Annotated in this window: 96 protein-coding genes, 2 tRNA genes, 3 rRNA genes and 1 pseudogene (1 of these 102 running past the window's edge); 64 read left to right on the plus strand and 38 right to left on the minus strand. The window is 60.6% G+C overall.

Features of this window, described 5'->3' with window-relative positions:
- The 5 genes from dnaA (at position 1) to FXN63_RS00025 (ending at position 8,902) form a co-directional block, all read left to right on the plus strand.
- Positions 1–1,518 (plus strand): chromosomal replication initiator protein DnaA, encoded by a 1,518-nt coding sequence (gene dnaA, locus FXN63_RS00005; RefSeq protein WP_148811656.1) that lies wholly within the window; start codon positions 1–3, stop codon positions 1,516–1,518.
- Between the two features lie 76 nt (positions 1,519–1,594).
- Positions 1,595–2,701 (plus strand): DNA polymerase III subunit beta, encoded by a 1,107-nt coding sequence (gene dnaN / locus FXN63_RS00010; RefSeq protein WP_148811658.1) that lies wholly within the window; start codon positions 1,595–1,597, stop codon positions 2,699–2,701.
- Positions 2,702–2,846: 145 nt separating this feature from the next.
- Positions 2,847–5,396 (plus strand): DNA topoisomerase (ATP-hydrolyzing) subunit B, encoded by a 2,550-nt coding sequence (gene gyrB, locus FXN63_RS00015; protein WP_148811660.1) that lies wholly within the window; start codon positions 2,847–2,849, stop codon positions 5,394–5,396.
- Positions 5,397–5,630: 234 nt separating this feature from the next.
- The gene (locus tag FXN63_RS00020; RefSeq protein ID WP_148811662.1) at positions 5,631–7,985 is read left to right on the plus strand and encodes an ATP-binding protein; all 2,355 of its coding nucleotides are present in this window, start codon (positions 5,631–5,633) and stop codon (positions 7,983–7,985) included.
- Positions 7,982–8,902 carry an amidohydrolase family protein gene (locus FXN63_RS00025; protein ID WP_148811664.1) on the plus strand — a complete coding sequence of 307 codons (921 nt, stop codon included), beginning with the start codon at positions 7,982–7,984 and terminating at the stop codon, positions 8,900–8,902. The genes FXN63_RS00020 and FXN63_RS00025 overlap by 4 nt, the downstream gene beginning before the upstream one ends.
- Here the strand turns inward: FXN63_RS00025 and FXN63_RS00030 are convergent.
- The 3 genes and pseudogenes from FXN63_RS00030 to FXN63_RS00040 form a co-directional block, all read right to left on the minus strand.
- Complete coding sequence (locus FXN63_RS00030; RefSeq protein ID WP_148811666.1) at positions 8,829–10,142, minus strand: DNA cytosine methyltransferase; 1,314 nt, start codon at positions 10,140–10,142, stop codon at positions 8,829–8,831. The genes FXN63_RS00025 and FXN63_RS00030 overlap by 74 nt on opposite strands.
- 231 nt (positions 10,143–10,373) lie before the next feature.
- Complete coding sequence (locus tag FXN63_RS00035; RefSeq protein ID WP_148811668.1) at positions 10,374–11,708, minus strand: YecA family protein; 1,335 nt, start codon at positions 11,706–11,708, stop codon at positions 10,374–10,376.
- A 99-nt stretch (positions 11,709–11,807) separates the two neighbouring features.
- Positions 11,808–12,589: pseudogene (locus FXN63_RS00040) on the minus strand (IS5 family transposase); the annotation flags it as partial.
- 13 nt (positions 12,590–12,602) lie between these two features.
- On the opposite strand from FXN63_RS00040, the gene FXN63_RS00045 reads away from it, so the two are divergent.
- Complete coding sequence (locus FXN63_RS00045) at positions 12,603–12,965, plus strand: bleomycin resistance protein (RefSeq protein WP_148811670.1); 363 nt, start codon at positions 12,603–12,605, stop codon at positions 12,963–12,965.
- A 35-nt stretch (positions 12,966–13,000) separates the two neighbouring features.
- A complete protein-coding gene (locus FXN63_RS00050) occupies positions 13,001–13,747 on the plus strand; it encodes an SMI1/KNR4 family protein (RefSeq protein WP_222863976.1) in 747 nt (248 codons plus the stop codon).
- A gap of 36 nt (positions 13,748–13,783) precedes the next feature.
- Here FXN63_RS00050 and FXN63_RS00055 read toward each other — a convergent pair whose 3' ends face one another.
- From FXN63_RS00055 to FXN63_RS00075, 5 genes are all read right to left on the minus strand, one after another.
- Positions 13,784–14,293, minus strand: coding sequence for a hypothetical protein (locus FXN63_RS00055; protein WP_222863977.1), 510 nt, complete (start codon positions 14,291–14,293; stop codon positions 13,784–13,786).
- Positions 14,294–14,321: 28 nt separating this feature from the next.
- Positions 14,322–14,627 (minus strand): hypothetical protein, encoded by a 306-nt coding sequence (locus FXN63_RS00060; protein ID WP_148811672.1) that lies wholly within the window; start codon positions 14,625–14,627, stop codon positions 14,322–14,324.
- A 131-nt stretch (positions 14,628–14,758) separates the two neighbouring features.
- The gene (locus FXN63_RS00065) at positions 14,759–15,265 is read right to left on the minus strand and encodes a hypothetical protein (protein WP_246164981.1); all 507 of its coding nucleotides are present in this window, start codon (positions 15,263–15,265) and stop codon (positions 14,759–14,761) included.
- A gap of 159 nt (positions 15,266–15,424) precedes the next feature.
- The gene (locus FXN63_RS00070) at positions 15,425–16,399 is read right to left on the minus strand and encodes a Bug family tripartite tricarboxylate transporter substrate binding protein (RefSeq protein WP_148811674.1); all 975 of its coding nucleotides are present in this window, start codon (positions 16,397–16,399) and stop codon (positions 15,425–15,427) included.
- Between the two features lie 137 nt (positions 16,400–16,536).
- Positions 16,537–16,950, minus strand: a complete 414-nt coding sequence (locus tag FXN63_RS00075; RefSeq protein WP_148811676.1) for a hypothetical protein — start codon at positions 16,948–16,950, stop codon at positions 16,537–16,539.
- 85 nt (positions 16,951–17,035) lie between these two features.
- Between FXN63_RS00075 and FXN63_RS00080 the strand changes: the two genes are divergently transcribed.
- The 4 genes from FXN63_RS00080 (at position 17,036) to FXN63_RS00095 (ending at position 20,376) form a co-directional block, all read left to right on the plus strand.
- Positions 17,036–17,482: a hypothetical protein gene (locus FXN63_RS00080; protein ID WP_148811678.1), complete on the plus strand. Its 447-nt coding sequence runs from the start codon at positions 17,036–17,038 to the stop codon at positions 17,480–17,482.
- A 12-nt stretch (positions 17,483–17,494) separates the two neighbouring features.
- Positions 17,495–17,863 carry a hypothetical protein gene (locus FXN63_RS00085; RefSeq protein ID WP_148811680.1) on the plus strand — a complete coding sequence of 123 codons (369 nt, stop codon included), beginning with the start codon at positions 17,495–17,497 and terminating at the stop codon, positions 17,861–17,863.
- A 32-nt stretch (positions 17,864–17,895) separates the two neighbouring features.
- The gene (locus tag FXN63_RS00090) at positions 17,896–18,924 is read left to right on the plus strand and encodes a tetratricopeptide repeat protein (protein WP_148811682.1); all 1,029 of its coding nucleotides are present in this window, start codon (positions 17,896–17,898) and stop codon (positions 18,922–18,924) included.
- A 99-nt stretch (positions 18,925–19,023) separates the two neighbouring features.
- Positions 19,024–20,376 (plus strand): hemolysin family protein, encoded by a 1,353-nt coding sequence (locus FXN63_RS00095; RefSeq protein WP_148811685.1) that lies wholly within the window; start codon positions 19,024–19,026, stop codon positions 20,374–20,376.
- Positions 20,377–20,408: 32 nt separating this feature from the next.
- Here the strand turns inward: FXN63_RS00095 and FXN63_RS00100 are convergent, their stop codons facing one another.
- On the minus strand, positions 20,409–20,750 hold the full coding sequence (locus FXN63_RS00100; protein ID WP_148811687.1) for a DUF5713 family protein: 342 nt from the start codon (positions 20,748–20,750) through the stop codon (positions 20,409–20,411).
- 203 nt (positions 20,751–20,953) lie between these two features.
- On the opposite strand from FXN63_RS00100, the gene FXN63_RS00105 reads away from it, so the two are divergent.
- The 3 genes from FXN63_RS00105 (at position 20,954) to FXN63_RS00115 (ending at position 23,708) form a co-directional block, all read left to right on the plus strand.
- On the plus strand, positions 20,954–21,163 hold the full coding sequence (locus tag FXN63_RS00105) for a hypothetical protein (protein ID WP_148811689.1): 210 nt from the start codon (positions 20,954–20,956) through the stop codon (positions 21,161–21,163).
- The gene (locus FXN63_RS00110; RefSeq protein WP_148811691.1) at positions 21,160–22,608 is read left to right on the plus strand and encodes an amidase; all 1,449 of its coding nucleotides are present in this window, start codon (positions 21,160–21,162) and stop codon (positions 22,606–22,608) included. Before FXN63_RS00105 ends, FXN63_RS00110 begins: the two co-directional genes overlap by 4 nt.
- 71 nt (positions 22,609–22,679) lie before the next feature.
- A complete protein-coding gene (locus tag FXN63_RS00115; RefSeq protein WP_148811693.1) occupies positions 22,680–23,708 on the plus strand; it encodes an alpha/beta fold hydrolase in 1,029 nt (342 codons plus the stop codon).
- An 87-nt stretch (positions 23,709–23,795) separates the two neighbouring features.
- Here FXN63_RS00115 and FXN63_RS00120 read toward each other — a convergent pair whose 3' ends face one another.
- Together FXN63_RS00120 and FXN63_RS00125 are read right to left on the minus strand one after the other, a co-directional pair.
- Positions 23,796–24,314, minus strand: coding sequence for a hypothetical protein (locus FXN63_RS00120; protein WP_148811695.1), 519 nt, complete (start codon positions 24,312–24,314; stop codon positions 23,796–23,798).
- 126 nt (positions 24,315–24,440) lie between these two features.
- Entirely contained in the window at positions 24,441–25,970 is a 1,530-nt protein-coding gene (locus FXN63_RS00125; protein WP_148811697.1) for a helicase HerA-like domain-containing protein, read from the minus strand.
- A gap of 216 nt (positions 25,971–26,186) precedes the next feature.
- Here FXN63_RS00125 and FXN63_RS00130 point away from each other — a divergent pair, with 216 nt between their 5' ends.
- Positions 26,187–26,495, plus strand: a complete 309-nt coding sequence (locus FXN63_RS00130; RefSeq protein ID WP_246164982.1) for an XRE family transcriptional regulator — start codon at positions 26,187–26,189, stop codon at positions 26,493–26,495.
- Positions 26,496–26,617: 122 nt separating this feature from the next.
- On the opposite strand, the gene FXN63_RS00135 is transcribed toward FXN63_RS00130, so the two are convergent.
- Complete coding sequence (locus FXN63_RS00135; RefSeq protein ID WP_148811702.1) at positions 26,618–27,226, minus strand: TetR/AcrR family transcriptional regulator; 609 nt, start codon at positions 27,224–27,226, stop codon at positions 26,618–26,620.
- A 100-nt stretch (positions 27,227–27,326) separates the two neighbouring features.
- Here FXN63_RS00135 and FXN63_RS00140 point away from each other — a divergent pair, with 100 nt between their 5' ends.
- The 8 genes from FXN63_RS00140 to FXN63_RS00175 are packed head-to-tail and all read left to right on the plus strand — an operon-like array spanning position 27,327 to position 34,208.
- The gene (locus tag FXN63_RS00140; protein ID WP_246164983.1) at positions 27,327–28,628 is read left to right on the plus strand and encodes an NAD(P)/FAD-dependent oxidoreductase; all 1,302 of its coding nucleotides are present in this window, start codon (positions 27,327–27,329) and stop codon (positions 28,626–28,628) included.
- Entirely contained in the window at positions 28,625–29,410 is a 786-nt protein-coding gene (locus FXN63_RS00145) for a DUF1365 domain-containing protein (RefSeq protein WP_148811707.1), read from the plus strand. Before FXN63_RS00140 ends, FXN63_RS00145 begins: the two co-directional genes overlap by 4 nt.
- On the plus strand, positions 29,407–30,636 hold the full coding sequence (locus FXN63_RS00150; RefSeq protein WP_187395045.1) for an SAM-dependent methyltransferase: 1,230 nt from the start codon (positions 29,407–29,409) through the stop codon (positions 30,634–30,636). Before FXN63_RS00145 ends, FXN63_RS00150 begins: the two co-directional genes overlap by 4 nt.
- Positions 30,633–31,196 (plus strand): chalcone isomerase family protein, encoded by a 564-nt coding sequence (locus FXN63_RS00155; protein ID WP_148811708.1) that lies wholly within the window; start codon positions 30,633–30,635, stop codon positions 31,194–31,196. Before FXN63_RS00150 ends, FXN63_RS00155 begins: the two co-directional genes overlap by 4 nt.
- Positions 31,193–32,467 carry an MFS transporter gene (locus tag FXN63_RS00160; RefSeq protein ID WP_246164984.1) on the plus strand — a complete coding sequence of 425 codons (1,275 nt, stop codon included), beginning with the start codon at positions 31,193–31,195 and terminating at the stop codon, positions 32,465–32,467. The genes FXN63_RS00155 and FXN63_RS00160 overlap by 4 nt, the downstream gene beginning before the upstream one ends.
- Positions 32,464–33,000, plus strand: coding sequence for a DUF3833 domain-containing protein (locus tag FXN63_RS00165; RefSeq protein ID WP_148811710.1), 537 nt, complete (start codon positions 32,464–32,466; stop codon positions 32,998–33,000). Before FXN63_RS00160 ends, FXN63_RS00165 begins: the two co-directional genes overlap by 4 nt.
- A 9-nt stretch (positions 33,001–33,009) precedes the next feature.
- The gene (locus FXN63_RS00170; RefSeq protein WP_148811712.1) at positions 33,010–33,789 is read left to right on the plus strand and encodes an SDR family NAD(P)-dependent oxidoreductase; all 780 of its coding nucleotides are present in this window, start codon (positions 33,010–33,012) and stop codon (positions 33,787–33,789) included.
- Complete coding sequence (locus FXN63_RS00175) at positions 33,789–34,208, plus strand: nuclear transport factor 2 family protein (RefSeq protein WP_148811714.1); 420 nt, start codon at positions 33,789–33,791, stop codon at positions 34,206–34,208. Before FXN63_RS00170 ends, FXN63_RS00175 begins: the two co-directional genes overlap by 1 nt.
- A gap of 47 nt (positions 34,209–34,255) precedes the next feature.
- Here FXN63_RS00175 and FXN63_RS00180 read toward each other — a convergent pair whose 3' ends face one another.
- Positions 34,256–35,329, minus strand: a complete 1,074-nt coding sequence (locus FXN63_RS00180) for an ABC transporter substrate-binding protein (protein WP_148811716.1) — start codon at positions 35,327–35,329, stop codon at positions 34,256–34,258.
- Between the two features lie 74 nt (positions 35,330–35,403).
- The gene (locus FXN63_RS00185) at positions 35,404–36,348 is read right to left on the minus strand and encodes a LysR family transcriptional regulator (protein WP_148811718.1); all 945 of its coding nucleotides are present in this window, start codon (positions 36,346–36,348) and stop codon (positions 35,404–35,406) included.
- A gap of 136 nt (positions 36,349–36,484) precedes the next feature.
- Between FXN63_RS00185 and lysA the strand changes: the two genes are divergently transcribed.
- From lysA to FXN63_RS00200, 3 genes are all read left to right on the plus strand, one after another.
- Positions 36,485–37,720: a diaminopimelate decarboxylase gene (lysA, locus tag FXN63_RS00190; RefSeq protein WP_148811720.1), complete on the plus strand. Its 1,236-nt coding sequence runs from the start codon at positions 36,485–36,487 to the stop codon at positions 37,718–37,720.
- 130 nt (positions 37,721–37,850) lie between these two features.
- On the plus strand, positions 37,851–38,222 hold the full coding sequence (locus tag FXN63_RS00195) for a FecR/PupR family sigma factor regulator (RefSeq protein WP_148811722.1): 372 nt from the start codon (positions 37,851–37,853) through the stop codon (positions 38,220–38,222).
- A gap of 94 nt (positions 38,223–38,316) precedes the next feature.
- Complete coding sequence (locus FXN63_RS00200) at positions 38,317–39,606, plus strand: NAD(P)/FAD-dependent oxidoreductase (RefSeq protein WP_148811724.1); 1,290 nt, start codon at positions 38,317–38,319, stop codon at positions 39,604–39,606.
- Between the two features lie 120 nt (positions 39,607–39,726).
- Here the strand turns inward: FXN63_RS00200 and FXN63_RS00205 are convergent, their stop codons facing one another.
- The gene (locus FXN63_RS00205) at positions 39,727–41,040 is read right to left on the minus strand and encodes an MFS transporter (protein WP_148811726.1); all 1,314 of its coding nucleotides are present in this window, start codon (positions 41,038–41,040) and stop codon (positions 39,727–39,729) included.
- A 184-nt stretch (positions 41,041–41,224) separates the two neighbouring features.
- Complete coding sequence (locus FXN63_RS00210; RefSeq protein ID WP_148811728.1) at positions 41,225–42,541, minus strand: D-amino acid dehydrogenase; 1,317 nt, start codon at positions 42,539–42,541, stop codon at positions 41,225–41,227.
- Between the two features lie 141 nt (positions 42,542–42,682).
- Between FXN63_RS00210 and FXN63_RS00215 the strand changes: the two genes are divergently transcribed.
- The gene (locus FXN63_RS00215; protein WP_148811730.1) at positions 42,683–43,153 is read left to right on the plus strand and encodes a winged helix-turn-helix transcriptional regulator; all 471 of its coding nucleotides are present in this window, start codon (positions 42,683–42,685) and stop codon (positions 43,151–43,153) included.
- Between the two features lie 25 nt (positions 43,154–43,178).
- Here the strand turns inward: FXN63_RS00215 and FXN63_RS00220 are convergent, their stop codons facing one another.
- Entirely contained in the window at positions 43,179–43,898 is a 720-nt protein-coding gene (locus FXN63_RS00220; protein WP_148811732.1) for an MgtC/SapB family protein, read from the minus strand.
- A 72-nt stretch (positions 43,899–43,970) separates the two neighbouring features.
- Positions 43,971–46,700, minus strand: a complete 2,730-nt coding sequence (gene mgtA, locus FXN63_RS00225) for a magnesium-translocating P-type ATPase (RefSeq protein WP_148811734.1) — start codon at positions 46,698–46,700, stop codon at positions 43,971–43,973.
- A gap of 176 nt (positions 46,701–46,876) precedes the next feature.
- Between mgtA and FXN63_RS00230 the strand changes: the two genes are divergently transcribed.
- The gene (locus tag FXN63_RS00230) at positions 46,877–47,563 is read left to right on the plus strand and encodes a response regulator transcription factor (protein WP_148811736.1); all 687 of its coding nucleotides are present in this window, start codon (positions 46,877–46,879) and stop codon (positions 47,561–47,563) included.
- Positions 47,550–48,950: a HAMP domain-containing sensor histidine kinase gene (locus tag FXN63_RS00235; protein ID WP_148811738.1), complete on the plus strand. Its 1,401-nt coding sequence runs from the start codon at positions 47,550–47,552 to the stop codon at positions 48,948–48,950. The genes FXN63_RS00230 and FXN63_RS00235 overlap by 14 nt, the downstream gene beginning before the upstream one ends.
- 27 nt (positions 48,951–48,977) lie before the next feature.
- On the opposite strand, the gene FXN63_RS00240 is transcribed toward FXN63_RS00235, so the two are convergent.
- Entirely contained in the window at positions 48,978–49,274 is a 297-nt protein-coding gene (locus FXN63_RS00240; protein ID WP_148811740.1) for an acylphosphatase, read from the minus strand.
- Between the two features lie 155 nt (positions 49,275–49,429).
- On the opposite strand from FXN63_RS00240, the gene FXN63_RS00245 reads away from it, so the two are divergent.
- Both FXN63_RS00245 and FXN63_RS00250 read left to right on the plus strand, forming a co-directional pair.
- Positions 49,430–49,759, plus strand: coding sequence for a type II toxin-antitoxin system RelE/ParE family toxin (locus FXN63_RS00245; protein WP_148811742.1), 330 nt, complete (start codon positions 49,430–49,432; stop codon positions 49,757–49,759).
- Positions 49,756–50,043, plus strand: coding sequence for a helix-turn-helix domain-containing protein (locus FXN63_RS00250; protein WP_148811744.1), 288 nt, complete (start codon positions 49,756–49,758; stop codon positions 50,041–50,043). The genes FXN63_RS00245 and FXN63_RS00250 overlap by 4 nt, the downstream gene beginning before the upstream one ends.
- 102 nt (positions 50,044–50,145) lie before the next feature.
- Here the strand turns inward: FXN63_RS00250 and FXN63_RS00255 are convergent, their stop codons facing one another.
- The 8 genes from FXN63_RS00255 to FXN63_RS00290 all read right to left on the minus strand — a co-directional run bounded on the left by FXN63_RS00255 (position 50,146) and on the right by FXN63_RS00290 (position 59,717).
- Positions 50,146–50,964, minus strand: a complete 819-nt coding sequence (locus FXN63_RS00255) for a M55 family metallopeptidase (RefSeq protein ID WP_148811746.1) — start codon at positions 50,962–50,964, stop codon at positions 50,146–50,148.
- Complete coding sequence (locus FXN63_RS00260; protein ID WP_246164985.1) at positions 50,961–52,127, minus strand: DmpA family aminopeptidase; 1,167 nt, start codon at positions 52,125–52,127, stop codon at positions 50,961–50,963. The genes FXN63_RS00255 and FXN63_RS00260 overlap by 4 nt, the downstream gene beginning before the upstream one ends.
- Before the next feature lie 71 nt (positions 52,128–52,198).
- The gene (gsiD, locus tag FXN63_RS00265) at positions 52,199–53,113 is read right to left on the minus strand and encodes a glutathione ABC transporter permease GsiD (RefSeq protein ID WP_148811748.1); all 915 of its coding nucleotides are present in this window, start codon (positions 53,111–53,113) and stop codon (positions 52,199–52,201) included.
- Positions 53,114–53,120: 7 nt separating this feature from the next.
- Positions 53,121–54,041, minus strand: a complete 921-nt coding sequence (gene gsiC / locus FXN63_RS00270; protein ID WP_148811750.1) for a glutathione ABC transporter permease GsiC — start codon at positions 54,039–54,041, stop codon at positions 53,121–53,123.
- A 68-nt stretch (positions 54,042–54,109) separates the two neighbouring features.
- Entirely contained in the window at positions 54,110–55,672 is a 1,563-nt protein-coding gene (gene gsiB / locus FXN63_RS00275) for a glutathione ABC transporter substrate-binding protein GsiB (protein ID WP_187395046.1), read from the minus strand.
- 107 nt (positions 55,673–55,779) lie between these two features.
- Complete coding sequence (locus FXN63_RS00280) at positions 55,780–57,669, minus strand: dipeptide ABC transporter ATP-binding protein (RefSeq protein ID WP_425468639.1); 1,890 nt, start codon at positions 57,667–57,669, stop codon at positions 55,780–55,782.
- 14 nt (positions 57,670–57,683) lie between these two features.
- Positions 57,684–58,658: an isoaspartyl peptidase/L-asparaginase family protein gene (locus tag FXN63_RS00285; protein WP_148811752.1), complete on the minus strand. Its 975-nt coding sequence runs from the start codon at positions 58,656–58,658 to the stop codon at positions 57,684–57,686.
- Between the two features lie 90 nt (positions 58,659–58,748).
- On the minus strand, positions 58,749–59,717 hold the full coding sequence (locus FXN63_RS00290) for a MurR/RpiR family transcriptional regulator (protein WP_148811755.1): 969 nt from the start codon (positions 59,715–59,717) through the stop codon (positions 58,749–58,751).
- A gap of 279 nt (positions 59,718–59,996) precedes the next feature.
- Here FXN63_RS00290 and FXN63_RS00295 point away from each other — a divergent pair, with 279 nt between their 5' ends.
- The 7 genes from FXN63_RS00295 (at position 59,997) to FXN63_RS00325 (ending at position 70,182) form a co-directional block, all read left to right on the plus strand.
- Positions 59,997–61,487, plus strand: a complete 1,491-nt coding sequence (locus FXN63_RS00295; protein ID WP_246164912.1) for an IS1182 family transposase — start codon at positions 59,997–59,999, stop codon at positions 61,485–61,487.
- A 1,080-nt stretch (positions 61,488–62,567) separates the two neighbouring features.
- Positions 62,568–64,098: ribosomal RNA gene (locus FXN63_RS00300) — 16S ribosomal RNA — on the plus strand.
- Positions 64,099–64,168: 70 nt separating this feature from the next.
- Positions 64,169–64,245: transfer RNA gene (locus tag FXN63_RS00305), tRNA-Ile, on the plus strand.
- A 54-nt stretch (positions 64,246–64,299) separates the two neighbouring features.
- Positions 64,300–64,375: transfer RNA gene (locus FXN63_RS00310), tRNA-Ala, on the plus strand.
- A 391-nt stretch (positions 64,376–64,766) separates the two neighbouring features.
- A 23S ribosomal RNA gene (locus FXN63_RS00315) occupies positions 64,767–67,650 on the plus strand.
- A 196-nt stretch (positions 67,651–67,846) separates the two neighbouring features.
- Positions 67,847–67,959: ribosomal RNA gene (rrf, locus tag FXN63_RS00320) — 5S ribosomal RNA — on the plus strand.
- Together the 16S, 23S and 5S rRNA genes with 2 tRNA genes alongside form the textbook arrangement of a ribosomal RNA operon.
- A 582-nt stretch (positions 67,960–68,541) precedes the next feature.
- Positions 68,542–70,182, plus strand: coding sequence for a methyl-accepting chemotaxis protein (locus FXN63_RS00325; RefSeq protein ID WP_148811757.1), 1,641 nt, complete (start codon positions 68,542–68,544; stop codon positions 70,180–70,182).
- Positions 70,183–70,457: 275 nt separating this feature from the next.
- Here FXN63_RS00325 and FXN63_RS00330 read toward each other — a convergent pair whose 3' ends face one another.
- A complete protein-coding gene (locus FXN63_RS00330) occupies positions 70,458–71,363 on the minus strand; it encodes a LysR substrate-binding domain-containing protein (RefSeq protein WP_148811758.1) in 906 nt (301 codons plus the stop codon).
- A gap of 181 nt (positions 71,364–71,544) precedes the next feature.
- Here FXN63_RS00330 and FXN63_RS00335 point away from each other — a divergent pair, with 181 nt between their 5' ends.
- The 11 genes from FXN63_RS00335 (at position 71,545) to FXN63_RS00385 (ending at position 87,079) form a co-directional block, all read left to right on the plus strand.
- Complete coding sequence (locus FXN63_RS00335) at positions 71,545–72,651, plus strand: tartrate dehydrogenase (protein WP_148811760.1); 1,107 nt, start codon at positions 71,545–71,547, stop codon at positions 72,649–72,651.
- A 219-nt stretch (positions 72,652–72,870) separates the two neighbouring features.
- Positions 72,871–74,322, plus strand: coding sequence for an aldehyde dehydrogenase family protein (locus tag FXN63_RS00340; protein ID WP_148811762.1), 1,452 nt, complete (start codon positions 72,871–72,873; stop codon positions 74,320–74,322).
- Positions 74,323–74,577: 255 nt separating this feature from the next.
- Positions 74,578–75,696 carry a phosphotransferase gene (locus tag FXN63_RS00345; RefSeq protein ID WP_222863978.1) on the plus strand — a complete coding sequence of 373 codons (1,119 nt, stop codon included), beginning with the start codon at positions 74,578–74,580 and terminating at the stop codon, positions 75,694–75,696.
- Between the two features lie 133 nt (positions 75,697–75,829).
- Entirely contained in the window at positions 75,830–77,185 is a 1,356-nt protein-coding gene (locus FXN63_RS00350) for an aspartate aminotransferase family protein (RefSeq protein WP_148811763.1), read from the plus strand.
- Positions 77,186–77,725: 540 nt separating this feature from the next.
- Positions 77,726–79,300: an ABC transporter substrate-binding protein gene (locus tag FXN63_RS00355; protein ID WP_425468712.1), complete on the plus strand. Its 1,575-nt coding sequence runs from the start codon at positions 77,726–77,728 to the stop codon at positions 79,298–79,300.
- Between the two features lie 218 nt (positions 79,301–79,518).
- Entirely contained in the window at positions 79,519–80,460 is a 942-nt protein-coding gene (locus FXN63_RS00360; RefSeq protein ID WP_148811768.1) for an ABC transporter permease, read from the plus strand.
- Between the two features lie 24 nt (positions 80,461–80,484).
- Positions 80,485–81,369, plus strand: coding sequence for an ABC transporter permease (locus FXN63_RS00365; protein WP_148811770.1), 885 nt, complete (start codon positions 80,485–80,487; stop codon positions 81,367–81,369).
- A 103-nt stretch (positions 81,370–81,472) separates the two neighbouring features.
- Positions 81,473–83,179: an ABC transporter ATP-binding protein gene (locus tag FXN63_RS00370; RefSeq protein WP_148811772.1), complete on the plus strand. Its 1,707-nt coding sequence runs from the start codon at positions 81,473–81,475 to the stop codon at positions 83,177–83,179.
- A gap of 88 nt (positions 83,180–83,267) precedes the next feature.
- Entirely contained in the window at positions 83,268–84,797 is a 1,530-nt protein-coding gene (locus FXN63_RS00375) for a M81 family metallopeptidase (protein ID WP_148811774.1), read from the plus strand.
- Between the two features lie 41 nt (positions 84,798–84,838).
- Entirely contained in the window at positions 84,839–86,254 is a 1,416-nt protein-coding gene (locus FXN63_RS00380) for an amidase family protein (protein ID WP_148811776.1), read from the plus strand.
- A gap of 84 nt (positions 86,255–86,338) precedes the next feature.
- Positions 86,339–87,079, plus strand: coding sequence for a GntR family transcriptional regulator (locus tag FXN63_RS00385; protein WP_148811778.1), 741 nt, complete (start codon positions 86,339–86,341; stop codon positions 87,077–87,079).
- A 51-nt stretch (positions 87,080–87,130) separates the two neighbouring features.
- On the opposite strand, the gene FXN63_RS00390 is transcribed toward FXN63_RS00385, so the two are convergent.
- A complete protein-coding gene (locus FXN63_RS00390) occupies positions 87,131–87,919 on the minus strand; it encodes a tellurite resistance TerB family protein (RefSeq protein WP_148811780.1) in 789 nt (262 codons plus the stop codon).
- A 154-nt stretch (positions 87,920–88,073) separates the two neighbouring features.
- Positions 88,074–88,853: a helix-turn-helix transcriptional regulator gene (locus FXN63_RS00395; RefSeq protein ID WP_148811782.1), complete on the minus strand. Its 780-nt coding sequence runs from the start codon at positions 88,851–88,853 to the stop codon at positions 88,074–88,076.
- Between the two features lie 199 nt (positions 88,854–89,052).
- Between FXN63_RS00395 and FXN63_RS00400 the strand changes: the two genes are divergently transcribed.
- The gene (locus tag FXN63_RS00400; RefSeq protein ID WP_148811784.1) at positions 89,053–89,817 is read left to right on the plus strand and encodes a class I SAM-dependent methyltransferase; all 765 of its coding nucleotides are present in this window, start codon (positions 89,053–89,055) and stop codon (positions 89,815–89,817) included.
- An 18-nt stretch (positions 89,818–89,835) separates the two neighbouring features.
- Here the strand turns inward: FXN63_RS00400 and FXN63_RS00405 are convergent, their stop codons facing one another.
- Positions 89,836–91,527, minus strand: coding sequence for a methyl-accepting chemotaxis protein (locus FXN63_RS00405; protein WP_187395047.1), 1,692 nt, complete (start codon positions 91,525–91,527; stop codon positions 89,836–89,838).
- A gap of 350 nt (positions 91,528–91,877) precedes the next feature.
- Between FXN63_RS00405 and ggt the strand changes: the two genes are divergently transcribed.
- Both ggt and FXN63_RS00415 read left to right on the plus strand, forming a co-directional pair.
- Positions 91,878–93,671: a gamma-glutamyltransferase gene (gene ggt, locus FXN63_RS00410; protein WP_425468713.1), complete on the plus strand. Its 1,794-nt coding sequence runs from the start codon at positions 91,878–91,880 to the stop codon at positions 93,669–93,671.
- A 175-nt stretch (positions 93,672–93,846) separates the two neighbouring features.
- Positions 93,847–94,416, plus strand: coding sequence for an NADPH-dependent FMN reductase (locus FXN63_RS00415; RefSeq protein WP_148811788.1), 570 nt, complete (start codon positions 93,847–93,849; stop codon positions 94,414–94,416).
- A 97-nt stretch (positions 94,417–94,513) separates the two neighbouring features.
- On the opposite strand, the gene FXN63_RS00420 is transcribed toward FXN63_RS00415, so the two are convergent.
- The 3 genes from FXN63_RS00420 to FXN63_RS00430 all read right to left on the minus strand — a co-directional run bounded on the left by FXN63_RS00420 (position 94,514) and on the right by FXN63_RS00430 (position 96,850).
- Complete coding sequence (locus FXN63_RS00420) at positions 94,514–94,987, minus strand: DoxX family protein (protein WP_148811790.1); 474 nt, start codon at positions 94,985–94,987, stop codon at positions 94,514–94,516.
- A 178-nt stretch (positions 94,988–95,165) separates the two neighbouring features.
- Positions 95,166–96,089 (minus strand): cation diffusion facilitator family transporter, encoded by a 924-nt coding sequence (locus FXN63_RS00425; protein ID WP_148811791.1) that lies wholly within the window; start codon positions 96,087–96,089, stop codon positions 95,166–95,168.
- Between the two features lie 89 nt (positions 96,090–96,178).
- Positions 96,179–96,850, minus strand: a complete 672-nt coding sequence (locus FXN63_RS00430; protein WP_148811793.1) for a LysE family transporter — start codon at positions 96,848–96,850, stop codon at positions 96,179–96,181.
- A gap of 106 nt (positions 96,851–96,956) precedes the next feature.
- Between FXN63_RS00430 and FXN63_RS00435 the strand changes: the two genes are divergently transcribed.
- Positions 96,957–97,535 (plus strand): GNAT family N-acetyltransferase, encoded by a 579-nt coding sequence (locus FXN63_RS00435; protein WP_148811795.1) that lies wholly within the window; start codon positions 96,957–96,959, stop codon positions 97,533–97,535.
- A 45-nt stretch (positions 97,536–97,580) separates the two neighbouring features.
- Here FXN63_RS00435 and FXN63_RS00440 read toward each other — a convergent pair whose 3' ends face one another.
- Positions 97,581–98,147, minus strand: a complete 567-nt coding sequence (locus FXN63_RS00440; protein WP_148811797.1) for a helix-turn-helix domain-containing protein — start codon at positions 98,145–98,147, stop codon at positions 97,581–97,583.
- 219 nt (positions 98,148–98,366) lie between these two features.
- Between FXN63_RS00440 and FXN63_RS00445 the strand changes: the two genes are divergently transcribed.
- From FXN63_RS00445 to FXN63_RS00480, 8 genes are all read left to right on the plus strand, one after another.
- The gene (locus tag FXN63_RS00445) at positions 98,367–99,728 is read left to right on the plus strand and encodes an LLM class flavin-dependent oxidoreductase (RefSeq protein WP_148818770.1); all 1,362 of its coding nucleotides are present in this window, start codon (positions 98,367–98,369) and stop codon (positions 99,726–99,728) included.
- A 37-nt stretch (positions 99,729–99,765) separates the two neighbouring features.
- A complete protein-coding gene (locus tag FXN63_RS00450; protein WP_148811799.1) occupies positions 99,766–100,263 on the plus strand; it encodes a flavin reductase in 498 nt (165 codons plus the stop codon).
- A gap of 10 nt (positions 100,264–100,273) precedes the next feature.
- On the plus strand, positions 100,274–101,491 hold the full coding sequence (locus FXN63_RS00455) for an MFS transporter (RefSeq protein WP_246164987.1): 1,218 nt from the start codon (positions 100,274–100,276) through the stop codon (positions 101,489–101,491).
- Positions 101,492–101,700: 209 nt separating this feature from the next.
- A complete protein-coding gene (locus tag FXN63_RS00460; RefSeq protein ID WP_148811801.1) occupies positions 101,701–102,720 on the plus strand; it encodes a methionine ABC transporter ATP-binding protein in 1,020 nt (339 codons plus the stop codon).
- A gap of 74 nt (positions 102,721–102,794) precedes the next feature.
- Positions 102,795–103,391: a methionine ABC transporter permease gene (locus FXN63_RS00465; RefSeq protein WP_148818774.1), complete on the plus strand. Its 597-nt coding sequence runs from the start codon at positions 102,795–102,797 to the stop codon at positions 103,389–103,391.
- 104 nt (positions 103,392–103,495) lie between these two features.
- Complete coding sequence (locus FXN63_RS00470; protein ID WP_148811803.1) at positions 103,496–104,269, plus strand: MetQ/NlpA family ABC transporter substrate-binding protein; 774 nt, start codon at positions 103,496–103,498, stop codon at positions 104,267–104,269.
- 329 nt (positions 104,270–104,598) lie between these two features.
- Complete coding sequence (locus FXN63_RS00475; RefSeq protein ID WP_187395048.1) at positions 104,599–106,869, plus strand: EAL domain-containing protein; 2,271 nt, start codon at positions 104,599–104,601, stop codon at positions 106,867–106,869.
- Between the two features lie 62 nt (positions 106,870–106,931).
- Positions 106,932–108,818: a sensor histidine kinase gene (locus tag FXN63_RS00480; RefSeq protein ID WP_187395049.1), complete on the plus strand. Its 1,887-nt coding sequence runs from the start codon at positions 106,932–106,934 to the stop codon at positions 108,816–108,818.
- Positions 108,819–108,847: 29 nt separating this feature from the next.
- Here FXN63_RS00480 and FXN63_RS00485 read toward each other — a convergent pair whose 3' ends face one another.
- Positions 108,848–110,281 carry an MmgE/PrpD family protein gene (locus FXN63_RS00485; RefSeq protein ID WP_148811809.1) on the minus strand — a complete coding sequence of 478 codons (1,434 nt, stop codon included), beginning with the start codon at positions 110,279–110,281 and terminating at the stop codon, positions 108,848–108,850.
- 137 nt (positions 110,282–110,418) lie between these two features.
- Here FXN63_RS00485 and FXN63_RS00490 point away from each other — a divergent pair, with 137 nt between their 5' ends.
- Entirely contained in the window at positions 110,419–111,348 is a 930-nt protein-coding gene (locus tag FXN63_RS00490; RefSeq protein ID WP_187395050.1) for a LysR substrate-binding domain-containing protein, read from the plus strand.
- Positions 111,349–111,416: 68 nt separating this feature from the next.
- Here the strand turns inward: FXN63_RS00490 and FXN63_RS00495 are convergent, their stop codons facing one another.
- Both FXN63_RS00495 and FXN63_RS00500 read right to left on the minus strand, forming a co-directional pair.
- On the minus strand, positions 111,417–113,069 hold the full coding sequence (locus tag FXN63_RS00495) for an amidase (protein ID WP_148811811.1): 1,653 nt from the start codon (positions 113,067–113,069) through the stop codon (positions 111,417–111,419).
- A gap of 84 nt (positions 113,070–113,153) precedes the next feature.
- Positions 113,154–114,179 (minus strand): ABC transporter substrate-binding protein, encoded by a 1,026-nt coding sequence (locus tag FXN63_RS00500; RefSeq protein ID WP_148811813.1) that lies wholly within the window; start codon positions 114,177–114,179, stop codon positions 113,154–113,156.
- 227 nt (positions 114,180–114,406) lie between these two features.
- Here FXN63_RS00500 and FXN63_RS00505 point away from each other — a divergent pair, with 227 nt between their 5' ends.
- Together FXN63_RS00505 and FXN63_RS00510 are read left to right on the plus strand one after the other, a co-directional pair.
- Entirely contained in the window at positions 114,407–115,168 is a 762-nt protein-coding gene (locus tag FXN63_RS00505) for an SDR family oxidoreductase (protein WP_148811815.1), read from the plus strand.
- Positions 115,169–115,258: 90 nt separating this feature from the next.
- Positions 115,259–115,343, plus strand: partial view of a GIY-YIG nuclease family protein gene (locus FXN63_RS00510; protein WP_148811818.1) — the 5' end (the start) only. 494 nt of this gene lie beyond the right edge of the window; 85 of the gene's 579 nt are visible here — the first part of the coding sequence; it begins with the start codon at positions 115,259–115,261; its stop codon lies off the right edge, out of view.

Consider the following 115,343-nt stretch of genomic DNA (forward strand, 5'->3'; position numbering starts at 1 on the left):
ATGGAAGACTTTTGGCAAGCCTGCGCGCAGACGCTCGAAAGTGAGTTGACGCCGCAACAGTACAGCGCCTGGATTCGTCCGCTGGTTCCGCTCGCCTTTGACGAAGCCGAATCCGTGTTGCGCGTCGCGGCGCCGAACCGCTTCAAGCTCGACTGGGTCCGCAACAATTTCTCTGGACGTATCGAGTCGATCGCCGCCGATTTCTACGAGCGGCCGGTCCAGGTACGTTTCGAACTGGCTGCCGTCCGGCAAAGCCCCGGTGGTGTGGGTGCCCCGCCGCCGCGCGCGCCGTCCGCGTCTGCTGGTCAGGCCGCACCGCAGCACTCGCCTGCCCGTGCAACCGGTCCGTTCGACGGCAACTATGCAGGCAGCGGCCAAAGCCGCAATACCCCGGCCTTCAATCCGGGCATGCAGGAAGTGCTGGCACCGCCGCGCCAGGCCGCTGGCCAGCCGCCTGCCCGCGTGTCCGATCTGAACGAGGCCACCGGCATCTACGAGCGCTCGCGCCTGAATGCCGAACTGACCTTCGACAACTTCGTGACCGGTAAAGCCAATCAGCTGGCGCGTGCTGCCGCGCTGCAGGTCGCTGAAAACCCCGGCATCTCGTACAACCCGTTCTTCCTGTACGGCGGTGTGGGCTTGGGCAAGACCCACTTGATCCACGCCATCGGCAACGCCATGGTCGCCAGGAAGGAAGGCGCGCGGGTGCGCTACATCCACGCCGAACAATTCGTGTCCGACGTGGTGAAGGCCTACCAGCGCAAGGCATTCGACGAGTTCAAGCGCTACTACCACTCGCTCGATCTGCTGCTGATCGATGATATTCAGTTCTTCTCGGGCAAGAACCGCACGCAGGAAGAGTTCTTCTACGCGTTCGAGGCGCTGGTGGCGCTGCGCAAGCAGATCATCATCACCAGCGATACCTACCCGAAGGAATTGTCGGGCATCGAAGATCGGCTGCTGTCGCGCTTCGACTCCGGCCTGACGGTGGCCATCGAGCCGCCCGAACTGGAAATGCGCGTGGCCATTCTGATCAAGAAGGCCGAGAGCGAGGGCGTACCCCTGCCCGAAGAAGTCGCGTTCTTCATCGCCAAACATTTGCGCAGCAACGTGCGTGAACTGGAAGGCGCGCTGCGCAAGGTGCTGGCCTATGCCAAGTTCCACGGCAAGGACATCGCCGTGGACGTGTGCAAGGACGCGCTGAAAGATTTGCTGTCGGTGTCGAACGGCCAGATCACGGTCGAGAACATCCAGAAGACCGTGGCCGATTTCTACAAGATCAAGGTCGCGGACATGTACTCGAAACGCCGCCCGGCCAATATTGCATTGCCGCGCCAGATTGCGATGTACCTGGCGAAGGAACTGACGCAGAAAAGCCTGCCGGAAATCGGCGAGCTGTTCGGCGGTCGGGACCACACCACCGTGCTGCATGCGGTGCGAAAGATTTCGGAAGCGCGTACCAAGCAGGCAGAGTTGAATCACTCTCTGCACGTGCTGGAACAGACGCTCAAGGGCTGACGGCTGGCCCTTGTCGCCGATGTTGCGACGGAAGTTTCCGGTTTTCCATTAACACCAACCCAGAGAAGGATTGGATATGCAATTGGTCAAAGCCTCGCGGGACGCGCTGCTGAAACCGCTCGCCACCGTCTCGGGCATCGTAGAGCGCCGCCACACGCTGCCCATCCTGGCGAACATCCTGGTCCGCAAGACAGGCAACCGCGTGTCGTTCGTATCGACCGATATCGAGGTTCAGATCACCACCCATGCCGACTTCGGCGTGGGTGATGCGTCTGAATCGACGACGGTAGCCGCCCGCAAGCTGCTCGACATCCTGAAGGCCCTGCCTGACACCGGTGACGTGACCTTGTCGCTGGCCAACAAGAAGTTGTCCGTGCAGTCCGGCAAGAGCCGTTTTGCGCTGCAGACGCTGGCGGCGGAAGAATTCCCCACGGTGGCCCAGCCAACCGAGTGGAACGCGTCGCTGAGCATGTCGCAGAAGTCGCTCAAGCACCTGTTCAACCTGGTGCACTTCGCGATGGCGCAGCAAGACATTCGCTATTACCTGAACGGCATGCTGCTGGTGCTGGACGGCAACCAGGTGCGCGGTATCGCCACCGACGGTCACCGTCTGGCGTACGCCTCGGTCACGGTCGATTCCGACAATCCGCGCCAGGAAGTCATCATCCCGCGCAAGACGGTGCTGGAAATCGTGCGTCTGCTGGACGACAGCGACGCCCCGGTGCAGATCGACGTCGGCGCGAACCAGATCCGCTTCACCTTCGGTGATGTGGAACTGATCTCGAAGCTGGTCGAGGGCAAGTTCCCCGACTACCAGCGCGTGATCCCGAACGGCTACACCAAGCACTTCTCGATTGGTCGCGACACCTTGCAGCGCAGCCTGCAACGCGCCGCCATCCTGACGACCGACAAGTTCAAGGGTGTGCGCATGCAGCTGGGCGACCACCTGCTGCGCATCTCGGCCAGCAACGCCGAGCAGGAAGAAGCGCAGGAAGAACTCGACATCGACTTCGGTTTCGATGCGCTGGATATCGGCTTCAACGTCAGCTACCTGTTGGACGTGCTGGGCAACCTGAAGACCGACTCGGTGCAATGGTCGGTGGGCGACGCGAATTCGTCGGCGCTGATCACCGTGCCCGACAACGCCGACTTCAAGTACGTCGTCATGCCGATGCGTATCTGATCGGCGGCCACCCGGATGTCGCGGGTGGCACAAGGACGGTGCGCGTTGCACGCAACGTGACACCGTCCGTTTTGCTTTTTATCGTTTCAGCTCGTGCCGCGCGGCGTTTCCTGCGCGCGTCGCGACACAGAAGGCTTGCAGACTCATGACTGATCAGAACAACTCGGCCGACACCGGCAGCAGCGACAGCAGCTACCTGACCCAGAACACCGCGATCAACAACAACACCCCGGGCGCATCCGACGCCTACGGGTCGGACTCGATCAAGATGTTGAAGGGCCTGGAAGCGGTGCGCAAGCGCCCGGGCATGTACATCGGCGATACCTCCGACGGCTCGGGTCTGCACCACATGGTCTTCGAGGTGGTCGACAACGCCATTGACGAAGCGCTGGCTGGCCACTGCGACGAAATCGTCGTGACCATCCACCTGGACAACTCGATCTCGGTCACCGACAACGGCCGTGGCATTCCCACCGACGTGCACAAGGACGACGAATTCAACCGCAGCGCGGCTGAGATCGTCATGACCGAACTGCACGCGGGCGGCAAGTTCGACCAGAACTCCTACAAGGTGTCTGGCGGCCTGCACGGCGTGGGCGTGTCCTGCGTGAACGCGTTGTCCGTGTGGCTGCGCCTGACCATCGATCGCAACGGCGAAACCCACTTCATGGAGTTCCGCCAAGGTGCGCGTGTGGAGCCGCTGAAGGTCATCGGCACGACCGAGAAGCGCGGCACCAAGGTGCACTTCCTGGCCGACCCGGAAATCTTCACGCACGTTGAATTCCACTACGAAATCCTGTCCAAGCGCCTGCGAGAACTGTCCTTCCTGAACGACGGCGTGAAGATCAAGTTGGTCGACGAGCGCCAAGGCAAGGAAGAAGACTTTGCGTTCGCCGGTGGCGTGCGCGGCTTCGTGGAATACATCAACCGCGCCAAGACCGTGCTGCACCCGAACGTGTTCCACGTGTCGGCAGAATCGTCGGCCGGTGGCGTGCCCGTGGGCGTGGACGTGTCCATGCAATGGAACGACACCTACGGTGAAAACGTCCTGGCCTTCACCAACAATATTCCGCAGCGCGATGGCGGCACGCACATCACCGGCCTGCGCGCCGCGATGACGCGCGTCATCAACAAATACATCACGGAAAGCGAAGTCGCCAAGAAAGCCAAGGTGGAAACCACCGGCGACGACATGCGCGAAGGCCTGACCTGCGTGCTGTCCGTGAAAGTGCCCGACCCGAAATTCAGCAGCCAGACCAAAGACAAGCTGGTGTCGTCTGAAGTGCGCCCCGCCGTGGAAGACGCCGTGGCCAAGGCACTGGATTCCTGGTTGCAGGAACACCCGCTGGACGCCAAGGCCCTGTGCGGCAAGATCGTTGAAGCTGCACGTGCCCGCGAAGCCGCCCGCAAGGCGCGCGAAATGACCCGCCGCAAGGGCGTGCTGGAAGGCGCAGGCCTGCCCGGCAAGCTGGCCGACTGCCAGGAAAAGAACCCCGCGCTGTCTGAAATCTACATCGTCGAGGGTGACTCCGCAGGCGGTTCCGCCAAGCAAGGTCGCGACCGTAAATTCCAGGCCATCTTGCCGCTGCGCGGCAAGGTGCTGAATGTGGAAAAAGCGCGCTTCGACAAGCTGATCAGCAGCGAACAGATCACCACCCTGATCACCGCACTGGGCACCAGCATCGGGCCGGAAGACTTCAACATCGACAAGCTGCGCTACCACCGCATCATCATCATGACCGATGCTGACGTCGACGGCGCGCACATCCGCACCCTGCTGCTGACGCTGTTCTACCGTCAGATGTCGGAACTGGTCGAACGCGGCCACATCTACATCGCCCAGCCGCCGCTCTACAAGGTCAAGGTTGGCCGCGAAGAGCGCTACCTGAAGGACGATGCCGAAGAAGCGCAATTCATGCTGCAACTGGCGCTGAAAGACGCCCAGTTGATTCCGCGTGAAGGCGGCGACCCGATCATGGGCGACACGCTGGCCGAGCTGGCCCGCAAGTACAACCTGGCCGACGCCGTGATCGCCCGCCTGGCACGCCACAACGACGAGCGCACGCTGTCGGCCATCGTGACTGGTGTCGAGATCGACATCAGCTCTGCTGAGGCTGCTGCGAAGTCCGCCGCCGCCCTGCAAGTGGCCCTGGAAGATCCGTCCATGCCCGGCGTGGTGAAGGTGTTTGCCGAGTCCGATGAAGTCGAAGAGCCGGCCGAAGGCGAAGAAGCCGCGCCTGTGCGTCACCGCGTGGTCATCCACCGCATGCACCACGGCAACGTGCGCGTCACGGTGCTGAACAATGACTTCGTCGGTGGTTCCGACTACCGCGTGCTGCATGAAGCGGCGCACACCTTCACGACCTTGATTGGTGAGGGTGCGAAGGTGATGCGTGGTGAAGGTGAGAAGCGCAAGGAACTGGCCGTGACGGAATTCCGCACTGCGCTGCAGTGGCTGTTGTCGGAAGCTGAACGTGGCGTGTCGAAGCAGCGTTATAAGGGTCTGGGCGAGATGAATCCTGGGCAGCTGTGGGAAACCACGATGGACCCGACGGTGCGCCGTTTGTTGAAGGTGCAGATCGAGGATGCGATCTCGGCCGATGGCATCTTCACGACGCTGATGGGTGACCACGTTGAACCGCGTCGCGCGTTCATTGAGACGCATGCGTTGATGGCGGGGAATATTGACGTTTGAGTATTTCTGAGCTTTCGGAAAAATAAAATATATGCCAATTAGAGAAGTCTAATTGGCATATTTATTGAGCATGAAGTTATAAAATTATTTATTTTGATCGTTATGCGCGGATGCGTTGGTAGAATTATATTGCCAATGTGAAATTTAAAAAGCGGAAACGTTTCACGTTGAACTACCATTAATCCTATAAATAACAGAACGACGGAGGCTGACATCTCAAGCGCCCACGCTTCATTGGTTCCTACTACTCTCCATTTCGATGTCAGCAGCGGCTTAAAAAGCGTTCTCGGTAGTGAACTCATAACCAACGACGAGGTTGCAATCTTTGAGTTGGTCAAGAATTCGTTCGATGCAGGAGCGAGTCGAGTAGACATACACTTTGATGAAATATCAATTGTTGTTGCCGACAACGGTATCGGTATGTCGCAGGAGGATATAGAAAAAAAGTGGCTGTTTGTCGCCTATTCTTCCAAGCGTCAACGTGCAACAGATTTTCGCGATGAAATCGCTGATAGGCGCAGATACGCAGGTAGTAAAGGAATTGGTCGATTTTCCTCTGATCGACTAGGCGAAATTGTTATTTTGCAATCTCGCCAAAAGTCCGCTGTGAATGGCCCGGTGCATGCACTTCGAGTTGATTGGAGCCGTTTTGACAAGAACCACTTTGATCGATTCGAAACTATTCCGGTAGAGTATGTGGAGAAGGTGTCGGGTTTCGGCATCCCCGAAAATCTTCCACTTATTTCGCATGGAACAGCGATTACTATAGAAAAATTGCGTCGAAAATGGAATAGAGATGATATTCTCGGGCTAAAATCTGCACTTTCTAAACTGATTAACCCCTTCGGTGCCGAATCCGATGGATTTAAGATAGTTGTGCATGCTCCCGCAGAAGAAAACGTTGATAAGTTAGAAGCGGCTCAGTTTAATAGTAAGCGTCAGGAAGTATCTCCAAATTCGTTAGTAAATGGCCAGGTTGGGAATTTCATTTTTTCTACATTACAGGAGAAGACGACTTTCATCGAGGCTCACATTGCTGAAGATGGACGAATTGAAAGTTCTTTAACTGATCGTGGTACATTGATCTACAGGGTCCGAGAACCAAATCCCTATCCCTTGTTAATTAAAGCTGGGTTTTCAGCAAAAGTTTTCTTCCTTAATCAGTCTGCCAAATTGACTTTTGCCAAGCGGATGGGGGTCCCATCCGTTCAATTCGGTTCTATATTTCTGTTTAGAAATGGATTTCGAGTCGTTCCAGTGGGTGAGGAGGGCGACGACTGGTTTGGACTCGACCGTAGAAAGCAACAAGGTTTCTCGAGATTTCTTGGGACTCGCGACTTAATTGGTCGAGTGGATGTTTCCGGGACCGACGAGAACTTTCAAGAAGCTTCGAGCCGGGATTCTGGGCTTATAGCAACCCGAGCTGCACTCCAGTTACGCACGTGTGTAAGAGAGCATTGCGTTAAACGATTGGAGCGGTACGTGGTCCCTGTGACATTTGTCGATAAGGAAGACAAGAATACAAGTGACGTTTCACGTCTGCTTACCGATCCCGGCCGGGCCCGGGTTACTGCTGCAGTAGCCAAGCTTGTAGACCATCGAGAAGTAGAGCTTCTTGACTATAGTCGTAGACTCGTTGGTATTCTTGATGAAAGGTCTTCGCAATTTGAAGCTTCCTTGGGCAGCCTCCGCGCAATCGCAGAAAAGACTCGCGATAAACTCTTGTTTGACAACATCGAGGAAGCTGAGAACCGTTTTGCAGAGCTGCGTAGGGCGGAAGAATTAGCGCGTGTTCAGGCGGATGAAGAGCGGCGGGCGAAGGAAAAGGCAGAGCAGCGGGCACAAGCTGCCGAAGTTCAGGCAACTCGCACTAGCGTACAGTTGGAAGAAGAGAAAAAGAGAAACCTCTTCTTAACTTCGATAGCATCCTTGGACACGCAGACGATTCTCAATCTTCACCACCAAGTGACAATGTATGCGGTGGATATTAATCAGCAGATCGAGAATTTCTTAGTCCGTATATCAGGGCAAGATTCTGTTCAGCGGTCTGATCTCCTAAGCGCGCTTGAGAGAATATCTTTGCTCAACAAGAAAGTTATGGGGGTATCAAAGTTTGCGACAAAGGCAAATTTCCGACTTGAATCGGAACACATTAAGGCTGATTTAGGTGAGTATATTGAGCAGTATATTAATGGTGTAGCAAAGGATTTTTTATTTGGTCCGTTAAGAGTTAATGTAAAAACAGATGGCAAAGGTATAGAGAGGAAATTCAAACCTATCGATATTTCGGTGGTTGTGGATAACCTGATTGCCAATGCGAAGAAGGCTAGAGCAAACAGTATAACCTTTGAAATTTTGCATCCGACGCGGGATTCGGTGCATATATCCGTTACGGATAATGGGAGAGGTTTTGATAGTCTAATTGACGACTTGGAGAGAGTTTTTGAGAAAGGTTTTACTACAACTGATGGTTCCGGTTTAGGGCTTTACCATGTGCGCATGGTTCTGGGAGAAATGAACGGAACTATACAAGCGACTAAAGGGCTGGACGGAAAGGGTACAAAGTTCCTAATAAGGATTTCCCGATGAGACTGGACTTCAACTTGCTATGGGTCGAAAATCAACAAGACTTAGTGCAATCTCAGCGAGAGAAGCTAGAGCGAGATGTACGTGCGCAAGGCTTCCGGCTTCAAGTCAAGTTTATGGAGACAGTTGAAGCGGCAATTGAGTGCTTGGCGGATGACGTCTATAGCGACCATGTCGACCTGATTTTAATGGATTACGACTTGGGCCCTGGGAAAAAAGGGGATGAAGGGTTGATAGAAGTTCGGGCGCTAATCCCCTACCGAGATGTCGTTTTCTACTCATCGCAGGCCGGAGACCTTAATGCCATGGTGCTCAAACATGGTGTGCAAGGAGTTTTTTGTTCCACGCGAAATGAGCTCCCAGACACAGCTTTCGGTGTTTTTGAATCATTGGTAAAAAAGGTCGTCGATATTGATCACTCACGCGGCATAGTAATGGGTACTACGAGTGATATAGATCATTACGTAATGGACGCGCTAGCGGATGCATTTGACGGATGTGCGGAAGAGAAACAACAGGAAACTCTCGATCAGATAAAAAAAGATGTAGAAAAAATCCGTGGAAAATTTGAAGCGGCAGTAACCGCGATATTAGCGGCGAAACATCCGTCGGAGCTTTTTGAACAGCATGCCATATATACGAGTATTGATCGTCTACAGCTATTAAGGAAAGTGCTTAGATCAAAAGCGCAGACCGGAGATTGGGACAAAAAATTGTTAGCTTATATAGAAGGCGCAATCCCAAAGAGAAATATGCTCGCTCATGTCCGCGTTGAGGTAAACGGATTTATCAGAAAGCTGGTAAACCGAAAAGGTGAAGAACACACCAGCGCGCACATGAAGAGACTTAGACTAGATCTACTGCAACATCACGAAGAGTTCGAGAAGCTTTCTCAACTTCTAAAGACCCGCCGGGAGTAATGGCCGTTCTTAAGTAGGCTATAAGAGCATTTCCAATTGCCTCGGCAACAAGGGGAGGCACAGCATTCGCAACCTGTGTAAATCGAGGTACTTCTCGCCGTCTACGCTCACCGCCAGTAGTATATTTTCCTTTAAATACAAAATTATCTGGAAAACTTTGAAGACGTGCATTTTCTCTCACTGTTAATGTTCGAGGTTCTCCATAATGGATAAGATCGTCTGGCATGCTTGTGATGGTAGGTGACGGACTTTCTGGATCTAAAACTCTTATAGCGCATTTCTTAAGCCCAAAGCTTGCGCGTAGTTCGGGAGAGATTGAAGTATTTAGTCTACCGTCTGCATGACAAACTTCTATAAGTTTCTTAAACCTGGCTTGGATCTCAGGCTTGTGTCGTGCGAGTCGGGTGTCAGTTATTGCATTCGCAATGCCAGTATTCATCAGTCGTTGGTATGACGTAAGTGGTCCTTCATAAGCAATTTCCTCGAAATTTTCAGAATCGCTACTCGGTCGAACGCCGTTTCGCGTAATCTCGAGGTCAGAAATTGCAGTCATCGAAGATACTGGGACTGATAGCCCTTTCGCTGCAAGAAATGAATCTCGCATTTGCTCAAGAAATTGAAATGGATTTTCACCATAGCCTGCTTCGATATCCCGGCGAACTGCAATAATGAAAAATCTTTTTCTTTTTTGCGGCACGCCAAATAACGATGTATCAAGAATCTGAGAGCAAACTTCATAATCCGGAGATAGGCTTTGAATGATCTGTTTCGCGTAATTGATTTTTCCGCTTTCTTGGCTAATTTCGTCAAAATCTATCGCGATACCTTTCACGTTCTCAATAAGAACGACCTTAGGTCTAACGAGCGACACAAACTCTAAGTATGATGTAGTTAAATGATTTCTTGGGTCATTTGCAATGCGTCGTCCAGCGGCGGAAAAGCCTTGGCATGGTGGGCCTCCTGCGAGCAAGTCAACTTTGCCTCTAAGAGCAATTAGCGAATCACGGTGACTGGCAAGCACGTCATCGATCCCGTGGGTGCTTTTGGGCAACCATTTTGGCCATGAAAACTGTCTTTTGCTGCCCGGACTTATTAAATTTGCATAGAGGCTGGCAAATGCATTTTCATCTTTTTCAACGGCGAATAAGCCTTTCCATCCGGCCGCCATTAGTCCATAACTAAGCCCCCCGCAGCCTGCGAAGATATCAATAAATGTAAATTTCTTTTTTATCTTGAACATCTTTCACCAGCCTACGTCGCACAGGAAAATTTTAGCAGTGCGACTAACATGCAAGGTTATCGGAAAAATTGACTGCGCGCCACTCTAAACAGAGATTGATCAAAGACTGCTCTATTCAAAAGGGTAAAATGCCACAGACTTATATTTTGGCTAGTTTGCCAATAGGGTGTTCCAACTGCGTTGACGTTGATCCAATTTAAGCCAGAAGATGTTTGATTAAACTTGCCAATCTTAGAAATTCAGCATGCGGGTGACGCCGACCTTTCCAATGTGATGAGATCCGTGCGCTGCTGCTGCAGTAGCTGTTGGCTTAAATCCAGCTGGATGCGCGAGGTTGTGAACCCAATCTTTACCTATGTCTGTTAAGGCGTCGTACCACTCGGGAGAAAAATGACAGTTTTCAGACGTTAGCAACAAAAGTGCTGCTATCACACTTGGCACATCGCTTTGCGGCAGGTTGCTAATCGAGTTAGCTAGCTTTGCCGACACTTGTGCACTGTACTCAAGCCACGCTAGTAAGAAATAGCTTTTGCCGTCTGCTGCAAATGAAACGAGAGCAGTGCTTTGCGGAAGACGGGGTGTATCGTCCATTTCTTGCAAAGTAATTCCATTTATATCTTCAATAGGAGACCAGGCCGCCGAGCACTGAATAGGGAATATTTGATCGAACTCCACGAGTAAGCCGTGGCAATCGTTCCAACGTTCGTTGGTTAGTGTTTCGTCATAACTTTTCTTGTGTGACCTTATATCACGAAAACCAAGCTCATTAATGTAATTAAATTGACCTATAAATTCTCGTAGTTGTTTATTTTGAGATTTTGTAAGCGCAGCTCGTAATTGCGAATTTTGGTCAGAGCGTTGTTTTGCATAAAGCTCCCACACTATTGACCGATAGCTCAGCAGGAAACACTGCTGTTGACTACCCGAGAAAGCTTCGTCTTCCAGGGCAGCGAACAACTGTTTATCGTGAAGAGAGCAAAAGCCTGGAAACGTTGACGCATCTTTCCACCCTGTCAATTTTGGAACTAATCGTCCGCCCATTTCGTCCAGGCGCTTAATGCTAAATGCGTTTGAATAGACGTGGCCATTTTTTGCTATCTCTCCGAGACTTCCACTTCTAGATACAGTGTGAGAGGCTATAGGATTACCACTGCATTGGTGCAGCAGGCCTTCCGGAGCCAAGAATTTTGGTTTTTTAGCTGATTTTTTTATTTGAGCATCTATCTGTCCCGGCTTTAGTGTTGGAGTGGCATTAATACCTCCGTGGCATCGCTTGTACTTCTTTTTTGACCCACAGGGACATAACTGGTTTCTACCTATCTTAGTTGTTCGTGCGGTCATGATCTCCGACTTTATAAATTCATTGCAGGTTAATGGTGTGGTGGAAATTATAGCTGAGGCTGTGGCAGCCACTTTATCTGTTGCACTTAATTTTTGCCTCCCCATCTTTGGGATCCAATTTATGTAAATAATATTGAGGGCGACAAGGTTTTCTACGGCCGCGAACGCTAGCACGCCGTTGAAATACCTCCATGGAATGTAAGCATCTCCACGGCGGTTAGGCACGTTGAGGTTTTACGGCCCGTTGGTTTCGAACAGATGGCCAACAGACCCTTTTTCAGCCTCAAGCGCAGCCCGATGACGCTTTATTCGCCCGCTGCTCCCTCATTGGACGCACGTCGGGCGTGTTTGCGACAAGGTGCGCAGCCGGGTTAGGTGGTAAGCCGCCATCGTCAGCGTCACAAACTGGTCGACCTTGGCGAGTTCTTGCCCATCCCCTGGCGCATCGGGCCGATCACCTTGCCCCAGCCGAAGCACTGCTCGATACGCTCTCGCTTGCGCTGGCTGACCTCGTAGCCAGGATGCCGCGTGGTGCGTCCGTCGATGGCGCTGCCGCCGTTGCGCGCTGTGTTCTGCGCCACGTGCGGGGTGACCTTGATCTGTCGGCACGCCTTGACGAAGTCCTTTGTGTCGTAGGCGTTGTCGGCACCCACTGTCACGCGTTTGCCCTGGTCGGCGACATCGGCAGGCATCCGCGACGCCGCCTCGCGTTCGGCCGTGCCATCAGAGGTGCTGGCTTGCACGTTGACGACCAGCCCGTGACGGTTGTCCGTCATCACATGGCCCAAGTAACTCGGCAGCGCAGGCGCTGCATTTCTCTTGCGATACAGCCCCGACTGCGAGTCGCTCGTGGACTCGTGAGTATCGTTGCTGCGCGGCTCGCCGCGCCTGTTCTCAGGCGGATGCCCGTCGTCCGATCCGTCCTCGCGCCGCATGCTCTTATGGCTGGCCCAGGCCTGGATCAGCGTCCCGTCCACACTGAAGTGTTCGCCCAACAGCAGCCTGCGTTTGTCGGCCATCTCCACCGTCGCGTTGAACAGCTCACTGACCGTATCGTGCTCGATGAGTTGGTCGCGGTTCTTGCTGAAGACCGAGTGATTCAACACCGGAGAATTCTTCATGCAAAACACCCGCTTCGGGCAGGCCATCTCTGTACTCACATCGCTCGACATGGCGCGCACGCTTGCGTACTACAATCAGGTGTTGGGCTTTAAAACGACCCATTTCAAAGACCATGCTTACGGCATCGCCGTACGTGCTGATGTCGAGTTGCATTTCTGGGCATGCTCAGACAAACACATCGCCGAAAACACCTCGTGCTACATCCACGTGCACGACATCCAGGCCGTGCATCGCGACCTCAGCCTGCGCTTCCCCAATCTCTCACCAATCGTTCATGCGCCCTGGGGTATGGACGAGTTCCATTTGATCGATCCGGATGGCAATCTGATCAAGTTTGGACAGGATTCCGCCGCGTTGTAAGGTCACGCTTGTCGCATACGGTGATGCCCTGCTCAATGTCCAAGACGTCGATGCCATATCTGATCACCCCGAAACTGCGCGTTGCCACCGACGCAGATGTACAGGCGCTAAGCGCGTGGCTTGGCCATCCCCTGCCTCCAGGTTATGCAGACCACGTGAAGCGCCTGGGCTATGGCACTTACGACAATCGGGTGATCGTGCACATGCCCGCCGATATCCCGGCACAGACGCAAGACGAACAGGACTTCATCCTCGAATACTTCGATGAGTTCTGGGGCGAAGACACCAGCATCACCCGCGATGAGGCTGCGCGGGCTGTCCCCTTTGGCGACTCCATCGATGGCGACAAGATTTTGTACAGCTGCGAACGCCAACAATTGTTCGTCCTGCCGCGTCACGACGATCGCGTGTACTGGATGCCGCGTGGCTTCGAAGACCCGCTCGACTGGGGTGATGGCCCGGACCTGCATTCGGACTTCATCACCTTCGATTCGGGTATCGATCGGGCTGTGGTGGAACTGTTCACCGCACAAAGTCTGAGCGTCGATCAGGTTGCCGCAGCGGTCACACAGCAGCTGGAAGCCGCACACCGCGTGGATGCCAGTTGGGGGGCGCTGCTGTATCTGCCCGCTTTGCATGGTCGGGTGCAGCTTACGCAAGCCCCTGGCGATTCCCGCGCGGTAGCACGCATCGATTACGACAAGATGTTGGAGGCAACCCTGACGCCTGTGTTGGATGCGCTAGAAGACTTGGGGATGTTCATCACCAACCGGATGGACTGATCGAAAACGCGTGCGCTGGCGTGCGTACATCCACGCTCATTCCACTTGCGCTTCCAGCTGCTTGGCGACATCGCGGTAGTAATTGGCTGACGCGGTGTTCTTTTGCCCGGCGTAATGCTGGCTCACCATCGTGGCGGCGCGCACCGCCAGGTTAAAGCTGTCGAGTCTGTCCTGCCATTGCAGATCACCCTCTCCGATCTCGCGGCCGGAGAACAGGCCCACGCGATAGCCGCCGTCCAGGTCTACGACGCCCTTGACCGGGACTCCTTCACGCATCTCGCCGTAGAACGCGGGGCCGGCCTGGTCACCCATGCGCGCGCGGAGCATGCCTATGCCGTTTGCCTTGCCGCCTTGGCATGAGCCGATCCACTGTTTGGGGGCGTCGGTCAGCGATGCGGGCGCGACGAAGCTGCATTTGCCTGCTGCGTCCTTGGACCAGATCAGGTCGGCGGCGTAGGCGGTGGCGGATGCCAGCAGCAGTACGGACGCGGCAAGCGTGACGCGTATGCGGCGCACGCGGGGCGGGGTGGTGTCGAAGGTGTGCATAGGCTGTGCTCCTGCGAGGGTCAAACCGTCAGGGATCTACGTCGTCCAGCGCTTTCAATACTGCAGGATTCTTTCGATACCGCTGTTGCAGCGTCTGCTTTTCAGCCTCGATGCTGTCGCAACGCAACTCGTCCAAGGCCGCTTCGATTTCCTTGCGGCGGTCTTTGTCGTAGGGTTCTTCACCGGCCCAGTGTTCGCACTCTTCCGCGCGGTTCAGGAATTTTTCTACCTCGGGCGGGAAGCGCTTGGCAGGTACAGCATTTGCGCTCAGGCCGGCGGCAAGCATCGACGTGGCGATGGCTGAAAGAATGGTGATGCGGGCACTGCGCTTCATAGGATGGGCTCGTGACGACGGCGATTCGTTATAGCATCGCCGCCTTCGTCATTACGGTGACAAAGGCTGTCACTCGTAAGCACCGTAATTGCCGCCCTGGCGGAGACATCCTGCCTGATCAGCAGTGACCTTCAATAGGCACCTGCAGGCAATACATCATTGAGATACGCAGACCAATCAGGACGTGCACTCAACATGTGGCGTACCCACGCATCGCGTTCATGGGCGATGACCGCCAGTTCCCACACGCAGGCCAGTGCTGGCGTGCTCACAGGCGTGAACTGTGTCGGTTGCGCCAACGGTGCAGACAACATGCGTTGGCACAGGATTCCGCCCGAGATCCACCAATCCAGCAATAGCCACACAGCTTCCTCGCCGATGTGCACGATGCAGAATCCCAGGCCATGACTGCGTTCGTCGCAGGCATTTTCGGTCAGCACGTTTTGTACGGTGGTGCGCACAGAGGCCATGATGGCATCGGACAAAATCGGGGTGGCCCAATTGGGGTCGCGATGGATGCCGTAGGTCTTGATCGCATGGCCTGCGGTGTGCCAAGTGTCCAGGTGGACAACGCGGCGTGGTAGGTAAGGCTCTGGCGCAAGGGTCATGTCGATCAACGCGTGATGGCGATAGTGCATTCTAAAAGGGCCTTGTGCTGAATTCGTTGGCTGGGCTGGCAATGTTTATCGCCAGCCCAGCCAGCTGAGACAGCGGCCTATTCCTCGCCGAAGTCTGAGCTTGTCGACATTGATGTCGAAGCAACACGTGTAAACGCTGTCAGCGGAACGCGCCTTCACTTAATCCAGCTTCACACCCGTCGCCTTGATGATCGGCCCCCAGCGCTCAGCCTCGGCCCGCGCGAACTTGCGGAAATCATCAGGCGATCCACGCAACGGTTCCATGCCGAAGTCTGCGAAGCGCTTCACTACCGCCGGTGCATCAAACGAACGATTCAATTCTTCGTTCAATCGCTTCACCACATCTGCCGGCATCTTGGCCGGACCCAGCAAGCCCTGGAACGCAAACACCTCGACATCCGGCACGCCTGCTTCAGCAAGCGTCGGCACGTCCGGCAGCATCTTGCTGCGTGTGGTGGAACCGATGGCCAGCACCTTCACCTTGCCGGTCTGCATCAACGACAGGCCGGCTGCCAGGTCCAGGAACATGCAGTGCACTTGTCCGGCCATCACGTCGGTCATGGCGGGCGCAGCGCCCCGATAGGGCACGTGGGTGACCTTGGCACCGGTGCGGTTCTTGAACAGCTCCATCGCCAGGTGGTGCGGTGAGCCGTTGCCGGGCGATGCGTAGTTCACTTCGTCGGGATGCGCCGCGGCGTAGGCCAGGAACTCTTTCACGTCCTTGGCCGGGAAGTTGGGGGACACGACCAGCGCAAGCGGGAAGCGGGCAATACCGCCGATGTAGGTGAAGTCTTTCTGCGGGTCGTAGGGCAGCTTGGCGAACAGGTATTCGTTGAAGGCCAATGCTGCGTTGTCGGCAGACATGAGCGTGTAGCCGTCGGGGGCGCTGCGGGCCACGGCGTCGGCACCGATGTTGGTGGCGGCACCGGGGCGGTTGTCGACGACGATGGGCTGGCCCAGGGGCACACGCAGGGTTTCAGCCAGGGTGCGGGCCAGTACGTCGGTGCCGCCGCCTGCCGGGTAAGGTACTACCCAGCGAATCGACTGAGTGGGGTAGGCTTGGGCGCGCACGATGGGCGCTGCGCCAGTGGCGGCAAGCGCGGCCATGCTCGCCAGGAAGTGGCGTCGGTGCATGTTGATCTCCTAGGGCTTTATTGTTTTGGCAGCGTGGCTGCATCGTCACGACGATACGCGACGAGGCTGGCTGGCCCACGCTGCGGCAAACCCTGATCAGTGCACTGCATCATCCCTGGTGGAATGCCTTCGACGCGTTATGGGTTGGGCGCGTCCGCGCAGCTCAGGTCGCCAATCTCAGTCCCCTTCACGGGGATGACGCAGGACCAATATTCTTCTTTGCTGGGCCGAAGCGCCATGAGGTTCAGCGTCAGATGCACGCCGTCTGGTTTGACCGAGATGTCCTTGAACCCGGCATAGGAAAATTCCGTGTCGAAGGACTTGCCCTGGAATGTGCAGATATTCGATGACGACAGTACTTTCCAGCGTTGATCCGGGCTGATGACCTGGATGCCAAGGCAAGCGGTGTCAAAACTCTTAACGTATCTGACAAGGCTCTTGCCAATGCGCCCACTGCCGACCTCGTAGGCGGCACCCAGGTTCATTGACGATGCAGTAGCATTGCCGGCAAGCAAAAGGGACAGGATCAGGGCGGTTCTTGAGAAATTCATGAATCGTTGAATAGGCGTGTCAGCGCAAGGTGTGACATTAATGGAAATGCTGATTTGTACTCGTTAACCAAGGCTGACGGATGATATGACGCATATTCGTTACTTCAAATGTGCCATCTGGCTGCCAGCCATCCTGCTGTCAATTCTGCTGATTGTGGATGCCCGCTATTTCTCTCCGCCGTTGACAGGTGGTGTCGAGCAGTATGTTCTGCTTTACGCGCTTGGCTTCGGGCTGCCTGCCTACGTGGCCTTTGCCTGGTGTGCGTCGCGCATGGTAGGTGGAAAGTCTGGCCCGGCGCTGGTGCGTCTTGCCTGGTGGGCACCGGTGATGTTTGTGCCCTTCTATGCTGCACCGTGGCTTCTGTATGGGCTGGGTGGTCTGCTGTCCGGCAGATCCTCAGGCGTTGGCATGATGTTCATGTGGTTGGCCTACCTGCCTTATGTGCTGGGGTTGGGGTATATGTTTTCTGGTTTCACCGTGCTTGGTTATAAAACAATCGCCAGTAGAAGTTATTTGGGCAATAAAGTCTGATTTTCAACATCCATGAAGCACCGATTAACTATTCCGATTCTTATCAAAACTACGCTTGGTGCCGCGATCATTCTGGTGATCATGTTTACCAATCTTCTATCGAATAGCTGGATGCTGCTGACAGATCGGGGGAATTTCATTCCCGCAGAATCCTCCATCTTTTCCTTTGAGCCCTACGTGATAAACCCAGGTTCTTCGAATTACTGGATCTACGGTGAAGATGGCAAGCACTATTATTATTTTTCCTATGATCGCACGACACCGTACGCGTTCATCGCAAAGTCCAATAGCTGCCCCAATTTCGACCGGCTAAACTTCAAAACCTGGTGCAGTGCGCAGCCGGGGCATGCCGCGACGGTCGGCCAGCACAGCAAGCAATGACTGAAATTTTCCAGGGCTAGAACGTGATCGGCATGATTTTTTCTCTGAAGAACAAAACGGGTGCTGCTGCGCTGGTAGCCACGGCCATGCTGGCCTTGTCTCATGGCACCGCCTATGCCGACGAATGCGCGTCTCAGGACTTCAACAAATTTCTGGGCGCATTTTCTGCCAGCGCTGACAGCCAGCAGCGCCACACTATCGCTACCCCCAAGGTGCTGGTGCTGAAGCATGTGGCAGATGCGGGTGGGTTCGAACCGCACACGACAGATGTGGCGAAGTCGGCGCTGGCGTTCCCGTTGATGTCACCGATCGCTGTGGGCGGACACAAAGATGTCGAGATCGAAGAGATCGACGATAAAAGCATCGACGTGGTGGACAAGCGGGCCGGCTACAGCAATATCAAAATCTTCAATTTCGCTCGCCAGTCTCGTCAATCGTGTTGGACGCTGGAAGGCGTCGAAGACTGGTCAGTCAGCGACAAGGATCTGTCCGTCGTAGCAAGCAAGCCGGGCTTGAGCGCAGCAGAAAACCGTTGCTTCCAACGCGCAAGAATCTACGGCGGTCTGGGTGGCCTGGACCTGTACCGGCTGACCGGCGAGTTCTTTGACGCTGCCTTGGAAAACTACGTGTGCGCGGCGGCATCAGGCGATCCCGAGGCCAGCTTGCGCGCAGCAAGCCTGAGCCTGTCGGGCATGGCCCCGCAGCTGGAAACGCCGGTTGTCGAAAAGCTGTTCAAGGCTGCGGCCACCACGCTTGCCGACGGTGCCTCAAGCCTCTCCACCTTCTACTGCTACGGGAATACGACCGATCCGCAAGGTGCCTGTCGTCAGCCTGAACTGGCGGAACAATCGCTGGTCCGTGCGGCGTCCATGGGCTCGATCGATGCGGTCAATTACCTGGGCTATTCCTTCGAGCAGGGCACCATGGCCACCAAAGACGCCTACCGCGCGCTGGCGTGTTATCGCCTGGCGGCCGACAAGGGAAACACCACCGCTGCGGCCAACCTGACTCGCCTTCAGGCATTGGTGATTGAGTCCGCCGAGCCCAGCCGCTGCTTTTGACATGCAGGGTGTCAAAACACCGCTGCAAGTCCTTGCATGATGTGACAATCACCTTTGTCGGCGCTGCCTGCGCCGTCATGACGTATTGAGGGAGTCAGCATGTCGCCGCTAGAAATCTGGCTGGTCATCCTGATGTTGATCCTGCTGAACGCGTTTTTCTCTACCGCTGAGTTCTCCGTAGCCACCTCGCGCAAGAGCAAGCTGGAACAGCTGGCGCTGGCCGGCAACAAGAACGCGCAGCGGGTCATCGACCTGGGGCAGACGCCGACCAAGTTCATTGCCGTGATCCAGGTCAGCGTGAACATCATCGCGATCGTGTCCGGCATTTTTGGCGACAAAAGCTTCAGCCCGGCGTTTCAGCGTTTCTTCGAATGGGTGGGGCTGAACCCGCCGCTGTCGGAAACACTGTCGCTGGCGGCATCGGTGCTGTTCATCACGTCCCTGTTCATTCTGTTCTCGGAACTGATTCCGAAGAAGATGGCGTTCTCGCACCCGGAACGCGTGGCCTGCGCGATCATCACACCGCTGCTGTTCACGCTGAAGGTGTTCGGCCCGCTGGTGTGGTTGCTGTCCTTCTTTGCCGACCTGATTCTGCGTGGTCTGAAGGTGTCCACGCAGCGTGATGAAAACATCTCGTTCGAAGAGGTCTCGGCGATCATCACGCAGGGGGCGAAGTCCGGGCTGCTGGAGCGCAATGAACACCATCTGATCGAGAACGTGTTCTCACTGACTGACCGTACGGTGCTGTCGGCCATGACGGTCAAGAGCGAGATCATTTTCATTGACGTGAACGATGGTCAGCAGGACATCAACGACAAGATCCTGTCGCACCCGCATTCGCGTTTTCTGGTGGCCGATAGCGAGCTGGACAACCTGTTGGGCTATATCGATTCGGTCACGCTGCTGAAGAACATCATCGCGCGTCAGGATGCGACCTTGAGCCGTGAAAAGCTGAAGGAGCAAGGCCTGAAAAGCGTGCTGACGATTCCCGATTCACTGACGCTGCTGGACGTGCTGGATCGCTTCCGCGAAACCCGTCAGGACATTGCCGCCATCGTCAACGAGTTCGGCATGGTGGTGGGCTTGATCACCTTGAACGATGTGCTGGGCACGTTGATGGGCAGCGTCAGCCACCCGATGAACGAGAACGAATTGATCGTGAAGCGCGCCGACAATTCATGGCTGATCGATGGCCGTGCACCGGTCGAGGACATGAAGCGCCTGTTCGCCTGGGACGAGTTGCCGAACCAGAATTACGAGACCGTCAGCGGCTTCCTGATGTACCTGATGAAGTGCATTCCGAAGAAGGCGCAGAGCATCGAATTCCGAGGCATCCGCTTTGAAGTGGTGGACGTGGACGGCTACCGCATCGACGAGGTGATGGCGACGATTTCGACTGACAAGGACAAGGGCGTTGATGCGGCCACGCGCCCGCCAGACGCGCAAGTCTGACCGCCGCCCTTCGTGCTTGCTGGCGTCAGCGCTTACCAGTCGCGCGTGGCGGTGAGTTCCTCGATGTCCGCATCGGCAAACCCGTAGGTCTGCGCGATGAACAGCACATCTACCGCAATGCAGTCGCGCGCCACGGTGTCGATCTCGCTGCCGGCGTCGTAGAACGCGTCGACCAGTTCGTTGAAGCGTTCGGTGGCGGCGTTGGTCAGGGCGTACAAGGCGTCCAGGTTGCGCGGCTGCGTGGCTTCGATCTGCGCGCTCAGGTCTTGCAGGATCTCTACCCCCTGTTGCACGACGGCGGTGGGGTAGTAGCTGCTGTCCAGCATCTCTGCCAGGAAGCGGTGCTCAAGAATCGCGGGGTTGGTGATGGGCAAGGGTCGATCTCCTTGAGTTGTTGCAGGCAACTGCAGGGTGCCACAAGCAGACAGTCACAAGCGGCGGCATTGATGAAGCATGCCATAGGGGGCGCAAGGCGCATCGTGCTTGCCCTGGGCCTGGGTGCTCTGGGACCATAGGGGCACGGAAATGTTGCCCCCACGCGTCCCCCACGCACCCATCGCATCACGACGGAGATTTCATGGATCGACCGACTGCGCAAGACATCGAGAGCGCCGCACAACGCGCTGGCTGGACTTTGGCTTCTGGACGCGCCGAGCAGATCGCAGCGGCCGCCGCGCCGCGCATTGCGGCTTTTGCCAAGGCACGCGACAGCCTGGACTTCGATGACGATGTGAATTTCGCCATCGTGCTGCAGCAGACGCGCCATGTCGACGGAGCCGGTTCATGAGCCACACCGCCGACAATTTCCTGGACTTGAGCATGACGGCTGCGGCCGAAGCGCTGGCCAATGGTGCTGTGTCTTCCCTGGCACTAACCGAGGCCGCAATTGCCCGCGCACACGCCTTGCAGCCCGACTTCAATGCGTTTGTGCGCATCGATGAAGCCTATGCGCTGGCACAGGCCCATGCCTGTGACGCCGAGCGTGCGCAGGGCAGCTTGCGCGGCCCGCTGCATGGTCTGCCGCTGGCCTGCAAGGACATGTTCTATCGCAAGGGAACCGTGTCCACCTGCGGGTCCGCATTGCGCAAGGACTGGGTCGCAGACACCACTGCCACCGTGGTGGAAAAACTGGACGCTGCTGGTGCGATCCAGATCGGCACCTTGAACATGACCGAGTTCGCCTACGGACCCACCGGCCAGAACGCCTTCCTGGGCGATGCGCGCAACCCCTGGAACCGGGATCACATCACGGGCGGGTCGTCGTCCGGGTCGGCGGTGTCCACGGCCACACGCACGGTATTCGGCGCGCTGGGGTCGGACACGGCGGCATCGGTGCGCATTCCGGCCGCGCTATGCGGCGTGACCGGCATGAAGACCACCTACGGGCTGGTGTCGCGCGCCGGGTGCATGCCCTTGTCGGCCTCGCTGGACACCATCGGTCCGCTGACCCGCACGGTGCAAGACAACGCACTGATGCTGTCGATCATCGCTGGGCACGATCCACGTGATCCGGCGTCGGCTTCCGAGAGCATCGCCCCGCACGCGTATCTCGACGGCGTGGCGCGTGGCAGCGAGTCGCTGACAGGCCTGCGCATCGGGGTGCCGCTGGGCTACTTCGACCGGGCGGTGGACGCGGGTGTGGCCGGGCTGCTCGACGATGCGCGCGCAGTCTTCGCAACACTGGGGGCGACGCTGGTCGAGGTGCCCATGCCCGATCTGGATGCGGTGAATGCCGCGGGCATCCTGCTCAGTTGGGGCGATGTGTATGCCATCCACGGCAAGCAGATGCGCGAGCGTGCGGGCGAATACTCCCCTCAGACGCGCGGTCGCATCGAGCTGTCGCTTGGTCTGGGCGCGCAGGACTACATCAATGCGCAGCGCTACCGTGGCCGCGCGCTGCGCGAATTCGTCGACACGATATTCACGCGCTGCGATACCTTGCTAGCACCCACGATGTCCTTGCCCGTGCCGAAACTGAGCGATGTGGACGTTTCTGGCGGGCCGGCCATGATGCGTGTGCTGGATGAGATCACCCGCCTGATGCGCCCGATGAACGTGCTGGGCCTGCCCGCGCTTGCGCTGCCCTGCGGCTTCACCGACAACGGCCTGCCCTGCGGCATGCAGCTGATCGGCCGGCCCTTTGCCGAGCCGCTGCTGTATCGCGTGGGGGCGGCTTATCAAGGTGCGACCGATTGGCATACGCGCTCGCCGCTGAACCACGCTGCGCAATAAGGCTGCGCATCGGCTCACCGTACGCGCGGTGAGCCCGCTTCATTTCAGGAACTACCGATCAGGAACCACCGATGAGCCTGCCCTACCCCGTCTTCGACGCCGGCAACGTGCCGCTGCAGTCCGGCCGCACCTTCCGCAACATGAAGCTGGCGTACACCACCTACGGTACCTTGAACGCCGATCGCAGCAATGTGATCGTGCTGCCCACGCCCTACAGTGCGCAGCATCCCAACGTGGACTTCATGGTCGGCTCCGGCTGTGCGCTCGATCCCGACAAGTACTTCATCGTGGTGCCCGATCTGTTCGGCAACGGCTTGTCGAGTTCACCGTCGAATACCCCCTGGCCAGACGTCGGCGATCGCTACCCGCATGTGACGATTCATGACGCGGTGAAGGTGCAGCGGCGCATGCTGTCCGAGCTATGGGGCATCGACCGCGTGAAGCTCGTCTATGGCTGGTCGATGGGTGGCATGCAGGCCTACGAATGGGCGGCGCAGTTTCCAGACATGGTCGAGCGCATTGCAGTCGTCTGCGGCGCGGCGAAATGCGCGCCACACAACCAGGTGTTCATCGAAGGTGTGTCCGCTGCGTTGATGGCAGACCCGGCGTGGCGCGATGGCGTGTTCACCGAGAAACCGGTGCGCGGCTTCCGGGCCATGGGCCGCATCTATGCAAGCTGGGGCCTGTCGCAGACCTTCTTCCGCAACGAGACCTGGCGGCAACTGGGCGCGACGTCCTTGGAAGACTACCTGGTGGCGTTCTGGGAAACGCGTTTCTCGCACCGCGATCCGTCTGACCTGCTGGCGCAGTTCTGGAGCTGGAAGCACGGCGACATCAGCGCCAACGATCGCTATCAGGGCGACTTGCCTGCCGCGCTGTCTGCGATCCGTGCACGCACGCTGCTGATGCCTTGCGACCACGATCTGTACTTCCAGGTGGCCGACAGCGAGATCGAGTTCAAGCACCTGCGCAATGGCGTATTGATGCCGATACCGTCGATCTGGGGGCATCGTGCGGGCAGCCCGACGGATCAGCCGGAAGACCGGGCCTTCATCGAGCAGCATGTGAAGGCGTTGCTGGCGGCAGATAGCGGGATCTGACGCGGGTCGAACCGGCGTGTGGCGCTTGCCATGCGCTGGTTCGTTGACTGCTATTAACGGCCTCTGTGCTGATCTGCAAGACGCACGTTATTGCCCGAAGGACCGGATCACCACCGGCGGAATCGTGATCAGCAGCACGCCCGCCAGGCTATAGCCCACACTTACACGACCGACGCCCGTCAGCGCCCGGATCAGCACGATCATTGGGTAAATCCAGATGGCCAATACCCATACCGGCCAATCGAATTTCTGCACCGCACCGGGCAGCAGTTCGGCCACGGCGGTAGCGGCCAGCAAGTTCAACATGGTGCCGCCCGTGCCATCCCAACGCTCGCCCCGACGCATCCACCAGTTAAGCAGGTGGGCAGCAATGCTGTAGACCACAAAGGTGGTCACGACGCTGCGCAGCACCCAGATTTCGATGCGTCCGGTGTTGGCGGTGACACCTGCGTTCACGAACAGGTCGACCAGCATCAGCACCGCCCACGACAGCCATGCGGGCCAGACGTAGGCATGCATGGATTGTGTGCGCAGCAACAGTGTCTGGCCAGTGGTGTGCAGGAAGCGGGCGAGGTAGTTGTCTTGCCCTGCTGCGTCAAACGACATTGATGCTTCCTGAAGTAGCGTGGGTGAAGGTGATGAACAGCGGCGGCTCAACGACTGTGTTGAGTGTGGCTTCCGGGCGCGTTTGTCCGCTGATGCTGCCGAACATCGCTGTCCGGCAGCAACTGCTCAACGTCGCTTGCTGCCAAAAATACCGCCCAGCACCCCACGTAGTATTTCCTTGCTGATGGAGCTGCCCATGCTGCGCGCGGCCGACTTGGCAATCGTCTGCACGATGCCATCATGCTTGCCGCCGCGCGGGCCGGTAGTGCCGAACAGCAAGTCGTTCAACATGCTGCCCATGCCAGAACTCGCCTCACCTTCCGCAGCAGGTTTTCCACCGGGCAAGGTCTTGCCGGTCGATGCGGGTGCATCCGGCGCACTGGCCACCCTGCCCTTCAAGACCTCATATGCCGATTCACGATCAACCACTTTTTCGTACACGCCCGCCACCAGCGATCCTTCGATCAGCGCTTGCCGCTGCGCCGGAGTGATCGGCCCCAGCTGGCTGCCCGGCGGCAGTACGTACACCCGCTCAGTAATGCTGGGCCGCCCCTTGGCATCCAGCAGGCTGACCAAGGCTTCGCCCACCGCCAGCTCCGTGATCGCGCGTTCAATATCCAAGGACGGGTTCTGCCGCATGGTGGTGGCAGTGGCCTTCACCGCCTTCTGATCGCGCGGCGTAAACGCCCGCAGCGCGTGCTGCACACGGTTGCTCAGCTGCGCCAGGACCGAATCGGGAATATCCAGCGGGTTCTGCGTGACGAAATACACGCCCACGCCCTTGGACCGCACCAGCCGCACCACCAGTTCAATGCGTTCGATCAGCACCTTCGGCGCATCGTCGAACAACAGGTGCGCTTCGTCGAAGAAGAACACCAGCTTGGGTTTGTCCGGGTCGCCGATCTCGGGCAGATGTTCGAACAGTTCCGACAACATCCACAGCAAGAAAGCGGCGTACAGGCGCGGTGACTGCATCAGTTTGTCGGCGGCCAGCACGTTGACTACGCCCTGGCCGTCCACCGTCTGCATGAAGTCGGCGATGTCCAGCATGGTCTCGCCGAAGAACTTGTCGCCGCCCTGGGATTCGATCTGCAGCAAACCGCGCTGAATCGCCCCGATGCTGGCGGCGCTGATGTTGCCGTACTCGGTCGTGAACTGGCTGGCGTTGTCGCCCACGTGCTGCAGCAGCGCGCGCAGGTCTTTCAGGTCCAGCAACAGCAAACCACTGTCGTCCGCCACCTTGAAGACCAGGTTCAGCACACCCGTCTGGGTATCGTTCAAGGCCAGCATGCGCGACAGCAGCAAGGGCCCCATGTCTGAAATGGTGGCGCGTACCGGGTGGCCCTGCGTGCCGAGCACGTCCCACAAGGTCACCGGGCAGGCAGCCGACTTGGGTAGTTCAAGCCCCCGTTCCGCAAGGGTTGCGGCCAGCTTGCCACCGATGTTGCCTGCCTGACTGATGCCAGTCAGGTCGCCCTTCACGTCGGCGATGAAGACAGGCACGCCGATGCGCGAGAAATTCTCGGCCAGCGTTTGCAGCGTAACGGTCTTGCCGGTGCCGGTTGCGCCTGTGATCAGCCCGTGGCGGTTGGCCAGTTCGGGCAACAGGAAACACTCGGTGGCATCGTGTCTGGCGATGAGAAGCGGGTCGGCCATGAACAGTCCTGCGAAGCGGGAAGGGATCAGGCGCAGAGTAATGGAAGCGGGTGATCTGTGTCCGCTTGCCAGGGCTTCAAGGCATATATTGTTCGTCAATGCCTATGTCAACAGCGCAAGAAAACCGAAGCCTAGCTGGTGATTTATTAAATTATAGTTTAATGAATCAGTCGGAATGTGAAGCCATAAATGGTTCAGGTATCTCAAGCAGTGCGAGTGCTTCCTTCACCAGCAGCCAGTGCGCTGCGGCGTCTGGGTGCCGATCTGGCGCTTGCTCGCAAGCGCCGCAAGGAAGCATTGAAAACCTGGGCGATCCGCATGCAGGTGTCGGTGCCGACCCTGATGAAAATGGAAAAGGGCGATCCGACCGTATCCATGGGCGTGTACGCGACGGCCATCTGGCTGATCAATCGCCACGAAGCCCTGGGCGAGTTGGCCGATCCGGCGCATGACAAGGCTGCGCTCGAAACCGAAGTCCGTGCTGCCAAGGCGCGCTATCAACCGAAGGGAAAGCAAGATGCCTGAGGTCTCAAGCTACGAGCCCGTCGACGTGCTGGCTCAGTACATCGACGGGCGCTTGGGCGTCCAGCGGCGCTGCTGATCCACCCTGCGCTGGGTAAGCGCGAGCGCGCTTACCCGCTTCCTTTTTACGTCCCCACCCCGTCAAAACACACGCTCAGCATGTGTTTCACGATCGCGTCGTTATCCATCTTGGCGTAGAGCTGCAGGTAATCCACCGCCGGATCACAGGTACGCGCGTAATAACTGAACAAAATCACGTCGTCGGGCAGGTCGGTGCGCAATTGCCCGGCCTTTTTTGCTGCCTGGACGATTTTCTTCAGCCGGCTGTTCAACTTCAGCACGGCCGCTACGTAACGAAGATTGCGCGTCAGCATCTGACGGACCTGCGCGTTCGTAGATGGAAGGAAGGGCAGGCCGCCGTCCAGCCGTACACGCATCGCCCATTCAAGCAAGGCCCGCAATTTTTCAATCGGGGTCTGCGAAGCGGGCAGTGCGTCCACGAAGGTCAGCGCGCCGTCCAGCAAGCGGATCATCGCTGCGCCGGCCAGGTCTTCCTTGGACTTGAAGTGTTTGTACAGGCTTGGCTTGGAGATGCCGACATCAAGGGCCACGTCGTCCATGGTCATGAGATCGAAGCCCTTGCTTGCCAAGGTACGCGTGGTGGCGTCAAGAATCGCGCTTTCACGAAGCTTGAATGCTTGGTCCTTGAAGCTTAGTCTGCCGAGAATACTCATTGGTAGTTTTCGTACTACGTGGTAGATTATTTTCTGTGCCTACAGACAATGTTAGCACCGGGTCGCGAATATGACCGATCAGCGAACAACAGGAGTGCAAGTGACAGGACGATCGGTAACAAGCCAACAGGCTCCCGGGCAGAAGATTGCCGTGGTCGGCGCGGGTATTGCCGGGCTGGCAAGTGCCTATCTGCTCTCGCGCCAGCACGCGGTCACGCTGTTTGAAGCGGGTGACTATCTGGGTGGGCATACGCGTACCGTAGATGTAACCGTGGAAGGCAAAACGGTGCCGGTCGATACCGGTTTTCTGGTGTTCAACGACCGGACCTACCCAAATCTGATCGCCTTGTTCAAGGAATTGGGCGTGGCGTCGCTGGAAACGGATATGTCTTTTGGGGTGACGCTGGACGGCGGCCGCTTCGAGTGGGCGGGTACCAACCTGGATACGGTGTTTGCGCAGCGCCGTCGGCTGTTGTCGCCTACCTTCTACCTGATGTTGCGCGACATTCTGCGATTCAACCGCAATGCGCATGCCAACCTGCAGGCGGCGCTGGTGTCTGACATCACCTTGGGTCAGTTGCTGGACCAGGGCGGCTATTCACAAGTGTTCCGTGATGCGTATCTGCTGCCGATGGCGGCGGCGATCTGGTCCAGTCCGACGGGCGACATTCTGCGTTTTCCGGCCGCGACTTTTTTGCGCTTCTGCATCAATCACGCACTGTTGCAGGTCAACGACCGGCCCAAGTGGCGGTCGGTGGCCAATGGCGGGCGCAATTATGTGGAACGGATTGCCGCCACTTTGCGGGATATCCGCCTGTCTACGCCGGTACAAGGGGTAATTCGGACGTCGCAGGGTGTTCGGTTGCAGACTGCCCATGGCACCGAGGACTTCGATGCTGTGGTGTTTGCCACCCATGCGCCCACTACGCGACGCATGCTGTCGGATGCCGACGCCGACGAAGCTGCGGTGCTGGATGCCGTGCGTTATCAGGCCAATACCGCTTTGCTGCATACCGATCCGTCGTTTCTGCCGCGTCGCCGCAAGGTGTGGTCGGCCTGGAATTATGTTGGCGGCGCGGCGGTCGAGGGTGCCCGCCCGGTGTGTGTTAGCTACCTGATCAATCAGTTGCAGCCGCTGCCCTTCCAGACCCCGGTTATCGTGACCTTGAATCCGTTCCGGGAGCCGGCCGCCGACAAGCTGCTGGGCCGTTTCGATTACGAGCATCCTTTGCTTGATCACGCGGCCACCCGGGCGCAGCAGAAATTACCTGCCATTCAGGGGCGGCGTCGCGCGTGGTTCGCAGGCGCGTGGACGGGTTACGGTTTCCATGAAGACGGCCTGAAGTCGGCCTTGCGTGTTGCTGCCGACTTCGGTGTGCGTCCGGCCTGGGCGACGACATGATGGATCGCGCTGAACTCATCGTTGGGCAAGTGATGCACGAGCGGTTTCGCCCCGTGCGCCATCGCTTTGCCTATCCGGTGTTTTACGTGCGAGTCGATCTGGCGCGGCTGGGCGAGATAGGCAACCGCTGGTTCGGGGTCAATCGCCGTCGTCCGTTGAGTGTGCGCACTGCCGACTATGGCCCGCGCGATGGCAGTGACCTGCTTGTCTGGATGCGTGGCGTATTGAACGAGGCAAACCTGCCCGCCGACGGGCCGGTGTACCTGCAGACGTTCCCGCGCGTGTTCGGCCATGTCTTCAACCCAGTGAGCTTCTGGTATTGCCACGATGCACAGGGCAGGCTGCGCGCCATGATGGCCGAGGTCAACAATACGTTCGGCGAGCATCATCGTTATCTGTTGTCCGGCCCGGCCGATGCGCCGATCGGTCCCGACACGGTGCTGTCCTGTCGCAAGGTTTTTCACGTGTCGCCCTTCTGTCAGGTTGAAGGGGGGTATCGCTTCCGGTTCCGCGATATCGGCGACCGGCGTTTTGCCGGCATTGATTATCACGATGCCGAGGGTCTGTTGATACGCACGGCCATGGGTGGCCGTGTGCAGTCTTTCACTGCGGCGAATCTGCGCCGCGCATTGTTCGCACAGCCGCTGTTCACCCTTGGTGTGGTGGCGCGCATTCACTGGCAGGCCTTGCGCCTGTGGATGCGCAAGGTGCCCTTTTATCGCAAACCCGCCGCGCCATCCAACAGCTTGAGTCATGGTGTGCCGCAGGAGAAAAATCAATGAGCCATGTGAACACCTTGTCGCTGACCGGCGATTCCGCGCCTGCAGCGGGTCGCTTGTTTCTGTCGCTGCTGTCGCGACTGCAATGCGGCTTTCTGAAGGTCACCACGCCGCAAGGGCACGGGCTTGCTTTTGGTGATGCGCACACCGGCCCGGCGGCACACCTGCATCTATTGGACTGGCGTGCCTGCGGTCGCATCATGGCGGCAGGCGACATCGGTTTTGCCGAGGCCTGGCGTGCTGGCTGGATCGATACCCCCGACCTGCCTGCGGTGCTGCGCCTGGCGCTGCGCAATCAGGATGTGCTGGATCGCGCGATCTTCGGTGGCCGCATCAAGGGCATGTGGTTCCGCCTGAAGCATCTGCTGCGCAGCAATACGCGCCAGGGCAGTCGTCGCAACATCCATGCGCACTACGACATCGGCAACGCGTTCTATCAGCTGTGGCTGGACCCGACCTGGACCTATTCCAGTGCGCTGTTCAATGGTGATCTGGAGCAGAGCCTGGCTGATGCGCAAGCCGCCAAGTATCAGCGCATTGTCGATGTGCTGGGCTTGAAGGCGGGCGACCGGGTGCTGGAGATCGGCTGCGGCTGGGGCGGTTTTGCGGAACATGCGGTGCGCCAGGGTATTGCGGTGCATGGGGTGACGATCTCGCCCGCGCAGCTGGAATCGGCACGCATACGCCTGGGCTTGCAAGAGCAGGGTGCGCTGGCGCAGCTTGAGCTGCGTGATTACCGTGACCTGGATGGTCAGTACGACGCCGTGGTGTCCATCGAGATGTTTGAGGCGGTGGGCGAGCGTTTCTGGGGCCAGTATTTCGACACGGTGCGGGCGCGGCTGAAGCCGGGTGGACGCGCGCTGGTGCAGTCCATCACCATCGATGAACGCCACTTCACGCGTTATCGCAGCGGCAGCGATTTCATTCAGCAATTCATCTTCCCGGGCGGCATGCTGCCCAGCATCGATCGCTTCGAGAAGACAGCCAGTCGGCATGGCCTGACGACCGTGGACACCTTCGCTTTCGGCCGCGATTACGCCGAGACCTTGCGTCGCTGGCGTCATGCCTTCGACGCCCAGCGCAAGGCCATCGAAGCCCAGGGTTTCGATGAAGCTTTCATGCGCATCTGGCAGATGTACCTGTGCTATTGCGAGGCTGGCTTTGACGAAGGACGCACGGACGTTGTGCAGTTCATGCTGGCGCGCGAACCGGAAGCTGTGACGCGATGACTGCGCGGGCACCTGTCTATCGACACAAGGCATGGTGGCATGTCTGTGCTGCCCTGTTGCTGGCAGCGCTTGCCTGCATCGGGCCGCGTGCAATGGCAGCGTCGTGGCACGACGAGGTGCCCAATGCGCAGATGATCGGCCAGGGTGACATGCGCTGGCTGGGCTTCAACCTGTACACCGCGCAGCTGTGGTCGGCCGAGCCGCAGGTTGATACGCGCAAGCCCTTTGCGCTGGTGCTGAACTATCACCGCCGCATCAGCCGCGAGCAGTTGGTGGACGCCAGCATCAAAGAGATGCAGCGTATTGGCGATATCTCCGTGGACGACCAACGGCTGGCGCGCTGGCGGGGTTACATGATGCAGGCGTTTCGCGATGTCGGGGATGGCGACCAGTTGATTGGTGTCTACCTGCCAGGCACCGGTGGCCGCTTCTACCAGCGCGACGCCTTGCTGGCGACTATCGACGATGCCGAGTTTGCGCGGGCCTTCTTTGACATCTGGCTGTCGCCGCAAGCGCGCGAGCCCGATTTGCGGCGACAACTGCTGGGCGGGGCGTCGTGAGCGGGGTGCTGACAGACAAGCCGGCAGCGCGTTCGTCTGCGGGTGGCCTGATTGCCTACGGTGCGCTGGGCCTGCCGCTGGCGATGGCGGCGCTGCCGGTCTATGTGCAGGCACCTGCCTATTACGCGGGTGAGTTTGGTGTGTCGCTGGCCGCCATCGGTTGGGTGCTGTTCGCTGCCCGATTGGTGGATACGGTGCAAGACCCGTGGCTGGGCCGCTGGGTCGATGCGTTGGCCCAGCGTGGCCGCCTGACGGGTGTGCTGGCGGCATCAGCCGTGGTGTTGATTCTGGCATTCGCCGGCCTGTGGCTGCCGCCATTGCGCGGGCCGGTCCTGGCTGCCTGGTTGGCGGCGATGCTGATCCTGGCTTGCACGGCGCATAGCGTGCTGCAGATATCTCATCTGGCCTGGGGCGCGCGCATCGGATCACCCGAGCAGGTAACGCGTGCCGCCGCGTGGCGTGAAGGCCTGGGCCTGCTGGGGGTGGTGGTGGCCAGCATTCTGCCTGCCAAACTGGCCACGCAGCACGATGCACCGTTTGCGCTGCATGGCTATGTGGCGGGTTTTGCAGTGCTGCTGTTGTTGGGCCTGGCACTGCTGCTGCGTGCTGCGCCGTCGTGGCGCGGGGTTCGCAGTGCGGTCACACCGGCTTGGCGCGCAGCGTGGGCACGCCCTGCCATCCGCCGCTTGTTGCTGCCGTACTTCCTGAATGCCTTGTCGGTGGCGATACCGGCAACGCTGGCCATGTTCTACATCAACGACCGCATCGAGGCACCTGCCAGCGCAGGGTTGTTCCTGGGTGGCTATTTCGCAGCGGGTGCCGTGGGTTTGCCGGCCTGGACGTGGCTTGCGCAACGTATCGGGGCGGCGCGCGCGTGGCGGGTGGGCATGGTGTTGGCCGTGCTGTCGTTTGCGTCTGCGGGCCTCCTGGGAGCCGGTGACACCACCGCCTATGCCGTGGTGTGTTTGTTCGCGGGGCTGGCCCTGGGGGCGGACCTTGCCTTGCCGCCTGTGCTGCTGGCCGAGCGCATCCCCGCAGGTGAACAGCCCGCCGGTTACTACGGTGTGTGGAACCTGATCGGCAAGCTGGCGCTGGCCTTGTCCGGCTTGGCCTTGTCTGGGCTGAGCCTGCTGGGCTACCAGCCCGGCGTGCCTGCATCCGGGGGGCTGGCACTGCCATTGCTGTATGCCGTATTGCCTTGTGCAATCAAACTCATGGCCCTCTGGGTCTTGTCGCGCGGCATCATCGCCGTGCAGGAGAACGCAGCATGAAACGCGCAGCAATCGCGGCCGGCCTGGCCGTTCTGACCGGTGTCGCCTTGTGGGGATGTGCCTCGCCCAAGGTCACTGACTACCAGAAAGAAACCCCCAAGCTCGACCTGGCCGCCTACTTCACAGGCCGTACCGAAGCCTGGGGCATGGTGCAGAAACGTGGCGGTGAAGTCACCAAGCGCTTTCACGTGGTGGTGCAGGGCCGCATGGAAAACGGCAACCTGATCATGGATGAGGACTTCACCTACAGCGACGGTGAAAAGCAGCAGCGCACCTGGACCATTCAGCCGTTGGGCAATGATCGCTGGCGCGGCACGGCCGGCGACGTGGTGGGCGAAGCCAACGGCCAGACCTCGGGCAATGCGCTGCACTGGCGCTACGTGTTGCAGGTGCCGGTCAACGGCAAGGTCTATGACCTGCACATGGACGACTGGATGTACCTGGTCGACGAACACACCCTGATCAACCGCACCACGATGAGCAAGTTCGGCGTCGATGTGGGCGAGGTCACGATCTTCTTCCGCAAGCCCTGAGGACACGCCATGTTTGCCCCGTTCAATACCCGGATTGTCGACTGGAACGGCCAACGCGTCTGGTTGATCGGGGCATCCACCGGCATTGGTGCCGCGCTGGCGCAAGCGCTGTTGGCGCGGGGTGCGCGGGTTGCCATGTCGGCGCGCAGCCAGGCCGGACTTGAGCAGACCGCGCGGGGCAACGTGCATGCGATGGTCATGCCTTTCGATGCCACCAATCCGCAGGAATGGTCGTCCACGCATGACAGCATCTGCAATGCGTGGGATGGTCTGGACCTGGTGATCTTCTGCGCGGCTTCGTACCAACCCATGCACGCCTGGGAGCTGAAAGCCGACGAGGTGCGCGCCAGCCTGGAAACCAATATCGGCAACGTGTGCTACGGCCTGGAAGCCGTCTTGCCGAAGATGATGGCCAAGGCACAAGGCGGGCTGGCGATCGTGGCCAGTGTGGCCGGTTATGTGGGCTTGCCCGGCGCGACGCTGTATGGGCCGACCAAGGCGGCGCTGATCAATCTGGCCGAACTGCTGTACAGCGACCTCAAGCCGAAAGGCCTGGATGTCTACCTGATCAATCCGGGCTTCGTGAAGACGCGGCTGACTGCACGCAATCACTTTTCCATGCCGGCATTGCTGACGACCGATCAGGCGGCCGAAGCAATCATCAAGGGCTTTGGCAAGGGTAAGTTCGAGATCCACTTCCCGCGTCGTTTCACCAGCGTGTTGAAGGTGTTGCGCCAGTTGCCGTACCGTTGGCGCTTTGCGCTCATCCGGCGCACCCTGGGACTGTGATGAACGTGCTTGATGATCTGCTGGCCTGGTACGAAACGCTTACGCCCGACACATTGGATGCCGTGCCTCGTTTCTACGACGATCATGCGCGTTTCAAAGACCCGTTCAACGAGGTGCACGGCCATGCGGGCATACGCCGCATCTTTGCCCATATGTTCGAGACCACCGAGTCACCGCGATTCGTGATTCACGAGCGCATCGTGCAGGGTGATCAGGCCTTCGTGACCTGGACCTTCCACTTCGGGTTGCGCGGGCAGGCCTACACGGTGGTGGGCGGCTCACATCTGCGCTTCGGCGCAGATGGGCGGGTGACCGAGCACCGCGATTATTGGGATGCGGCTGAGGAGCTGTTTCAGAAGCTGCCGGTGATCGGGCCGGCGGTGAGGTGGTTGCGCGGACGTTTTGCCGTGAGTCACTGACCCACGGCAAAGCGCCCTGCCGTCAGACATTGCCGTCAAGCATTCCTTTATGGCTTTTCCGTCAAGGTCGTATCGAAGTAGACGTTCATGGCATCGCGCTCAGGCAGCGGCTTGGTGATCGCGGCAATGGCGGCGGCCCCGGCAGCGCTCGGCGGATTGGTGGTCATCGTGGGGGTGGGCGGACGCAGCGCCACGACCAGTGACCAGGCTTCGTCCATGTACAGCTTGGTGTCCAGCAACACACGCTCGATGCCGACACCGCTGGCTGCACCGGCTACCGCCTGCGCACTGGCCAGTTCCTGAATCCAGGCGTTCTTGTCGCGTTGGTAGACGGCCGTGACCTCAAGCACTTCCTTGACCAGATCCAGCACGGCGCTGCGGTTGGCTTTCAAAAATGCCGGGTTGGCAGCCAGTCCGTTGTTGATGCCGCCATAGGCGTTGTCGGCAATGTCGGTGCGCGGGTAGTAGGCGTAGCCCTCGGCTACTGCAGTGGCACCCTGGGGTTCCGGCATGGATGCGCACTGCACCGCGCCTTCGCGCAGCGCCTGCAAGGCTGGTGTGCCCTTGGTGGGGAACTTCACTCGTTCGAAGTCGGTGAGCTGCAAGGCGTGCTGAACCAGTGCATCGTCCAGAAATACTTCCGGCAGCCCTGCCACCACACCGATGCGCTTGCCCTTGATGTCAGGCCAGGCATCGATCAGCACCTCGTTACGACAGACCAGGCCGACTGCGCCGCGCGACAGGCCGGCCACGTAGGTGAACTTTGGTGCACCGCCGCGAGCCACTGCACCCGCCAACACTTCATAGCCCAGCGAGGCAAGCTGGATGTCACCACGACCAAGCGCAGCTTCAGCATCTGCGTAACGCGGGTAGCGGACCAGTTCGACCTTGTGGCGGTCCTTCAGCCGGTCTTGCATGGTCAGCAAGGCCACGTCCTGCAACTGAGCCAAGTAGCCCACCTTGATGGTGAGCGGCTTTGCTGCAGTTGCAGCAATCGGCGCTGCGGTCGTTGCAGCAGTCGGTTTGGCAGGGGTGGCGTGAGCGGTGGTCAGCGCACCAGCCGCGATGATCAGGGCGGCAAGCCGCGCGCGGCGGTGGTATCGGTGGGTCGTGGCTGGCATCGAGAGTCAGGCCCAGGTGAGCGAATTAGGTGACACGAATCCAACGATCTTACGCGGAGTGCCCGACCCGATGTCTAGCGATTTATCGGTCCACCCACGGCGTCTGTGGCCTCGGGGGCCATCCGTAGCTGCGCGCGCAACGCTTTTGCTTCATCTGCCAGGGCCCGCGTGAAGCTGGCGGCCAGCGGATTCGACGGGCGATGCTCGGGCTGTACCAGGGCGACATCGAAGGGAATTGCAATCGACAGCCGGCGCACGACGACCCGACCGACGAAGGTCAGTGCGGTAAGCGGGTTGACGATGGACACCCCGACCCCTTGGGCGACCAAGCTGCACACAGCCGCAGACGTAGGCGCTTCCAGCTGGGTGCGACGCGTGACGCCGGCTTCATCGAAAGCGGCATCGAGCTGACGACGGACCTGGTCGTCTGCGGGCAGGCTGACAAAACACTCATCCGCAAAATCGGCCAGCGTGATGCGGCGCTTGCGCGCCAGACGGTGGCCCGGCGGCAGCACGCACACTTCGTCGGCGCGCAACAACGAGGTCTGGCGCGTGCCTGCGGGAGCCTCGCCGCCTTCGGTCAGACCAAGGTCGTAGCGCTGGGCCGTCAGCCACGATTCCAGGAACGGCGATTCCTGCGACGCAATGCTGATAGATGCGGCGGGATGCATGGCCATGAAACGTCGGCATGCGCCCGGCAGCAAGGTCTGCGTGAATACCGGCAGGGAAAGAATGAACAGGCTGCCACCTTGCGCTGCACCAAGCATGGCTGCGGTCGCGGCGATGCGTTCCAGTCCTACGTACGAGCGCTGCACTTCGTCGAACATGGTCAGCGCCGCCATGGTGGCGCGCAGCCGGCCACGCACACGGTCGAACAAAGCAAAACCCAGCTCGTCTTCCAACAAGGCCAGTTCACGGCTGACGGTGGGTTGCGAGCTGCGCAACAGGTCTGCCGCGCGAGTGACGCTAAGCGTGGTCATCAGCGCGCGGAAAACGTCCACCTGTCGTTGATTGATCATGAAAATCCTGTAGTGAAAAACCATATCGAAAATGAATCGATATGCAAAAAATGAATATTTTACGAGATGTCGATGGCCTTGCATGATGCCTGCCACCTAGGTCTTCCAATCAGCACTTCCAACCCGGAGCCTCATCATGCAAATCACCGACGACTTGTTTACCGCCATTGCCCACGAACATGGCACACCCGTGTGGGTCTACGACGCGCAGAAGATCCGCGCCCGCATTGCCCTGCTGCAGGACTTCGACCTCATCCGCTATGCGCAGAAAGCCAATGCCAATATCCACCTGCTGCGCCTGATGCGCGAGGCGGGCGTGCGGGTCGATGCGGTGTCGCATGGCGAACTGGTGCGCAGTCTGGCGGCCGAGTTCACGCCACAGGAAGTGGTGTTCACCGCCGACCTGATCGACGACCAGACCCGCGCGCTGGTCATGCACCATGGCATCGCCGTCAACTGCGGTTCCGTCGACATGATCGATGCCTTGGGTGCCCATGCGCCTGGCCACGCCGTCTGGCTGCGCATCAATCCCGGGTTTGGCCACGGTCACAGCCCGAAGACCAATACCGGTGGTGTGCACAGCAAGCACGGGGTCTGGATCGATGATGTGCCGCAGGCCCTGGCGGCCATCCGCCGTCATGGCTTGCGCCTGGTTGGCCTGCACATGCACATCGGTTCCGGCACGGACTACGCGCACCTGGCGCAAGTGTGCGACGCGATGGTAGCTGCAATTGTCCGGTTCGGTATCGATGTGGACGCCATCTCGGCAGGCGGCGGCTTGCCCGATGACGATGATGCGGCGCAGATCGGGCGCTACTTCGCCTTGTGGGACGCAGCGCGGCAACGCATTGCCGCCCGACTTGGCCACGCGGTCACGCTGGAAGTCGAGCCGGGGCGATTTCTGGTGGCGTCGTCGGGGGTGTTGCTGACCCAGGTGCATGTGGTCAAGGACACGCCGGCGCACCGCTTTGTGCTGGTCGATGCCGGTTTCAACGACCTGGTGCGGCCCGCGTTCTACGGCAGCCGGCATCCGATATCGGTGGTATCGGCAGACACCGGACAGCGTGCGCCGCGCGATGTGGTCGTCGCAGGGCCCTTGTGCGAGGCTGGCGACGTATTCACGCAATCTCGCGAAGGTGTGCTTGCGCCCTGCTCGCTGCCCGATCCGCGTGTGGGTGACCTGCTGGTGCTGCATGAAGCGGGTGCCTACGGCGCATCGATGTCCTCCACGTACAACAGTCGCCCGCTTGCCCCGGAAGTGCTGGTGGATGGCACTGGCCACCAGTGCATCCGGCATCGTCAGCGCATCGATGCCTTGATCGCACTGGAAATTCCCGTGCCCACGCTGCACTGCAACACCGCCCCGCGATGACCGCCGCGTCATCCGATCAAGGTGGCGTGAGCGAGCGACAGCGTATTTTTGCGGCACGAGGGAGATAACTTTCTGCGTCGCCGGGTCGTGCCCGGTAAAATGACCAGTCTTTTCCTTTGTGCGCATTCTCATGGCTGAACTGAGCTCCGCCGATACCGGTGGTCGCCCGGTCGATTCGGAAGTCGCCCGACAGGCGTCGGTGTGGTTTGCAATGTTCCTGAACGGCTCGGATACCGATGCCGACCGCGCGGCGTGGCGTCAGTGGCGCGCCGCCGACCCGGAACACGAGCGTGCGTGGCAGCACGTCGAATCGGTCAATCTGAGCCTCAGCAAGGCACCGCAGCGCCGCAATTACAACCCGTGGGTGAATATGCGCCGTGCGCGGCAGCGTCGGGTACGTGCGCTTGCGCTGGTGGTGGTGCTGTGTGGCGCGGGTGTGTTCGCGGCACAGCAACCGCAGGTGCGCGGCTGGGTCGAATGGTTGGTGGCGCAAAGCCGCTGATCGCGACGAGTCCGCACACACACGAACTGGCACACACGAACTGCCAAACACGAGATACGCAACAACAGACGGTTCGGCTTTCGGAGAAGCGGTAATGATCGCAGGTGGTACGCGCGACAGGCACGGCAACGGCAGCATCAACGGAAATCTGGGTCGGGTAGGCGTGGTGGGGGCTGGCATCGTCGGCTTGTGCACGGCCTACTATCTTCGTCGCGCAGGATGCGAGGTCGTGGTGATCGACCGCGAAGCGCCAGGGTCGCAATGTTCGTCCGGCAATGCCGGTGCCTTGTCATCACGGTCCGTGGCGCCGCTGGCCATGCCGGGCATCGTCGGCACCGCCATCAAGATGATGCTCGACCCGACCGGCCCCTTGTACCTGCCGCCCACCTACGCCTTGAAGGCATTGCCTTGGCTGCTGCGCTTCATTGCCGCGTCAAAAGCCCCGCGTGTGGCCACCATTGCGCAAGCCCTGAGCGGCTTGCTGGCCGACTCGATTCCGCTGCACCGTGAACTTGCCCGTGATATCGGTTGCCCCCAGCGCATCGGCAACACGGGCCAATTGCACCTGTACCCCAATGAGGCCGCACTGGCGAAGGACGCAGGCAGCTGGGCGCTGAAGCTGCAGTATGGCGAGACCGTCGAGCGTCTCGACCGGGCAGGCATCCAGGCGATGGAACCGGCGATCGACGATCGATATGGCGTGGGGCTGTTCCTGCCGGACTCTGCATGGGTATCGCAGCCTTTGCGCTACGCAACGGCACTGGCCGACAAGCTGCGCGAAATGGGCGTGGAAATCATCCAGGACGACGTGCGTGGCCTGACCCCGGGCAGCGATGGCTGGACCATTGCCACCGGGCGTGAATCGCATCATGTCGATGAAGTGGTGGTGGCAGCCGGTGCGTGGTCGGCGCAGTTGCTGGGCACGCTGGGTGTGAAGGTGCCGCTGGAGACGCAGCGGGGATATCACCTGAGCATTCCGAACCCCGGCATGTCGGTGTCGCGCACCGTGGTGCTGGCTGATCGCAAGGTGTTCATCACGCCGATGGAAGATGGCTTGCGCGTGGCGGGCACGGTGGAATATGGCGGTTTCAAGCGTGCGCCGAGTGCTCCGCGTGCTGCCCTGCTGGGCGACCATGCAAAAGCCGGTCTGAAAGGCCTGGACTTGTCGCAGGGCGCAAGTACCTGGATGGGCCACCGCCCTTGCCTGCCGGATTCCATGCCGGTGATCGGCGAGGTGCCGACCCATCCCGGTTTGTGGACGGCTTTCGGACATGGTCACCTGGGTCTGACCGGGTCTGCACCCACTGGCAAGCTGCTGGCGGATGTGATGACGGGTGCCGCATCGGCCGATCGGCTGGCCCCGTTTTCTGTGACGCGTTTCTAGTCCATTTTCTAGTCAATTCAAGCCGTCTTGAATGCAAAACGGGGCGTTGATGACGCCCCGTTTCGCATGGTCACAGCAGGTAGCTGCAACCGTGTTCATCTCACTTATTCGTGCGCACGTTTATTCATGCACATGCATCTTCGACTGGTGCTTGGTGTCGCGCATGGTCGAATACACCAGCAGCGACAGGAAGATCACGCCGGCCAGGTAGTAGAAGAACCACTGCTCGTGACCTGCCTGCTTGAACCACAGCGCAATCGCCGGTGCGGTGCCCCCGAAGATCGATACCGTCACTGCATAAGGCACGGCGATGCCGGTGGCGCGGATCGAGGTCGGGAAGAGTTCAGCCTTCACCACCGCGTTGATCGAGGTGTAGCAGGCCGTGAAGATCCACGCTGCCGAGATCAGCAGGAAGGCGACCCACGGTGACTTGGTGTTGGTCATGGCCGTCAGGATTGGCACTGTGAAAATGCTGCCCGCCACGCCAAAGAAGATCAGCAAGGGCTTGCGGCCAATGCGGTCCGACAGCGCGCCATACACCGGCTGCAGGATCGACGCGAAGATCAGTGAGCCGGCAATCACGAAGGTCGTGGTAGTGGCCGACAAGCCCACGGTCTGCCGCACGAAGGTCTGCATGTAGGTCGTGAAGGTGTAGAAGGCGGCGGTACCGCCCGCAGTCAGGCCGACGACCAGCGCGATTTCACGCGGATAGTTCATCAGCAGGCGGATCGAGCTGGTCTTGGGCTTGGTCTTCTTCAATTCCAGGAAGGACTCGGTCTCGTGCATGTCGCGACGCATCAACGCGGCGGTAATCGCCAGCATCGCACCGATCACGAAGGGAATGCGCCAGCCCCAGTCCAGAATCTGTTCATGGGTCAGGAACACGTTCTGCAACAGCAGCAGCACCAGAATCGCAGACAGCTGGCCGCCGATCAGCGTGACGTACTGGAAGCTGGAATAGAAGCCACGATGCTTGGGGTCGGCCACTTCGGTCAGATAGGTAGCGCTGGCTCCGTATTCACCACCCAGACTCAGACCTTCGATGATGCGGGCCAGTGCCAGCAGCGCGGGAGCGGCAAAGCCGATGGTGTCATAGGTGGGCGTGAGCGCGATGATCAGCGAGCCCACGCACATCATGACCACCGACACCGTCAGCGATAAACGCCTGCCGTATCGGTCGGCCAAATGGCCGAACAGCCAGCCGCCCAGCGGGCGCACCAGGAAACCGGCGGCGAACAAAGTGGCGGCATTGAGCTGCTGTACGACAGGGTCGTGGGACGGGAAAAATGCGGGCGCGAAATACAGCGCAAAAGCCGTGTAGGCGTAAAAGTCGTACCACTCGACCAGATTGCCGATGGAACCGATGAAGATCGCCTTGATCCGACGTTTTGCGTCGGCCGGGTCGATGTGAGAGTCACTTGTCGCTGCACTCATGATCGCTTCACTCGTGGATGGGGTAATCCCGATTTTCCGCGCCCTCTCCTTTCACTAAGCTGTACGGCCGCGCAAAAAAATGGCACGCCTCTCAGGAGACGTGCCTTTTCTTTTTGGCCGATCAGCGTGCCTTCAGGGTGGCATCAGCGCTGTTTCCGTCCACCCCTTGCGTCCCCGACTGCGATCAGACCGCGACCGGCCTGCGACCGCTTGTCTGGCTGGTGGCGGACGGCCTGGGGGCAGATGCGCGTGCGTAGCGGCCGATATCCAGGCCCTCGGTTGAAATCTCGGGCTTTGCACCCGTGATCAAGTCCGACAGCAACTTGCCCGAGCCTGCCGCCATGGTCCAGCCCAGCGTGCCGTGGCCGGTGTTCAGGAACAGGTTGTCGTAACGCGTGCCGCCCACAATCGGCGTGCTGTCGGGGGTCATCGGGCGCAGGCCGGTCCAGAAGCTGGCTTGTGGCACGTCGCCCGCTCCGGGGAACAGGCTGTTGACGACCAGCTCCAGCGTTTCGCGGCGGCGCGGGTTCAGGCTCAGGTCGAAACCGCTGAGTTCAGCCATGCCGCCCACGCGAATGCGGTTCTCGAAGCGCGTGACCGCCACCTTGTAGGTCTCGTCCAGAATGGTCGATACGGGGCCTTTGGCGGCGTCCACCAGCGGTACCGTCAGCGAGTAACCCTTCACCGGGTAGACCGGCAGATCCAGGCCCAGGGGTTCAAGCATCTGGCGCGAATAGCTGCCGAATGCCAGCACGTAGCGGTCGGCCTTCAACACCTCGTTGCCCACACGCACGCCGACGATCTTGCCGCCTTCGGTCAACAGCTGCTGCACGTTCTGGCCGAAGCGGAAATCCACGCCCATGCTTTTCGCCAGTTCGACCAGGCGCGTGGTGAACATATTGCAGTCACCGGTTTCGTCATTGGGCAGACGCAGGCCACCAGCCAGGGTGTGCTTCACGTTTTCCAGCGCGGGTTCGGCCGTGCGCAGCTGGTCACGGCCCAGCAGTTCGTAGGGCACGCCGCACTCTTTCAGCACGTCGATGTCTTTCTGCACGGCCTGCATCTGTGCGTCGCTGCGGAACAGTTGCAGCGTGCCGCCGCTGCGTTCTTCATAGGCAATACCGGTGTCGCTGCGCAGCAGGCGCAGGCAGTCGCGGCTGTACTCGGCGATGCGGGTCATGCGTTCTTTGTTGACTGCGTAACGCTCAGACGAGCAGTTGCGCAGCATGGCCGCCATCCATCGCAACTGGAACGTCGTGCCGTCCGGGCGGATGGTCAGCGGCGCATGGCGCTGGAACATCCACTTCAATGCCTTCAAGGGAATGCCGGGTGCGGCCCAGGGCGTGGAATAGCCGGGCGAGACCTGGCCAGCATTGGCGAAGCTGGTCTCCAGCGCAGGGCCGGGCTGGCGCTCCAGCACCGTCACCTGAGCGCCAGACTTGGCGAGGTAATACGCGGTCGTACTGCCGATAACGCCGCTACCCAGAACGATGACGTGCATGGAGGTTTCCTCTGTCTCGATATTGATTTATGTGCTTTGAAGTAGTCTATTGAGGATGTGGGAGTGGATTCCGCTAAACAATGGCCCGGTCGCAGGGAAAATCGCTGAAACCTGTGGCGTATCCGCAGCAAGGAAAGTGAAATGCGCGAGCTCGATCGAATCGACCGAAAAATCCTCGATATTCTTCAGCGCGAAGGCCGAATTTCGATCACTGATTTAGCCGATCGGATCAGCTTGTCCGCCACGCCCTGCGCCGAGCGCGTGCGGCGCCTGGAGCGCGAAGGCGTGATCACCGGCTACCACGCGCGGGTCGATCCGGCTGCGCTGGGCATGAACCTGCTGGTGTTCCTGGAGATCAAACTGTCGGCCAAGTCTGGCGACGTGTTCGAGAAGGTCAAAAGTGAACTTCAGCACGTGCCGCAGGTGATGGAATGCCACCTGGTGTCGGGGGACTTCGACTATCTGGTGAAGGCCAGATTGCCCGCCATGAGCGAGTACCGGCAGTTGCTGGGGCAGATTCTGAAGAAACTGCCAGCGTCTGCCGAGTCGCGCAGTTATGTGGTGATGGAAGAGATCAAGGAAACGCTGTTTTTGCCGACGGGGGCGTTCTAGCAGACTGGGGGGAACGCGTGCCCCATCAGTCTTCCGCGCTCGCATTCCAGAACGCCTGCAAGACCCCAGTCTCGGCTTCCAGCAGCGTCATTACGTGGTCAAGCTCCTCGGCCTCCACCGCGCTTGCGTACAAGGTGGCGGCAATCTCGGCATCGGTCGGGCCGAAGGCATGTTGTGCCATGTCGCGCACCGGGTAGGTGGCGGCTTCCAGCAGTTCCGTCATCTTTTCGCGTACTTCTGCCTGCACCACACGCCGGCAGATCACATACACGGTGTACACGGCTTCCGCCGATTGCTCGTTGACGGGTTGACGGTTGATCCGGTTGACCACCGGCCGCAGTAGTGTGTTGGCGGCCAGCACAAAGCCGGTGGCAATCGTGGCTTCACCGATCATCGATGCCCCGGCGCAGGCACCCACGGCGGCCGATCCCCACAGGGTGGCGGCGGTGTTCAGGCCGCTGATATTGGCCCCCTCTTTCATGATCGCCCCGGCACCCAGAAAGCCGATGCCCGACACGACATAGGCCATCACGTGCACCGCACCTTCGTGGCCGGTCAGCCGTCCGGCAATGTGCACGAACACTGCTGCGCCGACCGCCACCAGGGTGTTGGTGCGCAGGCCGGCAGTACGCTGCCGCACCTGGCGCTCGAAGCCAATCACGCTGCCCAGGATGAAGGCTGCGCCCAGGCTGGTCAGGGTGTCCAGCAGGGGGCGCAGCGCATTGGTGTCGATTGCGTCGAACATGATTCCGTCCACGTTTGTCGTGGCCGGTTGAACGGGTCAAGCCGGCCTGTCATGTCAGCTGGCTGATGTTCCTCACTGCCAGCCGTATTTCCGAATGTAGATGCGCTTCATGACCGTCGTAAGTGTGGCGTAGCCCAGCAGAATGCCCAGCAGCCAGGGGAAGTACGACAGTGGCAGTGCCTGCAGCTTGAAGTAGTCGGCCAGCGGTCCCATCGGCAGGAAGATCCCGATCGCCATGATGATCACCGTCATCAGCAGCATCGGCGTGGCGGCGATGCTTTGCAGGAACGGAATCTTCGGCGTGCGGATCATGTGCACGATCAGCGTCTGGGTCAGCAAGCCCACCACGAACCAGCCAGACTGGAACAAGGTCTGATCGGCTTCAGTGCGGGCGTCGAACACGTACCACATCAGCACAAAGGTGGTGATGTCGAACACCGAACTCAGCGGGCCGAAGAACACCATGAAACGGCCGATGTCAGCGGGGTTCCACTTCAGCGGTTCGCGCACCAGTTCCGGGTCGACGTTGTCGAAGGGAATGCCGATCTGCGACACGTCATACAGCAGGTTCTGCACCAGCAATTGCAGTGGCAGCATCGGCAGGAAGGGCAGGAAGGCACTGGCCACCAGCACCGAGAACACGTTGCCGAAGTTGGAACTTGCCGTCATGCGGATGTACTTCAGCATGTTGCTGAAAGTTTTGCGTCCTTCCAGCACGCCCTCTTCCAGCACCATCAGGCTCTTTTCCAGCAAGATGATGTCGGCCGCTTCCTTGGCGATGTCCACCGCCGTGTCGACAGAGATACCGATGTCTGCCGCACGCAGTGCCGGGGCGTCGTTGATGCCATCACCCATGAAGCCAACCACGTGTCCGTTGGCACGCAGCGCACGCACAATGCGCTCTTTGTCCAGCGGCGTGAGCTTGGCAAACACCGTGCTGCGTTCCACCACGATGGCCAGTTCCGCATCGTTCATGCGTTCCACTTGCGGACCCAGCACCACACCGTTCACCGTCAGGCCCACTTCGCGGCAGATCTTGGCGGTCACCAGCTCGTTGTCGCCGGTCAGCACCTTCACGGTTACACCGTGTTCGGCCAGTGCTTTCAAAGCCGGTGCGGTCGATTCCTTTGGGGGATCCAGGAAGGCTATATAGCCCACCAGCGTCAGCTCGGTTTCGTCGGCAATCGCGTAGACCATCTTGCGCGGCGGCACTTCTTTCATCGCCACCGCCACCACACGCAAGCCTTCTTCGTTCAGGTCACGTGTGACCCGATATACGCGGGCCAGCATGTCGGCATCCAGCGGCACAGCAACACCTTTGTCCAGCACGTGGGTGCAGGCAGCCAGGATTTCCTCGACAGCACCTTTGCAGATCAGTTCGTGGTGGTCATCGCGTTCCGACACCACCACCGACATGCGACGGCGGTCGAAGTCAAAGGGGATTTCATCGACCTTCTTGTAGTGCTCGGCCAGACGCAGTTCGGTCTGCAGTTCGACGTGGTCAAGCACCGCGCGATCCAGCAGGTTCTTCAGGCCGGTCTGGTAGTGGCTGTTCAGGTAGGCAAACTTCAACACCTCGTTCGAATCGTTGCCGAATACGTCGGTATGGCGTTCCAGGAAGATGCGATCCTGCGTCAGCGTGCCGGTCTTGTCGGTGCACAACACGTCCATCGCACCGAAGTTCTGAATAGCGTCCAGACGTTTGACCACCACCTTCTTGCGCGACAGCAGTACAGCCCCTTTGGCCAAGGTAGAGGTCACGATCATCGGCAGCATTTCGGGCGTCAGACCCACGGCCACCGACAGCGCGAACAGGAAGGCATCGGTCCAGTCGCCCTTGGTGATGCCGTTGATCAGGAAGACCAGTGGTGCCATCACCAGTGCAAAGCGAATCAGCAGCCAGCTGACGCTGTTCACGCCTGCCTGGAAGGCGGTGGGCGTGCGGTCTTGCGCCGTTGCCCGGGTGGCGATGGTGCCGAAGTAAGTGCGGTTGCCGGTGTTCAACACCACGGCCGTGGCCGAGCCGGACACCACGTTGGTGCCCATGAACAGCAGGTTGCTGGCGTCCAGCACACTGCTGAAACTGCGATGGCCATCGGCGTCCTTTTCCACCGGCAGCGATTCACCGGTCATGGCGGCCTGGCTGACAAACAAGTCCTTGGCGCTCATCACGCGGCAGTCGGCGGGAATCATGTCACCGGCCGACAGCACCAGCACTTCGCCCGGCACCAGGCGTTGGATCGGCACTTCGATGCGCGTGGCCGGCACACAGCCCAGCTGAGCGGCTTCATCGGCCTCGGGGCAACGAATGACGGTGGCGGTGTTGCTCACCATGGCCTTCAGGCGTTCGGCGGCGCGGTTCGAGCGCCCTTCCTGTACAAAGCGGATCAGCGTCGACAAGCCCACCATGGTGCCGATCACCAGCGTGGCCTTCACGTCTTCGGTCAGGTAAGACACGATGGCGAGCACGGTCAGCAGCAGGTTGAACGGGTTCTTGTAGCAATGCCACAGGTGCAGCCACTGTGGCAGTGGCTTTTCGTGTTCGACCTCGTTCGGGCCCATGCGTGCCAGGGCGTCTGCGGCTTCCGATTCGCTCAGACCACCGGGATGGCCGCGCAGCTTGGCGAGCGTGTCGCCCAGGTCCTCGCGGGCGCTGCGCAGCAAAGCGTGGGCAAGCTCGTCGGGCACCGCACGCAGGGTGACCTGTCCGTTGACCGCAGCAGGAACCACCGTGCGACGGAAATGGCGGGATGCGCGCCGGGTGCGCAGGAATGTGCCGAACAGGGTTTTGAAGAGATTCATGATGGCGTCCTCGGTGTCCGGGCAACGCTCCCCATCGGCGTGATCCAGACTTGCATCGAAGCTTATCGAGGGGTGTCTTAAGATCGTCCCAAGGCCGCCTGAATCTTTCTTCAGAAACCGCGCAGGCGCACGGTCGCCGGATAAGATGATCCTGGTCACCCCCAAGGAGCTGGGCCATGAGAATCCTCATCGTCGAGGACGACCGCAAGGCGGCGCGCCTGTTGTCGAGAGGCTTGCAGGAAGAAGGGTTTGTCGTTGATATGGCGCACACCGTCGAGGAAGGCGATGAACTCGCCAGGGTGACGGACTACGACCTGATCGTGCTCGATCGCATGTTGCATGACCGCGACGGCATGGAGCTGTGTCGCGACCTGCGTGCCAGTGGCATTCAAACACCGGTGTTGATGCTGACCGCCCGCGATGCGCTGGCCGATCGGGTGGCGGGCCTGAACCACGGTGCCGACGACTACCTGACCAAGCCGTATGCGTTCGAGGAGTTGCTGGCGCGTGCGCGCGCCTTGTTGCGACGCTCGGAAATCACCCGGCCCGTGGTGATGGCGGTGGCAGATCTGAGCCTGGACCCGGTCACCCACCGCGTGACGCGCGCGGGTCGGACGCTTGATCTGACCCCCAAGGAATACGCAATTCTTGAAATATTGCTGCGCCAGGCAGGCGAGGTGGTCAGCCGTGCGCGGCTGGGCGAACGGGTGTGGGATGTCGATCAGATCGGCCTGGACAACCTGATCGACGTGCACATCAGCAACCTGCGCCGCAAGGTCGACGTCACGGGCCTGCAGCCGCTGATTCATACCGTGCGCGGACGCGGCTTCCAACTGAAAGAGGCCGGGCATGAACGCGCTTAGTTTCCGTGCGCGCCTGACCTTCATTCACCTGATGCTGATCACGGTGATTCTGGTGCTGACCGCATTGGCGGGGCACTGGGGACTGTCACGCGCCATTCACCAGCAGCTCGATTCGGCGCTGGTGGCATTGGCCGAAACCGAGATCGGCTCGTTGCCCACCGACCCGGATGCACCGGTGATCGTGCACGACCCCGCCAATGGCCCGATCGCCGAACCGGCGCTGGACCGGCTCGACAGGCTGGTGCAAGTCATCGACATGCGGGGGGCGGTGCTGGCGCGCAGTGCCAACCTGGGTCCGTCGAGTCTGCCGGTGTCGCCATCCATGTTGGCCGAACTTGCGACAGGCGAAACGGCTTTCGAGACCTTGCTGGACTTCGGCGGCGAGCCTGCGCGCATGGTTGCCGTGCCAGCACCAGGCGGCAAGCGCGCGGTGCTGGTGGCGGGGTCGCTGGACGATGTGAAGGCGGTGATGCAGGCAGCCGGGCTGTTGTTCGCCGCCATGGCCGTGGCGTTGTTGACGGCAGTGGGTATCGCCGGACATTGGCTGACACGGGGTGCCTTCCGCACCATCGATCAGGTGGTCTTGCAGGTGCGCGACATCGGTGACACCAACCTGGGCGAACGCCTGCCGCACCCGGGGACCCGAGACGAAATCGGCCGACTGGTCGACACCTTGAACGACATGCTGGCGCGCCTGGAAACCGGGTTCGATGCACAGCGTCGATTCACCGCCGACGCCTCGCACGAACTGCGCTCGCCGCTGTCCCGGCTGCGTGCCGAGATCGACATCACGCTGCGTTATCCACGCGAACGCGAGGAATATCTGGAGGTCTTGCGATCCTGCCTGGAAGAAGCCGAGCGGCTGACGCAGCTGACCGATGAATTGTTGTTGCTGGCGCGTGCAGATGCTGCCCAGGAACGGGTGCCGACAGCACCGGTGGCGATTGCTTCCGTGGTGGACGAGGCCGTGCGCTTGCTGACGCCAGTGGCCGACGAACGCCAGATTGCCTTCGCGGTCGAGGCTTCGCCGTATGCGGTCGTGCGCATGGCACCGGGGCAGGCGTCGCTGGTGTTGAACAACTTGCTGGGCAATGCGTTGAAGTTCTCGCCACCCCAAAGCGTGGTGACCATCCGGGCGGTGGTCGATAGCGGTGAAGTTTTGCTGAGCGTATCGGACATGGGGCCTGGCATTGCGCCGGAAGACCTGACCCGCATCTTCGACCGCTTTTATCGCGGGGCGTCGACGCGCGGTGCCGATGTGACTGGCGTGGGTCTTGGCCTGGCGCTGGCACAATCGATCGTGCATGCGCACGGCGGTCGCATCGTGGCCAGCAACCTGGCGGATGGTGGGGCGCTGTTCTCGGTCAGGTTGCCGCTGGCGGTATAAGGCCGCCGAAAGACGGCCGTGGGTCGATCAGCGTTGCTCGAACCGGTCGAAGCGCCGATCCACATACTGGACTTCGCTGGTCAGGTCCGTCACGCGTGCGCCGGGCGGTCCCTGACGCAACCATTCGAGCATGGCATCGACCTGATCGGGCGTGCCCTGTACGGTGGCTTCGACCGAGCCATCGTCGTTGTTGCGCACCCAGCCGCGCGCGCCAATCAAATGCGCACGGCGCACGGTGGACAGGCGATAACCCACGCCCTGCACCTTGCCGGTGACCCTGACAAACACGGTTTCCAGGGAAGTCGAGGGGGAGGAATGGCGCATGCTGCTGTCCGGAATGTAAAGCGGGAGACGAACGATTCTATCGTCCGGTCCGCTGTGACAAAAACCGCGCCCGGAATGCATCGCGTTTCGTCGCAACTAAAGGAGGTGCCAATAGCCTTGCTGGTTATACAAAATTTTGTATAATTTCAATTTTCATGAAACTTATCACTTTCCACGGCACGTCCAAAGCAGATCTACGCAGCTTTCCCTCAGCTGCCATGCGTGAAGCCGGGTTTCAGCTCGAATCGATTCAGCGAGGTGAAGAGCCTGCAGACTGGAAGCCAATGCCATCTATTGGTATGGGCGTCAGGGAGATTCGTATCAAGGACGATACGGGCGCGTACCGCGTGATCTACGTGGCCAAATTTTCTGATGCGGTCCACGTTCTTCACTGTTTTAAGAAGAAGACGCAGAAGACGTCCAAAGCAGATATCGATCTGGCCAAAGATCGGCTATCGCACCTTGTCAAAGGACTAAGAAAATGAGCAGCCAGACCTTCGCCAGTGTGTGGGATGCCCTTGAGGAAACGCCACAAGCTGCTGAAAACATGAGGGTTCGCGCTTCCATGATGCGGGCGTTGACTGCTCACATCAACCGCACTGGCATGAGCCAGGCGGTAGCCGCCAAGTTGTTCGACGTAACCCAGCCGCGTATCTCCGATCTGAAACGCGGCAAGATCGATCTGTTCAGCATCGATGCATTGGTGAACATGGCGGCGGCCGCCGGTCTCCATATTCAAGTCACCATTCCTGAACTCGAAACTGCCTGATGTGACACCTGCGCTTATCCACAGCGCAGGAACATCGAGTTATCAACAAGTGACTTAGGCGGCCTGCCGCTCTTCCACCGTGTGCAATTGCGGTGGTACCGCTTAGCGCAGCATCGACGACATGGCCGACAGGCAGTTGATCATGCGAATCGCCACTTCCATCGATTCCGCATCGAACTCCACCTCGTCACCGCCCGTGCGCACCAGCGTGGGCCACTGACAGAACAGATCGGCCAGGCCGGTGGTCTGCGTCTGGATGCCCACACGCAAGGGGCCGGCAACCGTATACGGCTTCGCTTCAGACAGACGTCCCAGCGCGGCCTTCACGCCTGCACGGATGGCGTCGCAGCTTTGCGTGGGCGACAGCGAAATGCCGCTGCACAGACCGGTGGCAATCTTGGTCTGCACGAATTCTGCATGCGGGAACAAGGGGCGCGTCTCGTCGATGAACACGTCGTCGCCGCTCATCATCACGACCGGTGCGCCGTACTCGCCTGCCACGGCCCCGTACAAGCCAGCTTCGCTGGTTTCCACGCCATTGATGCGAATGCGTGCGAACGCAAAGCTGTTGGTGGTGTGGGCCAGAATGCCGCGCGTCTGCGCCTTGGCGTGGTAACCCACAAAGCACACCGCATCCACACCCAGCTCCACGCCGGACGCCATGCCCAGGTAACGCGGCTTGCCCTGCACCACTTGTGCACGCGGGTCGAGCAGATCGGGCGGCATGTTGCGGAAACCGCCGTGCGAATCGTTCACCAGCACGCCGGTCGCACCCGCATCGAAGGCACCTGCGACGGCTGCACTGGCTTCACGCGCCATCATCACGCGGGCACGCTCGTACTCGCCGTTGCCATTGCGAACCTGTTCGTGGTGGTAGACGCCAGCCACGCCTTCGATATCAGTGGAGATCAGAACTTTCATGGAGTTTGCATCCTGAATTGACGGGCGAATGCCGCCCAGTCGGGAATGAGGTCGGTCAGCGCAGTGCGTGCGTGGCCGTCACGGCCCTGCACATTTTCCGCAGACCACAAGGCGTTCAGAATTGCCTGCTCGGTGCTGTCGGCGGCGGCCTGGAACAGCACATCGAGCTGGCTTTCGTGCAGCAGCGCAATCGCAGGCATCGGGCGGGCGGGCAGATGCGGGATCGTATAGGCCGTGGAAAACGCCAGCGCAATGTCGCCGCTGCCGTGGCCGTACACCGATCCGGTTCGTGCCAGACCAGCACCTGCGCGCAATGCCAGGCGACGCAGTTGCCGGCTGTCCAGCGGCGCATCGGTGGCCAGCAGCATGATGATCGAGCCCTTCTCCGGCCCGGCCTCGTGCGCCTTCAACTGCGCAGCAATCGTCGGCCCGATATGCAGACCGGCGACAGTCAGGTTCTCCAGCTTGCCGAAGTTGGCCAGCACCAGCGCGCCCACGGTATAGGTCGTGGTCGAGGCCAGCTCGTCCGCCGATCCCAGCCGTGTGCCGTCTTCCTTGTCGACTGCGCTGCGCACCGTCGCCAGCCGGGACGCCGTGCCGATACCGCCCTTCAACTGGAAGCTCGACATGCCGCGCCCTGCCCCGACCGCACCTTGTGCGACGTCAATGCCAGCTGCGTCATGCGCAATCAGATAGTCGGACTCGGTCACGGCCAGGCGCTGGATGTCATTCAGAAAACCGTCATTGCACTCGAACACCAACGGATTGACCGTGGGCAGGCCACGACCGGTGTCGGGTTCCTGAGCGATGCAATGGCGGATCTGTGCGGTGGCGAGGGTGCCGACCGAGAAGGTATTGGTGAGCGCGATCGGAGTGTCCAGCACCCCGAGTTCCTCGACCTGGATCAGGCCGATGCTCTTGCCGAATCCGTTGATCACGGCGGCGGCCGCCGGCACCTTGTCGGTGAAGGGATTGCCGCCGTGCGGACGAACCACGGTCACGCCGGTCTGCACCGGCCCGCTCGCCCGCGTCATGTGGCCGACGGTGACGCCGGCCACATCCGAGATTGCATCGCGAGGACCGCTGGGCAGTGCCCCGATCTGCGGCACCACCTGTTGCAAGGACACGCCACCCATGGTCGTATCCCCTGTCTTGCTCGCCATGCTGCTCACCTGCCTGCGGACGATTACTGCGGTTGTGGCTACTTGCTTTGTTGCGACTTTGCAGTCGCTACTTACTTGCGGTCGATCTTCGGGTCCAGCGCATCGCGCAGACCATCACCCAGCAGGTTGAACGCCAGCACGGTGAAGAAGATCGCCAGGCTCGGGAACAAGGCCACGTGCGGTGCGTTCAGCATGTCGGCACGGGCTTCGTTCAGCATCGCACCCCACTCCGGAGTGGGCGGCTGTGCACCCATGCCCAGGAAGGACAGCGACGCAGCGGTGATGATCGAGGTGCCCACGCGCATCGAGAAGTACACGATGATCGACGAAATCGTGCCCGGCAGAATGTGGCGCACGATGATCGTCCAGTCGGACGCGCCAATGCTGCGGGTCGCCTCGATGTAGGTCAGGTTCTTCAGCACCAGCGTGTTGCCACGAACCAGGCGCGCAAACGCCGGCACGCTGAACACCGACACGGCCACCACGACGTTGGTCATGCTGCTGCCCAGCACGGCCACCACGCCCAGCGCCAGCAAGATGCCGGGGAACGCGAACAGCACGTCCGAGATACGCATCACGATGCGATCCCACCAGCCTTCGTAGTAACCCGCCAGCAGGCCCAGGGCCGTGCCGATCAGGCCACCGATCAGCACCGACAGGAAGCCCGCCGTCAGCGAGATCCGTGCGCCCATCAGAATGCGGCTGAAGATGTCGCGGCCAAGCGGGTCAACGCCAAACCAGTGTTGCACCGACGGGCCCGTGTTGAGCATGTCGTAGTCGAAGAAGTTCTCGGCGTCGTAGGGGGTGATCCACGGCGCAAGAATCGCGGCAACGATCAGCAAGACAACGAAGAAGCCAGCGGCAAGCCCCACGTGTTGCTTGCGGAAGCGGCGCCAGAACTCCGAGAACGGAGTGCGTACCTTGCCTTGCACGGTGGCAGTGGGCACGGCGGGAGCGGGAGTAGCCGGGACGGCAGGACGATTCATGGCCGCCTCACTTATAACGAATGGTGGGGTTGATGTAGCCGTACAGCAGATCCACGATCAGATTGATCAGGATGAACTCCAGCGAGAACAGCAACACCAGGGTCTGGATCACGGGGTAGTCACGCATGGTGACCGCGTCAACCAGCAGACGGCCAAGGCCGGGCCAGTTGAACACTGCTTCCACCACGATCGAGCCGCCCAGCAGAAAACCGAACTGCAGACCCATCATGGTCACGACCGGAATCAATGCATTGCGCAGGCAATGCTTGATGATCACGGTCTTTTCCTTCAGGCCCTTCGCACGCGCAGTGCGCACGAAGTCTTCCTGGATCACTTCGACGAAAGATGCGCGGGTGAAACGCGCCATCACGGCGGCGACCCCTGCACCCAGCGTCAGCGACGGCAGGATGTAGTGCTTCCAGGTGTCAGCGCCCACGGTCGGCAGCCAGCCCAGTTGCACCGAGAAGATCTGCATCAGCAGCATGCCGAGTGCGAAAGCCGGGAATGAAATCCCCGACACCGCGATGGTCATGCCCAGCCGATCAGGCCACTTGTTGCGGAACACGGCAGACGTAATGCCAATGGCCATGCCAAAAATCACTGCCCAGACCATACTGGTCAGGGTCAGGTACAAGGTGGGTTTGAAGCGTTCCGCGATCTCGGTGGCGACAGGACGCCGCGAGCGGATCGAGGTGCCAAACTCACCTTGGATAACGTTGGTGAAGAAGGTCACGAACTGTTCGGGCAACGGCCGATCCAGTCCAAGCTCCTTGCGCATGATCTCTACCGTCGCCTGGTCGGCGTCCTGGCCGGCGGCCAGTCGGGCCGGATCGCCCGGCAGCATGTGGACGAACAGGAACACCAGCACTGCGACGATGAGCAGTGTCGGGATCAGTCCCACAAGCCGTTTCAGAAAATAATTCAACATGTTGATGCGGTGCCGACAAAAGCGCGCGCCAGCGGATGCTGGCGCGCGGATCTACTACTAGTACGCGCTTACTCGGACAGAGAGATCTCGGTCGAGTTGATGTTGCCGTCGGGCTGCATGAAGATGCCCGTCAGGTTCTTGCTTTGCGCGTACACGTTCTGTTGCACGACCAGCGGTGCCCAAGGAGCATCCTTCCAGATCTGTTCCTGGGCGGTCTTGTACAGCGAGGCCAGTTCCTTGTCGTCGGTCGACTTCAGCGCCTTCGAGATCGAGCTGTCCACCACGTCGTTCTTGTAGTACGCAGTGTTGTTCAGCTTCGGCGGGAAGGACTCGGAAGCCAGCAGCGGACGCAGTGCCCAGTCAGCATCGCCAGTCGACGACGACCAGCCGGCGTAGTACATGCGAACGCGGGCGGTTGCGGGGTCCGGTGCCGATTGCACCCACTCCACGCGCTGGCCGATTTCCAGTGCTTGCACGGTCAGCTTGATGCCGACTTGTTGCAGCTGCTGCTGAATGAACTGCAGTGCCTTCTGGGTGGTCGAGTCGTTATACGCGCCCCACATCGTGGCTTCGAAGCCGTTCGGGTAACCGGCTTCCTTCAGCAGCTCACGCGCCTTCTTCACGTCGTAAGCCCACGGGCCAGTCTTGTGCGAGAACTTGATGCCGTGCGGCACGATGGCGTCGGTCGGGGTGGCGAAACCACCGAATGCAACCTTGACCAGCGCGTCGCGGTTGATCGCGTAGTTGACGGCCTGACGGACACGGATGTCGTCGAACGGCTTTTGCATCGTGTTCATGCTGATGTAGCGCACGATGATCGAGTCAGCGGCGGTCAGGTTCAGCTTCGGGTTGTTCTTCAGCGCGGTCGCGGTTTCAGCCGGCACCGAGCTGACGAAGTGAGCTTCGCCGGTTTGCAGCATGGCCATGCGGGTGCCGTTCTCGGGCACGGGCTTCCAGGTGATCGAGTCAACCTTCGGGTAGCCCTTCTTCCAGTAGCCGTCGAACTTCTTGACCTTCACGAAGTCGGTCTGCTTCCACTCGACGAATTCGAACGGGCCGGTACCGACCGGGTGGAAGGCGATGTCCTTGTTGCCCCACTTCTTCAGTGCGGTCGGCGAGATCATCGCGGCCGAGCCGTGTGCCAGGGCGTTCAGGAAGGGCGAGAAGGGCTCCTTCAGGGTGATACGCACGGTGTGTGCATCTACCACGTCGACCTTCGAGATCGGACGGAACTGATTGGCGCGCGGCAGCTTGTTTTCAGGGTTGGTCACGCGATCGAGCACGAACTTCACCGCTTCGGCGTTGAAGTCGGTGCCGTCGTGGAACTTCACGCCTTGACGCAGCTTGAAGGTGTAGACAATGCCGTCGGGCGAGACTTCATAGCTCTCAGCCAGGGCCGGGCGGATCTTCAGATCCTTGTCGAATTCGAACAGGCCTTCGTAGAAGGACTTGGTCACCGCGGTGGTCAGCGTGGTGTTGGTGCTGTACGGATCGAGCGTTTCCGCCGGAATGTGCAGGGCAATGACCACGTCTTTCGCCGCGAAGGCATTGCCACCAGTCAGTGCGGCCAAGGCCAGCAGGCCCGCTGCCAGCGGTTTACGTCGAAACATCGAAGCGACACGCTTGTTCATGAATTAAGTCTCCTAGGGTGGATCGAACCCGCCTGGTCAGGCGGCGGGGTATTGCAATCAGTAGGGCTTGCTCAGTGCGGTAAGGCGTTTTCTGCTTGGTCTTCTGTTTAGTACAAACCGCCAATCTTGTGATGCGCAACGAAGTGTCCCGGCGCAACCTGCACCAGCCCCGGCACATCCGGCTCGTCGCCAACTGCGCGGATCGGGCTCGGAATCTCGTCGGACAGCAACTCGCGTTTCAGGTGACGACGCGCCGGATCGGCGATCGGCACGGCAGACATCAGCTTGCGCGTGTAGGCGTGTTGCGGGTTCTCGAAGATCGCACGGCGCGGGCCGATTTCCACGATCTGTCCCAAGTACATCACCGCCACACGGTGGCTCACGCGTTCGACCACGGCCATGTCATGCGAGATGAACAGGAACGCAATGCCCAGGTCACGCTGCAGGTCCAGCATCAGGTTGACGATCTGCGCCTGGATCGACACGTCGAGTGCGGATACCGATTCGTCCGCAACCACCACCTTCGGGTTCACGGCCAATGCACGCGCAATCGCAATACGCTGGCGCTGACCACCCGAGAATTCATGCGGATAACGCTGGGCATATTCAGCCGGCAGGCCGACCTTTTCCAGCAGCCATTCCACGCGCTTCTGCGCCTCGGCACCGCTGGCCAGCTTGTGCACCAGCAGCGGTTCCATGATCGAGAAGCCCACGGTCACGCGCGGATCAAGCGACGCGAACGGGTCCTGGAAGATGAACTGAATATTGCGGCGCAGCGCCTGCAATTCCGTGTTCGGCAGTTCACGCACGTTCTGGCCACCGAATTCGATGGCACCGCTTTGGCTGTCTACCAGGCGCAGCAGCGAGCGACCGGTGGTCGACTTGCCGCAACCCGATTCACCCACCAGCGCCAGCGTCTCGCCCGGGTACAGATCGAAGCTGACCTGTTCAACCGCGTGCACCCGACGCTTCACCGTGCCGAAGATACCGCCGCGCACATCAAAACGCGTGATCAGATCGCGCACGCGCAGGATCGGCTCGGCACCCGCTTGCACGGTGTCCTGCGGCGTAGCGGGCGGCGGCGCAACGCCGTTCTCGTCAGCCACACGCAGCAATTCGAACTTCAGCGGCAGGTCGGTGCCCTGCATCGCGCCCAGCTTCGGCACCGCCGACAGCAGCGCACGGGTATACGGGTGCTTCGGCGTGGCGAACACATCGTCCGACACACCCTCTTCCACCTTCTCGCCGCGGAACATCACCAGCACGCGGTCGGCGATCTCGGCCACCACACCCATATCGTGGGTGATGAAGACCACGCCCATCTGCATCTCGTGCTGCAGTTCGCGGATCAATTGCAGGATCTGCGCCTGGATCGTCACGTCGAGTGCGGTCGTCGGCTCGTCGGCGATCAACAGCGACGGCTTGCAGGACAAGGCCATTGCAATCATCACGCGCTGACGCATGCCACCCGACAATTGGTGCGGATAGCGATCCAGCACGTTCCTGGCTTCGGGGATGCGCACCAGCTCCAGCATGCGCAGGGCTTCGGCACGTGCAGCAGCGGCGCTCTTGCCCTGGTGCACCCGGATCGACTCGGCAATCTGGTCGCCAGCCGTGAACACCGGGTTCAGGGAGGTCATCGGCTCCTGGAAGATCATCGCGATGTCAGCGCCGCGGATGCTGCGCATCGTCGGATTCGGCGCCTTCACCAGATCCAGCACTTCGCCGTTGCGACGGCGGAACATCATGCTGCCGTTCAGGATCTTGCCGCCGCCGTGTTCGATCAGGCGCATCAGCGCCAGCGAAGTCACGGACTTGCCAGAACCCGACTCACCGACGATTGCCAGCGTTTCGCCGCGATCAACGTGGAAGGACAGATTGCGCACGGCATCGACCGTGCGCTCCGAGGTCTGGAAGCGCACGGTCAGGTCATTGACCGATACCACGCGCGATTCCGCCAGGACAGTAGAGGTGGGCTTGTTCACTTGCTTATTCACAGCGTCGAAATTCCTCAGCGAAAGATCGCCGTCTGGGGCGTGTCGCCAACATAGGCGACGCCCCGATACATGCCTTCGGTGTTGAAGGGCAGGCTTACATTGCCTTCACGGTCCACGGCGATCAGGCCGCCGCGTCCGTCGATCTCCATCAGCGATTCCATCACCACGTGTTCGGCAGCCTGTGCCAGCGTCTGGCCGGCGTAGGCCATGCGTGCGCACACGTCGTAGGCCGCAGCCACACGGATGAACATCTCGCCGCTGCCCGTGCAGGACACTGCCGCCGTGCGGTCGTCGGCATAGGTGCCGGCACCGATCAGCGGCGAGTCACCGACCCGGCCAGCTTGTTTGTTGGTCATGCCGCCCGTGGATGTTGCCGCAGCAATATGACCGTGGGCATCCAGCGCAACTGCACCGACGGTGCCGAACTTGCGGTCTTCGGCCAGCGGCGCGTTGCCCGCAGCGACGGCAGCAGCGCCATCGTGATCCAGCATCGGTGCGGCATTGGTAGCCAGCGCACGGTGCAATTGTTCGCGACGTGCATCGGTCGAGAAGTACGACGGATCGACAAACTCCAGACCCTGCGCACGACCGAAGGCTTCCGCACCCTCGCCCACGAACAGCACGTGCTCGCTGTGCTCCATGACGGCGCGCGCGGCACGAACCGGGCTGCGCAACGTGGTCACGCAGGCAACCGCACCTGCCTGGCGGGTTGCACCGTCCATCACGGCGGCGTCCAGTTCATGCGTCTCTGCATGGGTGAACACGGCACCATGACCGGCATTGAACAGCGGGCAATCTTCAAGCATGCCAACCGCCAGCGTCACGGCCTCGACCGCAGTCGCGCCCGATGCCAATGCAGCCTGACCGGCTTCCAGCACTGCACGCAAGGCAGCGTGATAAGTGACTTCAGTCTCGGCCGACATGGCGGCGCGGTTCAAGGTACCGGCGCCGCCGTGAATGGCAATCACAGGTCTGATCGGATTGCTCATGCGGCCACCTGTGCCGGCATGCCGGAAAGACCCGTCAACTGGCCTGTCGACAGACCGCTATATATATAGAGAGCGTGCAAGCGTTTCATCTCAGGAGTTCTGCGTATCTAAAGCGTCGCGCCGGCTGCGAGCCGACGTCGAAAAGGATTGGGTGCGCTCGGCGGGCGTGCCGCTGCCGTGCAGCCACGGCATCACGAACTCGGCAACATTGGCCGCCGCCTTCAGCGACCCTTGCGCCCGCAGCGCAACCGCCACACACAAGGCCTCGATCAGCGACAACACAGTGGCTTCCGAATTGGCGTTGTAATTGCTCTCGGTACAGGCGTAGAGCGCGACATTGGCTGTCGGCGCCAACGGTGAGGTCGGCCGGTCGGTCAGGGCGAGCACTGGCACACCGTGTTCACGGGCGCGCTCGGCGATATAAAGCGTGTCGGACAGATAGCGCGGGAAGGCAATCGCGATCATCAAGTCATCGCTGCGCAGCTTGAACAGCTTGCGCGCGGCAAATGACGCGCCGGCGACACCAGCCAGCAGATCGACGTTCTCGCAGTACGGGTCCAGCCCGCGCTGCAACAAGCCACCCAGCCAGGCACTGGCACCAAAGCCCACGATATAGATGCGGCGGGCACCCAGAATGGCATCGACCGCACGCTCACAGGCTTCGGGCTGCAGACCGCGACGGGTTGCTTCGATATTGCGCTGGTTCTCTTCGAACACCGCAGCAAACACCTCGGCCACTTCGCTGCCGCGTTCCAGTTCCTGGCGCAGATTCTCAACCGGAGCCAGCGTCGCTTCAAAGCCGCGCACCAACTCGGCCCGGAATTGTGGATAGCCATCCATGCCCAGCGCGCGCGCAAAACGGTTGGCGGTCGCGGTCGACGCACCCACCGCTTCGGCGAATTCATCGATGCGCATGGTGGCCGCCCGGAACGGGTTGGCCAGCACGTAGTCAGCCATGTGCCGATGCGAAGGCGTCAGCGTCGGCATTGCACGCGCAATGCGATCGGCGATCGTCAGGTTCACAAGCGGCAGGGGTGGAGACACGGCGGTCGGATCCATCGAAGGGCTTAGAAGGTGTAAATCTATTTACATTGCTGCGCATAGTAAAGAAAATTTACTTTCATTGCTCGCACGAGCTTCATGTACTGAAACATGTGGCAGGTACGAGACGAGCCCGATCTGCCGCTCGTCGGCCGAAAGCCACCGGCCTGCCGGCTCGTGTTGCACAGCATGTAGATCAGGTGTCTCGTCACCCCTCTATATATAGAGGGGTGACGAGACACCTCAGACTGCTGACAAAGCCTCCCGTAAAACGGAGGCTTTGTTCATAATTGGGTGATGTTAAGAGCACCGATCCCCCACCAGCACGAGCTGGAGATGGTGACGCTGGAGTCGTTGGTTCCGGCCGATCACCTGTTGCGCAAGATCGCGGCAGCGGTCGATTTTGAGTTCATCCGAGAGAAGGTTGCGCACCTGTACAGCATGAACAACGGCCGTCCGGCGCTGGATCCGGTGGTGATGTTCAAGCTGCTGTTCATTGGCTACCTGTTTGGGGTGCGCAGTGAACGGCAGTTGATGCGCGAGGTGCAGGTGAACGTGGCGTATCGGTGGTTCATCGGTTTCCGGCTGACCGACAAGGTGCCCGATGCATCGACGTTCTCGCAGAACCGCAGGCGACGCTATACGGACACCTCGGTGTACCAGGAGATTTTTGACGAGATCGTGCGTCAGGCGATCGGGCGGGGGATGGTGGATGGCCGGGTGCTGTACACGGACAGCACTCACTTGAAGGCCAACGCCAGCAAGAAGAAATTCGACGTGGTGACGGTCGCACAAACACCCTCGGCATACTTGGCTGAGCTGGATGCGGCGGTCGATGCGGATCGGGCGCTACATGGCAAGCGGCCGCTCAAGCGTGACAGCGGCGACGATGATGCGGGCGGCAGCGCTGCCCAGACCAAGGACGTCAAGATCAGTCGTACAGATCCGGACAGCGGGTTCATGGTGCGTGACGACAAGCCGGTGGGGTTCTTCTACCTGGACCATCGCACGGTCGATGCGAAGTTCGCGATCATCACCGACACACACGTGACGTCAGGCTCGGTGCACGACAGCCAACCTTACTTGGCGAGGCTGGATCGGCAGCGCGAGCGCTTCGGCTTCGGTGTGCGCAAGGTAGGCCTGGACGCGGGGTACTACACGCCGATGATCTGCCACGGGCTGCATGCGCGCGATATCCAAGGAGTAATGGGCTACCGCACGCCGAACCACAAGCCTGGGCTGTTCTACAAACGACAGTACACGTTCAACCGCTACCGCAACGAATATGTCTGCCCGGCTGGGCAGCGGCTGCCGTACAGCACCACCAATCGGGCGGGCTACCGCGAATACAAGTCAGACCCGACGCAATGCCAGCAGTGCGAGGTACGCAGCCAGTGCACCAACAGCCAGAGCGCGATCAAGGTGGTCGTGCGCCACGTGTGGGAACGCGACAAGGAACTGGTTGACGCACGCCGCCACACGGACTGGGGTAAGAAGATATACGCCCGTCGCAAGGAAACTGTGGAGCGCAGCTTCGCCGATGCCAAGCAACTGCATGGGCACCGCTACGCGCGCATGCGCGGGCTGCGCAAGGTCGCCGAGCAATGCTTGCTGGCGGCGGCGGCGCAGAACATCAAGAAGATCGCCCTGGTGCTTGCGCGCCTTTTATTGCGCCTGCAGTGGTCGATATCGGCCCCTGTTGCGCCCTGGTGGCGCGCCCTGACCGCCCGTGCCGACGGATGGCTCGATAGCTGGCTGTCTGCACAACCCGCCGCGCTCGCTGCTTGATCCCCAAAAAACAAAACCCCACGTCCGAAAACGGGGGGTTGGTCAGCAGTCTGAGGTGTCTCGTCACCCCTCTATATATAGAGGGGTGACGAGACACCTATAGAGAGACACCTATAGAGAGATGCTGGTGCTGGTAGATCGACTCTATATATAGAGGGCGCGACCGAACAAAGGCCCGATCAGTCGCAAAAGACGTATTTTCCGGTCATGCGTTTGACACATCCGAAATACGTGTGCATAATTCGCCTCCCTGTTGAACACGACGCGCAAGCGGCGGGGTCAGCAAGGCAGAAACAGCGAGTTGGGATGAGGCGAAAGCCGCAGTTCTGATGAGCAAGCAGCGTGAAGTTTTTTTAGTTCGAAAGTTTGAGCAAAGAAAATTTCACGTAGGCGAAACAAGCCTGGATTTATCGTGCTATAGTTTCTGGCTTGGCGCTGCAAAAACAGCGGTGAGCAAACAGCGAAGCGGTTAGGAACGAAAGTTCTGATCTGCCGAGCGACACCCGATCTGCTGGAAGTTCAGTGGATCAGCTGAAAAGACATTTCAGCTTGCGGTGTGAAGTTTTCGTGTTATAGTTTTGGGCTTGGCGGTGCAAAAACAAGTCGGCGGTTAGCGAGCAAGGTTGGCGAAAGTTGATCTAGTTGGCGAAACAAGTTGATGAGTTAGAAACTTTGCAACGACGAGTTGAAAGCGGTAACGAAAACAGTGTAGAATGCACGACTCGCTGATCGCGACGCAGTAAATAGCGAAGCGGTTAGCAAGTAAGTAAGAATTAGCAAGAAACGGCAGCGATGCCGGGTGCGATCGAGTCGATGGCTTGATTGGCCGAACGCTCTTTAACAACTAAACAGCCGATAAGTGTGGGCGCTTGAATGATGGCGCTGCCGGCAGATCGATCTTCGGATTGGTTTGCTGGCTAGCGAACAGAAATTAAGTGCTCACTTGAGAAATAAAGAGTAAGACCAGAGACGCAAGTCTCGATCCCAATCTTCATTTCCTTTGAGCAAGCGACCTACTGGGAAGCTGTCGTAATCTTCGGATTGCTGCAGTCCCCTTAAGTAGGAAAAAAACTAGAGATTAAACTGAAGAGTTTGATCCTGGCTCAGATTGAACGCTAGCGGAATGCCTTACACATGCAAGTCGAACGGCAGCACGGACTTCGGTCTGGTGGCGAGTGGCGAACGGGTGAGTAATGTATCGGAACGTACCCAGTAGCGGGGGATAACTACTCGAAAGAGTAGCTAATACCGCATACGCCCTGAGGGGGAAAGCGGGGGATCTTCGGACCTCGCACTATTGGAGCGGCTGATATCGGATTAGCTAGTTGGTGAGGTAAAGGCTCACCAAGGCGACGATCCGTAGCTGGTTTGAGAGGACGACCAGCCACACTGGAACTGAGACACGGTCCAGACTCCTACGGGAGGCAGCAGTGGGGAATTTTGGACAATGGGGGAAACCCTGATCCAGCCATTCCGCGTGTGTGAAGAAGGCCTTCGGGTTGTAAAGCACTTTTGGCGGGAAAGAAACGGCGTCGATTAATACTCGGCGTAACTGACGGTACCCGCAGAATAAGCACCGGCTAACTACGTGCCAGCAGCCGCGGTAATACGTAGGGTGCAAGCGTTAATCGGAATTACTGGGCGTAAAGCGTGCGCAGGCGGTTCGGAAAGAAAGATGTGAAATCCCAGGGCTCAACCTTGGAACTGCATTTTTAACTACCGGACTAGAGTATGTCAGAGGGGGGTGGAATTCCACGTGTAGCAGTGAAATGCGTAGATATGTGGAGGAACACCGATGGCGAAGGCAACCCCCTGGGATAATACTGACGCTCATGCACGAAAGCGTGGGGAGCAAACAGGATTAGATACCCTGGTAGTCCACGCCCTAAACGATGTCAACTAGCTGTCGGGACCTTCGGGTTTTGGTAGCGCAGCTAACGCGTGAAGTTGACCGCCTGGGGAGTACGGTCGCAAGATTAAAACTCAAAGGAATTGACGGGGACCCGCACAAGCGGTGGATGATGTGGATTAATTCGATGCAACGCGAAAAACCTTACCTACGCTTGACATGTCTAGAATCCCGAAGAGATTTGGGAGTGCTCGAAAGAGAACTGGAACACAGGTGCTGCATGGCCGTCGTCAGCTCGTGTCGTGAGATGTTGGGTTAAGTCCCGCAACGAGCGCAACCCTTGTCATTAGTTGCTACGAAAGGGCACTCTAATGAGACTGCCGGTGACAAACCGGAGGAAGGTGGGGATGACGTCAGGTCCTCATGGCCCTTATGCGTAGGGCTTCACACGTCATACAATGGTCGGGACAGAGGGCTGCCAACCCGCGAGGGGGAGCCAATCCCAGAAACCCGATCGTAGTCCGGATTGTAGTCTGCAACTCGACTGCATGAAGTCGGAATCGCTAGTAATCGCGGATCAGCATGTCGCGGTGAATACGTTCCCGGGTCTTGTACACACCGCCCGTCACACCATGGGAGTGGGTTCTACCAGAAGTAGGTAGCCTAACCGTAAGGAGGGCGCTTACCACGGTAGGATTCATGACTGGGGTGAAGTCGTAACAAGGTAGCCGTATCGGAAGGTGCGGCTGGATCACCTCCTTTCAGAGCGAAATGCGCCTGAAGCAAGCGTCCACGCTTATCGGCTGTTGCAGTAAATCAAGTTGAAGTCTGAGGGTCTGTAGCTCAGTTGGTTAGAGCACCGTCTTGATAAGGCGGGGGTCGTTGGTTCGAATCCAACCAGACCCACCAGTTCTTTAGACGAAATTTGATTGAAATACTGCGCGGCAATTACGCAAGACCCTGGGGGGTTTAGCTCAGCTGGGAGAGCACCTGCTTTGCAAGCAGGGGGTCGTCGGTTCGATCCCGTCAACCTCCACCAGTCTTACTGATCTTCACGATCGCAGCATCATCGGATGTGTGATCGAAGTCTTGTGTACTTATCTGCATAGAGTTCAGGCTTGAACGATGACGGCAAATTATTTGCTGACTACGTTGAAGGCTGAATTTTGTTCAGCGGCTGTTATGTTCTTTAACAATTTGGAAGAAGCACAACAATAAAGTGTGTTTCGTGAATCTCGACCCTCTAGGTTAACTCCTTGAGTGTGACAGATCTTGCGAACATAACGGGTTGTGATTGCATATATAAATCCGGCCGCGGTCGCGATGTCTAACCTACATCGTGATCACGCAAGCGGCCGGAGCACAAACGCTGTAAGACCAAGGTTCTATAACCCCTGGCGCTGGAAGTCAGCCAGCCGCTACGGTTATAGGATCAAGCGACTAAGTGCACGTGGTGGATGCCTTGGCGATTACAGGCGATGAAGGACGTTGTAGCCTGCGATAAGCTGCGGGGAGCTGGCAAACAAGCTTTGATCCGCAGATTTCCGAATGGGGAAACCCACTCCGCAAGGAGTATCTCTAGCTGAATACATAGGCTATTGAAGCGAACCGGGTGAACTGAAACATCTCAGTAGCTCGAGGAAAAGAAATCAACCGAGATTCCGAAAGTAGTGGCGAGCGAAATCGGATGAGCCTGTACGTTTTAGCGTTAGTCATAGTCGAACAGTCTGGAAAGTCTGGCCATAGCAGGTGATAGCCCTGTAGACGAAATGTCTTTCGTGGAACTAAGCGTACGACAAGTAGGGCGGGACACGTGAAATCCTGTCTGAATATGGGGGGACCATCCTCCAAGGCTAAATACTCGTAATCGACCGATAGTGAACCAGTACCGTGAGGGAAAGGCGAAAAGAACCCCGGAAGGGGAGTGAAATAGATCCTGAAACCGCGTGCATACAAACAGTAGGAGCCTCCTTGTGGGGTGACTGCGTACCTTTTGTATAATGGGTCAGCGACTTACATTCAGTGGCAAGCTTAACCGATTAGGGAAGGCGTAGCGAAAGCGAGTCCGAATAGGGCGTCCAGTCGCTGGGTGTAGACCCGAAACCAGATGATCTATCCATGGCCAGGTTGAAGGCACGGTAACACGTGCTGGAGGACCGAACCCACTAATGTTGAAAAATTAGGGGATGAGCTGTGGATAGGGGTGAAAGGCTAAACAAATCTGGAAATAGCTGGTTCTCCCCGAAAACTATTTAGGTAGTGCCTCAAGTATTACTCCAGGGGGTAGAGCACTGTTATGGCTAGGGGGTCATGGCGACTTACCAAACCATTGCAAACTCCGAATACCTGGAAGTACAGCTTGGGAGACAGAGCACCGGGTGCTAACGTCCGGACTCAAGAGGGAAACAACCCAGACCGCCAGCTAAGGTCCCCAAATATAGCTAAGTGGGAAACGAAGTGGGAAGGCATAGACAGTCAGGAAGTTGGCTTAGAAGCAGCCATCCTTTAAAGAAAGCGTAATAGCTCACTGATCGAGTCGTCCTGCGCGGAAGATGTAACGGGGCTAAGCTATATACCGAAGCTGCGGATGCGTGGATCATATCCATGCGTGGTAGGGGAGCGTTCTGTAAGCCTGCGAAGGTGACTTGTAAAGGTTGCTGGAGGTATCAGAAGTGCGAATGCTGACATGAGTAGCGATAAAGAGGGTGAAAAGCCCTCTCGCCGTAAGTCCAAGGTTTCCTACGCAACGTTCATCGGCGTAGGGTGAGTCGGCCCCTAAGGCGAGGCAGAGATGCGTAGCTGATGGGAAGCAGGTTAATATTCCTGCACCATTGTTTAATGCGATGGGGGGACGGATCGCGGAACGTCATCGGGGTGTTGGAAGTCCCCGTTGCTGCATCGAAGATGGTACTTAGGCAAATCCGGGTACGTAAATCAAGGGTGTGGCACGAGCAGCTTTTAAGCAGCGAAGTGATCGGAAGTGGTTCCAAGAAAAGCCTCTAAGCTTCAGTTAAACAAGACCGTACCGCAATCCGACACAGGTGGACGGGATGAATATTCTAAGGCGCTTGAGAGAACTCGGGATAAGGAACTCGGCAAATTGATACCGTAACTTCGGGAGAAGGTATGCCCTGGTAGCGTGAAGCACTTGCGTGCCTAGCGTGAAAGGGTCGCAGAGAATCGGTGGCTGCGACTGTTTAATAAAAACACAGCACTCTGCAAACACGAAAGTGGACGTATAGGGTGTGACGCCTGCCCGGTGCCGGAAGGTTAAGTGATGGGGTGCAAGCTCTTGATCGAAGCCCCGGTAAACGGCGGCCGTAACTATAACGGTCCTAAGGTAGCGAAATTCCTTGTCGGGTAAGTTCCGACCTGCACGAATGGCGTAACGATGGCCACACTGTCTCATCCCGAGACTCAGCGAAGTTGAAGTGTTTGTGATGATGCAATCTACCCGCGGCTAGACGGAAAGACCCCATGAACCTTTACTGTAGCTTTGCATTGGACTGTGAATCGGTCTGTGTAGGATAGGTGGGAGGCGCTGAAGCGATGTCGCTAGATGTCGTGGAGCCAACCTTGAAATACCACCCTGATTTATTTGCGGTTCTAACCTTGGTCCGTTATCCGGATCGGGGACAGTGCATGGTGGGCAGTTTGACTGGGGCGGTCTCCTCCTAAAGGGTAACGGAGGAGTTCGAAGGTACGCTAGGTACGGTCGGAAATCGTGCTGATAGTGCAATGGCATAAGCGTGCTTAACTGTGAGACTGACAAGTCGAACAGGTGCGAAAGCAGGACATAGTGATCCGGTGGTTCTGAATGGAAGGGCCATCGCTCAACGGATAAAAGGTACTCTGGGGATAACAGGCTGATACCGCCCAAGAGTTCATATCGACGGCGGTGTTTGGCACCTCGATGTCGGCTCATCTCATCCTGGGGCTGTAGCCGGTCCCAAGGGTATGGCTGTTCGCCATTTAAAGAGGTACGTGAGCTGGGTTTAAAACGTCGTGAGACAGTTTGGTCCCTATCTGCCGTGGGCGCTGGAAATTTGACGGAGCCTGTTCCTAGTACGAGAGGACCGGAATGGACGTACCTCTGGTGTACCGGTTGTCATGCCAATGGCATTGCCGGGTAGCTATGTACGGAAGAGATAACCGCTGAAGGCATCTAAGCGGGAAACTCGTCTGAAGATAAGATTTCCCAGAGACTTGATCTCTCTGAAGGGTCGTTCGAGACCAGGACGTTGATAGGCTGGGTGTGGAAGCGCAGTAATGCGTTAAGCTAACCAGTACTAATTGCCCGTGAGGCTTGATCCTATAACCCTGGCGGTTGTAGCGTTCGTGTCTTTATATGGTCACAACCCGAACACCTGCAAGACGCTCTGTATATAACGATATACACAGCCTCGAAACACACGTATAATTATGCTTCTCTCCAAATTGGGCAGGTTGCTCATAGTTGTCGGCTAATCGAAAGATCAAGCCGACACGAACAACCCGCCAACCAGTTATGCCTGACGACCATAGCAAGGTGGAACCACTCCTTCCCATCCCGAACAGGACAGTGAAACGCCTTTGCGCCGATGATAGTGGACGGACGTCTGTGAAAGTAGGTCATTGTCAGGCTAGTTATACGCAAAACCCCATCTGTGAAAACAGGTGGGGTTTTGTCATTGGGCGACGGGAAAACAGATTACATGCAGAGCAACGCGGTACAGAAAACCGCGTCTCATCCTCCATCCTCTGCAAATCACGACCGCGCCGAGCCCGAAAATAGGCTGACATACCCCGTCGCATTGAATGTCCGTTGAACGTCTCATGCATCAAGCCCCTCATCGGAGGGGCTTTGTTGCGTCTGAGCGGGATGAAACCACCCTGAATACTCAAAAACAGGGGGGTGTGAGATTGGCATCTCAACGGCTGCGACAGAAAAGTTGGCGTCGGAGCTGGTTAAAACACGCTATGAGTTGTTCTAGGCCGCTGCGCTGAAAGCTCTTGTGAGGTCTCGTGGATAGAGGGCCTACACGCGTCACACCCCTCAAAAAACCAGCAGGTGGTCCTGAACCCAGTCTCAAAAGAGCAAAGTGCCAGGCTTCGTATTCAGTTCGTCCTGGAACAGCCGTTATGCATAAGGTCTGAAGCAACACATCGAGCACCGGCTCGATCCTCGTGTGTGCTGTCAGTCTTTTTTGAGCATTAGGATTCAGCATGACATTCATTCGTGACGCCGGGCTATCAACCAAGCTCATCGCGTCATTCGCGTTATGCGCATTGATTACGCTGGGCGTCGGATTGCTGGGGAGCCGCGGCATTGCCGATTTGTCCTCCAGTCTGAAGTTGGTCTTTTCGAACAACCTTGTTTCTGTCGCCAAGACAGCAGAAGCCAAGAACAAGGCGGTTGAACAAAATCGCGATCTTTACCGCCTGGTGGGCTCGACGATGGCGAACGCACCCCAGGCGGTGCGTGATGAGATCTTGAAGTCCATCAAGACGAATCGTGCGGATAGCGAAAAGGCGTTCGCTATCTATCGCGCTACCCCGCTGGCTGATGATGAACGCGCTGCGGGCGACAAGATGGAGAAAGACTGGCCCGCCTATCAGGCGCTGGTCGACCGCATGCTTGCGACCTTGGCCTCGGGTGATGTCGATACGACGCGCACCTTGCTGAATGGTGAGGTGCAGGCGGCGTACAAGACGATTATCGACGAGCTTACTTTGATGGTCGAGTCGAACAATCGTCAGATCGGTGAAGGTGCAGAAGACGCCGAACAACAGGAGCGTGTCGCCAAGATCTATCTGTATGTGGGCGTGCTGTTGGCTTTCATTGCCGCGATTGTGTTGGGCTTGATCATCAGCCGGATGATCAGCCGTCCGATCGCCACTGCAGTGGCCAGCGCGAAACGCGTGGCTGCGGGTGACCTGACTCAGCAGATTGTCAGCCATAGCCGGGATGAAACAGGTCAGCTGTTGACGGCGCTGTCTGATATGCAAAATGGTTTGAAGGCAACCATTCAGCAGATAGCCAGTGCGGCCGATCAGTTGGCCTCTGCTGCGGAAGAACTGAATGCGGTTACCGAGGAAAGTGGTCGTGGTCTGGCAAGACAAAATGCCGAGATTCAGCAGGCGGCGACCGCCGTGACGCAGATGACGGCGGCAGTCGAAGAGGTTGCACGCAATGCGGCCTCGACCTCTGAAGCATCGAGTCTGGCCAGCACCGAGGCGCAGCGTGGACGGGATCAGACACGCGAGGCCGCGGTGGCAATCAACAACGTAAGCGCTGGTATTTCTTCATCGACCTTGCAGGTGGAAGAGTTGGCGTCGCAGGTTCGAGATATCGGCAAAGTGCTTGATGTCATTCGCGGTATCGCTGACCAGACCAATCTGCTGGCGTTGAATGCCGCCATCGAAGCCGCACGTGCCGGTGAGCAAGGGCGTGGATTTGCTGTGGTGGCGGACGAAGTGCGGGCGTTGGCTGCTCGCACGCAAACCTCGACGGGCGAGATCGAAGGCATGATCGGCACGGTGCAACGCAGTGCTGACCAGGCCGTGCTGGCGATGGGCACGAGCCGTGATCTGGCCGCCAATACGCAGTCTTTGGCGCAGGCTGCGGGCCAGGCGCTGGACCGCATTGCTGAAGGCATTTCGCAGATCAATGATCGCAATATGGTGGTGGCGACGGCGTCTGAAGAGCAGGCCAATGTTGCTCGGGAAGTGGATCGCAATCTGACGAATATCCAGGATCTGTCGACGCAGACGGCAGCGGGTTCGAGCCAGACCAGCGCGTCCAGCCAGGAACTGTCGCTGCTGGCGATTTCGTTCAATGACCTGGTGGGCAAGTTCAAGCTGTAACCCGAGCGGTGACGGGTAGTGATCGCTGCTGACGCGATTGAGGAAAAATCGATCTCAGGCCAAAGACGACGAGTCCAGGCTTGAGATTGATCCTCTTCAGCCTGGCTTGTCGATCTTTCCTGCTTGTCCCTAAAGGACTTGTGCCTACCGACTTGTCTCTAACTGACTTGTCCGAGCCCTGCTGCGCACTGCCCCGCCTACGCTCTATCAGGGCCGTGCCACACCCACAATCAACACCAATGTGATGCCCCCGCTTCACTGAGGCAAGGCAACACTCATTCCGTCGCAGCAGTCAGCGCAATGCTGTGCCCCACCAGGTGCTCCACCAAGCGGCGGATCGGTAGCGACAGGGGTTCCTTGCGGGTGCACACGAACATGTCTCGTTGTGCCCAGGGTTCGTCCAGGATCAAGGTTCGCAGTCCCAGCCCCTGCTGGTAAGTCACGCCCGACAGCTCGGGCAAGATACCCACGCCCAGTCCTGCTGCCACCATGCGGCAGACGGCATGAAAGCTCTGGGCCTGCATACGCGATCGCAAGGGGCGGCCGGCTTCGGCTGCGGCCTCTTCGATGGCGCGCGAGACGGCTGTGCCTTTGTCCAGGCTGACCAGGTCGTGGGCCAGAACCTGACTGAATCGAACGCGGTCTCCGCGCAGCGGATGGTCGGGCGGGACGACGACGATCAAGCGATCACCGTGATATGGATAAAGCGTGACGCCGTCTGTCGGGACGCCGGCCATGATGACGCCCACATCGGCAATGCCGCTGCGCACGGCTTGCACGATTTTTCGGCTGCGCCATTCGCGGACCTCCAGACGGATGTCGGGGAAGGTGCTGGTGAATGTCGCCAGGGCATCGGGCAGGCCCCGGCCCAGCGCAGAGCTGTTGGCAAAGCACTTCACCTGGGCACTCACGCCATCGACGTAGGTGCTCATGTCGGTGTTCATCGCATCGACATCGGCCAGCAGCTTGCGCACATGGGCCAGCAGGGTCGCACCGGCTGCGGTAGGTTCCACGCCGCTGGAGGTGCGAACCAGCAGCGATACGCCGTACATGTCTTCCAGCAAGGCAATGCGCCGACTGGCGGCCGACAGCGCAATGTGGGTCTGCTCGGCGGCTTTGGACAGACTGCCGCTTTCCACCGCGCGCTGAAACAGCAGCAGCGAGTTCAGATTGGGCAGCATGCAGGCGAGGCCCCGGATGTCAGCGGCGCAAGGCCGCAGGGATTGGTCATGCTGAATTATCCCCCTACGGGAAAACCATCCTTATCGAAATTGGAAGGGTTACTTCAAAAAGCGGTAATTGTCGGGGGCCTACCCCTTGCCTACAGTAAACGCCAACATCGACTCCAATGGTGAAACGTTCATGACCCGTAAACACAGCATCGCAGTCATTCCCGGCGACGGCATCGGCAAGGAAGTGATGCCGGAAGGCATCCGTGTGCTGGACGAAGTGGGTCGCCGTTTTGGCATTGCATTCGACTACCAGCACTTCAACGACTGGTGCACGGACTACTACGTGAAGCACGGCACCATGATGCCCGACGACTGGGCAGACCAGCTTGGTCGCCACGAGGCGATCTTCTTTGGTGCCGTCGGCGCGCCGGACGTGGTGCCGGATCACACCGCAGTGTGGGGCTCGGTCATCAAGATTCGTCGCGACTTCGATCAGTACGTGAACCTGCGTCCGGTTCGCCTGATGCCGGGCGTACCCAGCCCCTTGGCCAATCGTGCGCCGGGCGAGATCGATTTCCTAGTGGTGCGCGAGAATACCGAGGGGGAATATTCCTCGCTGGGTGGCCGCATGTTCGAAGGCACCGACCGTGAATTCGCGGTACAGGAATCGGTTTTCACGCGCACGGGCGTGGACCGCATTCTGGAATTCTCGTATCAGCTGGCCCAGCGCCGGCCGCGCAAGAATCTGGTGGCCGCCACCAAGTCCAACGGCATCTCGATCACCATGCCGTACTGGGATGAGCGCCTGCAGGAAGCCGCCGCGCGGTATCCGGACGTGGCCACCCGCAAGTACCACATCGACATTCTGTGCGCGCACTTCGTGCAGCATCCGGACTGGTTCGATGTGGTGGTGGCGTCCAATCTGTTTGGTGACATCTTGTCTGACCTGGGCCCGGCATGCACGGGCACCATCGGCATTGCGCCCTCGGCAAACCTGAACCCGGAAGGCCGTTTCCCGTCTTTGTTCGAACCGGTGCACGGTTCTGCCCCGGACATCGCAGGCAAGGGCATTGCCAATCCGATCGGCCAGATCTGGTCGGCCAAGCTGATGCTGGAGCATCTGGGCAAGGACGATCCGGTTTATCTGGAAGCAGCCGGCGCTATCATGGAAGCAATTGAAACCGTGTTGGAGCACGGCCCGCGCACCCCCGACATGGGCGGCACTGCGCGTACCGTGGATGTGGGCAAGGCGATCGCGGAATGCATCGCCACCCGCACCGTGCGCGCAGCGGCCTGATTTCCTGCTTCCTCCGTTTTCCCCATTCGGCCTGAGCACCCACGACGGCTGTTCAGGACGCGGGCAGCGGTGTGGAAACTCAGAAAGTGCCATATTGCGGCACGTCCTCCGCTGCGCTGCCCGACGCAAGATATCGGCACACACTACAAGCAGGTCGACCAAGCGCCAGGAAGGCGCTGATCGGGCGATCTGTGCATCACACATCACAACGAGGCGCTCGTGAATACTGCCAAGCACTACATCGCCAATGCCTGGGTTGAACCCGCGCAGGGCGGCACCATTCCTGTCTACGAACCGGCCAATGGCGCGGTGTATACCCACTTGGCACGTGGGACGGCAGAAGACATCGATCGCGCGGTACAGGCTGCGCGCGCGGCCCTGGGTGATTACTTCGACGGCCCGTGGGGCGGTTTGTCTGCGATGGAGCGTGGTCGCCTGCTGACCAAGCTGTCCGATGCGGTGCTGGCCAACCACGAGGAACTGGCGCAACTGGAGTCGCGCGATACCGGCAAGGTGATGAGCACTGCCCGCGCCGATACGACTGCGCTGGCGCGCTATTTCGAGTACTACGCCGGTGCCTGCGACAAGCTGCACGGCGAGACATTGCCCTACCAGGCTGGCTACACCGTGCTGACCGTGCGCGAGCCGCATGGCGTCACGGGCCACATCATTCCCTGGAACTACCCGATGCAGATCTTCGGGCGCAGCGTGGGGGCGGCACTGGCAGCGGGCAATGCATGCGTGGTCAAGCCGGCCGAGGATGCTTGCCTGTCCTTGCTGCGCGTGGCCGAACTGGCCGCCGAAGTCGGCTTCCCGGCGGGCGCGATCAATATCGTGACGGGGCTGGGCCATGAAGCGGGTTCGGCCTTGTCGGCACACCCAGGCATCGATCACATTTCGTTCACGGGTTCACCCGTGACCGGCAGCCGCGTGGCCGAGGCCGCCGCACGTCGCCATTGCCCGGTGACGCTGGAGCTGGGCGGCAAGTCGCCGCAGATCGTGTTTGCCGATGCCGACCTGGACGCCGTCGTGCCGGTGGTGGTCAACGCGATCATCCAGAACAGCGGGCAGACCTGCTCGGCAGGCAGCCGCCTGCTGGTCGAGCGCAGCGTCTATGAACCCTTGCTGGCGCGCTTGGTAACGGCGTTCAACGCGCTGCAAGTGGGCCCGCCGGCGAGCGATTCGCAACTTGGCCCGCTGGTGAACAAGGCACAGCAGGATCGTGTGCGGGTGATTCTTGATCAGGCGCGCGAAGAGGGCGTGACGATCGCTGCACAAGGGGCGACGCACCCGGATGCCGTGGCTGACGGTTATTACCAGGCCCCGATTCTGTTCCGCGACGTGGCCCCGACGCACCGTCTGGCGCGTGAGGAAGTCTTTGGTCCGGTGCTGGTGGCGATGCCTTTCGAGGACGAAGCAGAAGCGCTTCGCCTGGCCAACGGGACGGACTTCGGTCTGGTGGCAGGCGTCTGGACCAATGACGGTGCGCGCCAGATGCGCCTTGCGCGCAAGCTGCGTTGCGGCCAGGTGTTCGTGAACAACTATGGCGCAGGCGGTGGGGTGGAGCTGCCCTTCGGTGGTGTGAAGTCCAGCGGTTACGGCCGTGAGAAGGGCTTCGAAGCGCTGCTGGGCTTTACTTCACTGAAGACGATTGCGCTCAAGCACGGCTGAGCTGGATAGCCAAAATAGCCCCTGGGTAGTGTCACGAGGTGGGACGACCCAGATCTCCGATGTCATGTACAGACAGTGACTTGGCGGGTGGCGTAGCAGAGCGCGCAGATCGAAAAGGCTTCCCTGGTGTCCGGCGAAGCCTTTTTGTTTGATGCAAATAATTGTCGACAATCGTCCATTGTGCTGCGATTATTTCGTCGATCAAGGGCAGCCGGCAGCGCTTTGCTGACGGTGCCTATGCACCGCAGAGGCCACGTGGCACATCTCGATCCGCAGCACGCGGCACCACCGCTTGCACAAGCACAGCCCAGCTCCGCCAAGGACACGGCCGGTGAAGGCGGCCTGGCCGCACCCTATGTCAGCATGGACGAGGACGAGGCGATTGCGCTTGCCCGCAGCCGCTACGGTATTCAGGGCAAGGTCACGCGCTTTGCGACCGAGAAGGACGACACGTTCCGGGTGGAAGCCGCCGACGGCAGGCGTTTCATCCTGAAAGTCGCCAATCCATCGGAAGACGTGTCCGAGATTTCGCTTCAGGCAGAGCTGCTGCAACACATTGCCCAAGTCGACCCAGACCTGCCGGTGCCAAGGATATTGCCCGACGATGCGGGCCGGGCGTACGCCCAGATAACGGACCGCGCTGGTCAGGCGCGGCAGGTTCGGCTGATGTCCTACCTGGATGGCACACCCCTGGACAGCACCGCCTCATCGCCCGCCGAGCGCGAACAGGTGGGCGAGGTGCTGGGCCGATTGCGGCATGCCACGGCCGGTTTTTCGCATGCTGCCGACACACGGGTGCTGGCCTGGGACGTCAAGCATCTGCAAAGCCTGCGGCCCTTGCTTGATGACGTGTCCGACCCGCATCAACGCGCAGTGCTGACCGCAGGCATGGCGCGCTTTGCCAGCATCGAATCCCGCTTGGCGGCCTTGCCGATGCAGGTGCTGCACAACGACTTCAGCCGCTCGAACATCGTGGTCGATCACGCGTTGCCCGCGTTTGTCACCGGCATCATCGACTTTGGTGACGCGGTGCGCACGGCGGTGGCCATTGATGTATCTACTGCACTGTTGAATCAGTTGCCGCGCGATGCGGCCGAGCATCCGGTGAACGACTTGTTTGCCGATGGCAAAGACCTGCTGCGTGGTTATCTGCGGCAGGCGAGTCTGTCCGATGAGGAGCTGGCGCTGGTGCCGCATCTGGTCATGGGGCGCGCGGTGGCCCGTGCGCTGATCACGCTGTGGCGGGCGCGGCTGTTCCCGCAGAACGCAACGTATATCCTGCGCAATACCGAGCCAGGGTGGGCGCAGCTGGACTGGTTTCTGGCACGCTCGATGGACGAGGTATCGGGCACCTTGCTGAACACGGCTGCTTAGGTGATGTGCCTTGCCAAAGCATCCGCAGGCACGGCTTGCACACTGGCACTACTCTTGATCCGCCTTTGATTCATCCGCAATCCCCAGGCCGTGCGCGGTTTGCGCGCAGCCTCATCGTTTCAGGAATTCGACAATGAGCAACTCCGGCAATCCCGCGACGCGCGGCAAGATGGTCAACGCCTTCAACCCCGACAGCCTGTCGCAGCTGAGCGAGGAAAGCCGTGCGCTGATCTCGAAGCGCGCGCGTCTGCTGGGGCCGGCGTATCGGCTGTTCTACAAGAACCCGGTGGAGGTCAGCCGGGGCAAGGGCGTGCTGCTGTACGACAAGCATGGCAACGAGTATCTGGACGCATACAACAACGTCGTGTCTGTGGGGCATGCGCATCCGCGGGTGGTGGAAGCGGTCACCGAGCAGATGTCCACGCTGTGCACCCACACGCGGTATCTGCAGGAAGGCATCCTGAAATACTCCGAAGACCTGCTGGGGACCTTCGGTGGCCGGGTAGGTGCGGCCGGCCACACCATGTTCACCTGCACCGGCTCGGAGGCCAATGATCTGGCCTTGCGTATTGCCAAGCATTACACCGGCAAGCAGGGGATCATCGTTACCTCGGAGGCGTATCACGGCAACTCGGAACTGACGGCAGGTTTCTCGCCGTCGCTTGGCGATTCGTCGCCGTTGGGAACCTGGGTGCGTCGCGTGGGGGCGCCGGATTCCTATCGCATCCCGAAAGAGAATCTGGGCCGCTGGTTCGCCGATCAGGTGGCCGCGCAAATCCATGATCTGGAGCGCCACGGCAATGGCCTGGCGGCCTTCATCGTCGATTCGATGTTCTCGTCGGATGGTGTCTACGCACACCCCGTGGACTTGCTGAAACCGGTGGCAGAAGTCGTGCGCAAGGCCGGTGGTGTGTTCATTGCCGACGAAGTGCAATCCGGCTTCGGTCGCACGGGCGACAAGCTGTGGGGCTACCAGCGTCATGGCATCGATCCTGACATCGTCACCATGGGCAAGCCGATGGGCAATGGCTTCCCGGTGGCTGCGGTGGCGGTCGCACCGGAGGTGGTCGAGAGCTTCGGCCGCGACATGCGTTACTTCAACACCTTCGGCGGCAACACCGTAGCGATTGCGGCGGCGCAAGCAGTGTTGAACATCATTCGTGATGAAGGTCTGGTGGAAAACTCGCAGAAGGTGGGCAAGCTGTTGCGTGATGGCTTGCAGGGTCTCGCAAGCAAGTTCAATCAGATCGGTGACGTGCGTGGCTCCGGGCTGTATGTGGGTGTGGAGCTGGTCAGCGACCGTGCTGCGAAGACGCCCGATGCAGCGGCAGCCGCTGCGGTCGTCAATGGATTGCGCGAGCGTCGCGTGCTGATCTCGGCCACCGGTTTCCATGCCAATACCTTGAAGATCCGTCCGCCGCTGGTGTTCTCGGCGGCCAATGTGGATCGGTTCCTGACCGAGATCGAGGCGGTCTTCAAGACGCTGTAACTGCGGGGCAGGGCGGGCCATTTCAGTGATGGGCCTGCCCCTGGTGTTTCTCCTGACCGCATCCATCCATCTTGCATGTGCGCATTGCCGCGTGTCTGTCCCAGGCACCCTCACCGTGCACGCAGTGCATCGCTCGATGCACTGATTGTGCGCACATCGCACACGTAAAAACGTGATCTGGCCGCACCCATGCGGCATCGCATCATGGCATGCGCCTTGCATGGAAATTATCGATTGTCGACAACCTCCAATCGCGTTAGAAAGCGGTTGGGCGTTCGATGAAAAACAGATCGACGCAGATCGATCATGCATCCGACCCAGGCGTGGAATCTTCAGACAGACGCGCTGAGGTCGAGGCCCTGAAGTTGAAGTTGAAGTCGCAATCCTGAAGTCGATTCAAAGCTGGGCGCAATCCGTGAGGTGCACCTGCAAGCGTTCGACCATGCACCTCGGGGCGTTGTGCCGCGGCCTTCATGCGCGCAGACAACACCACAAAGTGGGGAGACATACATGCTTCATTTGAACTTCAAGCCCGGGCGTATGGCCGCTGCCGTTGCGTTGGCAATGGGATTGGTCACGGGCTTGGGCATGGCGGGCGGTGCCGCACAGGCACAGACCGTCAATGCCGTGATGCACGCCAGCCTGCGTGCACTCGACCCGAACATCACCACTGCCTATATCGTGCGCAACTACGCGTACATGGTCTATGACACCTTGCTGGCGCTCGACGCCGACAACAAGGTGCAGCCGCAGATGGTCGACAGCTGGACGGTGTCGCCCGATGGCAAGGCCTACACCTTCAAGCTGCGTGACGGCCTGCTGTGGCACGACAACACGCCGGTGACGGCAGAAGATTGCGTGGCGTCTCTGAAGCGCTGGTCCGGTCAGGACAAGCTCGGGCAGATGATGAACACCATGCTCGATCAGATGACCGTGGTCGACGCCAAGACCTTCACGCTGAGCTTCAAGGAACCGACCGCAATCGCCTTGCAGGCCTTGTCCAAACCCAGTGGCGTGGCTCCCTTCATGATGCCCAAGCGGCTGGCCGACACGCCCCCTGGCGAGCCGATCAAGGAAGCGATGGGGTCCGGGCCGTTTGCGTTCGTGGCCTCGGAATACAAGCCGGGTGTGCAGGCGGTGTTCGAGAAGTTCAAGGGCTACGTGCCGCGCAAGGAGCTGGCCAGCGGCCTGGCCGGTGGCAAGGTGGTGAAGGTCGATCGCGTGAAGTGGATCGCGATGCCGGATGCGATGACATCCGTGAACGCGCTGATGGGCGGCGAAGTCGATTTCATCGAAGACGTGCCCATGGACCTGATGCCCATGTTGGAAGGCAGCAAGGACATCGTGCTGACCGAATACAAGCAGCAGGGGATGCAGAACATTGCGCGCCTGAATGCCTCGCAGTCGCCCTTCAACAACAAGCTGGTGCGACAGGCTGCACTCACCGCCATGAGTCAGAAGAACGTGTTGCAGGCGCAGGTCGGCAACCCGAAATACTTCCAGGTCTGCGGGGCGGTGTTGGGTTGCGGCACGGCGCTGTCGTCTGATGTCGATGGCGACAAGGCTGCCCCCGGCAACATCGCAAAAGCCAAGGAATTGCTGAAGGAAGCCAAGTACGACGGCACGCCAGTGGTGATCCTGCATCCGACCGATGTGGCGGCGCTGGCGGCCATGCCGCCGGTGTATGCACAGGCCTTGCGTCAGGCTGGTTTCACGGTGCAGATGCAGGCCATGGACTGGGCCACCGTGACGGTGCGCCGTGCATCCAAGGAGCCGGCAAGCAGTGGTGGCTGGGGCATCTTCAGCACCTACAACACGCTGGTCGATGTGGCCAACCCGCTGGGGTCGATCACGGTTGCGGCCAACGGGGCGGCGGGGTGGTTCGGCTGGTATGACGTGCCGGCCATCGAGGCAGTGCGCGCGAAGATGGCGCGTACGGCCGACCTGGCCGAGCAGAAGAAGCTGGCCATCGAGCTTCAGAAGCTGGTGCTGGATGAAGTGCTGATCGTGCCGCTGGGCGAGCGCTCGGTGGTGACGGCCAAGCGCAAGGGAACCGACAACCAAGTGGTGGCCTCGGTGCCGGTGTTCTGGAATATGACGAAGGCTGGGAAGTAAGCGAAGCAAGCAGGTCGACAGACGGGTTCGAGACGCTGGCCAGAAAATCGGCCAAGCGGCTCAGCTGGCCTTGTCTCACCACGCTTAGCTTCATGCGTCATGGTGGAACGGCAGCCTTTGCGGTTCCACCGGTCGTTCCCGAAACCTCCTGGGGCAGTGTGTGGGTCATCAAACCAGCCCTGTTCCGGGTGGCACGCTTTTCATAGGTACCCGACGCCATGCCTGGTTTTCTCTTGCGTCGATTGCTGGCCGCCATTCCCGTGCTGGTGATGGTGGCGGTGATCGTTTTCTCTTTGCTGCGACTGTCTGCGGGCGACCCCGCGATGATTCTCGCCGGCGATGGTGCTACCCCCGAACAACTCGACAACGTGCGTCGCGCCATGGGCCTGGACAAGCCCATCGTCGAGCAATTCTTCAGCTGGTCCTGGCGCTTGTTGCACGGTGACGTGGGCACGTCCCTGATCTCGGGCCTGCCGGTATCGAACCTGATTGCCGACCGCTTCGGGCCGTCGCTTGCGCTGAGCATCAGCACCATTGTGCTGGCGGTGCTGGTGGCAGTGCCGCTTGGCATTTTGGCTGCATGGCAACAAGGCAAGCCGCTCGATCGCATGGTGATGGCGGTATCTGTCGTCGGCTTTTCCGTGCCGGTATTCATCATCGGCTACGTGCTGATTCTGGTGTTCGCGCGTTGGCTGGGCTGGTTGCCGGTGCAGGGCTATCAACCGCTGGCTTCCGGCTTCTGGGAATTCGCGCAGCGCTTGATCCTGCCCACGATGGCGCTCAGCACGGCCTACATCGCATTGATTGCGCGCATCGTGCGCACCAGCGTGATCGAGGTGATGGGCGAAGACTTCATCCGCACCGCACGCGCGAAAGGCATGGGTGAAACCGCCGTGCTGATCCGGCATGCGCTGGGTAATGCGGCCGTGCCGATCGTGACCATCATCGGCGTGAGCATTGCGATGCTGATCGGCGGGGTGGTGGTGACCGAATCTGTCTTCAACATTCCCGGTCTGGGCCGACTGGTGCTGGAAGCCGTGCTGGCGCGTGACTACCCGATCATCCAGGCGCTGATTCTGCTGTTTTCGCTGATCTACGTGCTGATCAATCTGGTCATCGACATGCTGTATTCGGTGCTCGATCCCCGTATCCGCTATTAACTGCGACCAGACAAGAGAATCCCTATGTCTTCTTCTCCTGCTGTTGCCACTGCGCCGGTCGCGCCTGCTTCGCCCCTGCTGGCGCAGCTTAAACAGACCTTGCGCGGGTGGCCGGTGATTGCCGCCATCACCATGATTGTGGTGCTGGTGTTGATGGCCATTTTTGCGCCCTTGTTGGGCACGTCCGACCCGGCTTTGATTGATGCGTCGCAGCGCCTGAAGCCCATATCGGCCGCGCATTGGTTGGGCACCGATGCCTTCGGCCGTGATGTGTATTCGCGCGTGCTGTACGGTGCCCGGATCTCGCTGGTGGTGGGCCTGGGTACGGTGGCCATTGCCTTGTCGCTGGGCCTGGTGATTGGCGTGGTGGCGGGATATTTCCGCTGGGCCGACGCGATCATCATGCGGGTGATGGATGGACTGATGGCAATCCCGGGCATCTTGCTGGCGATTGCGCTGGTGTCCTTGTCCGGGGCCAGTTTGATGACGGTGCTGGTAGCCATTTCAATTCCGGAGATTCCCCGTGTGGTGCGCATGGTGCGAAGCGTGATGCTGAGCGTGCGCACGGAATCCTTCGTGGAAGCGGCCACCATTCTGGGCACGCGTGTGCCGCTGGTGATGTGGCGGCACATGATGCCGTCCACCTTGGCTCCGCTGATCGTGCAGGGCACCTACATCTTTGCGTCGGCGATTCTGACCGAGGCCATTCTTAGTTTCCTGGGCGCAGGCATTCCGCCCGAGACGCCGTCCTGGGGTAATGCCATGGCAGAAGGGCGTGTGTACTTCATGCTGCTGCCGGGGCTGGTGCTGTACCCGGGTGTGCTGGTGTCGCTGACGGTGCTGAGTGTGAATGTGCTGGGCGATGCGCTGCGTGATGCGCTCGATCCGCGCATGGCAAAGCGGGTATGAACATGGACGTTTTCATGATTCTTGATATGGCTGGCCGTGCGTGGCCTGGTCTGCATTTTCAGCCGCATTCGATGTCTGTGTCCGCTACCGGAGTCTGCCGCGCATGAGCACTGCTCACGAAAAAACTGCATCGTCTGCCCCAGTATTGTCGGTGCGCGGCCTGACGGTTCAGGCGGGCCAGGGGGGCTCGATGCGCCAGGTCGTCGGCAACATCAGCTTCGACGTGCACCCCGGTGAAACGGTGTGCATTGTCGGGGAGTCCGGCTCTGGCAAATCGGTGACCTCGTTCTCGATCATGGGTTTGCTGCCCAAGGGGTCGCTTACGCCCACAGCGGGCCAGATTCTGATCGATGACGAAGACCTGCTGACCGCGACGGAACATCGGCTGCGGCAATTGCGGGCGTCGAAAGTGGCCATGGTGTTCCAGGAGCCGATGACGGCCCTGAACCCCGTGCAACGTGTGGGTGACCAGGTTGATGAGGTGCTGCGGCTGCACACGCCGTTGTCTGCCGCCGAGCGCCGCAAGCAGGTGCTGGCCATGCTGGCTTCCGTGCACCTGCCCGACATCGAACGCATTTACGCATCGTTCCCGCATCAGTTGTCGGGTGGGCAGCGCCAACGCATTGTGATTGCGATGGCCTTGATCCTGAAGCCACGGGTGTTGATCTGCGACGAGCCGACCACGGCCCTGGACGTGACCACCCAGAAGCAGATTCTGACCCTGATCCGCGAGTTGCAGCAGGACCAGCAGACCGCCGTGGTGTTCATCACCCACGACTTTGGCGTGGTGTCCGAAATTGCCGATCGCATCGTGGTGATGAACCGGGGTGCGGTGGTGGAAACCGGCACGCGCGAGACGATTCTGGCCAATCCTGCGGAAGCCTATACCCGCATGCTGGTGTCGTCCGTGCCCAGCCTGATTCCCCGGCACCGGGCGCTGCCTGACGCCGAGCACGTGCTGGACGTGGTGAAGCTGGAAAAGGTCTTTGAAGAAAAACGCATGTTCGGCAAAGGCCGTCGGGTGGTGGCAGCCAATGCCGTGACGTTCTCGATCCGGCGTGGCGAAATTCTGGGCGTGGTGGGGGAATCGGGGTCGGGAAAATCGACGGTGGCGCGCTGCGTGGTGAAACTGATCGAGCCCACCGGCGGCAGTGTGCTGGTCAAACGCAAGGACCTGGCGCAATTGCCCGCGCGCGACATGCGGCAGATGCGCCAGCGCGTGCAGTTCGTGTTCCAGGACCCATACCGCTCGCTTAACCCGCGCCGTACGGTGGGTGACTCGCTGATTGAGGGACTGATCAACTTCGGCACTTCGCGTGCCGAGGCATTGGACGCCGTGGCTAAGGCACTGGTGCTGGTGGGCATGACGCCCGACGCCATGCAGCGGTATCCGCACCAGTTCTCGGGCGGTCAGCGTCAGCGCCTGTGCATTGCGCGCGCGGTGGTGATGGAACCCGATGTGCTCGTGGCCGACGAGGCGGTGTCGGCACTGGACGTGTCGGTACAGGCACAGGTGCTGGACCTGTTGGAAGAGATTCGTCAGCGTACCGGCGTGGCCATTCTGTTCATCACGCACGATTTGCGGGTGGCCGCGCAGATCTGCAACACGATTGTGGTGATGCGTCGTGGGGAAGTGGTCGAGGCAGGCGATGCCATGTCGGTGCTAGGCAGTCCGCAGCATGAATACACCCGTGCGCTGATCGATGCTGCGCCCGGGCGAGACTGGGATTTCCAGAACTTCCGGCCGGTGGCGGAGGCGGCCTTGTCAGGGGCTTCGTTTCCTGCCATGCCAGAGCCGCACGCGCCCTGATTCAATGGTCATATCGTAAAAGCAGGATTTTTATTGATTTGATGTCCGGCCGATATGGCTGGTTTATCTACCCACTGTTCGCCACCCAATGCGTATCGTCTTTGCAGGCTTTCAGCACGAAACCAATACCTTTGCACCCGCGCCCGCTGACTATCACGCGTTCGAGCTGGGTGGTGGCTGGCCCGGCCTGTCGCGCGGGCATGCCGTGTTTGCCACCATTGCCGGCTCGAACATTCCGGCTGCTGGTTTCATTGAAGCCGCCACGCCCTACGGACATCAGCTGATTCCATCGGTCTGGTGCGCAGCCAGCCCGTCGGCGGCCGTTACCCGCGAGGCCTATGAGCGCATCGCGGGCATGATTCTGGAAGACATTGCGGCCGCCTTGCCGGTCGATGCGGTGTACCTGGACCTGCATGGCGCGATGGTGGCAGAGCACGCAGACGACGGTGAAGGCGAACTGCTGCAACGGGTACGCGCGTTGATCGGTCCCGACACCTTGCTGGTCAGCAGTTACGACCTGCATGCCAACACCACGCAGGCCATGTTGCAGACCGCCGATGTGCTGGTGGCATATCGGACCTATCCGCATGTGGACATGGCGGAAACCGGCCGTCGCACTTTTGCGATATTGCAGCGTTTGTTCGATGGCATGCCACGCCCGGTCACTGCCTCGCGCCGTATTCCGTTCCTGTTGCCTACCGTGTGGCAGTGCACCGACCTGATGCCGGCCAAGGCTTTGTACGCGCGTTTAGCGGAACTGGAACAAGACCCCGAGATCGTGCATGTGTCGTTCACCATGGGCTTTCCGGCGGCTGATTTCCCCGAGTGCGGGCCGGTGGTGTGGGCGCATGGCCGCACGCAAGAGGCCGCGCAACGGGCGGTCGATGTGCTGGCGCAAGCGGTGATCGATGCAGAGCCCACGTTCAAAGGCGAGTTGCCTGACGCCCGCACGGCGGTGGCGCGAGCGATGGCTATCTTGTCAGCACAGCGCACGTCGGAAAGTGGTCCCGTCGTCATCGCCGACACCCAGGACAACCCCGGCGCAGGTTGCCAGTCGGACACCACTGGCATCTTGCGAGAACTGATTGCGCAGGGCGCGCAGCGTGCCGCCCTGGGCTTGATCGTTGACCCGGCAGCCGCTGCCTTGGTGCATGCCGCTGGCGCGGGTGCCACCGTGCGCTTGGCCTTGGGCGGTCATTCCGGGGCCGAGGGTGATGCGCCGCTGGTAGCCGACTACTTGGTCGAATGTGTGTCGGATGGCAAGTTCGACGCCTTCGGGCCGTACTACGGCGGCTTCCACATGGACCTGGGCCCCAGCGCCTGCCTGCGGCTGGATGGCGTGCGCATCGTGCTGGCCAGCTACAAGGCGCAGTTGGCTGACCAGGCGATGTTCCGCTTTGTGGGCATCGAGCCTGCCGATCAGGCCATTCTGGTGGTCAAGAGCACTTTGCATTTCCGGGCCGATTTTGTCGACATCGCCCGCGACATTCTGTTTTGCACGTCGCCGGGTGCCATTTCGATGGACCCGTCGACCATGGATTGGAAACGCCTGCCGCCGGATCTGCGCATGACGCCCTGCGGCCCCACTTTTGCCGAACTGCAAGCCAGCAAACACTAGTCCGCAAACCATAGTCAGCAAGCACCCATCAAAGGAAAAGCATGTCTGAGAATTCCGAACTCTGGCGTCTGTCCGCCGGCAAGATCGCGGCCATGATTCACGCCCACAAGGTCACCGCCACTGACGTGGCGCAAGCGGCCTTGGCGCGCATCGACGCCGTGAATCCGAAAATCAATGCCGTGGTCGAATGCCGGCCCGAGGAAGTGCTGGCGCAGGCCGCCGCCATCGACGAGAAAATCTCGCGCGGCGAGCCAGTCGGCCCGCTGGCGGGTGTGCCGGTCACCATCAAGGTCAATGTCGATCAGAAGGGTTACGCCACCACCAACGGCGTGAAGTCGCAGAAAGACCTGGTGGCCGCCCGCAACAGCCCGGTGGTCGACAGCCTGGTGGAAGCCGACGCGGTGCTGCTGGGCCGCACCAACACACCCGCCTTCAGCTACCGCTGGTTCTGCAACAACCTGCTGCACGGTGCGACGCTGAACCCGCATGATGCGGCCTTGACACCGGGTGGCTCGTCGGGCGGCGCGGCGTCTGCGGTGGCTGCCGGGCTTGGCCACATTGCGCACGGCACCGACATTGCCGGGTCGATCCGCTATCCGGCCTATGCCTGCGGCGTACATGGCCTGCGCCCCACCTTCGGCCGCGTGGCGGCCTTCAATGCCACCGCGCCCTACGAGCGTCCCATTGGCGGCCAGATCATGGCCGTATCTGGCCCGCTGGCCCGCAGCGTGGATGACATTCGCCTGGCCTTGCACGCCATGGCCCGCCCGGACGTGCGCGACCCGTGGGCCACGGCCATGCCCCTGATCGGCCCCGACGTGCCGCGTCGTGCAGCCATGTGCCTGCGCCCCGACGGACTGGAGACTGCACCTGAAATCTGCGCGGCCTTGCTGGAATCGGCCGAACGCCTGCGCGATGGCGGCTGGATCGTGGACGAGGTCGACAACCTGCCGCCGCTGCGCGACGGCATGGCGGTGCAGATCACCTTGTGGATGGGCGACGGTTACGACGCGATGGTGCAGTCCGCAGAAGAGGAGGGCGATGTGGGCGCGATCACCGCGCTGGCAGGCCAGGCGGAACTGGCCCGCGAGGCCAACTTGCAGGACTTCTCGGCGGCATTGCAACGACGCCTGGCAATCACGCGGGCCTGGCTGCTGTTCCTGGAAACCTACCCGGTGGTCTTGTTGCCCAGTTGCGGTGAACTGCCGTTTGCCAACGACCTGGACTTGCAAGGCCCGGAGGCCTACACACGGGTCTGGCAGGCGCAGATGCCGATGATTTCCTTGCCTATCACCGGCCTGCCTGCGCTGAGCCTGTGCACCGGTTTCGTCGGGCGTACGCCCGTGGGTGTGCAGATCGTGGCGGGGCGCTTCCGGGAGGACTTGTGCCTGGCGGCGGGGGAACTGATCGAGGCGCGCGGCAAGCCGCTTGAACCGGTTGATCCGTACGCGGGGTAACGCGTCTGATACGGGGGCCGACGCCGGCAGACGCTACTATGGCAACCCTTTTGTTTTCTTGCCGCTATCAGGAATGCCACCGCGATGAAGACACAGCAATTGCGGCCGGTTTCCAAGCTGTCCGCCGAGGCCCAGGCAACGGGTAGCCTGCGCGATTTCATTTTGTCGGGTTCTCTCAAGCCGGGAGCCCGTCTGACCGAAATCGCGCTTGCGGAGCAGATGGGTGTCGCCCGCGCCACCTTGCGCACGGCCTTGCATCGTCTTGCCAGCGAAGGCATCGTGGTGCAGATTCCCTACACCGGCTGGCAGGTGGCCGAGCTGTCGGCCAATGACGTGTGGGAACTGTGGACCTTGCGCGGCAGCCTGGAAAGCCTGGCTGCCAAGCTGGCAGCGCAGAGCACCGATCCGGCGGTGAAAAACGGTATCCGCAAGGCCTACGACAAGCTGTTGGCGGCCTGTGCGACCGGCAACATGGAAGCGATCAGTGAAGCGGATTTTGCGCTGCATCGGACCATCATCGACCTGGTGGGGCATTCGCGTCTGCAGCGCCAGTATCAACTGGTCGAGCAGCAGGTGCGGCTGTACATCCTGACCAGCAATTCCTTCGTGGCCGATGGCCCCGAGGACATCATCGAGCAACATCGCCCGATGATGGATGCGTTGCTGGCTGGCAATGCCACGGCTGCTGCCGAAGCTGCCTGGCAGCATAACGAGTCTGAAGGGCACCGCCTGTCGGCGTGGTTGGCGCAAGAAGCCGCCGCGAGCGCGGCGGCAGCTGTTCAGGCCGCGCCACGCAAGACGCGGGGGCCACGCAAGGCGACCTGACCGCTTGGCCAGGTGGCTGCAACCGCTGTTGCGGTGCAGCCACCCGCGTGTTCAGACAGGCTGAACGTTGGCCTTCAGGTTTTGCTCCAGCTGTTGCTTCAGGCCTGGGTCCAGTTTCAGCTGGCGGGCCAGCTCGTCCAGATACGCGCGTTCCATGAAGGCTTCTTCGTCTACTACCAGCAGGCTGGCCAAGTACATCTCGGCAGCCATCTCGGGCGTCGTTGCCGCACGCGCGATGGCGGCGGGGTCCAGCGGACGGCTGATTTCGGCTTCCAGCCACGCGCGGTCTTCCGCGTTGTCGGTGACCTTGGCAAGTTCGCCTCGGATGGCTTCCTGCTCGTTGGCGTCGATGTGACCGTCGGCCTTGGCCGCGCCGATCATGGCCATGAGAACGGCCTTGCTATGCACTTCGGCTTCGGGCGCAGGCAGGCGATCCAATGTGCGCGGTGCTTCCGCCGGGGCGGTGCCGGGTGCAGTCTGTTGCTTCTGCCAGTCGCCGTAGGCTTTGTAGGCAAGCGCCCCCAGCGCTGCCATGCCACCGTACAGGGCGACCGACCCGCCGATCTTGCGGGCTTGTTTGCTGCTCAGCAGCAGCCCGAGCGCGCCAGCACCCAGCGCGCCCTTCCCGACACCGCCCATGTTGCCAAGCGCGCCCCCGACGCTCCCCAACATGCCGCCGAGGCCCCCGCCTCCTTGGCCGCCAGTGAGTTTGCCGAGATTGCCGCCCAGTCCAGACAACAGCGAGCCCGCACCGCCGCTGGTGCCGGCGCGTGATGCGCCTTCGTTCAGCAGGTTTTTGCCGGATTGCAGAAGTTGGTCCAGTAGATTGCGTGCGCTCAAGGTGACTCCGTACAGCAAATAAAAGAACAGTATGGACTATTCAGCTTGCAGTAAGTTCTGTTCGTTGTTACAGGATTCACAACTAATTTTGCGTGGCGACTGGGATGTTCGTTGAATCCCTGCTGTGGATGCATTCCAGCGTGGGCGCTGGCGATTACGCATCTGGTTCGGCCACCAGCACCACCAGCTTCAAGTCGCGCTGCGTGGCAGCTTGCCAAGTGGTCTGCATAAAGCGCAGCGGCCCTTTGGTCGGGTGCAGGAAGTCGCGTCGGCCCCCTTCGCGGGGTACTACGTCGTAGTTCTGCCAGAAGCGGGCGAAGGTTGGGTCTGCGTGACTGAGTTCGGCAACCAGATCACGAATATCGGGGTCGGCGGCATGACGGCCGCAATCGTTGCGGAATTCGGCAACCAGACGGCGAGCGCGTTCTTCCCAGGGCGCGATCAGGTGGCGCGCAGCCGGGCACAGGAAGGTGTAGCGCAGCAGGTTGGGCAGGGGCGTGCTGGCGGCATCCAGCCAGCCGACGAACAGATCTGCCGCCGCGGGATTCCAGGCCACCGCGTTCCAGGCGCGATCCAGCACGTAGGCAGGGGTGAGCAGGTGCGCGATGATTGCCTGGGCGTCTGCGTGCTGGCTGCGGTTATCGGCGGCACCTGCGGGGTCGACACGGCCGGCAAGCGCGAACAGGTACTGCCGTTCAGCGGCGCTCAGTCGCAGCGCATCGGTCAGTCGAGCCAGCATGTCGGTGGATGCGGTGACCGGTCGGCCTTGTTCGATCCAGGTCAGCCAGGTGGGACTTACCCCGCAGAGTTGCGCCAGCTCTTCGCGTCGCAGGCCAGGCGTGCGACGGCGGCCGAGCGCGGGCAGACCCACGTCCTGTGGCAACAGGCGTTCGCGATGTTTGCGGATGAACTGGCCCAGGGTGTGATCGGTCATGGCGATGGAAGGCGGTGTCGGGAAGTGGGGGTGACGCAGCAGCAGCGCAGGACACGCCCCATCATGCTCACCCTGGTGGGATATATACCAGGATAAGAACTTGTCTTGTTCCAGAATTACAAGCCGCCTACGCTGTGTTTCGCCTGAAGATTTTCCCCCTGATGGCGTTCCCCCCACGACTACTACTCACGGAATCGAGATGGACCAGAAAACCTTGGTGGATGCCCAATTCGGCAGCACTGCCGCCAACTACCTCAGCAGCGCCGTACATGCCCAAGGTGCCGACCTGCAACGTCTGACCGAGCTGGTGCGCACGCTGCGCCCTGCCAATGTGCTGGACCTGGGCTGTGGTGCGGGTCATGCGAGCTTTGCGGTGGCGGCCGGCGGTGCGGGTGCGGTCACGGCCTATGACCTGTCGCCGCAGATGCTGGCGGTGGTCGAGGCAGCGGCCCGTGACCGGGGCGCTGCACAACTGGTCACGCGTCAGGGGCCGGCGGAATCTTTGCCGTTCGACAGCGCCAGTTTCGATATGGTGGTGACGCGTTTTTCTGCCCACCATTGGTTGGACATGGGTGCGTCGGTGGCCGAGATGGCGCGGGTGCTCAAGCCCGGCTGTCCGTTGATCATCATTGACGTGATCGCCCCGGAAACGCCGCTGTACGACACGGTGCTGCAAACCATCGAAATCCTGCGCGATGCGTCTCACGTGCGCAATTACCGCGTTTCGGAATGGACAGCCATGCTGGAGGCCGCAGGCATTGCGGTGGAAAACCACGACACCTGGAAGCTGCCGCTGGAGTTCGGCAGCTGGATCAAGCGCATCAACACCCCGCCGGAACGCGTGGCGGCGCTGACGGCGGTGTTCAAGGCCTTGCCGATCGAAGCCAAGGCGTATTTCGCCGTCGGTGAAGACGGCTCGTTCAGCAGCGACACCGCCTGGATCGAGGCGCGCAAACGCGGTTGATCGGCGGACGCTTTCTGCTCAGACTTGGAAGCGTCCGATCTGCATTTGCAGTTCACTACCCTGGCTTGCCAGTTCCGCCCCGGCCGATGCGGTCTGGCGCGCGGCGCTGGCAGATCGCCCGGCCGATTCCAGCACCGCCTGCACACTTTTGCCGATCTCGTCGGCGACCGTGTTCTGCGCGTCGGCGGCAGTGGCAATCTGCTGGTTCATGCGGCGGATTTCTCCCACCGTGGTCGTCAGCGCATGCACGGCCTGCACGGCTTCATGCACGTCCTGCGTGGTGCCGTCGGTGGTGTTTGCGCAGCCAAGCATCTGGCGCGTGGCGTTGTCGGCGGTGCGTTGCAAGTCACCGATCAGTCCGCCGATTTCCTGTGTGGCTTCCTGGGTGCGCTGGGCCAGGCGGCGGACCTCTTCGGCGACGATGGTGAAGCCATTGCCGGCATCGCCTGCGCGGGCGGCTTCGATGGCGGCATTCAAGGACAGCAGGTTAATGCGGCCCGCCACTTCGCGGATCACGTCGAGCACCATGCCGATGTTCTCGCTGTCACTTTGCAGGCGTGTCATGGCATCGGCAGCTTGCGCCACATCGGCTGACAGACGCTGCATGCCTTCGACTGCGCGGTCGGCCAGACGCACGCCCGATTGCGCCTGTTCATCGGCGGCTGACACTGCACGCGCAGCTTCGCCCGAATTGCGCGCGACATCCTGGACCGATTCGGCCATGCGGGCCATCGCGATGGCGACACGGTCGAGTTCCTGTTTGCTCGACAGCGTGGCGGCATTGATCTGTTCGCTGCTGCTGGATAAGGCCTGGCCAGAACGGGCCATGACACGCACCGAGCGGCCGACCTGACCAATCAGCGTTGCCAGGTTGCCCCGCATCATCACCAGCGAGGCCTGCACACTGCCTGGTGCACCTGCGTCGGCATCGGCAACATCGCGCAGGTCCCCGTCTGCGACCCGTTGTGCGGCGGTGGACAGCAACTGCGGTTCGGCTCCCAGCGCCCGGCCCAGGCCCCGCACGATCAAGGTACCCAGTGCGGCCGCAAACATGGCAACGGCAATGCAGATGCCGATGAACAGTTTGCGCTGATGTTGATAGTCGGCCTCGGCCGTGGCCACCTGGGCCATTGCCCGTGTGCGGGCTTCGTTCAGATAAGCATGAATTTCGGCAGTGAGTTCGCGCAGCAGGGGCGCGCTTTGGCTGTCCATCAGCGCCACGGCTTTTTCCGCGACCGGATCATCAGCACGCGCCAAGCGAGTGTTTGATGCTGCCGCGCCGCTTCCCATGGCCAGCTTCACGATGTCTTGCAGCACGCTGCCGTAACGCTGCTCTACCGCAGCAATGCGGGCAAAACCGGCGCGCTGGGTATCGGTCACATCAGGCGCGTTCAGGGTGCCTTGCAAGGCTTTCAGTCGCGCCGCCATTTGATCGTGCGCGACATTCATCAACACCTGTTCGCGCGCGCGCTCAGCGGGTTGTTGCACCAGCAGCAGATTGAGCACTGCGATGGCACGCTGCTCGGCTGAAGCCTGAATCTGCGTGACCAGTGTTGCACGTCGTTCGGCACCGTCCAGGTAGTCGGAAAAACGTTGGTTGGCATCGGCAAAATGCTTGAGTGCAAGCAGCGACACCAGCAACACGAAACAGATAAGGGCGGCGTAGCTCAGACCCAGACGCGCCTTCAGGGGGAGGGAAGATAGGTGCATGTGACCATTCTTGCGGCTTGCTTGTCGGCAAGCGTTGACCTGGGTCAAGCCGCTTGGCATGACTTGGCTGCGTGCTGGCACCGCGCGAGGTAACGGCATGCGAAAAAAGAGGAAGCATTGGCGTTTGGCTGGCAAGATCGCGACTATCGACCCGGGTCGGCCCAGTCGATGCGATCATAAAAACACCGGACCAAGACAACCGGACAACGCTACCGGCTGAACGCCACCGGCATGACCCGAGCACGGGTGGTCCGGCAGATTGCGTCATGCCCAGGAGACCGCCTGTGACTTGCGCTACGACACCCTCTGCGACACCCGTCATCACACCTTCCAAGGTGCGTGCCCTGCGCATCGATCGCAGCACGCCCATCAAGCGTGCGCTGCTGGTTGCAACCCTGTCCTTGACCCTGTGGGGCTGCACATCCACGCCGCAGCAAAGCGCCTTGCCCGTGCAGCCCGAAGGGGCGTCTGGCTACACCCCCAAACCCGGCTGGGCGACGCAGCGTTTTGCGGTGGCTGCGGCCAATCCGCTTGCCACCGAAGCCGGCTATCGGGTGCTGAAGGCGGGGGGTAGCGCGGTCGATGCGGCGATTGCCGTGCAGATGGTGTTGGCGCTGGTCGAGCCGCAGTCCAGCGGCATTGGCGGTGGCGCATTCCTGCTGCATTACGACGGGCAGCATGTCAGCGCCTTCGACGGCCGTGAGACTGCGCCTGTCGCGGTAGATCCTCAGTTGTTCCTGGGCCCGGATGGCAAGCCCATTCCCTTCAAAGAGGCGGTAATTGGCGGGCGCTCGGTAGGTGTGCCGGGTGCCGTCGCCATGCTTGAAGTGGCCCATCGCGAACACGGTAAGTTGCCGTGGGCAGATCTGTTCGAACCCGCCATCAAACTGGCACGCGGCGGCTTCACGGTCAGCCCACGTCTGGCAAGCGCCATCAAGAACGACGCCGATCTGAAGAAAGATGCGGTGGCGGCTGCGTATTTCTATCGCACCGACGGCACGCCCTTGCAGGCTGGCGACACGCTGCGCAATCCCGAGCTGGCCACGGTGCTGAGCCTGATCGCCAAGCAAGGCTCACGTGGCCTGCTGCAAGGTGAGGTAGCCCAGGCCATTGTCGACAAGGTACGCAACCACCCGACCAACCCGGGGCGCATGACGCTGGCTGACCTGGCGAACTACGTGCCACGTCAGCGCGAGGCGTTGTGCCACGATTACCGTGCGCCAGCGGCCGATACCCGCATCTGCGGATTTCCGCCGCCAAGTTCCGGTGCCATTGCCATCGGGCAGATCCTGGGCATTGTGGCGCGCACCGATGCCACGGCGCTACCCCTGCAGGACGGCCTGCCGTCGGCCGACTGGTTGCATAACTACGCCGAGGCATCACGCCTGGCCTTCGCCGATCGCGCCCAATACGTGGGCGACCCGGACTTCGTGCAGGCACCCGGCGGTAGTTGGAGCACCCTGCTGGCACCCGCTTATCTGGACGAACGTGCCCGTCTCATCATGCGACACAGCATGGGTACCGCCAAGGCGGGCACCCCGGCACCGGCCGCCGTGTCATACGCCCCCATGCCGGATCAGCCCGAATATGGCACCTCGCACATCAGCATCGTCGATGCTGCCGGCAACGCGATTGCCATGACCACCACCATTGAAGGTGCCTTCGGTTCGCACCTGATGGTGCGCGGCTTCATGTTGAACAACGAGCTGACCGACTTCAGCTTCACGCCCACCGACGCGCAAGGTCGGCCGGTGGCCAACCGTGTCGAGCCGGGCAAGCGCCCGCGCTCGTCGATGGCGCCGACGCTGGTATTCGACCGTGCCAGCGGCAAGCTGCTGATGAGCGCCGGCAGCCCAGGCGGCGCGCTGATCATCCACTTCACGGCCAAGACCTTGTACGGGGCATTGAACTGGCAACTGGACGCCCAGCGTGCCATTGATCTGCCCAATTTCGGCACCGTGGGCGGCCCGATGATATTGGAAGCCGGACGCTTCCCCGCTGCAACCGTAGACGCCCTGAAAGCGCGCGGACAGGACGTGCGCGAGACCGAGATGACCAGCGGATTACAAGCCATCGAACGGCGCGGTAGTGGCTGGTACGGTGGTGCCGACCCGCGTCGGGAAGGCGTGGTGATGGGGGAATGAAGCAAGGATGGCAAGCCGAGTTTAGGAGCCGACACCGGGGTTTGGAAGCCAGGCCCGATTGGCTGCGTAGCAAGATGCTTCTGGTCGGGCCATGCGCGGTATTCATCTGCTAACGTGGTTTTCTCGATCGATTTTGCCGATCATGTTCTTCGACCATCCAACCAGGAGGTACACCATGTCCCAAGTGAAAGTCGCGGTAGTCGTTGGTAGCCTGCGCAAGGATTCCCTGAACCTGAAACTGGCGCACGCGCTGGTCGCGCTGGCACCCAAGGAGTGGACCTTCGACTTCGTGCAGATCGATGACCTGCCGCTGTACAACCAGGACCTCGATGGCAACTTCCCTGCGCCGGCCACGCGCCTGAAGCAACAGGTGGAAGCGTCGCAGGCACTGCTGTTCGTCACGCCCGAATACAACCGGTCGATCCCTGGTGTGTTGAAGAATGCCATCGACTGGGCATCGCGCCCGTGGGGCAAGAATTCGTGGGGCGGCAAACCTGCCGGTGTGGTCGGTATCTCGGTGGGTGCCATCGGTACCGCACTGGCGCAGCAACACCTGCGCAATGTGCTGTCGTACCTGGATGTGGAATCGCTGGGTCAGCCCGAGATGTTCCTGCAAGCCAAGGAAGGTTTCTTCGATGCAGAAGGCAAGGTCAGCAACCCCGACACGGTGAAGTTCCTGCAGGCTTACGTGGACCGCTACGTGTCCTTCGTGAGCAAGCATGTGGGCATGGGGCACTCGCACTGAGTGCGTCCCGGATCAACACATCCGGCATGTGTTGATCACTTATCGTGCAATAAAAAACGCGCTCTTGGGCGCGTTTTTTATTAACGTCTGGAAAGCATCAGGCCGTTTTGGCTGCCGGCGGCACTGCCGTCAGGGTCTTGGCTGGCGCGCCGTACACCCTGCGGAACTCGCCGATCGCCACCGCCAGGCAGGTGATGCCCCAGAACACCGGGTACTCGTAGCCACCGGTATTCCAGGTCCAGCCAAAGCCTTTCACCACGTGCAAGGCGTAGACCGCGATGGCCAGCGCACCGGCTGCGCCCAGCGCTGCAAAACGTGTGCATATGCCCAGCACCAGCGCAACGCCGGTTCCCAGTTCAACCAGCGCAGCCAGCCACACCCAGAACTCGGGTGGGTGGAAGCCCGCCTTGGCGAAGAAGCCGACCGTGCCCACAGACAGCGCCCCGTTCACGAACTTGCTGGCGGCATGCGGGAACATGAATGCGCCGCAGATGATGCGCAGAATGTTTTCGCTGCGGGTGAGATCGAAGTTTTCACTGCGAATCTTGAAGTCTTGGGCGCTGATGAACATGGTGACTGCTCCGTTGGTATGACCCATGCTAAGCATGGGTTCTGCAGAGCACTTTGACGGACATCAAACCGGCAAGGAATGCTGCAGAAGAAGCAGACAAGCGGATCGATAAAGGGGAATAGCGAACCGTAGAAAAGGCGAATGATCGGCACCCTCGTTGCCTATCCCGATTAGCCGCTCAGGCAGTTGGCTCCGGCTGGGAAAATCCCACCGGGTCCACATGTGTCATCACATTGATCACGGCGTGGTTTTCCATCACGCGGCGGCGGGCTTCCATGGCGATCCGGTGGCCTTGCACCACCGTCAGCGCACCGTCGATTTCCAGATGCACATCGACCAGAATGCCGTCGCCCATCTTGCGGGTGCGCAGTTCGTGCCAGCCGTGCACACCAGGTGTCTCGTCCAGCGTCTTGCTGATGGCGGCAAGTGTCTCTTCATCGACCGCACGGTCCATCAGGTCGTGCAGCGCGTTCCAGCCGAAGCTCCAGCCCATGCGTGCCACCAGGAAGCCCACGATCATGGCGGCAATCGGGTCGAGCATGCGGTAGCCAAGAAGATTGCCTGCGATACCGATGGACACCACCAGCGAAGATGCCGCATCTGAACGGGCATGCCAGGCGTTGGCGATCAGCATGCCGGAACGGATGCGCGTGGCCACGGCCAGCATGTAGCGAAACAGCGCCTCTTTGGCGACCAGGGTGCCAAAGGCCACCCACAGCGCAATCGGCTTGACCTGCGGCACGAGCGACGGGTCTTCGATCTTGACGACCGCGCTCCACAGCATCGCCAGGCCCACCGCAAGCAGCAACGCACCCAGCATCAGCGAGGCGGCGTTCTCATAGCGCTGGTGGCCATACTGGTGGTCGTGGTCGGGGGCCTTGCGGCTGCGCTGCCCGGCCACCAGCACGATGACGTCACCGACCAGGTCCGACAGCGAGTGCACGCCGTCGGCGACCAGGGCCTGCGACCCGGCGATCATGCCGGCGACCAACTGGGTGGCGGTCAGCACGACGTTCACCACCACGCTGATCAAAGTGCTGCGACGGCCAGCCTGGTAGCGGGTCTGTTCGTCGTCGATTGCTTGCACGCGTGCGAGGGGCATCGTTGGCTTCGATCAGGAAGGGCCGCATGACTTGCGGCGACCTTACCTCGCAATTTACTCGTGTTGCGGCCGAGGACTGCTACCGATCTTTACGGCCGTCCGCTGATTGCAGGCGGCGTGGCCAGGCTTTCCTGCCGGGTGGTGGGGGTCATCAGGTCGCGCATCGACCCGATGGCCAGCGCCAGCAGTGCGGCGGCGCACAGTCGGTAGGTCAGGGTGGCCCACTGCGTGTTGGCGCGGCGGAACAGGCGGTCGACCAGGGCGGCGGCAACAAAGCACCACATCACCGATGCCGTCATGAACGCGGTGAAGAACACGGCGTAATGGGTGTTGTCGGGTTCGTGCACGCCAAGTGCGCCCATGGCGCTACCCATTGCCGCCCAATAGGCAATATTGTGCGGGTTGGTCAGCGATAGCAGAGCACCGATCTTCAAGGCCGACCGGTTCGAAGCCGCGCTGGCTCCACGGGTGTCCAGATGCTGGCCCGCTGCACGCCAGGAATCCCAAGCGAGCCAGAGCAGGTACGCCACCCCGGCAATACCGATCGGCATACGCAAGGATTCGGCCTGCAGCAGCAGACCCACCCCGGTCAGGCCCAACACTGCCCACAGGGCGTCGCCAGTCAGCGAGCCTACCTGTACCGCCAAGGCGGGCTTGAAGCCGCCGCGCGCACCCTGTTTGACCGTTTCGGCGAAGACTGCCCCGGGGGCGGCGTTGAACACCAGGCCAAGCAGAAAGGCCGAGACGAAGAAGGCAAGCATGTCAGTATCCAAATGGTTCGACGGCCGCAGTGTGTCGGCCGCTTCAATTATTCTATTTGCTGGCGCGGCATTTGCACGTGCCGCGCGATGACTGATGGATACGGCGATGCCCCCCACCCCCCCTGCGCACGCGGTTCAATGGCGTCCGATGAGCTTGCACGATCTGCCTGCGGTGCATGCCGTGGCGCATGCCGTGCATCCCAGCTATTTTGAAGGCCTGGAGGTTTTTGCGGAACGTCTGCTGTTGCATCCGGCGGGCTGTCAGGTGCTGGTCCAGACCGGTCCGCAAAACGTGAGTGAGGTGATCGGCTACGTGCTCAGCCACCCCTGGCGTTACGGTGAGCCGCCGGCGCTCAACAGCCTGGTGGATGCCTTGCCCGAGTTCCCCGATACGTTCTACGTCCACGATCTGGCCTTGCTGCCCACCGCACGCGGCACGGGCGCGGCCGCCATTGTGGTGTCGCATCTGCGCGAACATGCGAAGTCGTGCGGCTGGTCGCGGATGTCGCTGGTGGCCGTGAACGAGTCGGTGTCGTTCTGGCGACGACAGGGTTTCGAAGTGGTGCGGGTTCCTGGCCTGGACACACGCCTGGCGAGCTATGACCCGACCGCGTGTTTCATGGCGGCGTACAGCGCGCTGGCACCGGTTGACGTTACCGGGTTGACCGCCGCGCCGCGGGCTTGAACAGGTCAGCTTGACGCCAGCGAAAGGCGTCGCCACGACGCCTTGCTAGCGCTTTGCCAGCGCAATCAGATACGCACAAGGCTCATCGCCCGGGTTCGAGAACGTGCACGCCACGGGCCTGCCAAGCTGCAGACAGTCGCCCTTGGCCAAGCGGTGGGTTTCCTCTCCTTCCAGAAATACCAGTGTGCCTTCCAGCACCCACAGCAACTGATGCTGCACCGTGAACGCGTCCGGGGGATAGGACACACGGGCGTTTGGCGGCAGATCGATGCGCAGCAGTTCCAGCACGCCGCCGTTGCGCGGTGAGATGGTGCGGCGCACGTAGTCGGTTTCCGGGTCGATCCACACGGGCTGTTCGGTATAGCGCAGCAGGCGGCCGTCGGATTGTTCCGCCATGGCTAGCAGCGCGGACAGTTGCAGACCGAATGCCCCGGACAGTTTGCCCAACACCGATGCCGTGGGGCTGGCCTCTGCCCGCTCGATCTTGCTGATCATGGCTTTCGAGACGCCCGAGCGTTTGGCCAGTTCGGCAAGCGACCAGCCGCGCGCATCGCGCTCTTGTTTGACGTGGGCGGCAATCGCAGCGGACGGATCGGGGAAGCTTGGATTCATGAAGGCGCGCATCGTTGCCCCGTGGGTGGCACGGTGCGTCGATGCTGGTCGGATAGGCCTTGCAGTATACGTTTTGCCTTGCATCGCCCCCGCCTGTCGGCAGGGCGGGGGAGGGTAAGCCAGTACCCCAAAATCCGTCTTGATATTCGTCAATTTCGTCCACTATACTGGACGAAACCGATGAAATCAGACCGGCACTACACCTACCAGGGGACAGGCATGGCGCGCGAGATCCGTATCAATGCATTCGACATGAACTGCATCGGACACATCCAGCAAGGGCTGTGGACGCACCCGCGCGACCAGTCCACCCAGTACCGGAACATCCATTACTGGACCAAGCTGGCCAAGAAGCTGGAAGAGGGTCTGTTCGACGGGGTGTTCTTCGCAGATGTGCTGGGTGCCTATGACGTCTACGGCGGCAATGTCGACGCGACCCTGAAGGGCGCAGTGCAGTTGCCGGTCAACGATCCGTCCCTGCTGATTCCGGCGATGGCCGCTGCCACCACCCACCTGGGTTTTGGCGTGACCTGCAACCTGACTTACGAGCCGCCGTTCTCGTTCGCGCGTCGCATGTCCACGCTGGACCATCTGACGGGCGGGCGCATCGGCTGGAACATCGTCACCGGTTACCTGGACAGCGCGGCGCGCGCTACCGGCCTGTCAGGACAGATGGCCCACGACGACCGCTACGACCTGGCCGAGGAATACATGTCCCTGGTCTACAAGCTGTGGGAAGGTTGCTGGGAAGACGATGCGGTGGTGAACGACCGCGAACGACGCATCTATGCCGACCCGGCCAAGGTGCATCGCGTGTTGCATGACGGCCGTCAGTACAAGGTCGATGCCCTGCACCTGGCCGAGCCGTCGCCGCAGCGCACGCCCGTGCTTTACCAGGCGGGTTCTTCGACACGGGGTCGCCTGTTTGCCGCTACTCACGCTGAATGTGTGTTCGTGAACGGCCAGAGCATGAGCGGCGTGCGCGCCATCGTCGATGACATTCGTGGTCAGGCCGTGAAGCTCGGTCGTCAGGCCAGCGACATCGGTGTGTTCATGGGGGCCACGATCATTACCGGGCGCACCGAGGCCGAGGCGCGCGAGAAGTTCGAGGACTACAAAGCGCATGTCGATGTCGAGGCGGCTCTGGTGCACGCGTCGGCGTCGATGGGCATCGACTTCGCCAAGTACGAGATGGACGAGCCGATCCAGACCGGCAACACCCAGGCGATCGTGTCCAACGTGGAAGCCATGACGCGTACGGCAGGCCCCACCTGGACCAAACGCAAGCTGATCGAGCAGATGGTGCTGGGCAGCCGTCAGGCACCGCTGGTGGGCTCGGCCGAACAGGTGGCTGACGCGCTGATGGCCTGGACCGAGAACGCCGATGTCGATGGCTTCAATCTGTCGCGCACGGTCACGCCCGAGTGCTTCGAGGACTTCATCGAGCTGGTGGTGCCGATTCTGCAGGAACGCGGCGTCTACAAGACCGCCTACCGCGACGGCGTCTACCGCGAGAAGCTGTTCGGTCACGCACGCCTGCCGCAAAGCCATACCGCTGCCCAGTATCGCCACGGTGCCTGAGCGCCATCCGTTTGATCGTCACCGAGTAGGAACCGACATGATCGACAAAACTGCCTATCGCGATGCCATGGCCGGCCTGGGTGCCGCCGTCAACGTCATCACCAGCGATGGCCCGGCCGGGCGCAGTGGCTGCACCGCCTCGGCGGTCTGCGGCGTGACCGACGAGCCGCCGATGCTGCTGGTCTGCATCAACCGCAGCAGCCGCAACAACGTGGCGTTCAAAGAGAACGGGCATTTGTGCGTGAACGTACTGGACGCCAGTCAGCAATCGATTGCGATGCGCTTTGCCAGCAAAGACCTGGCGGTGGACGAGCGTTTCTCGGAGGGCGACTGGAGCGTGATGGAAACCGGGTCGCCGGTGCTGGGCGGTGCAGCCGTGTCGCTGGACTGCGAGATCACCTCGACGGCCGAGGTCGGTACCCACACGGTGTTCTATTGCGCGGTGCGCGGTGCCACCACGGTGAAGAACCGCGAGGCCTTGATCTACTTCGACCGCGGTTTCCACCGGGTCGGCGGTGTGGCTCACGCAGCATGAGGGCGTGCCGGTGATTCGCACGTTTGTGCCCGGCAAGCTTCGCTCGCTGCTCATCCTGCTGTTCTGCCAGGTCTGCGCCATGTCGGTGTGGTTCGCCTCGGCGGCCGCCGTACCTGCCATCAAGCAGGCGGTGGCGCTCAGCTCATGGCAAGAGGCCTTGCTGACCAGCTCGGTGCAGGCAGGTTTTGTCGCGGGCACGGTGCTCAGCGCTTTGCTTGGGCTGGCTGATCGCTATGACCCACGACGCCTGTTCATGTTGTCGGCGGGGGTGGCTGCGGCCGCGACGCTGACGCTGGTGGTCTGCGCGCCTGCAGGGGTGCCGGTGTATGTGCTGCGCTTTGTCACTGGAATGTGCATGGCGGGTGTGTATCCGGTGGGCATGCGGCTGGCTGCAACCTGGGCCAAGGGTGACCTGGGCTTGTTGATCGGCTTGCTGGTCGGTGCCTTGTCACTGGGCTCGGCCAGCCCGCACCTGTTGGCCGCATTCGGCGGCATGCAATGGACCTCGGTCTATCTGGCGGCCGCCGCATTGGCCGCGATTGCAGCGGTGGCGATCAACTTCTGCGGGCTTGGTCCGGCCATGACACGTTCGGTGCGTCTGAACCCGGCCGCTGTGGCGCAAGCGTGGCGCGTGCCTGCGTTGCGCCTGGCCAATCTGGGTTATCTCGGCCACATGTGGGAGCTGTATGCCATGTGGGCGTGGCTGGCGGTTTTCCTGCACTTCAGCTTCGAGATGAATGGCGTGAATCAGCCGTGGCTGGCCGCTGAACGCGTGACCTTCTTTGCCATCGGTGCTGGTGCCTTGGGCGCATGGGCGGGTGGCTGGTTTGCGGACCGTTACGGCCGCACTGCCGTCACCACGCTGGCGATGTTCGTCAGTGCATCCTGCGCGCTGGTGATCGGCTGGACCGCCGGTGCACCTACTGTGGTGGTGACGACGCTGGCCGTGATCTGGGGCATTTCCGCGATTGCCGATTCCGCGCAGTTCTCGGCCAGCATTGCCGAATTGAGCACGCCCGACAGCATCGGCACCTTGTTGACGGCACAGACCTGCGCCGGGTTCCTGTTGACCCTGGTCAGCATCCATCTGGTGCCGCCGGTACAGGCGCTCTTGGGCTGGCCCGGCGCGTTCAGCATGCTGGCCATCGGGCCTGCACTGGGTTGCGTGATGATGCTGCGCCTGCGACGCGATCCGGCCTCGCTGAAGATGGCGAACGGGAGGCGTTGAGTAGTTCTTATTGAGTACCTGGCGAGGAGACAAGGGCGGTACATCGCGGCGATAGATCGCGGCAGCCTATGCGAATCACCAGGTTCTGAAAGCTGGATTTGAAGCACGTAGCAAGACGACTTACGCGTCGATGTATACGGCGTAGAAAAATAAAACGGAGGCAGGCGTTTCATCCACGCGCCCGCCATAGAGACATCCACAGGAAAACAATGATCGAGCTTCAAGCCATACACAAGAGTTATCAGGTGAATGGAGTCGCGATCACCGCGCTGACCGATGTGAACTTGCACATTGCGTCGGGCGAGATCTTTGGCATCATCGGCCACTCGGGGGCCGGCAAGTCGACCTTGATCCGCATGATCAACTTCCTGGAACGTCCGACCCAGGGCAAGGTGATCGTGGAAGGCGTGGATCTGGACAGCCTGGATGACGAGGGCCTGCGCCAGTTTCGTCAGGGCGTCGGCATGATCTTCCAGCACTTCAACTTGCTGGGTTCGAAAACCGTGAGTGCCAACGTGGCATTCCCGCTGGAAATTGCCGGCAAGAGCGACAAGCAAAGTATCGACAAACGGGTTGACGAGCTGCTTGATCTCGTCGGACTCAAGCGCCACAAGAACAAGTATCCGCGCCAGTTGTCCGGCGGCGAAAAGCAGCGTGTGGGCATTGCGCGTGCGCTGGCCAACCACCCGCGCGTGCTGCTGTGCGACGAGGCCACCAGCGCGCTCGACCCGCAGACCACGCGCTCGATTCTGCAGTTGCTGCGCGAGATCAATGAACGTCTGGGCCTGACGATTGTGCTGATCACCCACGAGATGGATGTGATCCGTACCGTGTGTGACCGCGTGGCGGTGATCGATTCCAGCCGCATCGTGGAAAGCGGTCCGGTCAGCCAGGTGTTTCTGCATCCGCAACACGAGACCACCAAGCGCTTTGTGCAAGAGGCAGAGCACTTCCCGGCCGAAGACGTAAGCCTGACGCTGGACCACGCGGCGCAGAAAACGATCCGCCGTCTGACCTTCCTGGAGGACACGGTGCACCAGCCGGTCCTGTCGCGCACCGCGCGTGAATTCGGCGTCGATTTTTCGATTCTCGGCGGCCGCATCGAGCAGATCAAATCCATGACTTGCGGACAACTGACCATCGCACTCGAAGGCGATCAGGCGCGTGTGCATGATGCCTTGGCGCACCTTGCGTCCCTGGGCGTGACCGTTGAAGAGGTGACCCTGTGAACGACTTCTTCAACACCTTGTTCAGCAACGTCGATTGGTCCGACATCGGGCTTGCCACGGTGGACACCTTGCTGATGCTGGGCGGGTCGCTCACGCTGGTATTGGTGCTGGGCCTGCCCCTGGGTGTGCTGCTGTTTCTGACCAGCCCCAAGCAGCTTCGCAGCGCGCACAAGACCTACACCGCCGTGTCCTTTGCGGTAAACATTCTGCGGTCTTTGCCCTTCGTGATTCTGTTGATCGCGATGATCCCCGTGACCGTGTTCCTGACCGGCACGTCATTGGGTGTGATGGGGTCGATTCCTGCACTGGTGGTCGCTGGCGTGCCCTTCTTCGGACGCCTGGTCGAATCGGCTTTGCGCGAAGTGGATCGCGGCATCATCGAAGCGACGCTGGCCATGGGTGCCAATACCCGTCAGATCGTGCTGGGCGCGCTCTTGCACGAAGCCTTGCCCGGCATTCTGGCGGCCGCGACCGTCACGGCCATTGCGCTGGTGTCGTACACCGCGCTGGCTGGCGTAGTGGGCGGCGGTGGCCTGGGCGACTTGGCGATCCGTTATGGCTACCAGCGCTTCCAGCTGGATGTGATGTTCATCACCATCATTTTCCTGCTGTTGCTGGTGCAACTGTTGCAAAGCCTGGGCACCCGCCTGGTGCAGCATTTCACGCGTTGAGTCCCCGCCCGACGAGGCAATCCCACAAGGGCTGAAAGCCCTGACGGGACCAATGCGTTTTACCCACGCGCCGGAATTCCCCGGCTCGTCATGGAGGAGCAACGATGAAAAAACTGATCGCCCTGCTGGCAATCGCCTGCGCATTCAACGCCCACGCGGCCGACAAGCTGATCGTGGGTGCCAGCCCGACCCCGCACGCCGAAATTCTGGAAAAACTGAAGCCCATGTTGGCCAAGGAAGGTGTGGACCTGAACATCAAGATCTACACCGACTACGTGCAGCCGAACGTGCAGCTGGCAGAGAAGCACATCGACGCCAACTTCTTCCAGCACAAGCCGTTCATGGATGAGTTCAACCGCACGCGCGGGACGAGTATCGCTGCCGTCAGCGAAATCTTCGTGGCCCCGTTCGGCGCGTATTCCAGCAAGATCAAGAACATTGCCGACCTGAAGAACGGTGCCGTGGTGGCGATCCCCAACGACGCCGTCAACGGCGGCCGTGCCTTGCAACTGCTGCATCAAGCCGGTGTCATCGTGCTGGCCGACCCGACCAGCACCAAATCGACCGTGAAGGAGATCACGGGCAACCCGAAAAAGATCACGATCAAGCAGCTTGAGGCCCCCATGCTGCCGCGCGTGCTGGGTGAAGTCGATCTGGCCGTGATCAACACCACCTTCGCGCTGGAAGCCAAGCTGAACCCCACCACCGACGCGCTGTTCCTGGAAGGCAACAAGACCTCGTTTGCCAACCTGCTGGCCGCCCGTGCCGACAACAAGGACAGCCCGGCGATGAAAAAGCTGGCTGCCGCGCTGCGTTCCCCGGAATCGGCCGCGTTCATGAAGGAACGTTTCAAGGGCGCCATCGTTCCGGTGTTCTGATCGGCGGGATGTGGGGGCGTGTGGTGGGACTGACATGCCGCCGGCATGTTGCTGACCGATGCGGATGCTTCGTAGAGGCATCCACACCCGAACATGGCACCGGATTTCCCCCTGTGTCCTGAAACCAACGGGCTATCCGACGGGCGGGTGAACGGTGATCGACCCGTCCGTATTGCCCTCGTGGCAAGCCCTGATGCCGCTTTCGGCATGTCGGTTTTCGTCAGAACTCGGGCGTTGTTGCGACTTGTATCCCAAGGGTATAACTCAAGAGAAACTCGGCCAGTAGCGCCGACTGGCATTGGCGAACACCCTGATGTTCACCAGCCAGATTGCTTGAGGACGATCTGATGGGGCTTGGTGAAATCGTAGCGGACGGTCTGGAAGACGAGGCCGGTTTCGCGTTTGAACCCGAAAGCTCATCGGGGCCTGGACAGGCCGGTGCAACCTCGCTTGCACTGACGGTGCTCACCGTCGACGACGACTTGGAATTTCAACGGTCCTTGAAGCTGGCGCTGGCCAATTTCGAGTTCCAGTCGCGACCTTTGAACATCCTGTCGGTGGGCTCGGCACGCGATGCCGCACGTTTGCTGGCGGCCACGCCAGACGTGGCGGTCATCGTGCTCGACGTCGTCATGGAAACCGACGACGCGGGTTTGCGACTGGTGCGCAGCGTGCGCGAAGTGCTGGGCAACGCCGAGGTCCGCATCATCTTGGTGACTGGTGAGCCTGGCGTCGCACCCATGCGCCAATCGCTGGGTGCCTTGGACATCAGCGACTACTGGCTCAAGACCGATCTGACCTTCGAGCGCCTGCACGGCGTGCTGACCAGCAACCTGAGAACCTGGGAGCAGATCCGGGCGCTCAGTCAGGCTCGCAAGGGCCTGCAGACCATTGTCGAGGCCAGCAACTGCCTGGCCCGTGCTCGCAGCATGGACGACTTCTCGCACCGCGTGATGATCGAGTTGTCGCGCCTGCTGGGCGTCGAGCCCGAAGGCCTGGTCTGTGTGCATGAATATGGCATTGGTGCCGATCCGCGCTCGGCCCGCATTGTGGGTGCAGCCGGGCGCTTGTCCTACGCGATCAGCCAGGACCTGGGCTCACTGGATCACATGCCGGTGCGCGACATGTTGCTGCAGGCGCTTTCGAAGCGCTGCAACATCGACGGCGAGCTGAGCCAGGTGCTGTTCTTCCAGGGGGCGGAGCAGGGCCCGCACGCGGCCACCTACATTGCCACCGGTCGTGCGCTGGACCCGACCGAACGAGAATTGCTGCATGTGTTTGCCACCAGCATCAATTCCGGCCTGATCAATGTGTCCTTGACCAGCCGGCTGGATCGGCTGGCCTACGAAGACAGCTTGCTGGAAATTCCCAACGCGAACGCGTTGCTGCGCGCGCTGCAATCGGTGCTGGAGATGCCCGCACCGCGCAATCGCACGGTGCTGTTCATTGAACTCGATCAGTATTCGGCCAGTTGTCTGTCATTAGGCATGGAGCAGGGCGACCTGATGCTGCGCAAGATGGCAGCGCGCCTGCGCAAGGTATTCCCGGCCCCCGTGATGGTGGCCCGGCTGCATGGGGATACCTTTGCGATTCTGGGGCAGACTGCGTTGCTGCATCAGAATCGTGTGGACGAACTGGAATCGCTCGATCTGGATGACCCGCAGCATTCGTCGTTCATCAGCGTGCGGGCGGCGCGGGTCGATCTCGACATCTATGTCGGGTCGCCGCGTGGGGTGATGGCCATTGGGGCACTGTTGCTGCGCCGGGCGCAGTTGCAGAAAGGCGCGGGCGTGATCGACTACCAGCCGGTGCTGGAACAGGAAGCCAACCAGCGCTTCACCCGCTCGCGCGATCTGTACCGGGCATTGCATTGCCGCGAGATCAGCATCGAGCTGCAACCCCAAGTCAATCTGCAAAGCGGTCGCATCATCGGTGCCGAAGCACTGGCCCGCTGGACACGCAGCGACGGCACCCGCATTTCGCCCGCCGAATTCATTCCGATGGCAGAAGCCAACGGGCTGATCGTGCTGATCGGCAATCAGGTGCAGCACATGGCCTGCCAAGCCTTGCAGCGCTTGCGCCAATCAGGGTTCACGAATATTCCGATTGCGGTCAACGTGTCGCCGCTGCAATTGGCTCGCCGCAATTTCCTGCATGAATTGATCGAGATCACCCAGCATTACCAAGTGTCCCCCGACATGCTGGAAATCGAGATCACCGAGACCGCCGCGATGGCCGATTACGAGGGCAACGGTCAGGTACTGCGCAGCTTGCGTGATGCGGGTTTCCGGATTGCGATCGACGATTTCGGCACGGGTTATTCGTCGCTGGCGCACTTGCGTGCGATGCCGGCGACGACCTTGAAGATCGACCGGCAGTTCATCAGCGAGATCGGGGCAACCGCGCGTGAACACACGATTGCCGACATGATCATCGGACTGGGCAAACGCCTGAAGATGGAAGTGCTGGCCGAAGGGGTCGAATCCGAGATGCAGACCACATGGTTGCGTGAACATGCGTGCGCGCAGGCCCAAGGCTTCTTCTTTGCTCGCCCTGAGTCGATTGACGGATTCCTTCAGCGTCTCGCCCGCTCGGCATGAGGGTCCGCGACCCGTTACCCCTGCGTGAGAGATGGCCTGCATTTCGTGCGCTGCCTGCGCTCGTGCAGCGCCGTTTCCTGGTCATGGTCGCCCCGTGGGTGCTGGCCCTGGTGGTGGGCTTTCCGCTGCTGTGGATCGAGTTCCGTGTCATCACCCAGGCACCGCAGTGGCACGCGCGTGAAAGCCTGCTGGAAGAGTCGCTTGAAATCATGCGGCGCACGCTCGATTCCTTGCAGCATGACATTTCCTTCCTGCGCGACTTGTCGACTCAGATACCGCGCATGGACGCATCGAGCGACTCGCCGATTGCCCGCCTGTTCGTGAGCTTTGCCAACAGCACGGAAACCTTCGATACCGTGCGCTGGATCGATCAGCTGGGCAACGAACGCCTGCGAGTCGATGTGAAAGACGGCATCCAGACCTTGGCCGCGCAGGACGACCTGCACGACCTGCGCAACGAAGCGTATTTCAAACGTGGCATGGACTTGCCGCCGGGCGGCATTCTGTTCTCCGAGATTGCGCTGAACCTGGGGCGGGATGCGGTCGAAGGCCCGGTCCAGCCGATCATGCGCGTGGCTACGCCGTTTTGCGAAGGGGAAGATTGCGAAGGCGTGCTGGTCATCAATTACCGCGCCTCGCGCATTCTGTCGCGGCTTAATTTGCTGGCCGAACGGCAGGGTTTGAAGGTGTACCTGGTCAACGCTGCAGGCTACTGGCTGCACGGCCCAACGCCGGATCAAAGCTGGGGCTGGCAGCGCGGCGCACCGTCCGAGTCGTCCATGGCCAAGACACACCCGCTGCTGTGGCAGGCCATGCAGCAAAACGAAGGGGGACGGCATCAGGACGCAAGCGGTGACTGGGCCTATCGCCATCTGAAGCTCGACCCGACGACATCCGTTGACCGCGAGACGCCAACGCCATTGGTCAGCGAGCTTGGCTTGACGGTGCTGGTGCAAGGCGATGCGGGCCTGACAGGTCAGGCGCGCCTGCGCTGGGAAATTGCATTGATCGGCATGATGATCCTGGTGCTGGTCGTGGCCTTGCGTTATGCCTCGCACACGGTCAGCAGTCTGATCGACGAAGCCCGGCAGTCGCGCGAACTGCAATCTGCCAATCGGGCCTTGAGCGAGGCCAACGACAACCTGCAGCGGGTGCAGGCCGATCTGGCGCGTGCCGAACGCCTGTCATCGCTTGGTTTGATGGTGGCGGGCGTCGCGCACGAATTGAACACACCCTTGGGCAGTGCCAATCTGTCGCTCAGTACCTTGAAGCAATCCATCGGCACCTTGCGGGCACGCATACAAAGTGGCCTGAAGCGATCCGATCTCGACAGCTTCATCGACAACGCCAACACCGCTGCCGAGCTGACCCAGGCCGCCGTGATTCGTGCTGCCGGCCTGGTGCAGCGCTTCAAGCAGGTGGCGGTAGATCGCACGGCCATGGAGCGGCGCGCGTTTGATCTGGCCGAGGTCATCCTGGATGCCGACCCGCGCCTGCGCAAATGGGACGAGGGTAACCCCATCGGCCTGCGCCTGGAGTTGCAGGAAGGCCTGCAGATGGTCAGTTACCCTGGCCCGCTTGAGCAGGCGGTGTCGAACCTGCTGGTCAACGCGCTGATCCACGCTTTCCGGGGACGGGAAACCGGCACCATTACCTTGCAGGCCAAGGCCGATGGCCCCAAGCATGTGCTGGTTCGCGTGATCGATGACGGCAACGGGATCGACAAGGACCACCTGAGTCGCATCTTCGATCCCTTCTTCACCACCAGTCGCCACGAAGGCGGAACCGGTCTTGGGCTGCACATCGTCTCGCAGCTGGTGGCCGAGGTGCTGGGCGGTACCCTGGAAGCCGAGAACATCGTCACGCCGCGCTGGGGTACCGGGGCGCGGTTCACGATGCGGCTGCCGCGTGAGGCACCGATGCAGGTGGTAGCCCAGGCTGAGGACTGATATCACGGGCCAGGGCGGTTGCCTGCGTCTCAGCCGCCAGATGCCCGTCGGGCCAGTGCCTGGCGCAGCGGCGTCAGCCTGCCCCGCCCAAGCTGCATGACACCATCGATGACGGCTTGTTGATGTGATGGGCTCAGGCCGTGCGCGCTTGCCGTGACAAACTTGGCGATCAGCGCTGTCCAGGACAGGGGCCTGGCGGGATCGCCACGAGGGTCCGTGAGGGGCGAATGCAGGCACCGCGCGTCACGCAGCGTGACGCTGATCCGTGCGGGCGAGCGCGCGGGAAACAGCGGTTCGATGTCGGCGTCGTGGTGCACGACGACGCGACGCGCCAAGTCGTTGACGTCGGCGTTGCGAAGATGCGCGGCCCGCAGCGGCAGCAGTGCATCGCCGCCATGCCAGGCGCATACCGCCAGGCAATGCGGCACGCTGTATTGGGCATCAATGAGATCGAGGGGCTGCGGCCGATTGGCAAGATTAAAGGTGGCCCGGTAGGTATGCACGTCTATGCGGGCAATGTCTTCCGGCGCGAAGCCATGTTCCTGCCGAAGCTGGATCAAGGCGTCGAGCGCAGCATGGATGTGGCGGCAGCAGCCAAACGGCTTGAAGTACGTGCCATCGATCAGTGGCGTTTCGCCCAGGCCTGCCAGGATGGGCGCGCGGATGAACAGCGCCTCATCATCCAGCATGGCTGCTGGCCCGGTGACACCTGCCTCGGCAAGGCGCAGGGCACAGTAGCCCGCTGTCACGCCTGCCGGGATGGCCTCCTTGATATCGCTGCCCACTATTCCAGCCAGGCCAGGCAAGGCTGGCGCGGTCTGCCCCGCAATGCCCAAGGCGTGGGCGATTGTTGCGGCTGGGGTTGCGTGCAGACTGCCAAGCGTGGCGATGACGGCGTAGGGGGACCACGCTCCTGAAGGCGTATAGGCGGGCCGGCCCATGCTCATGCGTGCGCCGATTTCGTAGCCTGCGACCACTGCAACGAGGAGTGCATCGGCCGTCGGATCCGGCGCGCGCTCGGCGGACAGCATCGACAGCGCTGCCGGAATGACCGCCGCCCCGGGGTGACCGCGTGCCGGACGATAACCGTCGTCCAGATCCAGCGCGGCGGCTGCCGTGCTGTTGGCAAGCAAGGCTGCGCCCGTGCTGCCCGTAAGGCCAGTGAACCAGATGTCGATCGGGCCAGGGCCGTAGAGCGGCAGTGCGGCACGGCGCGCTGCCTGCACGCCTGCATCGTCAAGCGCTGCCGCCGCCGCACCGAGCAGATCGAGGATGCAGCACAGCGCAATGTCGATGGTGTGCGGGCTCAGCTGGTCCCGGCGCAGCGTGGCGATGTAGTGGGCAAGCCTGCTGGCCACCTCGGCCTTTTGCCTTGCGTCTGGGCTGAGGCCAATACCGGCTGACACCATCGTCGCCGCCTTGATGACGGTGCATTCCGCTTTCAATCCATTACCAGAGGGCATATCGATTCCGCATTGCCGAGAACGTCGCTGAGTGCGACCATTTGCCGATGAATGTGTTGTCCTGGCGAGGATCTTAGGACGCCTGTGGCAAGCCCGATATTGATAAAACTGCGCCTGCTGATGCCTATAGGTAATGAATGAAATTGCAGATCAACATGCGCCATGTCGAGGCGTTCCGGGCGGTGATGATTTCCGGCAGCGTGGTGGGTGCCGCCAAGCTGCTGGACGTGACCCAGCCCGGCGTCAGCCGCACGATCAGCCTGCTTGAAATGCGCCTGGGTTACGAGCTGTTCGAGCGTCGTGGTCGACGCCTGGTGCCCACTGCCGAAGCCGAGGCGCTCTACCGCGAAGTCGAGCAAAGCTACGTCGGCATCGAACGCATCAATCAGGCTGCGCTGGACATCCGCTTCCACCGGGCGGGGGCGCTGCGCATTGCCACGCTGCCCGCGCTTGGGCAGTGGGTGGTGCCGCGCGCGATTGCGGATTTTCTGGACGCACGTCCCAAGGTGACGGTGTTCGTGCAGACGCTGAACTCGCGACAGATTGCAGAGCTGGTGGCGACACGGCAATTCGATCTGGGGGTGGTCGAGTTGCCGCTGTCGCGCGCAGGTACCGAGGTGCATCCGCTGCCACCATCGCGCATGGTGGCGGTGATGCCGATCGGGCATCGCCTGGCGGATCGATCCATCCTGTCCCTGAAAGACCTGGCGGACGAGCGCATGGTGCTGCATTCGCACCATAGCTACGTGCGTTATCAGATCGACGATGCCTACAGCAAACTGGGGATCGCGCCGAACGTGGTGGTGGAGACGCCGACCTCGTCCATCGCCTGTGCGTTGGCAGCGGCAGGAACCGGGGTGACGCTGGTTGCGCGGTGGACCGCGTTGCCGCTGATCGGGACGCAGGTCGCGGCGATTCCGATTCAGGAGATGCTGCATTCGCAGTACGGCATCATCGTGCCCGCCGATACGCGCCCAATGACGCTGGCGTCGGAATTCGCCGCCTTGCTGGCGGATTACATGTCGCCCGAGCGTGAAGCCGGTTCGTTGGAGACGGAGGTTCGCTAGTCTTGGATCGCGTGCAGTATCGGGCCGCGCAGATTTTCATGCCGCGTGATTGTCAGTCGAGCCTGGTGTCAGGCAAGGGTCGGGTGCCGGCCGCCAAACCCGCCTGCCCGTTCCAGCGCATCGGCCACCTGCAACAACAAGGCTTCCTGGAACGGCTTGGCGGCGAGCTGCACACCCACCGGCATGCCGCCCATGCCGTAGCCCGCCGGCATGCACAGCGCAGGCCAACCCGTGAGATTGAACGGCGTGGTGAAGCTGGGGTGCGACAAGTCGCCCCACGGCACCACGGCATCGAAGCGCGGCGCTTCGCGTGGTGCGCCTGCCGTGATGACGATGTCCACATTGCTTGCCGATTGGGCCATGCGTGCACACAAGGCATCGCGCCGATGCCGGGCCTGCACGTAATCGGCGCTGCACATCAGCGCGCCCAGCACCAGGCGGTTGCGCAGCAGGTGGCCGTAGTCGTTCAGGCGTGTCTGAAGCGTGGCTTCATGCACCGCAAACGCTTCGCTCGCCATGATGACAAAGCCTGCCGCCTGGAAGTCGGCTAGTGGAGGCAAGGCCAGCTCGACGATTTCTGCGCCCAGGTCGCGCAAGATGCGCAAGGCCGTGTCGATGCCGGCTTGCACTGCCGGGCTGACCGGGTGGTCGATCTCATGCCAGCGTGACGCCACGCCGATGCGCACGCCTCGGATGGGCTTGCCAAGGCCCGCGCTGAAGTCGGGTACCGATCTGTTGGCGCTAGTCGAGTCTGCTGCATCATGGCCTGCCATGACCTGCAGCAGCAAGGCGCAGTCTTCCACCGTCTGCGCCATCGGGCCGGCATGATCGAGCGAGCGTGCCAGGGGCAGAATGCCGCGCGTGCTGCATAACCCGTAGGTCGGCTTGAGGCCGACGATGCCGCAGAACGCGGCCGGTGCGCGGATCGAGCCCGCCGTATCCGTGCCCGTTCCACCCAGAATCAATCCAGCGGCAAGGGCGACTGCCGTGCCGCTGGACGATCCCGATGCATAGTGATCGGTATGCCAGGGGTTGCGGGCCGGTGGCCAGGGCAGGTCGAAGGGCGGACCACCCAGCGCAAACTCGTGGGTGGCCAGCTTGCCAAGCAGAGTCGTGCCTGCATCGGCCAGGCGGGTGACAAGATGGGCGTCCTCGTCTGGCACCCAGTCCTGCAACAGCCTGGAATGCGCAGTCGTCGCGATCCCGCGCGTGCAGTAGATGTCCTTGTGGGCAATCGGGATGCCGTCGAGTTTGCCGCGCAAGGTGCCGGTCATCATGCGTTGTTCAGCCGCGTGCGCGTCGCGGCGAGCACGCTCGGCCGTCACGGTGATGAAGCTGTGTAGGGCACCGTCGTGGGCGGCGATGCGGGCAAGGCAGTGCTCGACCAATTCCACCGGTGACAGCCTGCGTGCACGGATCAAGGCTGCGGCTTCGGCAATGGTGGGTGTGCCTGAGGTGGATATGTGCGGCGTGGGTTGGCCAGCCTGTGGACCTGCTTCAGCCCCGGTCTCGGCTTCCGCAAGCAAACGATGCGTAGGCGCTGCGCGCGCGTCGTGAAGGGTGTCACGCGGGTCTTGTGCGCGGATGCGTTCCAGCATGGGTGCCACCCATGTCCATCCGACCTGGATTTCGTCGAGCTGGCTGGGTGACAACAACAGGCCCGCGTGGCGCAGCAGCACCGCGATAGTTTCGCGTGCATCCTCGCGTGAAGAGGTGGTCATGCGGTGGTCCGTCTGAAGGTGCAATGGAATGCGGCGCGTCTCGTTGTCGGGACGCGCCGCCAATCGGTGATCAGCCGCGCTGGCTCAGCGCTCGATTTCCCGATTCCAGCGAGACGTCCACGCCGCGCGGCCCGCATTGACGACCTTGGTATCGACCTTGATCAGCTTCGCGACGTTTTCCTGTCCATAGACCACATCGGCCGCCAAGGCGGGCGCAAGCTGGGTCTTCTTGTTCACTGGACCCAGCCCCGTGGCCTCGGTGAATACCGCCTGCATGTCCGGGCTGAGCAGATGCTGGATGAAGGCCTGCGCCTGTTTGGGATGGGGCGCGCCTTTCACCGCGCAGACCTCGCTCAGAATCACCAGCGCGCCTTCCTTCGGGTAGACGAATTTCACCGGTGCGCCTTGCGCCACCAGCGCCCGAACCCGTCCATTGCCCCACACCCCCAGCGACGCGTCGCCGGTCTGCAAAAGCTCTGCCATCTTGCCGGGTGACGGTTCCCAGGCCAGGACGCTGGGTGCGATGCGTTTCATCGCGACAAAACCCGGCTCGATGTTGGTTTCACTGCCCCCGTTCAGGCGAGCCTGCATCACCAGCGCAAGCAGACCGAAGCCATTGCCGATCGGCGGAATGACCATCTGCCCGGCGTAGCGTTTGTCTTCCAGATCTTTCCACGAGGTCGGCGCGGGCCAGCCGTTCTTCTCGAACACCTTGGTGTTGTAGACCAGGCCCGTGGCACCGTAGCCCAGCCCGATCGCCTCATTGCCGGGTCGGCGGGCGCTGACGTAGACGTTGTCGGAATGGGGGCCGCTTTCCAGCTTTGCACAAAGACCGAAATCCACCGCCATGCTCATCGGCGCGTCATCGATGATCGCCACCGAGATGTCCTGCTTGTCCCGCTGCGCCTGCAGCTTGGCCAGGGTGTCGGTGGAGTTGCCCGCCACGTAGAGCACCTTCATGCCGGTGGCCGCTTCGAATGGCGGAATGATCTTCTCGCGGAAAGCCGTCTCCACCGATCCCCCGAAGCCCGCGACATACATCGTGTCGGCCGCGTGGGCGCTCAGGGTGGTCATGGCAAGCGTGCTTATCACAATCAGGTATTTGTGCATGTGTCTCGTCTCCATCTGAAGATTCGCAGGCAGGTTGTCGCGGCATCTGGCCGTCTTGGGCCTGGGCGTGCAGAAAGTGTAGAGACGCGGGTCTGCGCAGAATATTCAAATAATCAACGTAACTTATGCCTGAATGGTATGAGGGCGGCGGCCTGCACGTGGGGCACTTGGCCGATACTATCTGTCCTTCCATGCCGATCATCTACGCAACGCACAAGGAAAACTGCATGAGCAAGTCGATCTTCATCACCGGAGCCACCGCAGGCTTCGGCGCGGCCATGGCACGTCGTTTCGCGCAGGACGGCTGGTCCTTGATCCTGTCTGGCCGTCGCGCCGAGCGCCTGGATGCGCTGGCCGAAGAACTGTCGGGCCAGACCGACGTGACCACCCTGGTGCTGGACGTGCAGGACCGCGCCGCCGTCGAAGCCGCCATCAACGGCCTGCCGGAAAAATTCAACAAGCTGACTGCGCTGGTGAACAACGCCGGCTTGGCGTTGGGCACCACGACCGCGCAGACGTCCAGCCTGGACGACTGGGAAACCATGATCGACACCAACGTGAAGGGCGTCGTGTATTGCACCCGCCTGCTGCTGCCGCGCCTGATTGCGCATGGCGCGGGCGCTGGCATCGTCAACCTGGGGTCAGTGGCCGGCAACTGGCCCTACCAGGGCGGCAACGTCTATGGCGCAACCAAGGCGTTTGTTAAGCAGTTCAGTCTGAACCTGCGTTCCGACCTGCAAGGCACGGGTGTTCGTGTGACCAACATCGAACCGGGCATGGCCGAAAGCGAGTTCTCGGTGGTGCGTTTTGCCGGTGACAAATCGAAGGCCGATGCGGTGTATCAGGGCGTCGATCCGATGACCCCGGAAGACATCGCCAACACCATTCATTGGGTGCTGAACCAGCCGCCGCACATGAACATCAACCGGGTGGAGTTGATGCCGGTGAATCAGGCGTTTGCGGGCTTTGCGATTCATCGCAAGGGCTGATAGCCGTGGGGCGGCGCGCGATACAAGGAGAACCTAAGCGCGAATGACTGCCTCTGGGGATAAGTGCTTTGAAATACTCGAGAAATACCGATGACTGACTTTGAGTTCAGGAGGCGGGCGGTAAAAGAGTTAACCGCCCGAATTGGCGTTTACGCACTTTGTGATTTAGATGGTG

The organism is Pigmentiphaga aceris, from assembly GCF_008119665.1.
Lineage (GTDB): Bacteria > Pseudomonadota > Gammaproteobacteria > Burkholderiales > Burkholderiaceae_B > Pigmentiphaga > Pigmentiphaga aceris.

What these genes read in the sequence shown, in the direction of transcription:
- dnaA (WP_148811656.1), top strand. Translation starts at nt 1, where the DNA reads ATGGAAGACTTTTGGCAAGCCTGCGCGCAGACGCTCGAAAGTGAGTTG.
- dnaN (WP_148811658.1), top strand. Translation starts at nt 1,595, where the DNA reads ATGCAATTGGTCAAAGCCTCGCGGGACGCGCTGCTGAAACCGCTCGCC.
- gyrB (WP_148811660.1), top strand. Translation starts at nt 2,847, where the DNA reads ATGACTGATCAGAACAACTCGGCCGACACCGGCAGCAGCGACAGCAGC.
- FXN63_RS00025 (WP_148811664.1), top strand. Translation starts at nt 7,982, where the DNA reads ATGAGACTGGACTTCAACTTGCTATGGGTCGAAAATCAACAAGACTTA.
- FXN63_RS00030 (WP_148811666.1), bottom strand. Translation starts at nt 10,142, where the DNA reads ATGTTCAAGATAAAAAAGAAATTTACATTTATTGATATCTTCGCAGGC.
- FXN63_RS00045 (WP_148811670.1), top strand. Translation starts at nt 12,603, where the DNA reads ATGCAAAACACCCGCTTCGGGCAGGCCATCTCTGTACTCACATCGCTC.
- FXN63_RS00050 (WP_222863976.1), top strand. Translation starts at nt 13,001, where the DNA reads ATGTCCAAGACGTCGATGCCATATCTGATCACCCCGAAACTGCGCGTT.
- FXN63_RS00055 (WP_222863977.1), bottom strand. Translation starts at nt 14,293, where the DNA reads ATGCACACCTTCGACACCACCCCGCCCCGCGTGCGCCGCATACGCGTC.
- FXN63_RS00060 (WP_148811672.1), bottom strand. Translation starts at nt 14,627, where the DNA reads ATGAAGCGCAGTGCCCGCATCACCATTCTTTCAGCCATCGCCACGTCG.
- FXN63_RS00065 (WP_246164981.1), bottom strand. Translation starts at nt 15,265, where the DNA reads ATGCACTATCGCCATCACGCGTTGATCGACATGACCCTTGCGCCAGAG.
- FXN63_RS00070 (WP_148811674.1), bottom strand. Translation starts at nt 16,399, where the DNA reads ATGCACCGACGCCACTTCCTGGCGAGCATGGCCGCGCTTGCCGCCACT.
- FXN63_RS00075 (WP_148811676.1), bottom strand. Translation starts at nt 16,950, where the DNA reads ATGAATTTCTCAAGAACCGCCCTGATCCTGTCCCTTTTGCTTGCCGGC.
- FXN63_RS00080 (WP_148811678.1), top strand. Translation starts at nt 17,036, where the DNA reads ATGACGCATATTCGTTACTTCAAATGTGCCATCTGGCTGCCAGCCATC.
- FXN63_RS00085 (WP_148811680.1), top strand. Translation starts at nt 17,495, where the DNA reads ATGAAGCACCGATTAACTATTCCGATTCTTATCAAAACTACGCTTGGT.
- FXN63_RS00090 (WP_148811682.1), top strand. Translation starts at nt 17,896, where the DNA reads ATGATTTTTTCTCTGAAGAACAAAACGGGTGCTGCTGCGCTGGTAGCC.
- FXN63_RS00095 (WP_148811685.1), top strand. Translation starts at nt 19,024, where the DNA reads ATGTCGCCGCTAGAAATCTGGCTGGTCATCCTGATGTTGATCCTGCTG.
- FXN63_RS00105 (WP_148811689.1), top strand. Translation starts at nt 20,954, where the DNA reads ATGGATCGACCGACTGCGCAAGACATCGAGAGCGCCGCACAACGCGCT.
- FXN63_RS00110 (WP_148811691.1), top strand. Translation starts at nt 21,160, where the DNA reads ATGAGCCACACCGCCGACAATTTCCTGGACTTGAGCATGACGGCTGCG.
- FXN63_RS00115 (WP_148811693.1), top strand. Translation starts at nt 22,680, where the DNA reads ATGAGCCTGCCCTACCCCGTCTTCGACGCCGGCAACGTGCCGCTGCAG.
- FXN63_RS00120 (WP_148811695.1), bottom strand. Translation starts at nt 24,314, where the DNA reads ATGTCGTTTGACGCAGCAGGGCAAGACAACTACCTCGCCCGCTTCCTG.
- FXN63_RS00125 (WP_148811697.1), bottom strand. Translation starts at nt 25,970, where the DNA reads ATGGCCGACCCGCTTCTCATCGCCAGACACGATGCCACCGAGTGTTTC.
- FXN63_RS00135 (WP_148811702.1), bottom strand. Translation starts at nt 27,226, where the DNA reads ATGAGTATTCTCGGCAGACTAAGCTTCAAGGACCAAGCATTCAAGCTT.
- FXN63_RS00145 (WP_148811707.1), top strand. Translation starts at nt 28,625, where the DNA reads ATGATGGATCGCGCTGAACTCATCGTTGGGCAAGTGATGCACGAGCGG.
- FXN63_RS00150 (WP_187395045.1), top strand. Translation starts at nt 29,407, where the DNA reads ATGAGCCATGTGAACACCTTGTCGCTGACCGGCGATTCCGCGCCTGCA.
- FXN63_RS00155 (WP_148811708.1), top strand. Translation starts at nt 30,633, where the DNA reads ATGACTGCGCGGGCACCTGTCTATCGACACAAGGCATGGTGGCATGTC.
- FXN63_RS00165 (WP_148811710.1), top strand. Translation starts at nt 32,464, where the DNA reads ATGAAACGCGCAGCAATCGCGGCCGGCCTGGCCGTTCTGACCGGTGTC.
- FXN63_RS00170 (WP_148811712.1), top strand. Translation starts at nt 33,010, where the DNA reads ATGTTTGCCCCGTTCAATACCCGGATTGTCGACTGGAACGGCCAACGC.
- FXN63_RS00175 (WP_148811714.1), top strand. Translation starts at nt 33,789, where the DNA reads ATGAACGTGCTTGATGATCTGCTGGCCTGGTACGAAACGCTTACGCCC.
- FXN63_RS00180 (WP_148811716.1), bottom strand. Translation starts at nt 35,329, where the DNA reads ATGCCAGCCACGACCCACCGATACCACCGCCGCGCGCGGCTTGCCGCC.
- FXN63_RS00185 (WP_148811718.1), bottom strand. Translation starts at nt 36,348, where the DNA reads ATGATCAATCAACGACAGGTGGACGTTTTCCGCGCGCTGATGACCACG.
- lysA (WP_148811720.1), top strand. Translation starts at nt 36,485, where the DNA reads ATGCAAATCACCGACGACTTGTTTACCGCCATTGCCCACGAACATGGC.
- FXN63_RS00195 (WP_148811722.1), top strand. Translation starts at nt 37,851, where the DNA reads ATGGCTGAACTGAGCTCCGCCGATACCGGTGGTCGCCCGGTCGATTCG.
- FXN63_RS00200 (WP_148811724.1), top strand. Translation starts at nt 38,317, where the DNA reads ATGATCGCAGGTGGTACGCGCGACAGGCACGGCAACGGCAGCATCAAC.
- FXN63_RS00205 (WP_148811726.1), bottom strand. Translation starts at nt 41,040, where the DNA reads ATGAGTGCAGCGACAAGTGACTCTCACATCGACCCGGCCGACGCAAAA.
- FXN63_RS00210 (WP_148811728.1), bottom strand. Translation starts at nt 42,541, where the DNA reads ATGCACGTCATCGTTCTGGGTAGCGGCGTTATCGGCAGTACGACCGCG.
- FXN63_RS00215 (WP_148811730.1), top strand. Translation starts at nt 42,683, where the DNA reads ATGCGCGAGCTCGATCGAATCGACCGAAAAATCCTCGATATTCTTCAG.
- FXN63_RS00220 (WP_148811732.1), bottom strand. Translation starts at nt 43,898, where the DNA reads ATGTTCGACGCAATCGACACCAATGCGCTGCGCCCCCTGCTGGACACC.
- mgtA (WP_148811734.1), bottom strand. Translation starts at nt 46,700, where the DNA reads ATGAATCTCTTCAAAACCCTGTTCGGCACATTCCTGCGCACCCGGCGC.
- FXN63_RS00230 (WP_148811736.1), top strand. Translation starts at nt 46,877, where the DNA reads ATGAGAATCCTCATCGTCGAGGACGACCGCAAGGCGGCGCGCCTGTTG.
- FXN63_RS00235 (WP_148811738.1), top strand. Translation starts at nt 47,550, where the DNA reads ATGAACGCGCTTAGTTTCCGTGCGCGCCTGACCTTCATTCACCTGATG.
- FXN63_RS00240 (WP_148811740.1), bottom strand. Translation starts at nt 49,274, where the DNA reads ATGCGCCATTCCTCCCCCTCGACTTCCCTGGAAACCGTGTTTGTCAGG.
- FXN63_RS00245 (WP_148811742.1), top strand. Translation starts at nt 49,430, where the DNA reads ATGAAACTTATCACTTTCCACGGCACGTCCAAAGCAGATCTACGCAGC.
- FXN63_RS00250 (WP_148811744.1), top strand. Translation starts at nt 49,756, where the DNA reads ATGAGCAGCCAGACCTTCGCCAGTGTGTGGGATGCCCTTGAGGAAACG.
- FXN63_RS00255 (WP_148811746.1), bottom strand. Translation starts at nt 50,964, where the DNA reads ATGAAAGTTCTGATCTCCACTGATATCGAAGGCGTGGCTGGCGTCTAC.
- FXN63_RS00260 (WP_246164985.1), bottom strand. Translation starts at nt 52,127, where the DNA reads ATGGCGAGCAAGACAGGGGATACGACCATGGGTGGCGTGTCCTTGCAA.
- gsiD (WP_148811748.1), bottom strand. Translation starts at nt 53,113, where the DNA reads ATGAATCGTCCTGCCGTCCCGGCTACTCCCGCTCCCGCCGTGCCCACT.
- gsiC (WP_148811750.1), bottom strand. Translation starts at nt 54,041, where the DNA reads ATGTTGAATTATTTTCTGAAACGGCTTGTGGGACTGATCCCGACACTG.
- gsiB (WP_187395046.1), bottom strand. Translation starts at nt 55,672, where the DNA reads ATGAACAAGCGTGTCGCTTCGATGTTTCGACGTAAACCGCTGGCAGCG.
- FXN63_RS00285 (WP_148811752.1), bottom strand. Translation starts at nt 58,658, where the DNA reads ATGAGCAATCCGATCAGACCTGTGATTGCCATTCACGGCGGCGCCGGT.
- FXN63_RS00290 (WP_148811755.1), bottom strand. Translation starts at nt 59,717, where the DNA reads ATGGATCCGACCGCCGTGTCTCCACCCCTGCCGCTTGTGAACCTGACG.
- FXN63_RS00295 (WP_246164912.1), top strand. Translation starts at nt 59,997, where the DNA reads ATGTTAAGAGCACCGATCCCCCACCAGCACGAGCTGGAGATGGTGACG.
- FXN63_RS00325 (WP_148811757.1), top strand. Translation starts at nt 68,542, where the DNA reads ATGACATTCATTCGTGACGCCGGGCTATCAACCAAGCTCATCGCGTCA.
- FXN63_RS00330 (WP_148811758.1), bottom strand. Translation starts at nt 71,363, where the DNA reads ATGCTGCCCAATCTGAACTCGCTGCTGCTGTTTCAGCGCGCGGTGGAA.
- FXN63_RS00335 (WP_148811760.1), top strand. Translation starts at nt 71,545, where the DNA reads ATGACCCGTAAACACAGCATCGCAGTCATTCCCGGCGACGGCATCGGC.
- FXN63_RS00350 (WP_148811763.1), top strand. Translation starts at nt 75,830, where the DNA reads ATGAGCAACTCCGGCAATCCCGCGACGCGCGGCAAGATGGTCAACGCC.
- FXN63_RS00355 (WP_425468712.1), top strand. Translation starts at nt 77,726, where the DNA reads ATGGCCGCTGCCGTTGCGTTGGCAATGGGATTGGTCACGGGCTTGGGC.
- FXN63_RS00360 (WP_148811768.1), top strand. Translation starts at nt 79,519, where the DNA reads ATGCCTGGTTTTCTCTTGCGTCGATTGCTGGCCGCCATTCCCGTGCTG.
- FXN63_RS00365 (WP_148811770.1), top strand. Translation starts at nt 80,485, where the DNA reads ATGTCTTCTTCTCCTGCTGTTGCCACTGCGCCGGTCGCGCCTGCTTCG.
- FXN63_RS00370 (WP_148811772.1), top strand. Translation starts at nt 81,473, where the DNA reads ATGAGCACTGCTCACGAAAAAACTGCATCGTCTGCCCCAGTATTGTCG.
- FXN63_RS00375 (WP_148811774.1), top strand. Translation starts at nt 83,268, where the DNA reads ATGCGTATCGTCTTTGCAGGCTTTCAGCACGAAACCAATACCTTTGCA.
- FXN63_RS00380 (WP_148811776.1), top strand. Translation starts at nt 84,839, where the DNA reads ATGTCTGAGAATTCCGAACTCTGGCGTCTGTCCGCCGGCAAGATCGCG.
- FXN63_RS00385 (WP_148811778.1), top strand. Translation starts at nt 86,339, where the DNA reads ATGAAGACACAGCAATTGCGGCCGGTTTCCAAGCTGTCCGCCGAGGCC.
- FXN63_RS00395 (WP_148811782.1), bottom strand. Translation starts at nt 88,853, where the DNA reads ATGACCGATCACACCCTGGGCCAGTTCATCCGCAAACATCGCGAACGC.
- FXN63_RS00400 (WP_148811784.1), top strand. Translation starts at nt 89,053, where the DNA reads ATGGACCAGAAAACCTTGGTGGATGCCCAATTCGGCAGCACTGCCGCC.
- FXN63_RS00405 (WP_187395047.1), bottom strand. Translation starts at nt 91,527, where the DNA reads ATGCACCTATCTTCCCTCCCCCTGAAGGCGCGTCTGGGTCTGAGCTAC.
- FXN63_RS00415 (WP_148811788.1), top strand. Translation starts at nt 93,847, where the DNA reads ATGTCCCAAGTGAAAGTCGCGGTAGTCGTTGGTAGCCTGCGCAAGGAT.
- FXN63_RS00420 (WP_148811790.1), bottom strand. Translation starts at nt 94,987, where the DNA reads ATGTTCATCAGCGCCCAAGACTTCAAGATTCGCAGTGAAAACTTCGAT.
- FXN63_RS00425 (WP_148811791.1), bottom strand. Translation starts at nt 96,089, where the DNA reads ATGCCCCTCGCACGCGTGCAAGCAATCGACGACGAACAGACCCGCTAC.
- FXN63_RS00430 (WP_148811793.1), bottom strand. Translation starts at nt 96,850, where the DNA reads ATGCTTGCCTTCTTCGTCTCGGCCTTTCTGCTTGGCCTGGTGTTCAAC.
- FXN63_RS00435 (WP_148811795.1), top strand. Translation starts at nt 96,957, where the DNA reads ATGCCCCCCACCCCCCCTGCGCACGCGGTTCAATGGCGTCCGATGAGC.
- FXN63_RS00440 (WP_148811797.1), bottom strand. Translation starts at nt 98,147, where the DNA reads ATGAATCCAAGCTTCCCCGATCCGTCCGCTGCGATTGCCGCCCACGTC.
- FXN63_RS00445 (WP_148818770.1), top strand. Translation starts at nt 98,367, where the DNA reads ATGGCGCGCGAGATCCGTATCAATGCATTCGACATGAACTGCATCGGA.
- FXN63_RS00450 (WP_148811799.1), top strand. Translation starts at nt 99,766, where the DNA reads ATGATCGACAAAACTGCCTATCGCGATGCCATGGCCGGCCTGGGTGCC.
- FXN63_RS00460 (WP_148811801.1), top strand. Translation starts at nt 101,701, where the DNA reads ATGATCGAGCTTCAAGCCATACACAAGAGTTATCAGGTGAATGGAGTC.
- FXN63_RS00465 (WP_148818774.1), top strand. Translation starts at nt 102,795, where the DNA reads ATGCTGGGCGGGTCGCTCACGCTGGTATTGGTGCTGGGCCTGCCCCTG.
- FXN63_RS00470 (WP_148811803.1), top strand. Translation starts at nt 103,496, where the DNA reads ATGAAAAAACTGATCGCCCTGCTGGCAATCGCCTGCGCATTCAACGCC.
- FXN63_RS00485 (WP_148811809.1), bottom strand. Translation starts at nt 110,281, where the DNA reads ATGCCCTCTGGTAATGGATTGAAAGCGGAATGCACCGTCATCAAGGCG.
- FXN63_RS00490 (WP_187395050.1), top strand. Translation starts at nt 110,419, where the DNA reads ATGAAATTGCAGATCAACATGCGCCATGTCGAGGCGTTCCGGGCGGTG.
- FXN63_RS00495 (WP_148811811.1), bottom strand. Translation starts at nt 113,069, where the DNA reads ATGACCACCTCTTCACGCGAGGATGCACGCGAAACTATCGCGGTGCTG.
- FXN63_RS00500 (WP_148811813.1), bottom strand. Translation starts at nt 114,179, where the DNA reads ATGCACAAATACCTGATTGTGATAAGCACGCTTGCCATGACCACCCTG.
- FXN63_RS00505 (WP_148811815.1), top strand. Translation starts at nt 114,407, where the DNA reads ATGAGCAAGTCGATCTTCATCACCGGAGCCACCGCAGGCTTCGGCGCG.